The sequence below is a fragment of the Thalassobaculum salexigens DSM 19539 genome (assembly GCF_000423805.1).
Classification (GTDB): domain Bacteria; phylum Pseudomonadota; class Alphaproteobacteria; order Thalassobaculales; family Thalassobaculaceae; genus Thalassobaculum; species Thalassobaculum litoreum.
The window spans coordinates 598,426-711,584 of sequence record NZ_KE384094.1 but is presented as its reverse complement, the minus strand read 5'-3'; the positions used below and the strand labels follow the sequence as shown (position 1 = coordinate 711,584).

Here is a 113,159-nt window from a genome sequence, read left to right as displayed (position 1 = left end):
TAGTAAACCTGCGGTACGGAAATCGAACTGAAACAAATGCCCTCTAATCCGTCGGAGATACCGGCCGAGGAGGAGGAGTTCGGAATGCGCAGAGGAGAGCAGACGCGGGAAAAGATCCTGGACATCGCCGAGGACGCGGTGCTGGCGAAGGGCTTCGGCGCCACCTCGATCGAAGAGGTGATCGCCGCCGTCGGGATCACCAAGAGCGGATTCTTCTATCACTTCCGCGATAAGAACGAACTCGCCCGGGCGATGCTCGTGCGGTTCCTGAAGCGCGACGACGCCGTGCTGGACGACCTGTTCGCCGTCGGCGAGGGCGAGGATCCGCTCGCCGCCTTCCTGAAGGGCCTCGACCGTTTCGCCGCCATCATGGGCGAGATGGAGCAGGGGCATCCGGGCTGCCTGGTGGCGACCTACTGCTACAACGAGGTTCTGTTCGACCGCGAGGTGCGCGAGCTGAACCGCCTGGGCGTGCTGGCCTGGCGCGAGCGGTTCCGGCGGATCTTCGACGCCATCGACGCCCGCTATCCGGCGAACGACGTGGTCGATATCGACGCGCTGGCCGACATGGTGTCCTCGGTGACCGAGGGCGGGATCGTCATGGCCAAGGCCTTGAAGGAGCCCGGCGTCCTGGCCGAACAGATCCGGCTGCTGCGGTCCTACGTCAAGCTGCTCTACACGCCGTCGCTCGCCGCCTGACCGGATGCCGTGGTAGCGTGCGGCCATGACCGACGCTTCCAATTCCGCACCCGACCGGTCCGCCCTGGCCCCACCCTTCGCGCGGGTCAGCGAGGACGACATCTCCCTGGTGGTCGAAACATTCTACAGCCGGGCGCGGGAGGACGAGATGCTCGGCCCCGTCTTCATGCGCCATGTGGAGGACTGGCCGGCGCATTTCGAGCGGCTGAAGGCGTTCTGGTCGTCGGTGCTGAACCTGACCGGGCGCTATGACGGCATGCCGATGCGCGTGCATGCGGGAATCGGCGAGCTGACGCCGGCGCATTTCGACCGCTGGCTCGCCCTGTTCGCCGAGACCCTGGCCGATACGGTCGACCCGCGGGCGGCCCAGGAATTTCTCGTCCGAGCCCGCAACATGGCCGACGCGCACAAGCGGTTCCTGTTCCGATAGAGAGCTGGCTGCTCGCGAGGGGTAACGGTCCTCTCACCATTTCCTTCCCCCAATTCCCCTTTCGGCTTCCCGGCCCTGCGCCGGGATCGAGGGTGCGGCTTGCCGGAGCTTTCCTGGGCCTAGCGAGGCGTTCCAGCGCGTGTCTTCCCTAGGCCCGGGCGCAAGGCCGGGGAGACGGATGCGGGGGATTGAAGCGTCAGTTGGCGCTCTGCCGGCGCCGCCAGAACGGCGCGTCGGCGAACCGGCGTTCCTGCGCGTACATGGCCCGACGCTGAGCCAGGAACCCCGCCACCCCGTCCAGCACCGATCGGGCATAGGCCTCCAGCGCGGTGTCGTCGCCCTCCAGCGCCGTCGACAGCACGCTGCCGGCGCGGGCGCCCGCCCAGAGTGCGGTGGTCATGCCGTGGGAGGAGAGCGGGTCGAACGCCGCCGCGCAGTCGCCCGCCGCCATCCATGGCGCGCCGTCGACCCGCCCGGCGGGCGGGACAAGCCAGGTGGTCCCCGCGCTCGACAGGCTCGGGGGCGCGTCCAGCGCGAAGCCGGCATCCTCGATCCAGCGGCCGACATGGCGCGTGCCGGCGACCAGGGCGGTCCAGGCGGTGAGGTCCCGGGTCGGGGTCTCGCCCAGCAGGTCCGGGTCGGTGAAATAGGCGACCGACAGCATGCCGTCCGGCCGCAGGGCGGCGTACCACCAGCCGGTTTCGACCGCCTCGATCAGGACCGCCCGGGTCGGCTCCACGCTGTCGTCCCGGTGCGGCAGAAAGGCATGGGCGGCGACGAGCTGGTCGGCCCGGTGCCGTTCGGCAGCCCGGCGGGCGACGACGGAACCGCGGCCCGAGGCGTCCACCACCGCATTGGCGGTCAGCGTCTCGCCATCCTCCAGCGTCAGGTGCCAGGCACCGTCGGCGGCACCTGCATCGCTCACGCGGGTCGCGAACACCCGGCTGGCTACCGCCTCGGCATGGCGCCGCAGGTCCGCCTCGAACCGGGACCGGTCCAGCACCAGTCCCGGTCCCTCCAGATGCAGGATCGCGTTGCGGTCGAGCAGCTGGTCGCCGCCCCAGGAGGACAGGGTGGTGTGGGACACCCGATGCCCGGCCGCCGCCATGGTGTCGGACAGGCCGAGGCGGGCGAGGATCGGGTTGGCGGCCGGCGCCAGGGTCTCGCCCACCGGGTCATGCCCGGCCTCGGGGGGCGGCGCGACCCAGAGCACCTGCAACCCGGCCTGGTCCCCGGCCCGGCCCCCTGTCAGGCCCGCAGCCTCCACGAGCGCGAGCACGGCCGCCGGCCCGGCGATGCCGGCCCCGATGACGGCGACGGTCTTTCCCATGGCGGCCTCAGTTCGGGAGCTGGCCGTCCGCCGGCGTCCATCTGAAACGGAACTCCATGGTGTCGCCGCGCTGCACCTCGGCATAGACCTCGCGCGGGATGCCGAGCTCGCGGGCGACCTCTTCCGGCACCTCGCGCTTCACCACGAAGCCCATGCGCTCCCACAGGGTGATCATGTCGGTGATGCCGTCCCAGTAGCTGGCATTGGCGTGGTAGCCGATGCCGGCGACCCCGCGTTTCCAGTCGGCGCGCTGGTTGAAGTACTTGATCCTCTGTTCCCGGCCGAGCTTCTGGCCGTCGCCGGTCTCGCCCCTGATCACCTGGTCCTCCAGGAACGCCACGGGCAGTACGTCGATCGGCAGCAGCGCCGGCCACCACACGGCCGTGGGGAAATCGCTCTGCATCAGCACCTGCTGGCAGCTGAAGGCGTCGCATTGCCAGGGCAGGCCCATCCAGCGGGTCAGGTCCCCTGGCATGCAGGGGCCGACCGCCGGGGCGATCCCCTTGTCCGGGTCGCCGACCAGGGTGAGCTCCGGCGTCAGCAGCCGGCCGACATCCTGCAGCAGGGTCGGCCGGTCGCCGCGCGCGAGACGGAACGGTTCCGGCAGGGGCCCGTTCGTCGGGGCATGGTCGCGGGCGTACATGGCCTTGTGCCGCAGGTAGTAGGTCAGCTCCACCCCCGGGTGGAAGGCGCCGCCGCTCAACGGCATCAGCGCCGCCTGGGTCAGGGCGAAGGGCTGCTGGTCGAGCGGGATCTGGTCGAAATCGGTGATGCCCTTGTCGTCCGGCTGCCAGTCGTCGACGTAGTTGCCGTCCTTCCAGTCGATCAGGAACTGGTACTGGAGATGGGCCATCTGGAACCACTGGTACGGGCTGCCGTCGTAGTTGATGCCGTCGCCCAGCATGTACGGCACCTTGAGCTGCTGCTCGGTGAAATAGTCCGCCTCGGTGTTGCCGGAGAACTGGAAGGGCGGGCGGATCTGGGCGAAGGCCTGTTGGCGCAGCTGCGTGTTGGCCGGTTTCGACAGCCGGTCGATCAGGGCCGGATCGGCGAAGTCGAAATACGCGCCCATCCAGGCCTCGCGCAGATTGGCGGCGTCGGTCAGCCACTGCATCTGCCCCAGGCGCTGTAGGGTGGGATAGATGTCCTTGGTGAAGGACGGCTTGGCCGGTCGGCTCTGCCAGTTCAGCCGAACGTTCATATCGTAGATCACGTCGTACATGGTCGAGACCGGCTCGATCTGCGGCGCGAAGTTCGGGCCGACGCAGGCGACCCAGGCCGAGTCCGCAGCGGTATCCAGATCCGGCTCCACCGGCAGGGCGTCCGCCAGGGTGACCGTCGCGGTGACCGGCCCGTCGCACCAGTCGTCGTGCCAGCCGTCGTTGTCGGCGAAGCTGGTGATCCCGGCCCCGGTCGGGCTTTTCGACACGCCGTCCGGCGGCACCACGAGCAGGTGACCGGCGCTGTCGGTCTGCAGGTGGCCGAGGCCGACCGGCTCGCTGCCCCAGAAGGTGCCGCCCATGGCGAAGGCCGCGTCGTCGCCGTCGCGGTTGGTGTCGGTGCCGGAGATGGTCGTGGCCGTGCCGTCGATCACCAGATTGTCGAGGCGCTGCTCCGGGCGGGTGAAATACTGGTTGCGCCGCTGGCCGGGAATGCCGGGGGCGAGGTCGCCGTTGTCCATGGGGTTGTTGAAGCCGTACCAGGCGGCCTTGGTATTGGCGACATGAACCGTCCATTGAATGGAGCCGTCGGCGGCGGTGATCTCCTTGATCACCCGGCCCTCCCGGTCGAAGGCGTAGATGCGGAAGCGCTGGACCTGCTTCTTGATCCGCTCGGTGCCGTCCTTGAACTGCCCATCCGCCGGTGTCGGCGGCAGGCCGGGCACCTCCGGCGCGTGGAACCACAGCTTGCTGCCGCCGACCCGGCAGATGCCGATGGCCGGATAGATGCCGAGCCGGGCGATCTTCGCACCCGCCGGGGCGACGCCGGGGCCGGTGCCCTGGGCCACCGCCGCGCGTGCCATCAGCGGGCCGGACAGCGCCATCGCTCCCGCGCCCGCCAGAAAATCGCGCCGCTTCATGCTGGTTTTTGGTGTTCTTCCGTCGCCCATGACCGCTCCTCCCGCTCTGGAAGAACCAGCGTATCAGCTTCCGGATGCACACTCAAAAATTGATTTTTGATAATTTATGTCGATGGATCTAAAGGCTGGAGGCCAGGGCTCGGATTTCACCGGCCAGAGCGTCCGGATTCTCCAGGGCGGCAAAATGCCCTCCTTTTTCTAAGGATTCCCAACGGCGGATATCGGTATAGACCCGCGCGGACGCGGTCCGGGGTGGGCGTAGAATTTCACGCGGAGATTGCAGATAGCCCATCGGGACCGCGATCGTGCCGCCGAGCGGGATCGGCCACGGCCCATGGGCGCGGGCGTAGTAGGGCCAGAACGAGGAGCCGATGGCGCCGGTGAACCAGTACAGCGAGATGTCCGCCAGCATCCGGTCTCGGCTGACGGCGTTCTCGATCCGCCCGTCATTGTCGGTCCAGACGTGGAACTTCTCGGCGATCCAGGCGGCGAGGCCGGCCGGGCTGTCCGCCAGGGCGGAGGCCAGGGTCTGCGGCCGCGTACCCTGGATCACCTGATAGCCGGTCTCCTCGCGCAGGAACTCGGCCAGTTCCTCCAGATACCTCTGCTCCTCCGGGCTCGGATCCTCGGCCACGGCGGCGTCGCGGCGCAGCGGCAGGAAGTTGAGATGCAGGGCGCGCACCCGATCGGGATGGTCGAAGGCAAGGCGCGAGCCGACGAAGGCCCCCCAGTCGCCGCCCTGGACCATGTAGCGCTCGATGCCCAGCACCTCGTCCATCAGCTTCGCCAGCGTGGCCGCCATCTCCTCGCAGGAGAACCGCTTCTGGTCTGGGGCGAAGGACAGGGTGAAGCCGGGCAGGGACGGGGCGATCACCGTGAAGGACGGCGCGTCGGGCACGCCGTGGGAGGCGGGGTCGGTCAGCAGCGGGATCAGCTCCAGGAACTCCAGCACCGAGCCCGGCCAGCCGTGCAGCAGCAGCAGCGGGATCGGGTCCGGCCCCATGCCCTCGACCTTCAGGTAGTGCAGCGGGATGCCGTCCAACTCGACCCGGAACTGCGGGAAGGCGTTGAGCGCGGCCTCCTCCCGGCGCCAGTCGAAGCCGTCGCGCCAATAGGCCACCAGTTCGCGCAGATAGTCCGGGTCGGTGCCGTAGGCCCAGGCTTCCCCCGGCGTTCGATCGGGGAAACGGGTGCGGGATAGGCGGTCCATCAGGTCGTCGAGATCGGCCTGGGGGATCGCGAGGGTGAAGGGGGTCGCAGTGGCGGCCATGGAAACCTCCGTCAGCGCTTGAACCGTTCGGCGATGGCGATGCCGCCGAGTACGAGGGCGAGGGCCAGGGCGTGGTACAGGTGGAATTCCTCGCTCAGGATCGCCACGCTCAGCACGGCGGCGAAGATCGGCACCAGGTTCACGAACACGCCGGCCCGGCCCGGCCCGACCTGGTCGACGGCCAGCAGAAACGAGATCTGCGCCAGGAAGGACGGGAAGATGACCACGAAGGCGACGATCGCCCAGCCCTTCACGGTCGGCGCCTGGAAATCCCCCACCAGATACTCGTAGCCGGCGACCGGAATGGAGGTCAGGAAGGCGGCCGTCGCCAGCCCGGCGAACATGGTCATCCCCGACAGCGGCGGGCGCTTGCGCAGGGACACGGTGTAGCCGGCATAGAGCACGCAGGCGACCACGATCAGCACGTCGCCATGGTTCAGTTCCAGTGCCGCCAGCCGGCCGAAATCCCCCTTCGACGCCACCAGGGCGACGCCGATCATGGTGATCGCCACGCCGAGGATCTGCACGCCGCGCACTGGCGTCCGATAGGCCGCGAAGGCGCCGAGCAGCACGAAGATCGGGATCGATCCCTGCAGAATGCCGATATTGACCGCCTGGGTGTGCTTGGCGGCGACGTACATCAGGGTGTTGAACACGCAGAAGCCGAGCGCGCCCATCACGAAGATCCTGCCCCAGTGCCGGCGCAGCACCGGCCATTCGGCGGCCACCTTTCCGCGCGCGAAGATCGCCAGCAGAATGAACACGCCGAGCCAGCGCAGCAGGGTCAGCAGCATCGGCGACAGCTCGCCGACCGACATCTTCGCGGCGACCGCGTTCGCCCCCCAGGACAGGGTGGTCAGGACCAGCAGCAGGTAGGCGTTGACGGCCTTTTGGGGGAGGGCTTCGGACACAGAGGCTCCGCGAATTTGGTGGGGTGACGCCGGACGGCGGCCCGTGGTGAGATTGTGTACAAGGCCGCGAAAACAGACGGTCCTCACGGGAGGAAACGGCATGCAACCGTACGAGACGATAACCGTAAAACCCATCGGCGGCACAATGGGTGCTGAGGTGTCCGGTGTCGACCTGTCCAAGGAGCTCGGCAACGAGACCTTTTCGGAGATCCATCGCGCCTTCCTGGAAAACCAGCTTCTCGTCTTCCACGATCAGGACCTCACGATCGAGCAGAACAAGGCCTTCGCCCAGCGCTTCGGCCCGCTTGTCCCCTATCCCTTCGTGAAGGGTCTGGAGGCGCATCCGGAGGTGTTCGAGATCCGCAAGGAGCCGGACGAGGAGAAGAATTTCGGCGGCGCCTGGCACACCGACATGTCCTTCGACGAGCGCCCGCCGATCGCCACCATGCTCTACGCCCACGAGGTGCCCTCGCGTGGCGGCGACACGGTGCTCGCCAACCTGTACCGCGCCTACGAGACCCTGAGTCCGACCCTGCGCGCCTTCGTCGACGGGCTGACCGGCGTCTATAGCGGCGATCTGAAGGGCCGGCGCGGCGGCCGCGCGGCGCTGATGAGCAGCACCCGGTTCGACACGGCCAACGTGGAGAACGCGCCGAAGATGGAGAGCGAGCATCCGCTGGTCCGCACCCATGCGGAGACCGGCCGCAAGGCGCTCTACATCTCCGGCAGCCACCTCTACCGGATCAAGGAACTGGCGGATAAGGAGAGCGACGCCCTGGTCGCCTTCCTGAAGGCCCATGCCGGCACCCTGGACTTCACCGCCCGCGCCTCCTACCGCAAGGGGACCCTGGTGATCTGGGACAACCGCTGTACCCAGCACATGGCGCTGAACGACTATCCGGGCGAGCGCCGGGTGATGCACCGCCTGACCATCGGCGGCGGCGACCGGCCGCACTGACAACCTAGACAAGGAAGACCAAGAGATGAGCGAGCGTATCGCGATCGTCGGGGCCGGCGCCGTGGGCGCCTATGTCGGCGGCTATTTCTCCCGCGCCGGCGAGGATGTCACCCTGATCGATCCCTGGCCGGAGAACGTCAACGCCATCAACGCGGGCGGGCTGAACCTCTACGGCCTGACCGAGGCCGAGTGCTTCAATGCCCCGGCCAAGGCGATCCACCTGACCGATGTGCAGGCGCTGAAGAAGACCGGGCCGATCGACATCGCCTTCGTGTGCACGAAGTCGTTCGACACCGCCTGGGCCACCATGATGATCCAGGACTACCTGTCGCCGAACGGCTACGTGGTCTCGCTGCAGAACTGCATCAACGAGGAGACCATCGCCAAGGTGGTCGGCTGGGGCCGGGTGATCGGCACCATCGCCGCCAAGATCGCGGTCGAGATGACCGGACCGGGCGAGGTCAAGCGCGGCGTGCCGCTGGGCGGCAATAGTCACACCGTGTTCCGTGTCGGCGAGATCCATGGCCGGATCACGCCGCGGGTCGAGCGCGTCTGCGGCATGCTGGCCGGAATCGACAGTGCCAAGACCACGACCAACCTGTGGGGCGAGCGCTGGTCGAAGCTCTGCGCCAACGCCCACCAGAACGGGGTGAGCGCGGCGAGCGGCTTCGGCAATAACGGCTGCGCGCGGGACGCCGACGTGCGCTGGCTGCAGATCCGCATCTGCGGCGAGGCGGCGGCCATCGGCAAGGCGCTGGGCTACGATCTGGAGAAGATCGGCAAGTTCACCGGCGAGGAGTGGATCGCCGCCTGGAAGGGCGACGCCAGGCAGCGCCAGGCGATCGAGGACGAAATGCTCGCCGCCTGCGAGGGCCGCAGCGAGGAGAGCCGCCCGTCGATGGCCCAGGACATCGCCAAGGCCCGGCGCACGGAGATCGACTACATCAACGGCTTCATCGCCGAGAAGGGGGCCGAGATCGGCATCGACGCTCCGGCGAACCGGGGGTTGGTGAAAGCTGTGCACGCGGTCGAACGCGGGGAGTTGCCGCCGGCGCCGGAGCGGGTGACGACGATCTGACGGGCGAGGCGGTCGTCACGCGCGCCGGCCGCGGGGCTTGCCGGGATGACGGCTTCACTCCCCACCGTCTCCCCGGCCTTGCGCCGGGGTCCAGAGGCGCGCGCGCTGGAACGCTTGGAATAAGTCACCGGCGGCTCAGCGGCGGCTTTCCTGGATCCCGGCGCAAGGCCGGGAAGACGGAGAAGGGTGTGGTGGGCTACCCCTTCCGGAACCCCGCATACCCCGACGCGGCGATCTCCTGGCATTTCTTCACATAGGCCGGAAAGCCCGGATAGGGCATGAACACCCGCGGCTTGCCGGGCACGTTGGCGCCGAGATACCAGGAATTGCAGCTCGGATAGAGGGTGCCGCCGGCGATCTGGTTCACGTGGTCGACCCAGGCGTCCTCGGCATCCTGCTCCGGCTCGATGGTGCTCTGCCCGTGGGCCCGCAGGTGGTCGATGATGTCGCTGACATAGTCCACATGCTGCTCGATGGTCGGCAGCATGTTGGTCAGCACCGAGGGGCTGCCCGGCCCGGTGATGAGGAACAGGTTGGGGAAGCCGACCGTTGTCAGCCCGAGATAGGTGCGTGGCCCCGCCTCCCATTTCTCGACCAGCGGCAGGCCGTCGCGTCCGCGGATGTCGATCCGGTTCAGCGACCCGGTCATGGCGTCGAAGCCGGTGGCGAAGACGATGGCGTCGAAGTCGTATTCCGTCCCGCCGATGATCAGGCCCCTCTCGGTCAGCCGCTCGATCGGCGCCTTCGAGATGTCGACCAGGGCGACATTGTCCCGGTTGTAGGTCTCGAAATAGCCGGTATCGACGCAGAGCCGCTTGCAGCCGATCACGCTGGTCGGGCAGAGCAGTTCGGCCGTCTTCGGGTCCTTCACGGTCTCGCGGATCTTGTCGCGGACGAACTCGGCGGCGACGTCGTTGCCCTCCTTGTTCACCAGCAGGTCGATATAGGCGCCGAGATAGGAGAACCCGCCGAGGTCCCAGCGGCGGGCGAACTCCGCCTTCGCCGTCTCCAGCGGCTCGCTGCCCCAGGTCACGTCGCGCACCGAATAGAGCTGGCCCGAGCGACCCTGCTTGGCCTTCTCGCGCAGCTCGCTGTAGTTCGCCTTGAACCAGGCCTCGCGCTCCGGGTCGACCGGGTGGTTATGGGCCGGCACCGCGTAGTTCGGCGTGCGCTGGAACACGGTGAGGTGTTGGGCCTGGCGGGCGATCACCGGGATCGACTGGATGGCCGACGAGCCGGTGCCGATCACCGCCACCCGCTTGTGGGTGAAATCGACCCCGTCCTTCGGCCAGCGCCCGGTGTGGTACCAGTCGCCCCCGAACTCCTCCATCCCCTCGAAATGCGGCACGTTGGCCGACGACAGGCAGCCCGTCGCCATCACCAGATGGGTCGCGGCGACGGTGTCGCCCTTATCGGTGCTGACCCGCCACAGCTCAGCCGCGTCGTCGAAATGGGCGGCGGTCACCTTGGTCTCGAACCGGATGTCGCGCTTCAGGTCGAAGCGGTCGGCCACGTGGTTGGCGTAGCGCAGAATCTCCGGCTGGGCGGCGAACCGCTCCGACCAGGACCAGTCCTGCTGCAGCTCCTCGTCGAACTGGTAGGAATACTCCATGCTCTCGACGTCGCAGCGCGCACCCGGATAGCGGTTCCAGTACCAGGTGCCGCCGACCCCGTCGCCGGTCTCGAACACCACCGCGCTGAGCCCCATGCCGCGCGCCCGGTGGAGCATGTACAGGCCGGCGAACCCGGCCCCCACGATCGCGATATCGACGGTGGCGTCCTCGACCCGGTCCACGGCCATGCAGTCCTCCCGAATTTATCGTTCTTTATTCCCGCAAGCGGAGCGCAATCGCGGCGTGGCTGTCAAACACGGTTTGCGCCCCGGCGGCGGTCAGGCGCTCGGCCAGGCCCGGATCGGCATGGCCGGCCCCGGTGAAGCCCCAGGCGGTCATCCCCGCGTCGACGGCGGCGCGGATGCCGTTCACGCTGTCCTCCAGCACCACGCACTCCCGTGGCGGCACGCCGAGACGCTCGGCGGCGTACAGGAAGATGTCCGGCGCCGGCTTGCCGTTGGGCACCAGCTGGGTGGAGTAGATATGCGGGGCGAAGCGGTCGTGGAGCCCGGTCTTGCGCAGCTTCATGACGAGCGAGTCCGGGAAGGACGAGGAGGCGACGGCGGTCGGCACCGCGACGATCTCCACCAGCTCGGCGATGCCCGGCACGGCCTCCAGCTCGCGCTCCATGGCGGCGACGCTGTCCTCCTTGATCCGCTCGTACAGGCCGGGCGCCAGGGGCTTGCCGAAGCGGGTGCGATGCTCGGCGTCCAGCGTGGCGAAGAAATCGTCATAGGACAGGCCGGTGAAGCGGGTGGCGTAGTCCTGCGGCGAGTAGCTCAGTCCGGCCTCGGCGATCGCCGCCTGCTCGATGCGCATGACGATGGCCTCGGAATCGACGAGCACCCCGTCGCAGTCGAAGATCAGGGCGGCGGGCTGGGGCATGGGTGTGTCTCTGGCGGGCAACGGGCGGACGGGGCGCCACTGTGGCACCGCGCAGGGGAAGAGGCGAGGGGGTGCGTCGGCGCTGTCGGCATGGTCCTGATGCAAATCAGGGCCAAACCACCCACCCCTTCCCACTCCCCGGCCTTGTGCCGGGGCGAGCCCGGGTGCGACGCCCACCGTCAAACGCTTCGCACCGGCTGTCGGCTTTGCCCCGGAACAGCTCCGGGCAGTGTTGATCTGCGAAATCCCTTCGCACCCGCAAAAATCTCTTCGCAGATGCACAAACATTCGTGCCGATCCGGCGAAGTTTAAATCGTCGGCTTCTCTCTCCCGCCGGCCCCATTGTCTGTGCTAGGACTGGTCGAAACCCGCGCTCGTGGGACCGCTTCAAGACTCGGATCGTGATCCAATGGACAGCTTCGACTACGTCATCGTCGGTGCCGGCTCTGCCGGTTCGGTGCTCGCCAACCGTCTGAGCGAGGATCCCAACACCTCCGTCTGCGTGCTGGAGGCCGGGCCGAGCGACTGGCACCCGTTCATCCACATTCCCGCCGGATTCATGAAGACGATCCTCGATCCGTCGGTGAACTGGCTGTACGAGCAGGAGCCGAGCCACTGGACCGCCGGCCGCCGGATCAAGGCGCCGCGCGGCAAGACGCTCGGCGGGTCGAGCTCGATCAATGGCCATATCTACAACCGGGGCCAGCGGCTCGACTTCAACACCTGGTCGCAGATGGGCAACCGGGGTTGGGGCTATGCCGACGTTTTGCCCTATTTCAAGCGCTGCGAGAGCCGGCAGGGTCAGGCGGACGAGACCTTCCGCGGCCGCGACGGCGCCATGACCGTCACCGATATCGACTGGTCGCACCCGCTGACCGAGGCCTTCATCCAGAGCTGCGTGGAGACCGGCATTCCGCGCAACCCGGACTATAACGGCGAGAAGCAGGAGGGCGTGAACTACGCCCAGCGCACGATCCGCGACGGCCGGCGCCTGAGTGCCGCGCGCGGCTACCTGCACCCCGCCATGAAGCGTCGGAACCTGACCGTCATCACCCATGCCCACGCCACCGAGCTGGCGCTGGAGGGCAAGCGGGTCACCGGCGTGCGCTACAACAAGGGCGGGCGCCACGGCATTCCGTCGGAGGTCAAGGCGAACCGCGAGGTGATCCTGTCGGGGGGCACCTACAACTCGCCGCAACTCCTGCAGCTTTCGGGCATCGGCGCGCCCGAGCAGCTCAGCCAGCACGGCATCGCGGTCAAGCACGCCCTGCCGGGGGTCGGCGAGAACCTGCGCGACCACTACGCCCCGCGCTTCGCCTATCGGGTCAAGAACACCGACAGCATCAACGAGCGCGCCCGCGGCTTCAAACTGGCCGGCGAGGTGATGAAGTACCTGACCACCCGCAAGGGCATCCTGGCGATCAGCCCGACCCTGGTCTACGGCTTCTGGCGCTCCGATCCGGCGCTGCAGTTCGGCGACATCCAGTTCACCTTCACCCCGGCCTCTTATGCCGAAGGCGTGCAGTCGGAGCTGGAACGCGAGCCGGGCATGACCATCGCGTCCTGGCAGCAGCGCCCGGAGAGCCTGGGCTATGTCCGCCTGCGCAACGCCGATCCGTTCGAGGCGCCGGTGATCCAGCCGAACTACCTCGCCCATGAGGAGGACCGCCGGGTCCTGCTGGCGGCGATGAAGCTGGCGCGGCGGATCATGGCCTCCCAGGCGATGGCCGAGTACAACGCCGGGGAGACCTATCCGGGGCCAGGCGTGGCGAGCGACGACGAGTTGCTGGACTCCGCCCGGCATCGCGGCACCACCACCTTCCATCCCATGGGGACCTGCCGCATGGGGCCGAGCAGCGACACGCTGACGGTGGTGGATGACAGCCTGCGGGTGCACGGGCTCGAGGGATTGCGGGTGGTCGATGCCTCGGTGATGCCGACCATGCCGTCGGCCAACCTGAACGCATCCACGATGATGATCGCCGAGAAGGCGTCAGACATAATCCGGGGCAAGGCGGCGCTTGAAGCCGTCAGCCTGCCGGACGAGGCCGGGAGCAGCGCGGCATGAGCACCATCGACTACTACTATTCGACCCGGTCGAACTTCACCTATATCGGCGCCGCCCGGCTGAACGCCCTGGCGCAGAGATACGGCCGCACCATCGTGCACCGGCCGATCCTGCTGTCGAAGACCATGCCGCCGATCGGCGGGATGCAGTTCGGCGAGCGGCCGACCATGCTGCGCCACTACGCCATGGTGGACGCGCTGCGCTGCGCCGCCGCCCATGGTGTGGAGATCCAGCGCGAGCCGATCCATCACATGGGACCGGTCGAGCTTCCCAGCGGCATCGTGATCGCTGGCCAGCGCGCCGTGCGGCGCGGCGAGGCGGGGGACGTAGACCGCCTCAGCCTGCTGGTACTGGAGGCCCTGTGGCGCTTCGACCGGGACATCGCCGATGAGGACGTTGTCGCCGATCTGGTGGGGCAGGCCGGCTACGGCGATCCGCGCGCGCTGATCGAGGAGGCGATGACCGCCTCGGTGCAGGCGGAACTGGAGCGCAACTGCGGCGAGGCCATCATGCGTGGCGTGATCGGCGCGCCGACCTATTTCGTGGACGACGAGAACTTCTACGGTCAGGACCGGCTCGATTACGTCGAACGGGCGCTTGCCAAGGCGGCGGGATGAGCCAGACCACATCGCGGGAGACCGGGCCGGGCTACGATTCCGACGCCCCGGGCGATATCGACGGCCCCTATGCCTGGGCCCGGCTGGCCATGTGCCTGCTGATCAGCATGATCGGCGGCGCGGGGCTGTGGTCGGTCGTCGTGGTGCTGCCGGCGGTGGAGGCGGATTTCGGGGTCAGCCGCGCCGACGCCTCGCTGCCCTACACCTTCACCCTGATCGGCGTCGCCATCGGCACCGTGCTGATGGGCAAGCTGGCGGACAAGGTCGGCATCGTGCCGGCGCTGATCGTCGGCGGCATCGCGCTCGGGGCCGGCTACGGGGCCACGAGTTTCGCGCCGTCCATCTGGGTCTTCTCGGCCGCGCACGCGCTGCTGATCGGCATGCTGGGCGGGGCGGTGACCTTCGGGCCGCTGCTGGCCGACATCTCCCACTGGTTCGTGCGCCGGCGCGGCATCGCCGTGGCCATCGCCGCCAGCGGCAACTACCTGGCCGGCACGGTGTGGCCGCCGATCATCGACTATCTTGTCCATGACGTGGGCTGGCGCGAGACCCACCAGATCATCGCCATCTTCTGCGTCGTCACCGTGGTGCCGATGGCGCTGGCTCTGCGCCGCCGCTCGCCGATCGGCCATGCGCCGGCCCCGGTCGTCGCCAAGGGCCGCAACGGCAAGCCGCCGCTGCCCAGCCCGGTGCTTCAGGGCCTGCTGATCGTCGCCGGGCTGGCCTGCTGCATCGCCATGGCCATGCCCCAGGTGCATATCGTCTCCTACTGCCTGGAACTCGGCTACAACAGCCAGCGCGGGGCGGAGATGCTGTCGTTGATGCTGGCCACCGGCATCGTCAGCCGGCTGGTCTGCGGCGCGCTGGCCGACCGGATCGGCGCGCTGTGGACGCTGCTGCTCAGCTCCACGCTTCAGACCCTGGCCCTGCTGCTGTTCCTGCCTTTCGACGGGCTGGTGCCGCTCTATGTTGTCTCCGCCCTGTTCGGCCTGTCCCAGGGCGGGATCGTGCCGACCTATGCGCTGATCGTGCGCCAGTTCTTCCCGGCCGCCCAGGCGGGGGTGCGGGTCGGCGTGGTGCTGTCGGCGACCCTGGTCGGCATGGGGCTCGGCGGCTGGATGTCGGGAGCGATCTACGACCTGACGCTGAGCTACACGGCGGCGTTCCTGAACGGCGTCGGCTGGAACATCCTGCACATCGCCATCGCCGCGTTCCTGCTGTTCGCGTTGGGGCGTCAGGGGGGTGACAGGGCGTCGCAGGAGTCGGGGCCGCGCGGGCCTGCCATGCAATTCCGAACGGCGTGACGGGTTGGTGCAGCGCAGCATTTGCGTTATGACGCGGGCACGCTCCTGAAACCAGAACGGACCCAGCCAGATGGCAAAGGGACTGTCCCGCCCGAAGAATCAGATCCGCATCCTCCTGCTGGAGGGGATCTCGCCGACCGCGCGCGACGTGCTGCTGAACGCCGGTTACACCAACCTGCAGGAGGTCTCCGGCGCGCTGGATCAGGCCGCTCTGATCGACAAACTGCAGGGCGTGCACATGCTCGGCATCCGATCGCGCACCCAGCTCAACGAGGAGGTCCTGAAGGCCGCCGGGACGCTGGTCGCCGTGGGCTGCTTCTCGGTCGGTACCAACCAGGTCGACCTGCCGGCGGCGACGACGCTGGGCATTCCGGTGTTCAACGCGCCGTTCTCCAACACCCGCTCCGTCGCCGAGCTGACCATCGCCGAGATCGTCATGCTGATGCGCGGCGCCTTCCAGAAATCAATGGCCGCCCATGACGGCCGCTGGGCCAAGACCGCGCTCGGCTCGCGTGAGGTGCGCGGCAAGACCCTGGGCATCGTCGGCTACGGCAATATCGGCACCCAGCTCGCGGCACTCGGCGAATCCATGGGCATGCGGGTGATCTATTTCGACCGCACCGACAAGCTGAGCCACGGCAATGTGGAGCCGACCGAGACCCTGGAGGCGTTGCTCGCCCAGTCCGACGTGGTCTCCCTGCACCTGCCGGAGACGCATGAGACCAGGGGGATGTTCGGGGCCGAGCAGATCCGCGCCATGAAGAAGGGTGCGTTCCTGATCAACAACGCCCGCGGCACCCTGGTCGAGATCGACGCCCTGGCCGCCGCCCTGAAGGACGGCCATCTGGGCGGGGCTGCGGTCGACGTGTTCCCGACCGAGCCGAAATCGAACAAGGACACCTTCGAGAGTGCCCTGCGCGGCCTCGACAACGTCATCCTCACCCCTCATGTGGGCGGCTCGACGGAGGAGGCGCAGGAACGCATCGGCGACGAGGTGGCCCGCAAGTTCGTCGAATATTCCGATGTCGGCTCGACCATGGGCGCGGTGAACTTCCCCGAGGTGCAGCTGCCCAAGGGCACGCTGGTCACCCGCTTCATCCAGGTCCAGCGCAACGAGCCGGGCGAGCTCGGCCGCCTGAACGACCTGTTCGCCCGCCGCGGCCTGAACATCGTCGCCCAGCATTACCAGACCGACGGCCAGATCGGTTACGTGGTGCTGGACGTACACGGCGAGGTCGAGGACGGGGTGCAGATCCTGGAGCAGATCCGCGAACTCCCGGGGACGATCCGGGCGCGGTTGCTGAACCGGGTTTAGGGGGCGACACGCCGCCCGCCTCCGACCCGTGCATTCCCCGGATCTAGTCCGGGTAGTGCTCTCTCTTTTTTCCACGTCTCCCCGGCCTTGCGCCGGGGTCCGGGGCGCCGGGGATCGATTTCCCGGCGCTCCAGCAGCTCCTTCTCTCGGTCCCGGCGCGAGGCGGGAAGACGGGAAAGGGGGTGGTGTCGCCCTACCGCCCCTGCGGCCCCGAATACGCCCGCTCCACCTTCGCCACCCGCAGCTCGTAGTGCGCGTACCAGCGTTCCTTGCCGAGCTTCTGGGCGCCGAGGTGGCGGGCGTGCTGCTTCCAGGCATGCACCGAGTCCTCGTCGCGGAAATACGACACCGTGATGCCGAGTCCGTCCGCCCCGCGCGCGCTCTCCGCGCCGAGACACCCCGGCTGTTCGTGCGCCAGCGTCATCATCGCCTCGGCCATGGCCTCGTAGCCGCGCCGGTCGTCGGTCTGGGTGGAGGTGAAGATCACCGCGTAATACGGCGGTTCCGGCGTCTTGGCGAAGCCTGCGGGCATGGTCCCGTCATCTCTCGATCAGGTGGGTGAGGTGGGTATCCAGGGCCGCTTCCGCGCGGGCCGCGTCCCCGGCGCGGAAGGCGTCGAGCAGGGCGCGGTGCTGCCGCGTCCAGACCGCGCGGATCTCCGCGTCCGGTTGCTGTTCGTGATATGGGCGGCGGTCCTCCCGCCGCAGTTCGTCCACCAGCGCCAGCAGCCGCCGGTTGCCCCCCGCCCGATACAGCACCGTGTGGAAGGCGGCGTCCAGTTCCTCCAGCGCCTGCGGCTCGGTTTCCACCTCGATCCGCTCCTGCAGGTGGGTTGCCTCCAGCATGTCGAGGTCGCTGCGGCGGGGCATCGCCAGGGCCAGGGCCTCGCCCTCAACCAGCCGGCGCACGGCCACCAGGTCGCGCAAGGCCTCGGCCGACATCTCCACCACCTTCAGGCTGCGCCCCCGTCCGGGCTCCAGCCACCCCGCCGCCCGCAGGCTCTCCATAGCCAGCCGCACCGGCTGCCGGCTGACCCCGAACCGGGCGGCGAGGTCTTCCTGCTGCACGACGGCGCCGGCGGCGATATGGCCGCTGCGGATATCTGCGCGCAGGCGGTCGGCAATCTCTGTGGGTGAATTTGGATCCATGGATCCAAAATAGCGACACCGCACGCCTCGGACAAGAGGGACGGCGCGGAGGATCCGACGGGCCGCCCGCGGAGACGATTTCGCCACCTTCACCGCTCCCCGCCGCCATGGCAGGCTGCACCCAAAGGACGGGCCGCCAAAGGCCCGCCGCTGAATGAGGGGAGGACGATGGAGTTCCAGCACGCACCCGCCGTGCACGATCTGCGCGCGCGGATCGAGGCCTTCATGGCCGAGCACATCTACCCGAACGAGGCCCGCTACTACGCCGAGACCGCCGAGCTGGGTCCCTGGAAGGTCCAGCCCGTCGTCGAGGAGCTCAAGCCCAAGGCCAAGGCGGCCGGCCTGTGGAACCTGTTCCTGCCGGAGAGCGAGTACGGCGCCGGTCTGTCCAATCTCGACTACGCGCCGCTCTGCGAGGTCATGGGCCGCTCGCCCCTCGCGCCCGAGGTGTTCAACTGTGCGGCCCCCGACACCGGCAACATGGAGGTGCTGGTCCGCTACGGCACCGACGAGCAGAAGAAGCGGTGGCTGGAACCGCTGCTGGCCGGCGAGATCCGTTCCTCCTTCGCCATGACCGAGCCGGCGGTCGCCTCCTCCGATGCGACCAATATCGAAAGCTCGATCCGGCGCGACGGCGACGAGTACGTGATCAACGGCCGCAAGTGGTACACCACCGGCGCCACCGATCCCCGCTGCAAGATCGTCATCTTCATGGGCAAGTCGGACCCGGACAATCCGGACCGCCACAAGCAGCAGTCGATGATCCTGGTGCCGAAGGACATGCCGGGCGTCACCGTGATCCGGTCGATCCCCGTCTTCGGCTTCTACGCTGTGCCCGACCGGGCCTCGGAGGTCGATTTCACGGACGTGCGGGTGCCGACATCCAATATGTTGCTGGGGGAAGGGCGCGGCTTCGAGATCGCCCAGGGGCGGCTCGGCCCCGGCCGCATCCATCACTGCATGCGGCTGATCGGACTGGCCGAGCGGACCCTGGAGAAGATGTGCCGCCGGGCGGAACAGCGGGTGACCTTCGGCACCCCGGTCTCCCAGCAGACGGTCACGCTGGAGCGTATCGCCGAGGCGCGAATCATGATCGAGCAGTCGCGGCTGCTGACCCTGAAGGCCGCCTGGATGATGGATACGGTCGGCAACAAGGAGGCGCGGGCCGAGATCGCCATGATCAAGGTCGCCGTCCCCAACATGGCCTGCCAGGTGATCGACTGGGCGATCCAGGCCTTCGGCGGGGCCGGGACCAGCAACGACTACGGCCTCGCCTCGGCCTATGCGACGGCGCGGCTGCTGCGGCTGGCCGACGGGCCGGACGAGGTCCATCGCAACCAGATCGGCCGGCTGGAACTGCGCAAATACCGTGAGCCGGGGAATATCGACACCGGCGCCCGCGATGTCGGCCCGCGCCTGTCCGAGCCGGGGGAAGGACCGTGGCCGGCGCCGGATTTCCAGCCGTGACCGCCGCCCCCCAGGACCGGTTCTGGGACGGTTGCATCGGTGAGACGGCCGTCGAGACTCATTACAGCGGTCGACAGGTGCGCTGCTATGTCGAGCGCCCGGCGGATCTGGCGGCGATGTTCCGCGATCTCGTGACGCAACACCCGGAGCGCGACGCGGTGGTCGCGGGAGACACCCGCCTGTCCTTCGCCGAACTGGACGCGCAGGTTGGGCGGATCGCCGGCGGCCTCGCTGCCCTTGGCGTCGGCTCCGGCGACCGGGTGGCGCTGCTGCTCGACAACGGCTGGGCGTTCGTCGCCTCCCTGCTGGCCTGCAACCGGATCGGGGCGATCTGCGTACCCCTCGGCATCCGCCAGCGCCGGGCCGAGCTCGAGTTCCTGCTGAGCGACTGCGGCGCGGCCGTGCTGATCCACGAGGCCGCCCTGGCGGAGAACGTGCCGCCGGTCGAGGCGGTGCCCGACCTGCGGCACCGGTTTTCGGTCGGCTGTCTGTGCGACGGCGCGCAACCGTTCGAGAGCCTGCTTTCCGCCGACCCCCTGGACGCGCCAGCCTCGATCGATCCCGAGGCGGTGGCTGTCATCCTCTACACCTCCGGCACCACCGGCCGGCCGAAGGGGGCGATGCTGACCCATTTCGGCATCATCCAGTCGGCGCTGGCCTTCTCGCGCTGCCTGTCCTTCACCGCCGACGAACGGGCCCTGGCGGCGATCCCGCTCAGCCATGTCAGCGGGCTGGTCGGCATCTTCTATTCGACCCTGATCGCCGGCGGCGCCCTGGTCGCTCTGCGCGCCGGCTACAGGGTGCCGGATCTGCTGGCCTTGGCCGCGCGGGAGCGGATCACCTACACGATCCTGGTCCCAGCCCTCTACACCCTGGCGGTTCTGCAGCCGGACCTCGCCGGCCACGACCTCTCCGCCTGGCGCATCGGCTGTTTCGGCGGCGCGCCGATGCCGGAGGCGACCATCGCCAAGCTGGCGCATCTGCTGCCGGATCTGGTGCTGGTCAATGCCTATGGGGCGACGGAGACCACCTCGCCGACGACGATCATGCCGCCGGGGCTGAATCCGTCCCATCCGGACAGCGTCGGCCAGGTCGTGCCCTGCGGCCGGGTGGAGATCCGGGGCGAGGACGGCTCGGTTCTGGCGCCCGGAGAGACCGGGGAGCTTTGGATCTCCGGCCCGATGGTGGTGCCGGGCTACTGGAACCGGCCCGACGCCAACCGGGAGGCCTTCGTCGACGGCGCCTGGCGGTCCGGCGATATCGGCACGGTCGACGCCGAGGGTTTCGTGAAGGTCTTCGACCGGCTGAAGGACATGATCAACCGCGCCGGCTACAAGGTGTTCAGCGCCGAGGTCGAGAACGTGCTGAACCACCACCCGGAGATCGTCGAGGCGGCGGTGGTCGGCCGTCCGGATCCGGTGCTGGGCGAACGGGTGCACGCCTTTCTGCGCCCGGTGGAGGGATCGGCGCTGGACGAAGAGACGGTGCGGGCGTTCTGCGCCGAGCGCCTGTCCGACTACAAGGTCCCGGAGACCGTCACCTTCACCGCAGACCCGCTGCCCCGCAACGCCAACGGCAAGCTGCAGAAGCCCGCCCTGCGCCAACAAATCACGGAGCCCGCCCGATGACCGACTCTCCCGCCGCCCGCCTGCGCGGCCTGCTCGCCTCTGGTGAGATCGTCATGGCGCCGGGCGCGCCGGATAGCATCTCGGCGCGTGTGATCGAGCAGGCCGGGTTTGCCGCACTCTACATGACCGGCCTCGGCGCCACGGCGAGCCGGCTGGGCACCCCGGATATCGGCCTGCTGACACAGACCGAGATGACGGAACATGCCCGCAACATGGCGCGGGCCGTCTCGATCCCGATCATCGCCGACGCCGATACCGGCTATGGCGGGCCCTCCAATATCCACCGCACGGTGCGCGAGCATGTGCAGGCCGGCGTGGCGGCGATCCACCTGGAGGACCAGATGGCACCGAAGCGCTGCGGCCAGCTCGCCGGAATCCGCCTGATCGACGCCGAGGAGAACGCCCGGCGGCTGGCCTGCGCGGTCGAGGCCCGGGGGGCCGACGACCTGCTCATCATCGGCCGCACCGATGCCATCGGCACACTCGGCCCGGCCGAAGCCGTCCGGCGCGCCCGGCTCTACCAGCAGGCAGGTGTCGATCTGGTTTTCGTCGACGGCATCAAGACCGTCGCCGAGGTGGAGGCGGTGGCCCGGGGCGTGGAGGGGCCGAAGGTCGTCTCCATCGTCGACGGCAACGAGACGGTGAAGCTGACCGCGAGCGACCTGCAGGCGATGGGCTTCTCCGTCGTGCTCTACGCGGTCACCGCGCTGTTCGCCGCGACGCGGGCGGTGGCCGACGCCATGGCGACGCTGAAGCGCGACGGCACGCCGGCTCAGGCGGGACCGCAGCACACCTACGCGGAGTACTGCGCGCTGGTGGATCTGCCGCTCCACCAGGGACTGGACGACCGGTTCGGCGCCTAGCCAGGGGCGTCGGGCGCGGCGAAATATTGCATACAATCCTGAATTTCACCGTGCTAGCGTGCCCCTTCAAAAGAACGATCACACGGGAAACGCACGGAAATGTCGGACCAATCGGTTTGGGGCGCTGAGCTCTACGACACGCTGGTGGACGGCGGCGTGTCGATTTTCGCCTATGTCCCCGATGGCGGGCACAAGGTGATGATCCAGAAATCGCTGGAAGACGACCGCGTCCATTCCATCCCGCTGACCACCGAGGAAGAGGGGGTGGCGCTGACCGCGGGTGCGGATCTCGGCGGCAAGAAGGCGGTGCTGCTGATGCAGTCCAGCGGCACTGGCAACTGCATCAACATGCTGTCGCTTCAGGCCAACGGCCGCTTCCCGTTCCTGGCCATCATCACCATGCGCGGCACCTTCGGCGAGCAGAACCCCTGGCAGGTCCCCATGGGCAAGGCCGTGCGCCCCTGCCTGGAGGCGATCGGCGTCCATGTGCTCGAGGTCGAGCGGCCGGAGGAGCTGAAGGAGACGACCAACGCGGCGATGAACCTCGCCTTCCGGTCCAACTGCGCGGTGGCGCTTCTGCTGACGCAGAAGTTCATCGGCGCCAAGGCGTTCTGAGGGAGGGGCTGAGATGACCGAAGAGATCAAGATCACCGGCTCCAACCAGCGCATGGACCGCGCCCAGGCGGTGCCGGCCATCGTCGGCAACCACCGGGATTTCCTGGTCGTCACCGGCCTCGCCGGCACGGCCCAGGACATGTATGCGATCGAGCCGGATGCCGATAACTGCTTCCTGCTCGGCGGGGCGATGGGCGCGTCGGTCTCCATGGGCCTCGGCCTGGCGCTGGCGCAGCCGGACAGGCAGGTGCTGGTCATGTGCGGCGACGGCGAGCTGCTGATGAATGTCGGCGCGCTGGCCACCGTCATGGCCTCCGGCGTGACCAACCTGTCGATCCTCTGCGTCGACAACGAGCGCTATGGCGAGACCGGCAACCAGATCACCCATACCTCCATGGGTACCGACCTGGCGGTGACCGCCAAGGGGCTCGGCATCAGGAACGTGATGACCGTCACCGCCCCCGACGAGATCGAGGCGGGCCGCAAGGAACTGCGGCGGACCGACGGGCCGACCTTCGTCTACCTGAAGATCAGCGACGCCAAGCCGCCGAAAATGAGTTCTCGGAACTTCGACGCCGCCGACCGCCGCATTGCCTTCCGCCGTGCACAACTGGGACACCTATGACCGAGACGAGAACCGTAGCCGTTACCGGAGCCTCTCGCGGCCTGGGAGCGGAGATCGCCCTGGAACTCGCCCGCCGCGGCCTGACTGTCGGCTGTCTGTCGCGCAAGGGCATCGGGCCGGAGGAGGAGCCGGTTCCCGCCGAGCTCGCCGGGCGGATGATCAACCTGGCTTGCGACGTGAACGACCCGGAATCCGGGGCCGCCGCCCTGGCGGCTCTGGTGGAGAAGACCGGCGGTCTGCATGCCCTGGTCAACAATGCCGGCATCCACAAGGAAGGCCGCAGCGAGAGCTTCTCCCCGGCCGAGTTCGCCGAGGTGCTGAACACCAACGCGGTCGGCCTGTTCGCCATGTGCCAGTCGGCCTACCCGCACATGATCGCCAGCGGCGGCGGGGTGATCGTCAATATCGGCTCGCACTACGACAAGATCGGGGTGAAGTACACGGCGGCCTATTGCGCGTCGAAGGCGGCGGTGGGCGCGATCACCCGGTGCCTGGGCGTGGAATGGGCGCGCAAGGGCATCCGCGTGGTCGACGTGGCGCCGGGCTTCACGCTGACCAACCTGAACCGCTCCCACATGGACAACGAGCGGTTCCGGTCCTTCATCGAGAAGGCGATTCCGCGTGGTGCGCCGGGCGAGGCCTGGGAGGTGGCGCGCTTCGTGGGCTCGATCGTCGCCGACGACATCCCGTTCCTGAACGGCGAGACCTTCTACATCGACGGCGGGCAGGCGGTGGCGAATTGACGGGCGCGGAGCGGCCGCCGTTCTGACCCGCTCGGCTCCCTCTCTCGTCATCCCGGACGACCCCGGACCCGATCCGGGGGCGGGCCGGGACCTGCCACTGCCGTCGCTCTGGGTCCCGGCCGAGCCCCGGGTCATGCCCGGGCCTCGCCGGGATGACGCAGAGGAAATGAGGGTGGGCGTCTCCCCGAACCCTCTCGCCCGCCGCCGCACTTCGCGCTACCTTCCGGCCCATGATGACGCTGAGCAACAGACGCATTCTCCTGATCGTCGGGGGCGGGATCGCCGCCTACAAGGCACTCGACCTGACCCGCCGCCTGCGCGAGCGCGGGGCGAGCGTGCGCGCGGTGCTGACCAAGGCGGGGGAGCAGTTCGTCACCCCGCTGTCGCTCTCGGCCCTGACCGAGGACAAGGTCTATACCGATCTGTTCGACCTGACCGACGAGGCGGAGATGGGGCATATCCAGCTCTCCCGCTCGGCCGATCTGATCGTCGTCGCCCCGGCCACCGCCGACCTGATGGCGAAGATGGCCAACGGGCTGTGCGGCGACCTCGCCTCCACCCTGCTGCTGGCGACCGATACCGACGTGCTGATCGCGCCGGCGATGAACGTGCGCATGTGGGAACACCCGGCCACCAGGGCGAACCTGGCGACCCTGGCGTCGCGCGGTGTGCGGGTGGCCGGGCCGAACGAAGGGTCCATGGCCTGCGGCGAATACGGCTACGGCCGCATGGCCGAGCCGCTGGAGATCGTCGCGGCGGCGGAAGCCTATTTCGCGCAAGCGGCCGGCCCGCTCGCCGGCAAGAAGGCGATCGTCACCAGCGGGCCGACCCATGAGCCGATCGACCCGGTGCGCTATATCGCCAACCGCTCGTCCGGCAAGCAGGGCCATGCCATCGCCCGCGCCCTGGCCGCGCTGGGGGCGGAGGTCACCCTGGTCAGCGGCCCGACGCGCGAGCCCGACCCGGCCGGGGTGAAGACCGTGCCGATCGAGAGTGCGCGCGACATGCTGGCCGCCTGCGAGGCGGCCCTGCCGGCCGATATCGTGGTCTGCGCCGCCGCCGTCGCCGACTGGCGGGTGGCCAGTGCCGCTGACCAGAAGATGAAGAAGGAGGCGGGCGCCCTCCCGCCCCTGCAGCTCACCGAGAACCCGGACATCCTGAAGACCCTGTCGCAGAAGACGGACGGCCGCCCGGCCCTGGTGATCGGTTTCGCGGCGGAGACCGAGAAGGTCGTGGAGCACGCCACCGCCAAACGGGCGCGCAAGGGCTGCGACTGGATCCTGGCCAACGATGTGTCCCCCGCCACCGGCACCTTCGGCGGCGACAGCAACACCATCCATCTGGTTACTGAAAGCGGCACCGAGGATTGGCCCGCCATGACCAAGACCGAGGTCGGCAAACGCCTTGCCGCCCGTATCGCAGAGCACTTCCAGACTGGACATTCCGTATGAGCATTCCCGTCCGCATCACCCGGCTGGACCATGGCGTCGACCTGCCGCTCCCGGCCTATGAGACCGAGGGCTCGGCGGGGATGGACCTGCGCGCCGCGCTCGACGCGCCGGTGACTCTGGCGCCGATGGAACGCACGGCGGTGCCGACCGGCCTGTCCATCGCCCTGCCCCAAGGCTACGAGGCGCAGGTGCGGGCGCGCTCGGGGCTGGCCTTCCGCTCCGGCATCGCCTGCGTCAATGCGCCGGGGACGGTCGACAGCGATTATCGCGGCGAAATCAAGGTGCTGCTCGTCAATCTCGGCCAGGAGCCGGTGACCTTCGCGCGCGGCGACCGCATCGCCCAGCTCGTGGTGGCGCCGGTCAGCCGGGTCGCCTGGGAAGAGGCGGAGACCCTCGACGAGACGGCTCGCGGCAGCGGCGGGTTCGGCTCCACCGGGCGGGGATAGCCTGCTCGAACGCGACTACCATACTCGTCATCCCGAAACGAGTTCGGGATGTCGGCATTTTGTGTTTATGCACTCATCCCACCCACCGCGAGAACGCGAGGCAGATCGGCACCATGCGGGCGATGACGTGGCGGGTGAACTCTTCCACCGCCGCCACCGCCTCGGCCGGGGCCGGTCCCGCCTCGGCGCGCAGATGGGCGAGCCGGGCGCTCTCCGCCATTGCCATGCTCCGCGTGGTTGCCGTCGCCGCCCGCAGGCGCCCGTCCGCCTCCAGCGGCGCGAACCCCGCATGCATCAGCGCCAGCAGCCCCGGCCAATAGGCCAGATGCCGGTACATGGTCGCCAGGATCGGCTCGTCCGGCCGCGACCCGAAGCGGTTCAGCGCCAGGACCAGCTCCCAGACATGCGGTGGCACGTCGCCCTCGGACAGCACCCGGGGGATCGGCGCGGACGCCTCTTCCGCCGCGGACCCGACGCCGCCCGGCACCGGCCCCGCCGGCGGGACCACCAGCGCGCCCAGGGCCAGCAGGTTCAGCCCGTTGCCCCGGTTGTAGCCGGCGGCGACCGCCCGAATGGTCGCCAGATCCTCCGCCGTCACCCCGACCGCCTGTAGCGCGCCGGGGGCCAGCGGCTCCGGCATCGCCACCGGCAGCCGGTCGAACAGCGCCAGGGCGGAGCGGGCCGCCTGGCCGCTCGCGTAGATCGGCTTGGCCGCCCCCCAGGCCCAGTCCAGCCCGCCGTCGATCGTCGCCAGATGGCGCCAGATCAGGTTGACCACCGGAATGCCGAGGGTCGCCTTGATGTCGTCGAAGGTCTCCGCGACCGCGCCTGTCGCCTCATGCTCGGCGATCGCCGGAACCGGGTCACCCATCGAATCCTCCCAACCTCGTTGCTTGTCGCTTTTGCCGCGATTGCAGCGTGCCGGGTACGGCCCGGTCAATCCGCGATCTGTGCATTGGGGGGCTTGGAGGGGAGCCCGACAATCGGCTATGCCGGAAGCAAGAACCACAAAGGGAGGAACCGCGATGACCGATCCTGTGAAGGTCGGCTTTGCCGGTGTGGGCCTGATGGGCCGGGGCATGGCCGGCAACATCCTGGCCAAGGGGTATCCGCTGACCGTGCTCGGTCACCGCAACCGGGCGCCGGTGGAGGAACTGACGGCGCTGGGGGCGGCCGAGGCGGCCACGCCAAAGGAGCTCGCCGCCGCGTCGGACATCGTCATCCTGTGCATGCCGAACAGCCGGGTGGTGGAGCGGGTCTGCCTCGGTGCCGACGGGATCATCGAGGGCGCGAAACCCGGCACCCTCGTGCTCGACACCTCCACCGCCGAGCCGGCCTCCACCAAGCGGGTTGCGGCGGCGCTGGCGGAGAAGGGGATCGACTTCATCGACACGCCGATGACCATGACGCCGAAAGAGGCGATGGAGGGTACCCTCAACGTGCTGGTCGGCGGGCCGGATGCACTGGTGGAGAAGGCGCGGCCGGTGCTCGAGTGCTACGCCCGTAACATCTTCCATATCGGCCCGCTGGGGGCGGCGCATTCCCTCAAGCTGATCAACAATTTCATGAGCATGTCCATGTCCGCCCTGGTGGCCGAGGCGGCGACCACGGCGCGGGCCGCCGGGGTCGATCTCGGCAAGCTGCGCGAGGTGGTTTCGGCCGGGGCGGTCAATTCCGGCATGTTCCAGAAGATCATGGCCTATGCGGTGGACGGCGATGCGTCGGGCCTGCAATTCGCCATGGCCAATGCCCGCAAGGATGTGGGCTACTACAACGACATCGCCGCCGAGGCGGGGCTCCCCGCCCCGTTCGGGTCGGCGGCGCTTCAACTCTACACACTGGCCTGCGCGACCGGTCACGGCGAGGAGCATGTGCCCCTGCTGGTCGATGTGATGGCGGAACTCGGTGGACTGAACGGAGCGGGTAAATGAGTGCGGAACAGGTCGATGCGATCGTCATCGGCGCCGGCGTGGTCGGTCTCGCGGTGGCCCGGGCCCTGGCGCTCGCCGGGCGCGAGGTGCTGGTGCTGGAGGCGGCCGAGGCCATCGGCACCGAGACCAGCTCGCGGCATTCCGAGGTCATCCATGCCGGCATCTACTATCCGCCGGGATCGCTGAAGGCGCAGTTCTGCGTGGAGGGCAAGAAAAGGCTCTACCGCTACCTCGACGACCACGGCGTGCCGTACTCCCCGATGGGCAAGCTGATCGTGGCGACCTCGGAGGATCAGATCCCGGCGCTGCAGCAGATCCAGGACCGGGCGACCAAGGCGAACGTCACCGACCTTGAGTTCAAGTCGCATAACGAAGTGGTGGCGATGGAGCCGGAACTGCGCTGCGTGACGGCCCTGTGGTCGCCGTCGACCGGCGTGCTCGACAGCCATTCCTACATGCTGGCCCTGCAGGGCGATGCGGAGGAGCGCGGCGGCATGATCGCCTTCCATGCCCCGGTCGCCGGCGGCAAGGTCGGCGAGGACGGGATCGAGATCGCCGTCGGCGGCGCCGAGCCGATGCTGCTGAAGGCGAAGACGGTGGTGAACTCCGCCGGACTGCACGCCCAACCGCTGGCCGCCGGCCTGATGGGCTTTCCCGCCGACAAGGTGCCGCCCCACTTCTACTGCAAGGGCAACTACTACTCCCTGTCCGGCGTGCGGGCGCCGTTCACCCACCTGATCTATCCGGCCCCGGAGCAGGCGGGGCTCGGCATCCACCTGACCCTGGACCTGGGCGGCCAGGCGCGGTTCGGCCCGGATGTGGAGTGGATCGACGCGATCAACTACGACGTGGACCCGCGCCGCTCGGACAGTTTCTACGAAGCGATCCGCAAGTACTGGCCGGGTCTGCCGGACGGGGCGCTGCAGCCGGGCTATGCCGGCATCCGCCCGAAGATCCAGGCCCCGGGCACGCCGGCGGTGGACTTCATGGTCCAGGGCCCGGCCGAGCACGGGGTGCCGGGGCTGGTGAACCTGTTCGGCATCGAAAGCCCGGGCGTGACGTCGAGCCTGGCGATCGCCGATCATGTGGCGGCGATGATCGCGTAGGGAGAAGAAAGACCGCCCATTTTCCTGCTCCTCTCCCCGGCCCAGGGCCGGGGAGAGGATATTGGAGAGGCGTTGGTTACCGGTCTCCGGCGTTTTCCAAATGCTCCTCCCTCTTTCCCACACTCCCTGGATTTATTCCGGGGCAATCCCCTCCGCTCGCGCGGAGCTTGGGCGGTTGGCGCGCGTTGACCCGATTGCCCCGGCGCAAGGCCGGGGAGTGCGTGAGATTAGGGCGTTTCTCCCGCCGCCGCCCGCGCCTGGAGTCGGTCCAGCAGCCGGTCCAGCATCTCCCGTTCTTCCGGCGTGAACCCCTCCAGCAGGGCCGCCTCGCGGGCGCGGGCGAGAGGAACGATCTCGCGGTACACCCGCTCCCCCTCCGCCGTCATGGCGATCGTTTGGCGGCGGCGGTCCGCCGCATCCACCGTGCGCTGGATCATCCCGGCCTCGGTCAACCGCGCGATGGCCCGGCTGACCTGCACCTTGTCCATGGCCGAGCGGCCCTGGATCTCCGAGGCCGTCGCCGCCCCGAACGCGCCGAGGATGGCCAGGATCCGCCATTCCGGAATGGTGATCCCGAAGCGGTCCGCATAGAGCCGGGCGATCCCCTTCGACACCGTGTTCGCCAGCACCGCCAGCCGGTACGGCAGAAACCGGTCAAGCATCAGCGCGTCGGACGGAGGACTGTGCGGGGCGTCTGGCATGGCGGCGATCCGGTCGTCGGGGTGTCATACTTGCAATGGTTTCATTTGAAACCACATAGAGAATCTGTTACAAATGAAACTAACACGATTTCCCGCGGCGCGGCGAGGCATCGCACCTATCGCCCTTCGCCCGCGCCGCCGACAAGGAGGTTCCCCATGGCTACCACCACGCTGCCCCCGGTCCCCCAGGGCACGCCCGAGAATCCGATGGCGACCGACGGCTTCGAGTTCGTCGAATACACCGCCCCGGACACGGCCGACCTGGAGAAGCTGTTCACCGCCATGGGCTTCCGCGCGGTCGCCAAGCACCGCTCCAAGAACGTCACCCTGTACCGTCAGGGTGGGGTGAACTTCATCGTCAACGGCGAGCCGGACAGCTTCGCCCAGGCCTTCGCCAAGGTGCACGGCCCGTCCTGCTGCGCCATCGCCTTCCGGGTGAAGAACGCGGCCGCCGCCTTCGAGCGCGCGGTGAAGCTCGGCGCCAAGCCGTTCGAGGGCAAGGTCGGGCCGATGGAGCTGACCATTCCGGCGATCCACGGCATCGGCGACAGCCTGATCTACCTGGTCGACCGCTACGGCGAACGCTCGATCTACGACGTGGACTTCGTGCCGATCGCCGGCGAGGAGCAGGACCCGGCGGGCGTCGGCCTGACCTATATCGATCACCTGACCCACAACGTGCACCAGGGCCGCATGGACGTCTGGGGCAGCTTCTACGAGACGCTCTTCAATTTCCGGGAGATCCGCTACTTCGACATCGAAGGTAAGCTGACCGGCCTGAAGTCCCGGGCGATGACCAGCCCCTGCGGCAAGATCCGGATCCCGATCAACGAGAGCTCCGACGACAAGAGCCAGATCGCCGAATATCTCGACCAGTACAAGGGCGAGGGCATCCAGCACATCGCCATGGGCACCGACGACATTTTCGCGGCCGTCGACGGGCTGCGCGGCCTGGGCATGAAGTTCATGGCCCCGCCGCCGGAGACCTATTACGACATGCTGTCCGACCGCCTGCCGAACCACGGCGAGAACCTGGAGGAGCTGAAGTCGCGCGGCATCCTGATCGACGGCGCGCCGACCGAGGATGGCGGCCTGCTACTGCAGATCTTCACCAACACGGTGATCGGGCCGATCTTCTTCGAGCTGATCCAGCGCAAGGGTGACGAGGGCTTTGGCGAGGGCAACTTCAAGGCGCTGTTCGAAAGCATCGAGCAGGACCAGATCAACCGCGGTGTGCTGAAGGGCTGAGGGTGCAGCCGGGGAGGGGAGACCTCGTTCCCCTCTCATATCTCGCCCGCTCCCCGGCCTTGTGCCGGGGTGAGCCCGTCAGGCGGTCGGGCTGAGGCAGCGCCCCGAGGAACCGTCACGCGGGATCGCTTGCCCCGGAACAGGTCCGGGGAGTGAGTTGTGGGGAGGTTGAGGGTGCCGCCCTACCGGAACGCCGACTGCACGCCCTGGAAGTAGCGGTCGATGGCGCGGGTCAGACCTGCGGCGACCTTGCGGCGGAAGGTCGGGTCGTTGAGACGCCGGTTGTCCTCCCGGTTCGACAGGAAGCCCAACTCGACCAGCACCGACGGCACGTCCGGCGCCTTCAGCACGGCGAAGCCGGCGAAGCGGTGCGGGCGGCCGAGCAGCTTGGTCTCGCGCTCCATCTCCTTCACCACGTAGCCGGCCAGGCGCGCGGAATAGTTCATGGTCCGGCGTTGCGCCAGGTCGATCAGGATGTTGGTGACCTCCGGCTCCTGTTGGGTGAGGTCGATGCCGGCGACGATATCGGCCTTGTTCTCGCTGGTCGCCAGCGCCTCCGCCTCCTTGTCCGAGGCGTTCTCCGACAGGGTGTAGACCGACAGGCCGCGCAGCGAGCCGTCCTTGATCGAATCCGCATGCAGCGACACGAACAGGTCGGCATCCACCCGGCGGGCGATGGCGATGCGCTCGCGCAGGCGGATGAAGCTGTCGCTGTCGCGGGTCAGCACCGCCTTGTACCGGCCTGTCTCCTCCAGCGCCGCCTTAAGCGACTGCGCGGCGGCCAGCACGATGTTCTTCTCGTAGACCCCGTTCTCTCCGATGGCGCCGGGGTCGACGCCGCCATGGCCGGCATCGATGACGATGGTCATGCGGTCGTCCGATTTCGGCAGCGGGGCCGGCGCGGCGGGCGGCGGCGAGACGCGCGGCGCGCTCAGCGCCACGTGACGCTCGATCGAGGCGTCGGAAGCCTCAAGGAAAGCCTCGCGCGTCGCCGGGGTCAGATCGATGACCAGTCGGTACTGCTGCGCGCCGGACGGCGGCAGGACGAAGGCGGACTTCACCTGGACCGGATTGTCGGCGTCGATCACCACGCGGGAGGTACCGGGCCGGAACTGGCCGTACCGCCAGCCGGCAATCGGGCCGACGGCGCGCGACCCCGCGCTTTCGGGCAGCCGGAACGACACTTCCGGCACGTCGATCACGACCCGGTAGGGATCCGGCAGCAGGAAGATCGAGAAATCGACCCGCTCGTCCAGGTCGAGCACGATGCGGACCTTGTCCGGATGATTGCCGATGCGCAGGTTCGATACGACGGGAACCCCGGCCGCGACGGCCGGCAGCGCGGTGGCGAGGGCGACCAGCCCCAGCACGCAGAGGCACAGGAAGGCCTTGAACCGCAGACGCAGAGCCGGGATGCCGGCGCCCCGCGAGTCGAGCGGCATGGCTGAGCGGACCGCGTGTCGCGTCATTCCCTGTCCCCGAACCGGTTGCAAGATGCCGCAGTTTAGCGTGGGCGAATCGCAAAGGCAATATTTACGATTGATATCATAATGCTATGCGATGCAATTGCAGTTTAGCCTCAATTGTTCCCGCTCTGTTGCCGTTCAGTGACGCGGGCCGGAAACCGTCTGAAGTTTTGGATTGTTAGTATGCGCTTGGAACAGTATGGTGCACTCGTCCTCGAAGACCGTGTGCGGGTCCGTGCGCGCCGTTGTTGGCCAAAGGGTTACGGGGATACGCGAGACTTTTACCGATTTCGAGCCGGGGCGAATCGTAGTTCCCGGCTCCGCGCAGGACCGACCGACGTGAGACCTGCAAACTGGAACAGTTCGGCGACGGCGACCTCCAAGTCGCCCGCGACAACCCGAGTCCTTCCTGCCCACGGGGCGAGCGGGATGTTCGGTGTCGTGCCCGATTCCGCCGCACTTCGTTCCAGCGACTGCATCCGGCGTGCCGAGGGTACGCCGACGCCACAATCCGCGCCGCCACTTTCCGCGCCTGGGCCGACGCTTTTCCGCGTCGCCGACCGCGCGGGACCGCAGCCATGCTTGCGGTCGTCGCGGCGCGACACGGAGTTACCAACACATGACCAAGCGCATGCTCATCGATGCCACCCACCCGGAAGAGACCCGGGTCGTGGTGGTCGACGGGAACAAGCTCGACGACTTCGACTTCGAAACCGCAGCCAAAAAGCAGCTTAAAGGGAACATCTACCTCGCCCGGGTCACCCGGGTAGAGCCGTCCCTGCAGGCAGCGTTCGTCGAATACGGCGGCAACCGCCACGGTTTCCTGGCCTTCTCGGAAGTTCATCCCGACTACTACCGAATCCCGATCGAGGACCGCGAGGCACTGCTCCGTGAGGAGCAGGCCGAGGCGATGGCCGACGAGGACGACGACGACGTCGAGACCGACGACGAGCGCTCGGGCGAGGACGATGGGGCGGCCGCCGGCGACGAGGAGGCATCCGGCGACGAGGAGACCGGCGACGACGATGGCGGCGACGAGGCTCCGGCCCGGGCCGCCGAGCTCAGCGTCCAGACCAAGAAGAGCGCCAGGCCGGAGACCGTCGGCGGCGACGCGATGGAAGAGGTGCGCCGCCGGCGCAAGCCGTCCAACCGCCGCTACAAGATTCAGGAGGTCGTCGCCCGGCGCCAGATCATGCTGGTGCAGGTCGTCAAGGAGGAGCGCGGCAACAAGGGTGCCGCCCTCACCACCTACCTGTCGCTGGCCGGCCGCTATTGCGTGCTGATGCCGAACACCGCGCGCGGCGGCGGCGTCAGCCGCAAGATCACCCATGTGGGCGACCGCAAGCGGCTGAAGCAGATCGTCGAGGGCCTGGATGTGCCGGAAGGCATGGCGGTCATCGTCCGCACCGCCGGCTCGCAGCGCACCAAGGCCGAGATCAAGCGCGACTACGAATACCTGCTGCGCCTGTGGGACGAGATCCGTCAGACCACGCTGGACAGCACGGCGCCGTGCCTGATCTACGAGGAAGCCAACCTCATCAAGCGTTCGATCCGCGATCTGTACACGCGCGATCTGGACGAGGTGCTGGTCGACGGCGATGACGGCTACCGTATCGCCAAGGACTTCATGAAGACGCTGATCCCGAGCCATGCCAAGCGGGTCAAGCGCTACAAGGACACACACGTGCCGCTGCTCCACCGCTTCCAGGTGGAAAGCCAGCTCGACGCCATCCACAGCCCGGTGGTGGAGCTGAAGTCCGGCGGTTACATCGTGATGAACCAGACCGAGGCGCTGGTCGCGATCGACGTGAACTCCGGACGCTCCACTTCGGAGCGGAACATCGAGGAGACCGCGCTCAAGACCAACCTGGAGGCCGCCGACGAGGTGGCCCGCCAGCTGCGCCTGCGCGACCTCGCCGGGCTGGTGGTGATCGACTTCATCGACATGGAGGAGTCGCGTAACCAGCATGCGGTCGAGCGCCGCATGAAGGAGGCGATGAAATCCGACCGCGCGCGTATCCAGATCGGCCGGATCAGCCATTTCGGCCTGATGGAGCTCTCGCGCCAGCGGCTGCGGCCGTCCCTGGTGGAAGCCAGCACCCAGGTCTGCCCGCACTGCAAGGGCTCCGGCTACATCCGCTCGATCGACAGCACCGCGCTGCACATCCTGCGCGTCATCGAGGAAGAGGGGCTGCGCAACCGCGCGGCCGAGATCACCGTCCATGTGCCGGCCCAGGTCGCCCTCTACATCCTCAACCAGAAGCGCGACCGTCTGGCGGAGATCGAATTCCGCTACGGTACCCGCGTGATTCTGGAGCAGGACGACAGTCTGGTGCCGCCGGATCACCGGCTTGAGCGTCTGCGACCGAAGACCGCCGAGGAGCGGGCCGCCTTCCAGACCGCGATCGCGGCGAGTTCCGCCGGGGCCGCCGAGCCGGACGAGGACGACAGCGACCTGATCGAGGACGATGAGGACGACGTCGAGACCGAGGCCGAGGCCGAGAACGAAACCCGCGAGGAGCAGGACGATCGCAAGGGCGGTCGGGGCCGCTCGCGCCGCCGTCGCCGGAGCGGCCGCCGCCGGCCGGAGGATCGCGCCGAGGACGATCAGGAGTCCAAGGATAAGGATGACGACTCCGAGGCGGAGGCCGATGGCGAAGACACCGCCGCCGAGGGCGAAGAGCGGGGCGACGGGGACGACGACGAGGATGCCGACGGCCGCAAGCGCCGCCGTCGGGGCCGTCGCGGCGGTCGCCGCCGGTCCCGCCGTCGTCGCGATGGCGAGGAAGGCTCGGAGGGCGAGAACGCCGAGGGTTCGGAGTCCGATGACGACGAGTCCGGCGAGGACGAGTCCGGCGACGATGCCCGGAGCGGGGACCGCCAGACCGATGGCGACCAAGCCGATGGCGACCAAGACAAGGCGGCCGAGCCCGTGCCGGCGGTTGCCGCAGAGGCCCTGACCGACGAGACGGTGGCTGACGATGTGACGGCCGCAGCTCCCGCCGAAGCCCCTGCCGCTGCCCCTGCCGAGGAGAAGGCGGAAGAGGAGAAGCCGGCGAAGAAACCGGCCGCCAAGCGTCCGCGCCGTCGGCGCAAGAAGGACGAGGAGGCGGACGCCGCGCCGGCCGAGGACGTGCCCGCTGCGGAAGAGCCCGCCGCGGCTGCGCCGGAGCCGACCCCGGAACCTGCCGCCGCCGAGCCCATTCCCGCCGAGGCCCCGGCCCCGGCCGAGGAACTCGTCGCGGCGAACGAGGGTGCGATCAGCGGCGAGCTGGGCGAGGACCTCACGACCGCTGACGATCCGGCCGAGGATGCCGATCCGGTGCCGCAGAACCTGAGTTCGGCGCCGATCGAGGTCCAGAGCGTGGACAAGCCGGTCGAGAAACCCCGCAAGGGCTGGTGGCGCCGCTAAGGCACTGGCCGAGGCATACTGCCAGACGTCAACGACAGGCGGCGCCCTCCCGGCGCCGCCTGTTTCGTTTCCGACGTGCTCTATTGTCCCGTGCGCCGCCCGATCTGACCGGGCCTGCGCAGGAGCAGGTTGACGGGCGAGAGGCTTGGTCCTGACGCACGTCAGGATCGACCCACCGACGTCGGAGCAGCCCGTGTGTCCGGGCCGACCTCCCGCTCAGGACCGGTCCCAGATCAGGACCAGCCGCCGATCAGGTCCTGCGGTCAACGGGATGGCGACGGCCGAACTATGAGGCAGGGAGGGTAGCGACGAACAGGGTACGCACGCCTTGACCGACGCTCCTTACAGCCAGGCTTTCAACCGCTTGCAGGCCTCGGCCATGTCGTCGCTCGAGCCGGCGAAGGAGAAGCGGATACTGGCATGGCCGCGCGACGGGTCGAAATCGATCCCCGGTGTGCAGGCGATGCCCGTCTCCGCCAGGATGCGGCGGCAGAACTCGACGCTGTCGTTGGTGTACTTGGCGACATTGGCGTAGATGTAGAACGCGCCGTCCGCCGGGGCCAGGTCGTCGAGCCCGGCCGCCGGCAGGTCGTTCAGCAGGATCTCCCGGTTGCGCGCATAGCGGGCCACATTCTCCTGCGCCTCCTCGATGCACTCGAAGGCGGCGGTCGCGGCGAACTGCGACAGGGTCGGGGCGGAGATGAAGAAGTTGGAGGCCAGCCGCTCCACCGGGCCGATCAGGTCGGGCGGCACCACCATCCAGCCGATGCGCCAGCCGGTCATCGAGAAGTATTTCGAGAAGCTGTTGATCACCAGGGCGTTCGGATCGCTCTCCAGGGCGGAGACCGAGCGCTGGCCGAAATTGATGCCGTGGTAGATCTCGTCGGAGATCATCCGCACGTCGTTCGACCGGCACCACTCGGTGATCGCGGTCATGCCGTCTTCACCGAGCATGGTGCCCGTCGGGTTCGAGGGGCTGGCGACGATCACGCCGTCCAGCGGGCCGGCCTTGTCCAGCCGCGCCACGGTCGGCTGAAACCGGTCGGCCGCTTCGGTCAGCAGGTCGACCACCTCCACCCCGAGCGCTTTCAGGATGTTGCGATAGGCCGGATAGCCGGGGGAGGCCAGCGCGACCCGGGCGCCGTGTTCGAAGGCCGACAGGAAGGCCAGGGTGAAGCCGCTGGACGAGCCGGTCGTCACCGCGATCCGCTCGATCGGGACATCGACGCCGTACCAATCGCGGTAATGCGCCGAAATCCGCTCCCGCAGCGCCGGCATGCCGAGCGCCAGGGTGTAGCCGATCTTGTCGGTGTCCAGCGCGGCGCGGGCCGCGTCCAGCACGCCCTTCGGCGCCGGTGTGGACGGTTGGCCGACCTCCAGATGCAGCACGTCGCCGCCGGCGGCCTCGCGCTCGGCGGCGGCGCTCATCACCTGCATGACGATGAAGGGATCGACGTTTCCGCGGGAGGCGGGACGGGGCACGGGTTACCCTCCGAATTCGAAGAACATCAGGCCGGAACTGCGCGGGTCCTTGGCCACGCCGCATCGGATCTCGCGCCGGGGAAGGCCCTCCACGCAGCGAAACGCGTGGCCGGTGGCGATGGTTTCCGCCGGAGCGACCTGATAGCCGCGCTGACGCAGGGATCCGACAACCGACGCGTCCGTCGCCGGCTCCACGAAGATGGTGTTGATGCCGCCGGCGTAGTGGCTGTGCGGCAGGGCGGGCACGTCGTCGATCCTGATCCTGCGGACCCAATGGTCGAGCACGGTCTCCAGCATCGAGGAGATGGCACGCCGTCCGCCGGCGCCCGACGCGGCCATGTGGAACTGGCCGGTATTCTGGTTGCCGACGATCAGCGAGAAGGCGCCGGGCCCGTTCACCGCCTCGGCCCGGACCGGTGCGAGGAAGACGCCGAGGGTCGGGATCGTCCTGCCGGTGCCGAACGGGGCGCCGAGGCCGACCGCGCAGCCGACCCCCAGGCCTCTGCTGTCGACGGCAAAGAACGAGGTGGCGCCGGCCCGGTGGCCGGAACTGGTGCCCAGCATCGCCGCGAGCAGCGGCTGGTTGGCGCTGTCGGCCCTGCGGTCCCCGGTGATGCGGGACGCCGCCTGGCGCAGGACGTCGGGCGTGATCGCCGTGTTCGTGCCGGCCAGCAGGGCCGCTTCGCCGAGGGCGGCGGCCAGCAGGTGGGCGCGGGCGGCATCGTCCCCGTCGGCCCAGTCGCCGCTCTCCAGGACCATGCCGAGCGCGGCCTGGGCGAGGCGCAGGTCCGCCTCGGTCGGTGCGGCGACGCCCCACAGGTGATTGTCGTGCTCGATCTCGGTAATCGGCGTCCATCTCGGCAGCGCGTCCCGCAACCGGTCGGGATCGACCGCATACCCGGCCGCGGCGGCACCCTCGACGAAGGCCCGGCCGAGCGCGCCGGAATACAGCGTGCCGACGCCTTCGGAGCGCAGGCGGGCGAGCGTGGCCGCCAGGACAACCTGGGAGAGTTCCGCGCCCTGTGCCAGAGGCCGGCCGCCCGGACGGTACAGGGCGGCGGCGTTCGGGTCGCCGGCGACGGCGCCGCCGTCCTCGATCAGTTCCTGGGCCAAGGCGCGGCTCACCGGCGCGCCGAAGCGGGCGATGCGCTCGGCCCGGATAATCAGCTCGCCCAGCGGCGTCGTGCCGTGGCGGGCATGCAGGGCGAACATGGCGCGTGGCGCCAGCGGCAGGGTCGTCGCATTCGGCGCGTCGCTGGACGGGCGCGGCAGGAACTCGAGCCGCTGAACGGTCTTGCTCTGCGGGTCGTGAACCACGCAGGAGCCGCTCGCCGTCACCCCGACGGAACTGGGCAGCGTCGCCGACAGCGCGAAGAACATGGTGACGGCCGCGTCGGCCGCCGATCCGCCGTCCACCAGCACGTCGCGGGCGAGCAGGGCTGCCCGCGGCTCCTCGGCCACCACGGTGCCGTAGAAACCTTCCGTCAGATCCACGGTGTCCGACCCGCAGCCGGTCAGGAGCCCGGCGGCCAGGACCAGGCCAAGCCCGATCCGGCGGGCCGAACGGGGGGGGCTTTGCGTCCGCCTTTCCCGATGCCCATCTGATGGGTAGTGTGTGTTCGGGCGGACATCATCGGGATTGGGCGCTGGCGTGAAGCGAATCATCTTTGGACCGGGGCGGTGGATACTCGCGGCAGCGACCGCCGCACTCTTGGTTCTGTCTCTGGCCACGGGCGCGCATGCGCAGAAGCGCAGCCTCATCCGGGACGCTGAAATCGAAGCTACCATCCGTGATCTGGCCACGCCACTTTTCCAGGCCGCCGGGGTGAACCCGGAAGCGGTATCGATCTACCTGATCAACGACGACCAGCTGAACGCCTTCGTGGCCGGCGGTCAGAACCTGTTTCTCAACACCGGGCTGATCATGGCCATGCGGTCGCCGCTGGAGCTGATCGGGGTGGTGGCGCACGAAACCGGCCACATCGCGGGCGGCCATCTGGCCCGAACCTCCGATGCGATCGCGTCGGCGTCCAACGCCGCCCTGCTGTCGGCGATCGTCGGCATCGCGACCGCGGTGGCGACGGGGCGCGGCGATGCCGGCGCGGCGATCGCCATCGGCGGCCAGTCGGCCGCGGTCGGCAGCTTCCTGCAGTACAGCCGGGCCCAGGAATCGGCGGCGGACCAGGCGGCGCTGAGCTATCTCGACGCCACGCAGCAGTCCGCCCGCGGCCTCGCCCGGTTCTTCGAGGAACTGGCGGCCCAGGAGCTGCTGTCGGCCTCCCGTCAGTCGCCGTACATGTCCACCCACCCTTTCACCCGCGACCGTCTGAACACGGTCGAGGCGCATGTGGCGACGTCGGAATACTCCGACCAGGAAGCGTCGCCGGATCAGGTGGCCCGGTTCAACCGGGTGGTCGCCAAGCTGCATGGCTTCATCCGGTCGCCGTCCCAGACTTTCCGCAAGTATCCGGAAACGGATACCAGCCTGCCGGCGAAGTTGGCCCGGGCCATCGCGTATCGCGAGGTGCCGGACTATCCCAAGGCTATCGCCTTGACCCGTGAGATGATCGCCGAGGATCCGAACGATCCGTACCTGCATGAACTGGAGGGACAGCTCCTGTTCGAGAGCGGGCAGATCGACGCCGCCGTGGCGCCGATGGAGAAGGCGCAGCGGCTGGCGCCCGAGGCCGGGCTGATCGAGGTTTCCCTGGCCCAGGTCCTGCTGGCCCGCAACGACCCCGCCTCCGATCAGAAGGCGATGGATCATCTGCAGACCGCCAAGCGTACGGAAGGAGACTGGCCGTTCCTGTGGCGCCAGCTCGCCACGGCGCAGGGGCGGCTCGGCGATATCGGGCAGGCGGCGCTTTCCCTGGCGGAGGAGGCGGTGCGGCAGAGCAGGTGGGAGAACGCGGAGACCCAGTCCAAGCGCGCCCAGTCGATGCTGAAGGCGGGCACCCCGGCCATGCTGCGGGCGCTGGACATCGAGGAACTGGCCAAGCGCGAGCGGGCGGCCCAACGCAAGAAATGACGCCACCGTGATGTGGCGCGAGCGGCCCGGGCTGTGGACGTGCCGGCCCGGCTGGGACAGGATGGCGCCGCTGTCCCGCTTCGGAGTTCTCGATGTTTCGGTCCGTCTTCGCCGCCGCTCTGCTTTCCGCCGCCCTTCTCGCCGCGCCGGCACACGCCCATGACGGGCCGCTGTCGCCGGACCGCAAGGCCGAGATCGAGGCGCTGGTCCGCGACTACATCCTGCAGCATCCGGAGATAATCCTGGAGAGCGTGGCGATCATGCAGGCCCGCGAGGACGCGGCCAAGAACGCCGCCGCCAAGCAGGCGCTGGTCGATCACCGCGAGGCCCTGGAACGCGATCCGGCCGATCCGGTGCTGGGCAATCCCGACGGCGACGTGACCATCGTCGAGTTCTTCGACTACCAGTGCGGCTACTGCAAGACGATGATGAAGCCGCTGATGGAGCTGGTGGAGGAGGACGGAAATATCCGTCTGGTGCTCAAGGAGTTCCCGATCCTGAGCCCGACCTCGGAGGCGGCCGCCCTGGCCTCGCTCGGCGCCGACCGGCAGGGCAGGTACAAGGACTTCCACACCGCGCTGCTGGGCCTGCGCGGGCGGCTCACGACGGAGGCGATCTTCCAGGTGGCGCTGGAGACCGGTCTCGATGTCGAGAAGCTGCAGGCCGACATGAAGGATCCGGCCCTGCAGGCCCATGTGCGTAAATCCTTCGAACTGGCCCAGGCCCTGTCGATCCAGGGGACGCCGGCCTTCACCATCGGCGACCACGTGGTGCCCGGGGCGGTCTCGAAGGAGCAGCTTGCCGAGCTGGTCGCCGAGGCGCGGGAGAAGGGCTGAGCGTCAGCGCTCGACCGGCTTCTCCGGCTGGCCGGCGTAGGCCAGCGCCGACAGGGTCAGCGCGGCGATCACCAGTCCGAATACGATCCGGTGGCCGGTCTCCGCCGCTCCGCCGGTGGTCTGCACCCAGTCGATGGCGCCGCCCGTGGCGGTCTGCAGCACGAACACGCCGGTCAGCCCGGCCAGGTTGATCGTGGTGATCGCCCGGCCGGCGCGGTGGGGCGGCACGAAGCCGCGCGCATGGCTCGCCAGCACCACGAAGAACGGCGCCACGCAGCCGAAGACGAACAGGATCGGTCCGGCGACATAGATCGGTGCGGCCGGCCAGATCGCCAGCACGCCGAGGCACGCCACCTCCAGGGCGACGGCCCAGAGGATCAGGCGCTTGCGGGAGGCGGCGAACCGCTCCAGCGGCCCGTAGAGAAACGTCCCGACATGCAGGGCGACCACCATGATCAGCAGGGCCAGCGACGCCTGTTCGTGGCTGAGGCCCTGGACGTCGGTGAAATACGGACCGGCCCAGAGCCCGCCGATGGTCATGAACGGCGCGGTGAAGCAGAACCCCATGACGTAGATCCGCCGCAGTTCCGGCATGCGGATCACCTCCCAGAGCCCGGCCAGGGATTGGGCGAAGGTCTCCGGGTCGCGCCGCACGCCGCCGGAGGCCGGCCCGTCGCGAACGGTGAACTGGATGACGATCGTGAAGGCCAGGGTCAGGGCGGCGACCACCAGGAAGGTCGTGGTCAGCCCGACCTCGGACAGCAGCAGTTCCAGCGGGGCCGTCGCCATGACCCCGCCGATGCCGCCGGCGATGCCGACGAGGCTGGCGGTGGCCTGCGCCACCCGGTCCGGCGGGGCCCAGCCCATGGCGATCAGATAGACGGCGGTGATCACCCCGCCATGGCCGAGGCCGATCATGAACCGGCCGGTGACCAGCGCCCAGGTGTTCTCGGCGACGGCGAACAGGACGATGCCGCAGACCGCCACCAGACCCATGGCGACCAGCGTGCGCTTGGCGCCGATCCGGTCGAACAGCAGGCCGGTCGGCAACTGCACCACGGCCGAGGCGAAGAACATGGCCCCCATCACCGTGCCGATATCGGTCGGCGACAGGCCGCGATGGCTGCCGAGATAGTTCGCCAGCACGCCGCCGGCGGACCGGTTGATCTGCACGATGACGAAGAACGATCCCAGAAGGATCAGGATGTTCCGCAGGGCGCGGCGGTCGTCCGGATGCCACTCGCTCATCGCGGGGCGCACCGGACCGTCTCAGCGCAGCGGCGCCGAAGCGGGGAGAGGGGGGAAGGCATTCGGGGGCGTTTCCGGGGCTGTTTTCGCCACCCTACTCCGACCCCGTACCGATGTCCCGTCTCCAGCCGCGCATGACACCGTGTCCCGTATGCCAGGAAGTCGGACTCTAGCCGTCAGCGCACCACGTAGACCGAGATCGGCGCGTGGTTGGCGATGTAGCCGGCATGGGTCGCGAACACATGCTCCTGCAGGCCCGGCACGTGCGAGGCCATGACGATCAGGTCGGCACCGGCTTCCTTGGCGCCGCCCAGAATGGCCTTGGCCAGCTCGACGGGCGTGTCATGCACGATCACGGCGTTCGCCTTGGCGGAGATGCCCCGGGTCTTGGCCTGGTCCTCGGCAAAGGCCGTCAGCTTGGTCGCATAGGCTTCGGGCGTGGCGGCCACGGCGCTCGGACCCGAGTCGGTGACGCCGAGAAAACAGACCTCCGCCTCTTCGGCCCGGGCGATGGTCGCCGCGACACTGAGGGCCTTCGTGAGCTTCTCGGTATGCTCCAGGTCGACGGGAACTAGAATCTTGTCGGTCATGGTCGCTCCTCCTAACGGTCTTTACATGAGGATGCATATCCGGAGTTGAAGATGCGTGCGTTGACCTGAGTCAACCGTCAGGAGTCAGGTCGTGGCGCGCGCGATCACTTGGAATCCGAGATCGACCGTTCGGCTCGGCGGCTCGAGCCCGGCATTGACGTCGAGGATGAGTTGGGCGGCCACCTCGCCGATGTCCGGGCCGGGCACCCGCACGGTCGTCAGGCCCAGGCCGAACTCGCCGGCGAACTCGAAATCGCCGAAGCCGGCGATGGCGATATCCTCGGGCACCGTCAGGCCGCGCCGGCGCGCCTCGCTCAGCGCCCCCAGGGCCAGGGTGTCGCTGGAGCAGAAGACGGCATCGGTGTCCGGCCAGCGCTCCAGCACGGCGGCGAGGCCTCTGGCGCCGCGCGCCGTCTGGGTGCCGGAGGCGGCGGCGGTGGCCCGGACCTCGGCGATCCCGCTCTGTTCCAGAACCTCGGCGAAGCCGTCGTAGCGCAGGCGACCGCGCCGGTCGTCCTCGCCGGCCGTGCCGATGAACGCCATGCGCCGACGTCCCGCCGCCAGCAGGTGCCGGGCCATCGCCGCGCCGGCATCGCGGTTGGAGAACCCGACCGCATAGCCGATCGGGTCGACTGGCAGTTCCCAGATCTCCACCACCGGGATGCGGCTCGCCTCCAGGGTCCGGCGGGTGTCGTCGCGGTGGGTCGTGCTGGTCAGCACAAGGCCGTCGGGCCGCCGGCCGAGCATGGCGGCGACCGCATCCGCCTCCCGGGCCGAGGAGTAGTCGGTGCCGGCCAGCAGGAGCTGGTGACCGTTCTGCCGCAGCCGGTCGCCGAGCCCGTCGACGGTGGAGGCGAAGGTCGAGCCGGCCAGGGTGGAGATCACCGCGCCGACGATCCGGCTGCGCCGCGACGACAGGCCGCCCGCCGCCTCGTCCGGTACATAACCGAGCTCGGCGATGGCGGCGCGCACCCGCTCCCGCGTCTCCTGCTTCACCTTGTCGGGAGAGCGCAGGACGCGCGACACGGTGATCTTGGAGACGCCGGCCCGCTCGGCCACCTCGCCCATGGTAACCCAGCCGCCGGTCTCGATCGCCATCCGCATCCCTCCGATATCGGACTCGAGCATAGATGATATCGATACCATTGACGAGTTTTCCGGCGCTATGTTACCGATAACATAACAGCCAGGGAGGCATGCCATGCTGTCGCGCGAACAGATCGACTTCTATAACGAGAACGGCTACCTGATGGTCGAGAATGCGGTCACCCCGGAGCAGCTCAAGGCGCTCCAGGAGACCACCTACCGGCTGATCGACGCGTCGCGGCCGGTCACCGAGACCGACGACGTCTACGATCTGGACGACGGCCATTCCCCGGACAATCCGCGCCTGACCCGCATCAAGCTGCCGCACAAGCAGGACCCGCTGTACTGGGACGTGCTGAAGAACTCGGCGATCACCGAGGTGCTGACCGACCTGCTCGGCCCGGACACGCTGATCCAGACCAGCAAGCTGAACACCAAGGCGCCCGGCGGCGGCCAGGCGGTGGAATGGCACCAGGACTGGGCCTTCTACCCGCACACCAACGACAGCGTGCTCGCCTTCGGCCTGATGCTGGAGGATGTGGACGAGAGCAACGGCCCCCTGAAGGTCATCCCCGGCAGCCACAAGGGACCGGTGCTGGCCCATACCAATGCCGATGGCGTGTTCTGCGGCGCGGTCGATCCGTCCGACCCGGACTTCCATCTCGACAAGGCGGTGACTCTGACCGGCAAGGCCGGGTCGATGACCGTGCACCACGCCCGCACCCTGCACGGCTCGGCGCCGAATACCAGCGACCGCAACCGGCTGATCCTGTTCTACGAGTGCAACGCGGCCGATGCCTGGCCGATCCTCGGCGGCGGCTCCTACATCCACAGCCTCGGCCAGCGGAAATTCTATGCCGACCTGCAGGACCGGATCATCACCGGCGGGCTCACCATGACGCCGCGTATGGAGGCCCTGCCGATCCGGGTGCCGCTGCCGCCGGCGCCGGAGAGCGGCTCGATCTTCAAGACCCAGAAGAGCGGCGGCGCCCGCAGCGCCTTCGCCGCCTAGCGCGCGATCGGTTCGGCTCGGAACGATCTGAACCGTGAATCGCCCTCTAGCCCATTAAAGATGGAGCAAATTCACACGAGCAGAAGTTTCCATCTGATCGTAATTTGCTCTAAGCGCGGCCCTTCAGGCCGGCGACCAGGACGGCACCGGCGGCGAAGGCAAGGCCGCCGGCCCCGAACACGGCGAGATACGACCCGGTGGCGTTGAACAGCGCCACCAGGGCGTAGCCGCCCACCAACTGCGCGGCCCCCACCGACAGCACCATCCAGCGCCACAACCCGAGCATGGAGCCCGGCCCCATCACCCGCTGCGCCTGGCTGGCGATGATCGCGGTCAGGCCGGGCTGGGCGCCGACCAGCAGGCTGGAGAGCAGGATCGCCGGCGCGGCCGTCACCAGCACCGGCAGGACCGCGCCCAGGGAGAGGCTGAGATAGACCGCGATCAGGGCGGGGCGGAAGCCGATCCGGTCGCCGATCCGTCCCCAGACCAGCGTGCCGGCGATGGCCGCGGCACCGAACAGCACCCACTGCGCCCCGGCCGCGCCGGTGCTCCAGCCGAGCGCGCGGACCAGATAGTCGACCCAGTAGATCGAATGCGGCACCAGGCCGACGGCGAACAGCCCCTGGGCCAGGACGAGGCGCAGTCCGTCGCCGCGCGCCGATCCCAATGTCGCGGGTGGCGGCGGGATCGCCCTGGCGACCTCGGCGGCAGGTCCCGACCAGGCCCACAGGGCGACGACCAAAGCCGCCATGCCGATCGCCGCCGTCCCGGTCCAGGCCCAGATCTCCCCGAGCGCCAGCAGCCATGGCAGGCCGGCCGCCGCCAGCAGAATGCCCGCCCCGACGCCGGTATAGGCCGTCGCCGTGGCGATGCCGGTCCGGCCGGTCGGCGCGGTGGCTGTGACGCTGGAGATGCCGAGGATCATGATCACCGCCACGGCGATGCCGATCAGCCCGCGCCAGAAGGCCAGCCACAGGAACCCGCCCGGCACGATGCTGGCGAGCAGGCAGAGCACCGACAGGCAGATCGCCGCCCGCAGCCAGACCACCCGGTCGGCCCGGCGCAGCAGCCAGGGCACGGCGAGGCCGCCGAGCAGGTAGCCGCCGAGATTGATCGCCCCGACATAGCCGGCCTGCGCCTCGCTCAGACTGCCCGACTCGATCAGGGCGGGGACCATCGGCGTGTAGGAGAATCGCCCCAGCCCCATGCCGATCAGCAGGCCGCATTGGGCGCCGATGGCGACGCGCAGCCAGGGCGGGAGTGTCGAAGGCGGGATCATGGCGTGACGGTAGACGGGCCGGTCCCGGCGGAAAAGCCGTATGGTTCGGGCGCCGCCGAAGCATCCCGAACTCGGCAGCGCCTAGCCTGGGTCATCGCAACCGGTTTTAAGATTCCGACATGACACCGCGGACAGCCCCTCCCGCCCTGGAACTCGCTCTGCTGGCCTGCCTGGCGCTGCTGTGGGGCGGATCCTATCCGCTGCTCAAGGTCGCGGTGGCGGAGATCCCGCCGGTGACGCTGATCGCGGTCCGGGTGACGGTGGCGGCCGCTCTGCTCATGGCCATCGCCGCCGCCCAGGGCGAGTGCCTGCCGCGGGGACGCGCGATCTGGGGCCGGCTGTTTCTGCAGGCCTTCCTCAACAGCTATGGCGCCTGGACCCTGCTGGCCTGGGGACAGCGGCAGATCGAGAGCGCGCTGGGGGCGGTGCTGAACTCGACCTCGCCGCTCTTCGTGTTCCTGTTCACGGTTCTGGTCACCCGGCACGAGGCGACCGGCGGGCTGCGGCTGGTCGGCGCCTGCCTCGGCCTCGGCGGGGTGGTGCTGATCGTCGGCACCGATGCGCTCAACGGCCTCGGCGGCCAGGTCGCCGCACAGATCGCCGTCCTGGTGAGTGCCGGGCTCTATGCCGGTGCCGCCTTGCATGGCCGGCGCTTCTCGCATCTGCCGCCGGTGGTGACGGCGGCAGGCACCATGCTCTGCGCCTCGGCCGTGCTCCTCCCCGCGAGCCTGGTACTGGATCGGCCGTGGACCCTGACCCCCTCCATGACCGCACTCGTGGCCGCGCTGGTGCTGGGCGTGGCGTGTACCGGCCTCGCCCTGCTGCTGTATTTCCGCCTGGTGCGCACCCTCGGTTCCCTCGGCGTGGCGAGCCAGAGCTATCTGCGGGCGGGGGTCGGCGTTCTGCTCGGCGTGCTGGTGCTGGGCGAGACCCTGACCCCGACCGTTATCGCCGGCGTGGTGGCCGCCATCGCCGGTGTCGTGGCGATCAACTGGCGGCGGTAGGTCGCAGGCCTCACCGCAACGCTCGATTCCGCCGATCCGGAGGCCCATATTGTAAGGAGGCGCGGTAAACGCGCGCGGCGAGAATTTCCGGGAGGAGTGTCATGCCCACCTATCCGGTCGATCTGTCGGTGCATCCCGACGTCACCAGCTTCTTCGATCCCGACACCAACACGATCAGCCATGTGGCCGTCGATCCGTCGACCCGGGCCTGTGCGGTCTACGACTCGGTGCTGGACATCGATTATGCCGCCGGCCGGCTGTCGCATGCCCATGCGGACACCCTGATCGCCTTCATCCGCGAGCAGCGGCTCACGCTGGAATGGCTGATCGAGACCCATGTCCATGCCGATCACCTGTCGGCGGCGCCCTATATCCAGGAAACGCTGGGCGGCAAGATCGGCATCGGTGCCAAGATCGTCGAGGTGCAGGAGACCTTCGGCAAGGTGTTCAACGAGGGCACCGCCTTCCAGCGCGACGGCAGCCAGTTCGACCGGCTGTTCGAGGACGGCGACACCTATACCGTCGGCTCGATGACCGGTTTCGCCATGCACACGCCCGGGCACACCCCGGCCTGCATGACCCATGTGCTGGGCGACGCCGCCTTTGTCGGCGACACCCTGTTCATGCCCGACGGGGGGACGGCACGGGCCGACTTCCCGGGCGGCGATGCGGGCGAGCTCTACGACTCGATCCAGAAGGTGCTCGCCCTGCCCGAGAAGATGCGGCTGTTCATGTGCCACGACTACGGCCCCAACGGCCGCGACATCCGCTGGGAGACCACGGTGGCCGAGGAGAAGGCCCGCAACATCCATGTGGGCAGCGAAGCGCAGGGCCGGGACAAGGTCGGTTTCGTGAAGCTGCGCACCGAGCGGGACCGCACCCTGTCGATGCCGCGGCTGATCATCCCGTCGATCCAGGTGAACATGCGCGGGGGCCACATGCCGACCGGCGAAGACGGGCGGCCGGTGCTGAAGGTGCCGATCAATACGTTGTGATTCTATGGGCGCAATATAGCGCTTCGGTTGTAAACGAATTGTTTACCTGTGGGCGCTATACTGTATGCATACCCACGTTATTTCGTCGTTGAATCATGGTTGCTGAGATGAACAGTCAGGCGTTGCTGGCCCTTGGTGAGGAGAAGTGGGTCGACGTGCCGGACGACATCGAGGATCCGGTTTCCGGACTGATCGGCCGGCGCGGCTTCGAAGACCGGGCCCGGCGTCGCCTGGGCATGCATCTGCATGCCGCATCGGCCCTCACCCTGGTTGGGATCGACCACATCGACACCGTCCGCGCGCGCTACGGTGCCGACTGCGCCGATATGATCGTGCGCGGCGTGGGGCAGTGTCTGCTGAACGAGGTCCGCGGCCACGACGTGGTCGGGCGGATCGACGCCAGTTCCTTCGCCATTCTGCATACGGATATCGATCTCGCCGCCGTCCGTGCGGTGGGGCAGCGCCTGCGTGTCGCGGTGCAGTCGATGCGGTTCTATGCCGAGGACGGAACCGCGATCCCGGTGACCGTGAGCATCGGCATCGACGGCATGACCCGCAGCGCCCGGGCACAGACGCCGGATCTGCAGAACATGCTCGCCCGCGCCGTCGACCGGGTGGAGGCGGCACGGGCCGCCGGCTGCAACCGCGTGGTCGCGCCGGATCTGCTCTGATTTCCGTCACGACCGACGGATTGGCAGGCATCTTGCGTTAGGGCCAGGGACACAGTCCTGCGGGAGGTCCCATGGCCGATCCAATCATCACCGTTACCGTCACCACCGACCAACTCACCGGCTCGCTCGGTGCGGATACCCTGTTCGGCGGGTCCGACGACGAGATCCTGTACGGCTTCGATGGACGCGATATCCTCGACGCGCTGGGCGGCGACGACGTGGTCTACGGCAATGCAGGGCGCGACAGCCTGACCGGCGGCGCCGGCGAGGACACCCTGTATGGCGGCCAGGACGACGACGCCATCTGGGGCGGCGAGGACGACGACGTGATCCACGGTGGCCGCAACGGCGAGGCCGGGGCCGAGATCGTCGACGGCGCGCTGGTCTATCTCACCGGCGAGGACACGCTGGACGGCGGTGCCGGGGACGACATCGTCTACGGCAACCAGGGCGACGACCTGCTGCGCGGCGGCTCGGGCGACGACACCCTGTATGGCGGGCAGGACCGGGACAGACTGTCGGGCGGGGAGGGCGACGATGTGCTGGTCGGCGGCGCCGGGTCCGACGTCTTCGTCTACGGCGCGGCGGACGAGGACCGAGACACCATCGAGGGCTTCGCGGTGGGCGAGGACCAGCTTCTCGTGCAGAGCGGGACCGAGGTCACGACACGGCTCGATTTCGGCGATTACTCGGTGATCCGGCTGTCGAGCGGGACGCGGATCGAGCTGATCGGCGTGGACGATCCCGACGCGGTGGCCGTCGCCTATTTCTGAGCCTTGGCCCACCAGCCGCCGAGTTCGCGGGTGACCAGCGCCTCCAGCATGTCGATGGCGGCGTCGCTGTCGTTGACGCAGGGAACGGCCGAGAAGTGGGTGCCTCCGGCCTCCTCGAAGGTCTCGCGCCCCTGCATGGCGATTTCCTCCAGCGTTTCCACGCAATCGGCGACGAAGCCGGGCATGACCACGGCGAGCCGCTTCACGCCCTCCTTCTCGGCCAGGGCGGTTATGGTCTCGTCCGTGTAGGGCTGCAGCCATTCCTCGCGGCCGAACCGCGACTGGAAGGTGAGGCGGAAGGCGCTCTCGCTCAGGCCCAGGCGTTCGCGCAGCAGCCGGGCCGTCTTGGCGCAGTGGCAGTGATACGGATCGCCCGCCAGCAGGTAGCGCTTCGGCAGACCGTGGAAGGAGGCCAGGATCACCTCCGGCTCCCAGTCCAAAGTGGACAGGTGGTGCTCGATCCCCTGCGCCACCGCCTCGATATAGGCCGGGTCGTCATGGAAGGCCGGCTGTGTCCGGATCGCCGGCTGCCAGCGCAGCTTCAGCAGCTCGCGCGCCACCTCGTCGACCACGGTGCCGGTGGTGGAGGCGGAATACTGCGGATAGAGAGGCACGATCAGGATGCGGTCGCAGCCCTGCTCCTGCAGCGCCCGCATGCGCTCGCCCACCGACGGGGTGCCGTAGCGCATGCCCCAGTCGACCACCAGCGTCTCGCCCGTGGGATCCAGCCGCTCGGCCAGCCGGGCCGCCTCCTCGCGGGTGTAGTGGCGCAGCGGCGACTCGTTGCTCTCGGTCATCCAGATCGCGCGATAGGCCTCCGCCGTCTTCGGCGGGCGGGTGCGCAGGATGATGCCGTGCAGGATCGCCTTCCACAGGATCGGGTTGAGCTCGATCACCCGACGGTCAGACAGGAACTGGGCCAGATAGCGCCGCACGTCCGGGACGTCGGTGGAATCCGGCGTGCCGAGATTGACCAGCAGGACACCCACGCGACCCAGCGTGACGACGGGGTGGTCGGCGACCCCGGGGATGGAGGAGGTGATGCGCGGGCTCATTCTTCTTTTTCCCGAGTGCGACTTCGGTTGCGGCCCGGCCTGCGGGTGTGGTCCGGCCTGCGAACGTCCCTGCGAAATGGCATGGATCGGGCTCCGGGCAAGGCCTTGCCGGCTATGGATGCCATCGGGCGTGCCAATCGATCACGGCGCCGCCAGGAAGACCAGCAGGACGTACCGCGTCCCGCTCTCCACCGCCACCGCCTCGTGCATCAACGAGCAGGAAAAGGCGAGCCCGCCGCCCGGCGGCGCACGCCACTGGTCGTCGCTGTATTCCGGAAAGATCAGCCCGCCCCCCGCGTAGTCGTCGTTCAGTTCGATGCTGATGGCGATCCGCCGGCCCGCCGTATGCGGCAGGGTGTTGTCCCGGTGGGCCACGAAGAAATCGCCGCGCTCGGCCGTGTAGCTGGCGACGTAGAACGCCTCGGTGCGCAGGTGGGTGACCCACCAGGCCTTGTACAGCTCCGGCATCAGCCGCTTGCCGATCGCTCTGGTGACGGCGGCGTAGAGCGGCCCCTTGCGGTCGAGGGTGAGGTCTCGGCGCCGCTTGAAATCCGGCGCGACGCGGGAGGCGTCCTTGCCGTCCACCGTCACGCTGACGGTGCCCTCCTCGTTATGGAGGTGGAAGGCCTCCAGCAGGTCGTCGCGCAGACCCGGGTCGATGATGTTCGGCAGGACCAGCACCGGCGCGGTCGATCGCCGCATCGCCGGCTCCGGGCGCTTCAGCGGGGCGAGGGCCACTTCGAGGCGGACCTTCAGATAGTCGTCGACGAAGAAGGCGGCGACGCCGCGCTGGTCCTGGTCGGCGACGATCACGGCGGTCAGATCGTCCCGGTTGGTGAACAGCGCCCGCCGCCGCGCGCCGTCGGTGTCCGTCAGGACGGCCTTCGGCTGTGCTGCGTCGTCCGGGATCGCGACATCGCCGAGGACAACGACATTGGTCTCCGGCATGACCGCACAGGCGGTGTCGATCACCGACTGCACCAGTTCGGCCGTCGGATTGGCCAGGATCACCACCGGGCCCCGGGTCACGTCGCGATAGAGCTCGAAGCGGCCGCCCTCGCGGGTCCGTTCCACGAAGTTCGGCAGGCGCTGTCCCCAGAAAAGCGGCGGATCCGGTCTTGTCTTCTTCTGCTCGGCCATTGCGGGTTCATGATCGGTCGTAGACATGGCCCCAAACTGCCGTCTCTTGTCATTGCCGTCTACAGCACGATCGTCTATCGGTGCGCCGAAGCCTTGGACAGCATGCCCGGTTCGGGCGCCGACGGAACGGGACGGGCGATGTCGACGCGGTATTTCTTCTTCGGGACCCTGATGGACCGGGATGTGCTGGAGCTGGTTCTGGCGCGGCCGGTTTCCGACGACCGCTTCGAGCCGGCGACCCTGGACGGCTATCGCCGGGTGCGGGTGTGGAAGGACAGCTTCCCGATGCTGATCGCCGATCCGCAGAGCGCGGTGGACGGCATCGTCTACCAGACCCGCAACGCCGACGAGGACGCCCGGATCCTGTTCTTCGAGGATTTCGACTACGGCCTGCTGCCCTGCCGCCCCCGGACCGCCGACGGAGAGGTCGACGCGATGTTCTGCGGGATCGACACCAGTGTGGCGCCGTCGGACGAGGTCTGGACTCTGGAGGCCTGGGCGCGGCGCCATAAGGCGGGCTTCCTCAGGCTTTCGGAGATCTACATGAACTGCTTCGGCCGGATGACGACCGAGGAGGCCGAGCCGATCTGGGAGAAGGGACGCCGCGAGCTGATGGCGCAGGGGCTGATTCAGCTGCCGCCCGAGCGAATCTCCGATGACCGGGGCAACGGCGCCGGATAGGCTCGCGCCGTTCGCATCCGCCGAGGCTTCCGATGACCGTTCTGACACCGATTCCGCTGACCGCCGACGCCTTCGCGCCGTACGGCCATGTACTCACGCTGCCGACCGGGCCGGGCCGGGTCGACTATTCCGCCTTCAGCCAGAACCTGCGGGGGGCGGCCGCCCAGGTCTGCTTCCGTACCAGCATGACCATGCCGAGCCCGATGCCGCTGGTCACCCGGACCATGGAGCGCCACGAGTTCTCCAGCCAGGCCTTCCTGCCGGTCGATGTGGCCCGCTATCTGGTTCTGGTGGCTCCGCATGGGGAGGACGGACGGCCGGATCCCGAGCAGCTCACCCTGTTCCTCGCCAAGGGCGATCAGGGCGTCAGCTACAACGCCAATGTCTGGCACCATCCGATGACCGTGCTCGACCGGCCGGCGGTCTTCGCCACGGTGATGTTCCTGGACGGCGGCGAGAAGGACGAGGAATTCGTCGACCTGCCCCATGACGTGACCATGACCCTGGGGCGCGCCCGGATGCCGCGGGTCATGCTCAAGCCCGAGCCGCTCTAATAGCGCCGGCGGTCGCCGCCGGTGTCAGTTCCGCAGTTCCGCACGGCGTCGCAGCCGGCCTGGGCGACAGTGCTCAGCCACCGCACCGGATCGATGCCGGACTCCTTCCACGTGCATCCGGCAAGCATGGTCAGGCAAAGCACAACGGCGGTCGCGATACGCATTTCCGATCCAAAAAATCATTGTTAGACATTAATTTTTTATCCTATTAGGGTGATTTTGTCGAGGATGTATTGGAGCGAGTCCATGAGCGAGGTCCGATCTGACGAGCGTCGCAGGGCACGATTGCGGCGACTGGCGGGGATCATGCGGTGGGTCAGCCTCGCGCTTGCCGCCTTCGGACCGGTCGTGCTGATCGGTGTGTGGATGCGGTTCGAGGTCTTTGCCCCCTCGGTCATGCCCGGCCTCGGGGTCGGGACGTTCTCGGGTCTCGACCGGATCGGCGGCTACGCGATCTCGATGCTGCCGGCGGCGATCGGGGTCTGGGGGTTCCTGAATCTGGCCGCGCTGTTCGGCCGGTTCGCGGCGGGCGACCTGTTCGATGCCGGCAATGCGCTCCGGCTGCGCCGTTTCGCGATCTCCCTGCTCGCCGTGGTGCCGGCAAAGGTCGTCGCCCACGCCCTGCTGTCGGTCTGGCTGACCCGGGCGATGCCGCCGGGCAGCCGCCAGCTGCAGATCTCGTTCTCCAGCGACGACGTCGTGCTGTTCGCGATCGGCCTTCTGATGGTGGCGCTGGCCACCGTGCTGCGCGAGGCTGCGGAGATCGCCGACGAGAACCGGCAGTTCGTCTAGCTTATAGGGGCGCCTGACCGTCGTGCCGATCACCGTCACCCTGGATGTCATGCTGGCCCGCCGGAAGATGCGCGGCAAGGAACTGGCCGAGCGGATCGGCATGACCGAGCAGAACCTGTCGCTGCTGCGCTCGGGCAAGGTGAAGGGCGTGCGGTTCGAGACCCTGGCGCGGATCTGCGCCGAGCTCGACTGTCAGCCGGCGGATCTGTTGAGCTACGAGCCGGACGAGGCCTGACCTCAGCCCTGCAGGGCGCGGTCCAGGGCCTCCAGAAAACGCGAGCGGTCCTGCTTGGTGAAGGCCGGGCCGCCACCCTTGGATTCGCCCATCGCCCGCAGGTCGCTCATCAGCTCGCGCATGCTCAGCGCCATGCCGATATTGGCGGCGGTGAAGGGTTTGCCCTTGTGGTCGATCACCCTGCAGCCGGCTTCCAGGCAGCGCGCGGCGAGGGGGATGTCGCCGGTCACCACGACGTCCTCGGCCGCCACCTTGCCGACGATCCAGTCGTCGGCGGCGTCCAGATCCTGGCTGACCACGATGTTGTGCACCTTGGGCCGGTCGGTGACGCGGAAGCCCCGGTTGCTGACCAGAAAGACCTCGCAGCCGAGCCGGTCGGAGACGGTCAGAACCTCGTCGCGCACCGGGCAGGCGTCGGCGTCCACAAAGATCCGGGCATCGGTCACGGCTTCTTCACCTCGGCGCGCTTGGCGGCATAGTAGCTCTGCAGGGCCTGGCGCTTGTAGCGCTCCGGGGAGAAGAACCGGGCGGCGAGGCCGGGCCCGCCGACCCGTTTGATCACGACCGTCAGGTCCAGGTCCAGCGTTCCGGTCCGGTCGTGATAGTCGCGCACCACGATCCGGACCGATGCCTTCTGACCGGCGATCAGGCCGCCGGCATAGGGACCGGCCAGGAACCCTTCCTCCGACCAGTTGATCAGCGGCACGTCGCGGCCCTCGAGGCGCACGTAGCTGTCGCCGCGCGTGCGCAGCCTGGGCTGGCGCCGACGCTCCACCACGGGGGTCTTCGGGCGGGAGAGAAATGGCAGCTTCATGAATAGGTACGTAGCACAGCGAGCCGACGATGTTCACGCCGCGGTGCGAATGTTGCGGTGTTCATGGAGTGGTGTTCATGGAGCGGTGTTCATGGAGCGGTGTTCATGCGGCGGTCTGCGGATAGGGTGCCATTTCGGGCAAGGTAAGCTGCACGGTGGTTCCCTGGCCCAGGGTGCTGTCCAGCACGATGTTGCCTCCCAAGGCGTCGACGAGCTGCTTGACCAGGGTGAGGCCGAGACCGGTGCCGCCGATGCTGGGCAGGTCGTGCTCGTGGCCGCGGAAGAACGGTTCGAACACATCCGCGAGCTTGTCCGCGGGGATGCCGACGCCCTGGTCGCGGATCGCGATCTCGACGCCGTCATCGACGGCCCGGGCGATCACTTCCACCGTGCCGCCGCGACGGGAGTATTTGATGGCGTTGGACATGAGGTTGGTGAGCACCATCCGCAGCGCCCGTTCGTCGGTACACAGCGAGCTGGCCGACTGCACCTGGGTCAGCAGATCTATGCCCATGTCCCGGGCCGTGGTGGAGAGCATCTGGCAGATATCGGCGATGGTGCGGTCCACCGCGACCGGTTCCGGCGTGAAACTCGGGCCGTGCTGGATCAGGCGCTCCAGGTCGAGAATGTCGTTGATCTGCTGCAGGAGCTGGTTGGACGCGGTGCGGATGCTGTCCAGATAGTCCTTCTGGGTGTCGTTCACCGGTCCGGAGATCTGCAGGTCCAGCAGATCGGTGAAGCCGAGCACCGCATTCAGGGGCGTGCGCAGCTCATGGCTGACGCGGGCCAGGAACTGGGTCTTCACCCGCTCGGCTTCACGCGCGTCGGAGGCGACCACCTCCAGGCGTTCGTTGGCACAGCGCAGCTGGCGCGTCCGGGCCTCCACCCGCGACTCCAGTTCGGCATTCGCCCGGGCCAGCTTTTCGTTGGCTTCGCGCAGCGCCGCATGGGTCGGGACCGTGAGGATGGTGCTCAGCATCTGCCAGACAAGCACGGCGGTCGCGACGGAGACGATCGCGGTCATCACCTTGCTCACCGCCTCCGCGCTGTAGGCCGGGACCCACAGTGTCACCAGGCCGAACAGATGGGTGATCGCACACAGGATGATGAAGGCGGCGAAAAAGTAGAGAATGCCGTTCGGGTTCAGATCCGGGCGGCGTCGGGCGATGATCGCGAGCGCCGCGGGGATCGACAGGTAGGCCGCTGCGATACCGACATCGGCCAGCACATGGCTCCAGATCAGAACCGGATCCCAAAGCAGGCAATAGCCGTGGGGCGTCATGTCGTCGAATAAGCTCAGCGTCTGCAGGTTGATCATGGAATGCGTCACCTGTGCCTGAATCGAGGACCAGCCCTCGGAATCGGTGAAGGTAGAGGCAATTTTTTAACCTAGGGTTAAGCAGAGAAATTGTTTTCGCCGGAGCCAGGTCCGGTCGGGCCGGTGGCCCGGCGAAAATAGGTTTGCCTTGATCCGTGGGAATCCGTCTTGTTTATAACGTCGGGTAATCAGACAAATTCAGAAACTCAGGGAGTAGGCGAATGACGGAGCGGGTTGAGGTCGGCGGACTGCAGGTGGCGAAGGAGCTCTACGACTTCGCCGTCAACGAGGCTCTGCCGGGGACCGGCGTGGAGGCGGCCGCGTTCTGGGACGGGCTCGGCGCCATCGTCCACGATCTCGCTCCGCGCAACGCCGCCCTGCTGGCCAGGCGCGAGAAGATCCAGGAGGAGATCGACGCCTGGCACAAGGCGAACCCGGGTCCGATCGGCGACCTGGATGCCTACAAGGCCTTCCTGAAGGAGATCGGCTACCTCGTGGAGGAAGGGCCGGACTTCAAGGTCGACACCGCGAATGTGGACCCGGAGATATCCTCGATCGCCGGCCCGCAGCTCGTGGTGCCGGTGATGAACGCGCGCTATGCCCTGAACGCCGCCAACGCGCGCTGGGGCAGCCTGTACGACGCGCTGTACGGCACCGACGCGATCTCCGAGGAGGGCGGTGCGGAGAAGTCGGGCGGCTACAACCCGGCGCGCGGCGCCAAGGTGATCGCCTGGGCCCGCAAGTTCCTCGACGGGTCCGCCCCGCTCGCCGCGGGCAGCCACGCGGATGCCACCGGCTACACGGTCGAGGGCGGCAAGCTGGTGGTCTCCACGGCGTCCGGTTCCAACGGCCTGAAGGACCCCGCCCAGTTCGTCGGCTACAAGGGCGATGCGGCCGCGCCGACCGGTATCCTGCTGGTGCGCAACGGCATGCATGCCGAGATCGTCATCGACGCCTCCCACCCGATCGGCAAGACCGACAAGGCCCATGTCGCCGATTTGGTCCTGGAATCCGCGGTCAGCACCATCATGGACTGCGAGGATTCCGTCGCCGCCGTGGATGCGCCGGACAAGGTACTCGCCTATCGCAACTGGCTCGGCCTGATGAAGGGCGATCTGGTCGAGCGGTTCGAGAAGGGCGGCAAGACCGTCGAGCGCAAGCTGAACCCGGACCGGGTCTACACCGCGCCGGACGGCTCCTCTGTCAGCCTGCACGGCCGTTCGCTGATGCTGGTCCGCAATGTCGGCCATCTGATGACCAACCCGGCGGTGCTGGACCGCGACGGCAACGAGGTGCCCGAGGGCATCCTCGACGCCATGTTCACCAGCGCCATCGCCCTGCACGACATCAAGGGCGACCACAGTCTGCACAACACCCGCGCCGGCTCGGTCTATATCGTGAAGCCGAAGATGCACGGCCCCGAGGAGGTCGCCTTCTCCAACGAGCTGTTCGGCCGGGTCGAGCAGGTGCTGGGCATGTCGCCGAACACCCTGAAGATGGGCATCATGGACGAGGAGCGGCGCACCACCGTCAACCTCAAGGAATGCATCCGCGCCGCCAAGAGCCGGGTCGCCTTCATCAACACCGGCTTCCTCGACCGGACCGGCGACGAGATGCACACCTCCATGGAAGCGGGCCCGATGATCCGCAAGGGCGACATGAAGGCCGCCCCGTGGATCGCCGCCTACGAGAACTGGAACGTCGATATCGGGCTGGAATGCGGTCTGACCGGCAAGGCGCAGATCGGCAAGGGCATGTGGGCCATGCCGGATCTGATGGCCGACATGCTGGAGCAGAAGATCGGCCACCCGAAGGCCGGTGCCAACACCGCCTGGGTGCCGTCTCCGACGGCCGCCACCCTGCACGCGACCCACTATCACACGGTGGACGTGAAGGCGCGCCAGGACGAACTGCGGTCGCGCGGCCGGGCCAAGCTGGACGACATCCTGACGGTGCCGGTGGCGGCGCGGCCGAACTGGTCGCCCCAGGACATCCAGGCCGAGCTGGACAACAACGCCCAGGGCATCCTCGGCTACGTGGTCCGCTGGGTCGACCAGGGGGTCGGCTGCTCCAAGGTGCCGGATATCAACAATGTCGGCCTGATGGAGGACCGCGCCACCCTGCGGATCTCCAGCCAGCACATCGCCAACTGGCTGCACCACGGCGTGTGCGGCGAGGAGCAGGTGATGGAGACCATGAAGCGCATGGCCAAGGTGGTCGACGGCCAGAACGCCGGCGATCCGGCCTACCGTCCGATGGCCGGCGATTTCGACGGCAGCGTGGCGTTCCAGGCGGCCTGCGACCTGGTGTTCAAGGGCCGCGAACAGCCCAGCGGCTACACCGAGCCGGTCCTGCACCGGCGCCGGATCGAGGCGAAGGCCAAGTTCGGCGGCTGACCGCCCTGCCGGCCGCGTTTCACGGCCGATTCTGATTGCGGCGACCTCTGGCGAGGCCCATCTGTAGAAGGTGGGCCTCGTTTTTGTTGGCGGCCATCACCGGCGCCGGAGGATACTGCTCCCGGTGGCCGCGTAACGGCCTGAACAAGCGAGGTTTCCATGGATCCTGTGATGGATTTCGTCTCCGGCGGACAGATCGCCCTGATCGTTCTGGCGGTCGTGCTGATCTTCCTCGTGGTCAAGGGCGTGCGGATCGTGCCGCAGGGCGAGCAGTGGACCGTGGAACGGTTCGGCCGCTACGTGACCACGCTGGAACCCGGGCTCGGGGTGATCAACCCGCTGTTCAGCCGGATCGGCAAGAAGATCAACATGATGGAGAACGTGCTCGACATCCCCGAGCAGGACGTCATCACCCATGACAACGCGTCCTGCCGGGTCGACGCCATCGTCTTCTTCCAGGTGATCGACGCCCGCCGCGCCGCCTACGAGGTGCGCGATCTCGAGCAGGCGGTGATCAACCTGGCCCTGACCAACATCCGCTCGGTGCTGGGCAGCACCTCCCTGGACGCCGCCCTGTCGTCGCGCGACGAGATGAACACCCGCATCCTGCGGGTGATGGACGAGGCGACCGACCCCTGGGGCGTGAAGATCACCCGGGTTGAGATCAAGGACATCGCGCCGCCGAAGGACCTGCTGGACGCCATGGCGAGCCAGATGAAGGCCGAACGGGAGAAGCGGGCGCAGATCCTGGAGGCGGAAGGCTACCGTGCGGCGGCGGTCCAGCGGGCCGAGGGGGACAAGCAGTCCGAGATCCTGAAGGCGGAGGGCGAGCTGGTGGCGGCCCAGCGTCAGGCCGAGGCGCGCGAGCGTCTGGCCCAGGCCGAGGCCGAGGCGACCCGTCTGGTGGCCGTGGCGATCGGCTCGACGGGGACCAACGCGGTCAACTATTTCATCGCCCAGAAATACGTCGAGGCGCTGTCGGAATTCGCCCGGTCGCCGAACCAGAAGACCGTCTTCATGCCGCTGGAGGCATCGTCCGTGATCGGCTCGATCGGCGGCATCAAGGAACTGCTCAACAGCGTGTCGGGCAACGACCTGCCGCCGCCCCCGCCGCGGCACGGCTGAGGAGGCGGTCATGGACCATCTGCTGGTGATCCGGCCGGAGGCGTGGCACTGGGCCACCCTGGGCTTCGTGCTGATGGCGCTGGAGATCGTACTGCCGGAGACCGTCTTCCTGTGGTTCGGCCTGGCCGGTGTGGCCACCGGCGCCACCCTGTTCGTCGTCGACATGCCGACCGCCTATCAGATCGGCCTGTTCGGGCTGTACGCGCTGCTGTCCTACGTCCCGGTGCGGGTCTACGTGCGGCGCTGGCAGAAGGGCGACATGCTGGCGGCGCGGGGGCTGAACCAGCGCGGCCAGTCCCTGGTCGGCCAGCGCGTCGGGGTGACCGAGGCGGTGGTCAACGGATTCGGCGCGGCCCGCGTGGGCGACTCGCGCTGGCGCATCGCCTGCGACGAGGATCTCGAGGTGGGGGCGTCGGCGGAGGTGGTGGCGGTCGTGGGTACAACCTTGCAGGTACGGCGGGCGCATGCCTCGACGCCGCAACCCGCGGGACCGGCCCCCTCGGCACCAATTTCTGGCTGAAAAATCGGCAAAAGACCCCGAGTCTGCCTTATTGCTGAGCGTTTTACGGGATGGCCAGGGACCCGACCGTGAAAGTGCACAAATAGAAATCAAGGACTAGCGCGGATCCGCTGGCGCGTGCCACCTTTGGCACGGTCGTTGTAAGGCGACCGATCCCACTTCCCCTTCGTGAGGAGCGCCCTCACGGTGCTGCATCATATTGCCCACCGTCTGCTGATCTCGATCCCAGTCCTGATCGGCGTCCTGTTCATCGGATTCCTGCTCATGCAGGTGGTCCCGACCGACCCCGCGACCGTGCTTGCGGGACCGACCGCCAGTGCCGCGGATGTCGAGGCGATCCGCCAGGCCATGGGCCTGAACGAACCCGTCCTCGTCCAGTTCGCCATGTATCTCGGCCGCGTGCTGCAGGGCGATCTCGGCCGGTCGCTGATTTCCAATTCCGAGGTGATCGTCGAGCTCGGCAACACGGTCGGCCCGACGATCGAGCTGATGTTTGCCAGCCTGATCTGGGCTGTGCCGCTCGGCATCGCCTTGGGGACCCTGGCAGCCGTGCGCCGCGGCAAGGTCTCCGACCGCATCATCATGGCCGCCTCGGTCGCCGGCGTGTCGATGCCGATCTTCTGGTTCGGCCTGATGCTGATCCAGTATGTCGGCTTCAAGTGGCAGCTTCTGCCGTTCCAGGGCCGGGCCGGACCGCTGTGGACGCTGGAAGGCCTGCGGCACATCGCCCTGCCGGCGATCACGCTGGGCGGCGTCTTCATCGGCCCCGTCGCGCGCATGACCCGCACCTCGCTGCTGGAGGTCCTGGGCAGCGATTTCGTGCGCACCGCCCGGGCCAAGGGCGTGAGCGAGTACACGGTCGTCATGACCCACGCGCTGCGCAATTCGCTGATCCCGGTGATCACCCTGATCGGCCTGCAGATCGGCTTCCTGCTCGGCGGCGCCGTGGTGACAGAGTCCATGTTCGCCTGGCCCGGCGTCGGCCGGCTCGCGGTCGGCGCCATCGTCTCGGCCGACTACGCCCTCAGCCAGGGCGCCATCCTGGTGCTCGCGCTTTCCTTCATTCTGGTGAATATGATCGTGGATGTGTTGTACGCCGTGCTGGACCCGCGGGTGAGGGCGGGATGACCGACATGCAGGTCCAAACCGCCGCCGTAGAACCGGCCGCCACGGAGCCCGATTCCACAACCGCGATGGCCCGGTCGTCGATCCTGCGCAAGCTGGCGCGGGACAAGGGCGCGATGCTCTCGGCCATCGTGCTGGCGGTGATCGTGTTCTGCGCGATCTTCGCGCCGGTGCTGTCGCCGCACGATCCCTACGACAACAACCTGCGCAACATGCTGAAGCCGCCGGTATGGTCGGAAGGGGCGTTGCCCGAGCACCTGCTGGGGACCGACGGCCAGGGTCGCGACATCGTCACCCGGTTGCTCTACGGCACCCGCACCACGCTGATCATGGGGGTGCTGGCGGTGATCTGCGGCGGCCTCATCGGCGCGGCTCTGGGGCTGATCGCCGCCTATTACCGGCGCCTGGAAGGCCCGATCATGCGGCTGGTCGACATCCTGCTGTCGTTCCCGTCGATCCTGTTCGGACTCGCCATCGCCGCCGTGCTGGGATCGGGCATCTTCGCCATCACCATCGCGCTGACGATCGCCGCCGTCCCGACCATCGCCCGCATCACCCGGGGCGCGGCCCTGGTGCAGATGCAGATGGAGTACATCACCGCCTGCCGCGCCATCGGCATGAGCGATCTGCGCATCATCTGGCGCCACCTGCTGCCGAACTGTCTGTCGACGATCTTCGTCTACCTGACCCTGCAGCTCGGCCAGACCATCCTGCTCGGCGCGGCCCTCAGCTTCATCGGTCTCGGCGCCCAACCGCCGACCGCCGAGCTCGGCACCATGGCGGCCGAAGGACGCAACTTCCTTTTCTTCGCGCCGCATGTCTCGACCATCCCCAGCTTCGTGATCTTTCTGATCGTGCTCGCCTTCAATGTGCTGGGCGACGCGCTGCGGGACGTCCTCGATCCACGCCTGCGTCAGTAATCCCAAAGGGGGTCGGGATGACGCGGGAAACTGAGCGGGGCACGGTATGTCTGCCCCGGAACACCCCAGGAGGCTAACCAATGGGACACGCAACAAAGTGGCTCGCGGCAGGGGCGATTGCGCTCGCGGCCGCCGTGCCGCTGTCGACCACCGCGTCGGCTCAGTCGTCTGTCACGGTCATGCGTCAGATCGACACCGACCGTTACGACCCGCACACGTCCACCGCCCGTTCGACGGCGGAGATCATGTTCATGGTCGGCGACACGCTGGTCGCGCTCGGCCCGGACATGAAGACCATCCATCCGCTGCTGGCGAAGTCGTGGGAGGTGTCGGAGGACGGCAAGCTCTACACCTTCCACCTGCGCGATGACGTGACCTTCTGCTCCGGCAAGAAGTTCACCGCCGCCGACGTGAAGGCGACGATCGACCGCTGGCTGAACCTCGACAAGGGCGTGGTGAAGAACCGCGCCGGCGACGTGAAGGAAGTCCGCGCGGTCGACGACTACACGGTCGAGTACGAGCTGGTTCAGCCGTATTCCGAGCTGCTGTACCAGATGACCCAGCACTTCCACACGATCATCAACGTCGATCAGGTCAACGAACTGGGCGACGATTTCGGCGTGAAGGGCTTCGACGGCACCGGCCCGTACTGTTTCGAAAGCTGGGAGCCGCGCAACGAACTCGTGATGACCAAGCACGATGCCTACACCTGGGGCCCGGCATTCTACGAGACCCAGGGCCCGGCCAAGGTCGACAAGGTCGTCTGGAAGATCGTGCCGGAAGAGAACAACGTGGTCGCCGGCATCCAGACCGGCCAGGGCGACGTGACCCAGTACCTGCCGTACTGGTCGATCGATCAGCTCGAGGCCAACCCGCAGATCTCGGTCACCCAGCCGCCGTTCTACTTCTGGACCTTCTACATCGGCTTCAAGATCACCCGCGACAACGTCAGCGACGTGAAGGTGCGTGAGGCGATCAACCTGGCGGTCGATCAGAAGGCGCTGGCCGAAGGCCCGTTCTTCGGCAAGGCCGAGCCGGCCACCGCCTATGTCCATCCGGGCACCCTCGACTATTCGGAGGAGGCGATCGACGAGAGCCTGTTCGGCTACGATCCCGAGAAGGCGGCGACGCTGCTGGACGAGGCGGGCTGGAAGATGGGCGACGACGGCTTCCGCTACAAGGACGGCAAGAAGCTGGAGCTGGTCACCTACAGCTTCACCAACATCTGGCGTCAGCTCACCGAGGCGGTGCAGGGCGATCTGCGCAAGGTCGGCATCGACATGCAGGTCGAGCTGTTCGACGCCACGGTCGTCTGGGGCAAGCTGAAGACCCAGGACTTCGACATGTACACCATGAGCTATCCGTACGTGTCGGCCGGCGACGCCCTGAACCTGTACTTCCCGTCGGCCAACATGCCGAGCCCGAACCGCATGAACTGGGACGACAAGGAAACCGACCAGTGGCTGTTCGAGGCGCGCGGTGCGCTGAACGACGCCGACCGGGCCGCCGCCTACGCCAAGGTGGAGAAGAAGGTCCACGACGCCGTGGTCTGGATCCCACTGGTGCACGAGCCGATGTTCGTCGCCGCCGGCCCGAAGCTGAAGCCGGTCGAAGCGCACGGCATCTACGGCGCCGGTCTCTACAAGGGCCTGAGCCTGGAGATGAAGTGACCGTTTCGGTCATGACCTGAAGGTGGGGGCCGGTCCTTGGATCGGCCCTTTTCCTTTTCGGGCCTCAGGTCCCCGCGACGATGGGGTCGGTCAGGGCATCCGCCCCGTCGGTCCGGCCGAAGATGCGGGGCGCCTCGCTCTCCACCCGCCGGCGCAGGTCCGCAGCGAAATCCGGATCGCTTACCAGTCTCTCGACGTTGTCCGCATAGGCCTCGGGCGTGGTGGCGACGGTCTCGGCCAGGCCGATCTCGCGCAGCAGCCCGGCCGTCTGCCGGCCCCGTCACCGCACGATCTGCTCTAGGCGCTGCCCTCGAAACGTGGCGCCTACTGACGCTTTCCGCCGGTCACCAAGGGGCCGACCTTGCCGGCCAGGATCGGGAAGCGCACCGTGCCGTCGGAAGCGTCGTAGATCCATTCCTCGAGCGGTCCGGCCTTGTTCAACTCGTCGGGCTCGCCGATCGCAGCACGCAGCTCCTCCACGGTGGCGGCGTTCTCCGCCTTCTTGGCGATCTCCGCCTTGCTGTCCTTGAAGCAGGCCGAAAGCATCAGAACGCTGGCAAGGACCAGGGCGGTGGCGAGGCGGGGCATGCAAAGCTCCAGAATTCGAGGACGAAGGAGACCAGTGTAGCCGATTCCGGTGATGGCGGGGCGCCCTTCGACAGCTCCGGCCCGACGTCCGGGGCGTTCAGGGGAAGGTGCTTCATTTCAAGTCTTCAAAGTCGTCATCCCGGGCCTCACCGGGATGACGATCGATTGAGGGTTGCGAGCGGTCCCGCCCAGAGTGCCCCGGGGCTCGAGCCCCGGGGTGTCGTAGGGCCGGGTCCGTTCATTCTCCGCCGACCGTCACCACGGCGCGGCCCCGCACCTCGCCCTTGAGGATCGCCTTGCCCAGGGCCGGCAGTTCGTCGAAGCCGTGGCTGTGGCTGATCGCGTCGAGTTTCTCCATCGGCAGGTTGCCGGCGATCATCGACCAGACCTTCTGGCGCCGCTCGGCCGGGCACATCACGCTGTCGATGCCGAGCAGGTTCACGCCTCGGAGCAGGAAGGGCAGCACCGTCGTCGCCACCTCGTTGCCGCCCGCGAGGCCGACCGCCGCCACCGACCCGCCATAGGCGATCTGGGTCAGCAGGTTGGCGAGGGTCGGGCCGGCCACATTGTCGATCGCCGCCTGGAAGCGCTCCTTGTTGAGCGGCCGGCCCGGCTGTTCGGCCAGTTCCGCCCGGTCGATGAAGGAAGCCGCGCCCAGCGCCGTCAGATAGTCATGGGTCTCGGCCCGGCCGGTGGCCGCGGCGACGGTGTAGCCCTTGGCCGCGAGCAGGGCGACCGCCACGCTGCCGACCCCGCCGGCGGCTCCGGTCACCAGCACCTCGCCCTTGGCCGGCGTCATGCCGGCCGCCTCCAGGGTGTCGACGGCGAGCCCGGCGGTGAACCCGGCGGTACCCAGCGCCATGGCGCGCGACAGCGACAGCCCGTCCGGCAGCTTGACGAGCCAGTCGCCCTTCACCCGGGCCAGCTCGCCATAGCCGCCCCAATGCATCTCGCCGACCCGCCAGCCGGTCAGCACCACCTTGTCGCCCGGCTTGAAACCCGGATTGTCGGAGGCTTCCACAACGCCGGAGAAATCGACCCCCGGCACATGCGGATAGCTGCGCACCAGCCGGCCGATGCCACCCATCACCATGCCGTCCTTGTAGTTGACGGTGGAGTAGGCGACGCGGACGGTCACGTCCCCCTCCGGCAGGTCGCTCATAGCCACGTCCTCGAAGGCACCGGTGACCTTGCGGTCGTCGCCCTCGCGCAGCAGGTAGGCCTTGAAGGTATCGGTCATCGCTCACTCCCGGGTGTAGGCTTCTCCCAGCCCCGACAAGAGGGCCGATACGGGAGGAAGCCATGGATCTGTCGGTCACCGCAACACCGCACGGACTTCAGCCGGACACGCGCGGCGTCAACGCCTTCGACGACGATGCGTCGCTGCGGGCCGTGCTCGGCCTGTATCTCGACCCGGCCGACCTGGAGGTTCTGACCCCGGCGTTCCAACGGCTCGGCGGGCTGGTGCATGGCCGCCTGGACGCGCTGGCCCATGAGGCCGACCGCAACCCGCCGGTGCTGCGTCCCCGCGACCGCCAGGGCCGCGACGTGCAGGCGATCGACAAGCATCCCGCCTATGTCGAGATGGAGCGGATCGGCTTCCAGGATTTTTCCCTGGCCGCCATGTCGCACCGGCCGGCCCTGGGCCTCGACCGGCCGATGCCGCCTGCCGCCAAATACGCCTTCCAGTACCTGTTCGCCGAGGCCGAGTTCGGCCTGCTCTGTCCGATCAGCATGACCGACGCACTGACCCGCACCATCCGGCGCTACGCCGATCCGGATCTGGTGGCGCGCTGTCTCCCGGGTCTGACGGCACAAAGCCTGGAGACGCAGATCCAGGGGGCCATGTTCATGACCGAGAAGGCGGCCGGCTCCGACGTGGGCGCGACCGAGACCGTGGCCCGGCGGGACGGCGAAGGCTGGCGGCTGTGGGGCGACAAGTGGTTCTGCTCCAACACCGATGCCGGCCTCGCCCTGGTCCTGGCCCGGCCGGAAGGAGCGCCGGCGGGAATCAAGGGCGTGTCGCTGTTCCTGCTGCCGCGCGACCTGCCGGATGGCCGCCGCAACGCCTATCGGATCGTGCGGCTGAAGGACAAGCTCGGCACCCGGTCGATGGCCTCGGGCGAGATCACCCTGGAGGGGGCGGCCGCCTGGATGGTGGGGGAGCCGGGCCAGGGCTTCGTGCAGATGGCGGAGATGATCAACCAGTCGCGGCTGTCCAACGCGGTGCGCTCGGCCGGGATGATGCGCCGGGCCCTGCGGGAAGCGCTGGCCGTGGCGCGCGGGCGTTCGGCCTTCGGCAGCCGGCTGATCGATCTGCCGCTGCAGCGCCGGCAGTTGCTGAAACTGATGCTGCCGGCCGAGCAGGCGCTGTCGGTGACGCTGTTCACCGCCGACGCGCTGGCCCGGGCCGATGCCGGGGAGGCGGAGGGCCTGAAGCTGCGCCGGATCCTGACGCCGCTGGTGAAGTTCCGGGTCTGCCGCGACGCCCGCAAGGTGGCCGGCGACGGCATGGAGGCGCGCGGCGGGGTCGGCTATATCGAGGAATGGCCGGAGCCCCGGCTGGTGCGCGACGCCCATCTCGGCTCGATCTGGGAGGGGACCAGCAACATCGTGGCGCTCGATGTGCTGCGCGCGGCCCGCAAGGAGGCGGCCCATGCGGCGCTGGGGGAGGCGCTGTCGCGGCGGATGGCGGAGGCCGGGGTGGCGGACGCGTTGCGGACCCGTCTCGACGGGCTTCTGCGCCGGGCGGTGGCGGCTGTCGGGGCGGCGGCGGAGGCGGGGGCCGACGACCGGGCGCGCAGCGTCGCTTCCGGCCTGTACCACGCGGCGTCGGCCTGCCTGCTGGCGTCGGAGGGCTCCCTGCTCGGCGATGAGAAACGCACCGCTTTGGCCGAGCTGGTTATCCGCCACAAGCTCTCCCCGCGCGACCCGCTGGGCGAGGACGGGGAGGCGGGAGTCGATCAGGCGGCCGCCGATCTCCTGCTTACATAGCCTCCCTCCTTGCCCACTCCCCGGATTTATTCCGGGGCCCACGGGTCCGCCGGTACGAGCCGCCGAGGGTTTGTGCCAACTGAGGGTTAGGCCCCGGCACAAGGCCGGGGAGTGGGTGAAGGATCGAAAAGAGAGGCGTCAGCGGCCCAGCACCAGCCGCATCGCCACCCGGCTCTCGCGCGGCAACCCGTGGGCGACCTGGTCCACCAGCCGGGGGCCGAGATGGGGATCGGCGTCGGCTTCCGCGTCCGGGATCTCCGCAAAGCCGAGCCTTGCGTAATACGGCGCGTTCCAGGGCACGTCGCGGAACGTCGTCAGCGTGATCTCGGCGATCCCCCGGCCCTGGTGGTAGCGGATCAGCGCCTTAAGGAACCCGTCGGTCAACCGGTGCCCCGCATGGTCCGGATGCACCGAGACCTGGGCCAGGTGAAGCACCGTGTCGCTGTCGGTATGGGTATGCGCAAAGGCCACCGGCGCGCCGTCCCCATCGGTTGCCACCCACAGTCGCCATGCATCCTGCATCGCCGCCAGATCGTCCACCTGCACCGGTGCATAGGTGGCGACGGCGGCGGCATGGAGCGTGGCGTCGAACCGCCGGTCGGCGGCGATGTCGATCTCCGCCAGCAGATGCAGTTCGTCCGGCCGGGCCTGACGGATGCGGTATGTCGGATCCCGCCCCTCTATCACCCGGCCGTCCGTCATCTCAGCGCAGCGGCTCCAGGATCGACACGAAGTTGGCGACGGCCGCCCCGCCCATGTTGAAGACGCCGGCCATCTTGGCGTCCTTCACCTGCATGTCGGCGGCCTCGCCGCGCACCTGCATCGACGCCATGATGTGCATGGACACGCCGGTGGCGCCGATCGGGTGGCCCTTGGATTTTAGCCCTCCCGACGGGTTGATCGGCAGCTTGCCGTCCTTCTCGGTCCAGCCCTCCAGGATGGCGCGCTTGCCCTGGCCTTCCGGCGTCAGGCCCATGGCCTCGTACTCGATCAGCTCGGCGATGGTGAAGCAGTCGTGGGTCTCCACCAGGGAGAGGTCGTCGAGCGACACGCCGGCCTGGGCCAGCGCCTGCTTCCAGGCGACGGAGCAGCCCTCGAACTTCAGGATGTCGCGCTTCGACATCGGCAGGAAGTCGTTCACATGGGCGGCGGCGCGGAAGATCACCGCCTTGTCCATGGCCAGCGCGGTGTCCACGTCCGTCAGCACGATGGCGGCCGCCCCGTCTGAAACCAGCGAGCAGTCGGTGCGCTTCAGCGGGCCGGCGACATAGGGGTTCTTCTCGCTCTCGGTGCGGCAGAACTCGTAGCCGAGATCCTTGCGCATCTGGGCGTAGGGGTTGGCGACACCGTTCTTGTGGTTCTTGGCGGCGATCTTGGCGAGCGCGTCCATGTTGTCGCCGTGGCGCTGGAAATACGCCTGGGCGATCTGCGCGAACACGCCGGCGAAGCCGCCGTCGATGCCGGCCTCCTCCTTCAGATAGCTGGCCTTCAGCAGGGTCTCGCCGATCTCCTTGCCGCCGAGTGCGGTCATCTTTTCCACGCCGACGACCAGCACGCGCTTGGCCTTCTTGGCCTCGATCAGGTGGATGCCCTGATGCACCGCGGCCGAGCCGGTGGCGCAGGCGTTTTCCACGCGGGTGGCCGGCTTGAAGCGGAACCGGTCATCGGCCTGGAACACGAGCGAGGCGGTGAAATCCTGTTTCTCGAAACCGCCGTTGAAGTGGCCGAGATAGACCGCGTCGATGTCGTCCGGGGTCAGGCCGGCGTCTTCCAGGGCGGCGGTGGCGACCTGGACGATCATGCTCTCGGCGTCGTCCTCGGTGCGTTTGCCGAAGGGCAGGTGGGACCATCCGACGATGCAAGCGGTCATGGGTTCTCTCCTCATCCAGACGCCGCGCGGTTTCGGGGCGCGCGGGCGATTGACCGAAGGCTTGTGTCCTTGAGTATCCGTTCGGGCGGATCTGTAGCAGAAACGCCGACGAACTTCATGGATAGGGCGCGCACGACACCCGCGCAAGATCACGCAGGGTCAAGATTCGGGGGGCTCTCTTCTCCGTCTCCCACCTTCGCGCACTCCCCGGACTTGTTCCGGGGCAATCCCGTCCGCCTGCTCGAACCGTTGAGAGTTCGCGCAAGCTTATGGCCTGCCCCGGAACACGTCCGGGGAGTGAGGTGGACAGAGATGTGAGCGCTCAGTCGTCGTACTGCAGCAGGCTCTCGAACGGGATATCCAGCTTGTCGCGGCCCTTAAGGAAGCTCAGCTCCATGATGCAGGCGCCGCCCGCCACCTCACCGCCGACCTTGCGCAGCAGCTCGACCGAGGCGCTCAGCGTGCCGCCGGTGGCCAGCAGGTCGTCGAGGATCACCACGCGCTGGCCCGGCTGCACGGCCCCTTCCTGGATCTCCACCGTGTCGGTGCCGTATTCCAGGTCGTAGGTGTAGGGCACGGTCGGGCCGGGCAGCTTGCCCTTCTTGCGCACCATCAGGAAGCCCAGACCCAGCTCCAGCGCCAGCGGGGCGGCGGTGAGGAAACCCCGGCTCTCGATGCCGGCCAGCAGGTCGGGCTTGAACGGCGCGATGACCTTGGCGAGCCGGTCGACGGTTTCCTTCCAGGCGGCCGGATGGGCCAGCAGGGTGGAGATGTCGTAGAACAGGATGCCCGGCTTCGGGAAATCCGGTACCGCGCGAATATGGGCCTTGAGATCCACGGGGACGTCCTCCGCTCGGGTTGCCGCACGCGCATTCCCTTAGAGGAAACCGGCCCGTCTGAGAAGGGCCGGTTCCATCCGCTGTCGGTCGGATCGGTCGGTGGTCAGGGGCCTCTACAGCTCCGCCCTCACGATCGCGGCCCCGTCGGCCATCGCCTTCATCTTGCCGAAGGCGACGTCGCGCGGCAGGTATTTCAGGCCGCAATCCGGGGCGACGATGATCTTGTCGACCGGATGGTGTTCCAGTCCGCGGCGGATCCGCTTCGCGACGGTCTCCGGGCTCTCCACCGCCATGTCGGACAGATCGAGCACGCCGAGGATGATCTTCTTTTCCGGCAGCTCCTCCAGCACGGTGCAGTCGAGCTTGGACTGGGCGGTTTCGATGGAGATCGAGTCCACTGTCGAGCGCGAAAGCTGCGGCAGGAAGTTATAGCCGGCCGGGCGTTCGTGGATGATCGCGGCGTAGCCGAAACAGATGTGCACCGCCGTCTCGCCCTTCACCCCGTCCAGAGCGGCGTTGAGGCATTCGATGCCGTATTCCTCGGCCTTCTGCGGGCGGGCCTGCATGTAGGGCTCGTCCACCTGTACGATGTCGGCACCGGCGGCGAACAGGTCCTTGATCTCGGCGTTCACGGCGGCGGCATAGGCCATCGCCAGCTCCGCTTCGTCCTTGTAGAAATCGTTCTGCGCCTGCTGCGACATGGTGAAGGGGCCGGGGACGGTGATCTTGATCCGCCGGTCGGTATTGGCCCGCAGGAACTTCACGTCCTCGACCTGAACCGCGTGCCTGCGGCTGATCGGGCCGACCACCCGGGGGACCGGGTTCGGGTGGCCGGAGCGGTCGAGCGCGGTGCCGGGATTGTCGATGTCGACGCCGTCGAGCGCGGTGGCGAAGCGGTTGGAGTAGCTCTCCCGACGGGCCTCGCCGTCGGTGATGATGTCGAGGCCGGCGCGCTCCTGATCGCGGATCGCCAGCAGCGTGGCGTCGTTCTGCGCCTCCTCCAGAAATTCCGGATCCACCCGCCAGAGTTCCAGCGCCCGGGTGCGCGGCGGGAACCGCCCGGCCAGCTTTGCGCGGTCGAGCAGCCAGTTCGGCTGGGCGTAGGATCCGACCAGGGATGTCGGCAGCAGGGTGTGTCCGTTGGTGGCCATGTCGTGTTTCCTCCCGTGTTTTTATGGGGAGGACGCTAGCAACGGCCGCACCCTGCGCCTAGACAGGTTGTGGTTTCGCCGGGATTACCCGCCGAGCAGAAGGAAGCGGCGGTTCAGCGGCTGCACCGGCCGGGCATTCATCGGGAACAGCGTGGCGAAGGCCGCGATCTGCTCCCGCGACGCCTGGATCGGGGTCTTGAAGGCGACCCAGTTGACGATCTCCGAGCAGGGCGGCGTGGTCAGCGAACCGGCATAGCGGAACTGGGCGCGGTCGGCCGGCACGAAGTCCTTCAGCGCAACCGGGACGACCGCCCCCTCGGCCTTGTCCTGCGGCATAGCCGACCAGATCGGCGCCAGCGCCGCATTCTTCGTCCCTTCGCCGATCAGGACACCGAGCACCGCAAGGGCGCCGTCGGCCGAGCGGTGGACGAAATGCGCCTCCATCGCCAGCGCCTTGCCGTCGATCAGGTGCTCGCTGGGATGGTGGAAGTGGAACTGCACCAGCTCGAAGGTCGTGCCGTCGAGCTTCACGGCGCTGCCGTTGGGCACGTTCACCTGGATGGTGTGGCCGTTGTTGATCACCTGACCGTCGGTGGCATCCTGCCAGCGCAGTGCCGCAGGCCGGAACTCGGCCGGGATCGGCGAGGCGAGATCGATCGGGGACTGGGCACTGCCCTGGGAGCAGGCGGCGTAGTCGTTGCCGATGGAGCCCCATTCGGCCGGCCCGGTGGCGCCCTCGTAGCTCCAACCGCTGCCGCCGGATGCATTCGCCGTGCCGGACAGCGACCCGCAGCAGGCACAGCCGATGGCGGCGATCGCTGTCGACCGCAGAACCGTGCGCCTGTCGAATGTCTTCATGGCCTTTCCTCCCTGCTTGCATGACCGGGCCGATGCGGCACCGATCCGGCAGAGCGTACCGTCGGACCATGAAGAATGTGTAGTAATTCGGTTCAACTTCGCTTCAGCCCCGGGTCGTCGACCGACCGGCAAGGGCGGAACCATCCCGGCGCTCTCCTGTTCGTGGCGGCGGCGACGCAGTAGAATGCCGCCAGCTATCGAACGGGAGGGTATGTGGCCGACATCGGAGTTGCTGATCCGCTCGACCTGCGGGAGGAGGGCGGGGCCCTCGTCCTGCGGCTGTCGGGACGCTGGACGCTGGACACGGTGCGGCGTCTGGACCGGGAACTCCGCGCGACGGCCCGCCGGCCGATCCACCGTCTTGTGGTCGAGGCCGAGGGTCTGACGGGGCTGGACAGCGCCGGCGCCTGGGCGATCCGCCGGACATTGGAGCAGGCCGAGGCGCGCGGCGCGGAGACCGAACTGCGCGGGCTCTCCGACGCCTACCGTCCCATCCTGGACAAGGCCGTGGTCCCCGATCCGCGCGCACCCGTCGCCCCACCGTCCCGCACCGGCCTGTTGGCGCCGCTGGAGGGGGCCGGCAGGGCCGTGCTGCACGCCGCGCATGTCGGGCGCAATCTGGCCGGCTTCTTCGGGTACACCCTGGTGACTCTGGGCGGTGTGCTGGTGCGGCCCTGGCGCCTGCGGGTGACCGCGACGGTGGCGCAGATGGAGGCGACCGGCCTGAACGCCCTGCCGATCGTCGGCCTGCTCTGCTTTCTGGTCGGCATCGTGCTCGCCTATATGGGCGCCCTGCAGCTCAAGCAGTTCGGCGCCGACATCCTGACGGTGAACCTGGTCGGCGTGGCGGTGCTGCGCGAGATCGGCATCCTGCTGGCCGCGATCATCGTCGCCGGCCGCTCCGGCAGCGCCTTCGCCGCCCAGATCGGCACGATGAAGGTCAACCAGGAGGTCGATGCGCTGGAGACCATGGGGCTGTCGGCGGTGGAGGTGCTGGTCCTGCCGCGGCTGATCGCGCTCATCATCGTCATGCCGCTGCTGACCGTCTGGGCGGATGCGGCCGGCCTGCTCGGCGGATCGGTGGTCGCGCTGTTTCTGCTCGATCTGTCCTTCGCCCAGTTCCTGACCCAGCTCAAGGCGGCGGTGAGCTTCTGGGATTTCGGTACCGGCATGCTTAAGGCGCCGGTCTTCGCCCTCGTGATCGCCCTGGTCGGCTGCTACGACGGGCTGCGGGTGTCCGGCAGTGCCGAGAGCGTCGGCCGCTACACCACTCGGGCGGTGGTCGAATCGATCTTCCTGGTGATCGTGCTCGACGCCCTTTTCGCCGTCGCCTTCGCGGAGATCGGCATATGACCGGCGCCGCACCCCCGCAGGACGGACCGGCGATCGAGGTGCGGGGCGTCGTGACCCGATTCGGGACGACGACGATCCATGACGGCCTGGACCTGACCGTGAAGCGCGGCGAGATCATCGGCGTGGTCGGCGGCTCCGGCACCGGCAAGACCGTGCTGCTGCGCACCATCATCGGGCTGCAGAAGCCCGCGGACGGCGAGGTCACCCTGCTCGGCGAGACGGTGGCGTGGGACGGCTCCTCCACCGAGGCGCTGGCCGGCCGGTTCGGCATGCTGTTCCAGGACGGAGCCCTGTTCAGCGCCCTGACCGTGGGCCAGAACATCCAGGTGCCGATGCGCGAGCGCGGCGGGATTCCGTCGCAACTGATGGACGAGCTGTCCCGGCTCAAGGTGTCGCTGGTCGGCCTGCCGCCGGACGCCTGCGGCAAGTTTCCGTCGGAGTTGTCCGGCGGCATGAAGAAGCGCGCCGGGCTTGCCCGGGCGCTGGCGCTGGACCCGGACGTGGTCTTCCTGGACGAGCCGACGGCGGGACTCGACCCGATCGGCGCGTCGGATTTCGACGAGTTGATTCTGGACCTTCGCCGCGCGCTCGGGCTCACTGTGGTCATGGTGACCCATGATCTCGACAGCCTGGCCCGGATCTGCGACCGCATCGCCGTTCTGGTCGACAAGAAGATCGTCGTCGGCACCATGGAGGAGCTGACGGGCAGCCAGCACCCCTGGATCCGCAGCTATTTTCATGGCCCGCGCGCCCGCGCCGCCTTCGACAGGCCGGCATTGGCCGGCGCGCAGGAGTAGGCGATGGATACCCGTGCCTCCTATGTCACCGTCGGCGCCTTCGCCATCGTGCTGTTCGTCGGCGGGCTTTTCCTGGCGATCTGGTTCGGCGGCGTGCGCCTCGATCAGGAGACCCGGCCCTTCCTCATCGAATTCCAGGGGGCGGTCGACGGGCTCAGCACCGGCAGTCCCGTGCGCTATCGCGGCGTGCCGGTCGGCACCGTCAGCGATATCCGCATCGATCCCGAGAACGTGGAGGTGATCCGCGTGGATATCGAGGTCGACGCCGAGGTTCCGATCAAGAAGGACATGTACGCGGTGCTCCAGGCCCAGGGCCTGACAGGCATCGGGTTCATCCAGATCGAGGGCGGCACGGCGGACGCCGAGGAGCTGGAACCGACCGGGGATCGTCCGGTCCCGCGCATCCCGGCCCGCTCGTCGGCGCTCAGCAAGGTGTTCGAGACCGCCCCGCAGATCGCCGACCGGCTCGTGGTGGTGATCGCCCGGATCGAGGAGTTCCTCAGCGAGGAGAACGAGCAGAACTTCCGCATGCTCCTCGCCAATCTCGCCACGGTCAGCACGACCGTCGCCGACCGGTCGGACGAGATCGAGGCGGTGATCTCCGGCGCGGCGGCCAGTGTGGAGGACCTGCGCCAGGCGGCGGCCGAGGTCGGTCCGCTCATGCAGGAGGCGTCCGCGACGCTGGCCACGGTGCGCGGCACGGCGGTCGGGCTCGACAACGAGGTGGCGGCCCTGTCCGGCTCCCTGGCCAAGGCGGGCGACCGCATCGCGTCGACGGCGGGGGAGCTGGAGGGCATGCTGGCCGACGCCCGGCCCGGCATGAAGGACTTCACCAATACCGGCCTATATGAACTCACACAGTTTCTGGTGGAGGCGCGTTTCCTGGTGTCGAACATCGACCGCGTGCTGCGCCAGATCGACCGAGACCCGTCGCAGTTCCTGTTCGGGGATCGCGACGGACAGGTGGAGGCCGAACAATGACGGATCTGCGCAGACGGACGTTTCTCGCCCGCGGCATGGCCGCCGCCGGCGCCGCAGGGCTCACGGCGGCCTGCAGCCAGCTGCCGATCGGCAAGCCGCCGCCGCAGATGTACACGCTGACGCCGAAGAGCACCTATCCGGCCGATCTGCCGGAAGCGCCCTGGCAGCTCGCCGTCGAGCGGCCGAGTGCGCCGGCCGGCCTGTCGTCCGCGCGGATCGCCGTGGCGCGGGAGCCTCTGACCCTGGACTATTACGCCGGGGTGGCCTGGGTCGACGACGCGCCGAACATGGTGCAGCGGCTGCTGATAGAATCCTTCGAGAACTCCAACCGGATCATCGGCGTCGGTCGCGACGGGGTCAGCTTCCGGTCGGACTTCACCCTGAAGGTCGAGCTGCGGGAGTTTCAGGCGGAGTATTTCGACGGGGCGGAGATCCCGACCATCAACGTACGCGTCAACGTCAAGATGGTGCAGATGCCCCAGCGCACGATCACCGCGTCCCAGGGGTTCGAGACCAAGCGTCCCGCGCCGTCCAACAGGATGTCCGATATCGTCCACACGTTCGACGCCGCGCTCGGCATCGTGCTGCGGGACGTGGTTGTCTGGACCCTGCGGCTAAGCTGACGCCCGAGCGTGGGTAGCCGTGGCCGATAGGCGGATCCACCTGTCCCGGCTTTGGGCCAAAAGTGTCTTTCCCGTTTCGCGGGGTTTTCACGGCGCGATCCTGCGCTAGCATTCCTGCAACGATAACGGCCGTCCCGACAGATCCCGAGCCAAGAGGTAAGCGGACATGAACGTCCTGCACGAGAGCGACCTTGCGACCCTGAAATTCGGCGTCGGACAGCCGGTTCCGCGCGGCGAGGACCCGACCCTGCTGACCGGGCGCGGTGAGTATACCGACGACGTAAATCTGGACGGCCAGGCCTACGGCTATGTGGTGCGCAGCCAGGTGCCGCACGGCGTGATCAAGGGCATCGACCTGGACGACGCGCTGGCCATGCCGGGCGTGCTGGCGATCTACACGGCGAAGGACCTGGCGGGTTTCGGCGGCATCCCCTGCGTGGTGCCGTTCAAGAACCGCGACGGCTCAGACATGCACAAGCCGCGGCGGCCCGGCTTGGCCGAGGACGTGGTGCGCTTCGTCGGCGATCCGGTCGCCATGGTGGTCGCCGAGACCCAGTCCCAGGCCCGCGACGCGGCCGAGATGGTGATGCTCGACATCGACGAGCTGCCGGCGGTGACCGACCCGGTGGAGGCCGCCAGGGACGGCGCGCCGCAGCTCTATGAGGGCGTGCCGAACAACGTCTGCCTCGACTACCACTATGGCGACGCCGAGGCGGCGGAGAGGGCCTTCGCCGGCGCGGCGCATGTGACCAAGCTGACCCTGGTCAACAACCGGGTCGTCGTCGCCTCAATGGAGCCGCGCTCGGCCATCGCCAGCTACGATCCGGCGGAGGAGAAATACACCTTCATCGCCGGCAGCCAGGGCGCCTTCGGGCTGCGCAATGCGCTGGCCAACGCGGTGCTGAAGGTGCCGACCGACAAGGTCCGGGTCATCACCAAGAACGTGGGCGGCTCCTTCGGGATGAAGGGCGGGCCTTATCCGGAATACTTCCCGCTGCTGCACGCCGCCAAGCAGCTCGGCCGGCCGGTGAAATGGGTCGACGACCGCAGCGGCGCCTTCGTCTCCGACCACCAGGGGCGCGGCCATGTGGTGGACGCGTCGATGGCCTTCGACAGGGACGGACACATCCTCGCCCTGCGCGCCGACATCCACGCCGATATGGGGGCGTATCTGAGCCCGGTCGGACCGCAACCGGCGACCTTGAACGCGGTGAAGAACCTGATCTCGGTCTATCAGACCCCGGTGATCGACGTGAACGCCAAGTGCGTGCTCACCAACACCACCACCATCGGCCCGTATCGTGGCGCCGGGCGGCCGGAAGCCAACTACTACGTGGAGCGGCTGCTCGACACGGCGGCGGCGGAGATGGGCATCGACCGGCTGGAGATCCGCCGGCGCAACCAGATCCGCGCCGACCAGATTCCCTACACCGCGCCTTCGGGCATGACCTATGACAGCGGCGACTTCCCCGCCGTGTTCGACAAGGCAGTCAAATTCTCCGACTGGGACGGCTTCGCCGAACGGCGGGCGGAGAGCGAGGCGCGCGGCAGGCTGCGCGGCATCGGCATGAGCGACTATCTGGAGGTCACCGGCCCTCCGGGTAAGGAGATGGGCGGCCTGCGCTTCGAGGAGGACGGCACGGTGACGATCATCACCGGCACCCTCGATTACGGCCAGGGCCACTGGACCGCGTTCGCCCAGGTGCTGCACCAGCGCACCGGAATCCCGTTCGACCGGATCCGCCTGCTGCAGGGCGACAGCGACGAGCTGATCGTCGGCGGCGGCACCGGCGGCTCGAAGTCGATGATGTCCTCCGGCGGGGCGATCATCGAGGCCGGCGATGTGATGATCGAGAACGGCAGGAAGATCGCCGCCCATGTGCTGGAGACGGCGGTTGCCGATATCGAGTTCGCCGACGGCACCTTCACCGTGGCCGGCACCGACCGCAGCATCGCCATCATGGATCTGGCCGATCAGATCCGCGGCGGGCTGGACCTGCCCGAGGACGTGCCCCAGAGCCTGGATGTCAGCCTGGCCCACGAGACCGGCCCCTCGGCCTTCCCGAACGGCTGCCATGTGGCCGAGGTGGAGATCGACCCGGATACCGGCCATGTGGCGGTGGTGCGCTACTCCATGGTCAACGATTTCGGCGTGGTGGTGAACCCGATGCTGGTCGAGGGCCAGGCCCATGGCGGCATCGTCCAGGGCATCGGCCAGGCGCTGATGGAGCAGGTGCGCTACGACGAGAGCGGCCAGATCGTCACCGGCTCGTTCATGGACTACGCCATGCCGCGCGCCGAGGAGGCGCCGATGTTCCGCTACGACAGCCACCCGGTGCCCTGCACTACCAACCTGGTGGGCGCGAAGGGCTGCGGCGAGGCGGGCTGTGCCGGGGCGCTGGGCTCGGTGATGAACGCAGTGGTCGACGCGCTGGGCGGCCGGCATATCGACATGCCGGCGACCCCGGAGAGGGTCTGGCGCGCGCTGCACGGCTAAGCATGGGACTGAGCGAGGGGCTGAGCGCGCGTCAGAGGTCGGACAGGTCCTCGTACTCGGTGGCGGCCATGGACGGCCGCTCCCGGAAGCTGTCGACCCACCAGTCCAGGTTCGGGTGCGGGGCCAGGTAGCGGTCGAGGCCGCGGAAGGTGAGCCAGTCCAATGCGGTCGCCAGGGCGATGGTACCGATATCGGCGACCGCGTCCCCGGGGGTGCGGTCCATGGGCGGGCCGTTCTCCAGGATGTCGTAGGCCGCCCCCAGCTGGGCGATCAGGTCCTCGCGCAGGCCGGGCACGCTGATGCCCATGTCGTTCTGCTGCAGTTCCCAGCGCAGATCGGCGCCCAGCGCGCACAGGCCGGTCGCCAGGTGCTGCAGGGTCAGGACGGCCTCGCGCTCGCCGGCATCCTTGGGGATCAGGGCGCCGCGGGAGAACTCGTCGATGTAGAAACAGATCTCCTCGCTCTCGAACACACTGCGGCCGTCGTCCAGGATCAGCAGCGGTGCGGTGTTCAGCGGGTTCTCCGGATAGACCGCCTCGTCGCCCTGGGAGACGTGATCGGCCAGGTGCCGGACCTCGATGGTGGCGAGGCCGGCCTCCAGGAGGGCGACCTCGGCCTTGCGGGCGAACGGCGAATGGCGTTGCGAGAAGAGAATCATCGCGGAAGTATCCACGGACACGGACAGCACGCCAAGAATCCTGTGGGCTTCTGATACTCCGTCGCTCTTCTCTCGCGTCCATTCCCCTTTCAATCAGTCCCCGGAACAAATCCGCGGACTGATTGAAAGGGGAGGGAGAGAGAAGATCACGGAGCGGGCAAGCCCCTCGCGCCCCAACTCCCGCGCTTGACGGCCTCTCCTGCGAGGCGTTCGATACGGTCTTCCCGTCTCCGGAGCTGCCCCATGTCCGCACGCACCAGCCATGTCTTTCACCGCAACGCCCGCCTGCAGCCGCCGATCGCCGTGAAGGGCGACGGCTGCTACATCGTCGACGCCGACGGCAAGCGCTATCTCGACGGCTCGGGCGGGGCGGCGGTGTCGTGCCTGGGGCACAGCCATCCCAAGGTGATCGAGGCGATCAAGCGGCAGCTCGACGCCATCCCCTACGGCCATACCGGCGCCTTCTCCAACGAACCGATGGAGAAGCTGGCGACCCATCTGGCGCAGGCCGCGCCCGGCGGGCTGGACAAGGTCTATTTCGTCTCCGGCGGCTCCGAGGCGGTGGAGGCGGCGCTGAAGATGGCGCGCCAGTACTACATCGAGATCGGCCAGCCCTCGCGGCACAAGATCATCGCCCGGCGCCAGAGCTACCATGGCAACACCCTGGGTGCCCTGGCGGTCGGCGGCAACGCGGCGCGCCGGGCCCAGTTCCAGCCGATGCTGATGGAGGCGACCCATATCGCGCCGTGCTTCTCCTACCGCGAGAAGCGGGCGGACGAGACGGAAGAAGAATACGGCCGGCGTGCCGCCGACGAGCTGGAGACGGCGATCCAGCAGGCCGGGCCGGAGACGGTCGCCGCCTTCATCTGCGAGCCGGTGGTGGGGGCGACGGCCGGCGCCGTGCCGCCGGCGCCGGGGTATCTGAAGCGGATCCGAGAGATCTGCGACCGCCACGGCGTGCTGCTGATCTTCGACGAGGTGATGTGCGGCATGGGGCGGACCGGACACATGTTCGCCTGCGACGAGGACGGGGTGGCGCCGGACCTGATGACCGTCGCCAAGGGCCTGGGTGCGGGCTACCAGCCGATCGGCGCGGTGCTGGTGGACACCAGGATCTTCGAGGCGATCCGCGACGGCAGCGGCTTCTTCCAGCACGGCCACACCTACATGGGCCACCCGGCCGCCTGCGCCGCCGGCCTCGCCGTGCAGGAGGTGATCCGCGACGACAACCTGCTGGAGAACGTGAACCGGCAGGGGGCGGCCCTGCGCCGGGCGCTGGAGGCGCGGTTCGGCAACAACGCCAATGTGGGCGACATCCGCGGACGCGGCCTGTTCATGGCGATCGAGCTGGTGGCCGACCGCTCGACCAAGGAGACCTTCGACCCGGCCCGCCAGCTCCATGCGGTGATCAAGCGCGAGGCGATGGAGCGCGGGCTGATCGTCTACCCGATGGGCGGGACCATCGACGGCAGGCACGGCGACCATGTGCTCGTCGCCCCGCCGTTCATCGTCGACCAGAGCCACATCACCGAGCTGGTGGAGAAGCTGGGCGACGCGGTCGACGCGGCGCTGGCGGCGTAGAGCTAGCCGCTTTCTGCACCGTGTAACCATTAGCGCGCTCCCCGGCCTTGTGCCGGGGTGATCCCATAGGTTCGCTCGACCCTCGACGTCCTGGCACGATCCGCCGGATTACCCCGGCACAAGGCCGGGGCGTGTGGAGAGAGTGTTAGACCGCCGTCGGCGCTGGAGGCGGCGGCACGCGGCCTTTGGCCTTGTTCCAGCGGTACAGTGCGGCGGCCAGGACCCGATCGTAGAGCACATCCGCCAGCGGCTTGATCCAGCGCACCGACGACAGCCGTGCGAGCCAGCCGTAGCGGGGCAGGCGCTTCCAGATCTCGATGAACCCGTCCACCCCGGCCAGCAACCGCCCCTCGCCGTCGACCACGTGCAGGCGGCGGACGATCGCGTCGTCGTCCACCCCCCATGGCGACAGCAGGCCCGCCTCGGTGGTGATGTCGGTCCAGGCGATCCCGTCCACCCCATGGCGCCGGGCGACCTTCCGGTAATGGTGGATCTCGCTGCGGCAGACCGGGCAGGCGCCGTTGTAATAGACGTGGATATCGTAGTGGACGGGGGTGTCGGCGCCGTTCTGGGGCGCCGTGCCGGCTTCCGGGTGCTCCGGGACTGTCCGCGTCGGGTCCATGACAGCGAAATGGGGCGCCCGGCCTCCGGAACAACGCGGCAGGCGGTCGCGGCCACCGGTCATCGTCGAAGATGGTTAACGCGTCGTAACCATGCATCCCGTTGAATTGTGCCCGACTTGCCCGGTGCGCGGCTGGGCACGGCTTTGTTGACCTTCTGTGAAACTGCCCCCCATAGTAGGCCCAAGGGCTGAGGCTCTTGGATCACGGCGATGTCCCGTGGGGGAGCAGGGAACGCGACCCGGCGGGACCCCTGACGGCAGCTCCCAAAGGAGATCGCCGGATCCGAAAAAGATTAACGAGAGAGTCTTTAGGAGGACTTCACATGAAGCGGCTTCTTGCCACTACCTTTGCCGTGGCGCTGGGCGCGGGCGCGTTTGTCGCCGGCGGCTCCGCTCCGGCTTCGGCTCAGAACCAGCAGTTCATCTCCATCGGTACCGGCGGCGTGACCGGCGTGTACTACCCGACCGGCGGCGCGATCTGCCGTCTGGTCAACCGCGACCGCAAGGAGCACGGCATCCGCTGCTCCGTGGAGTCGACCGGCGGTTCCACCTACAACGTGAACACGATCCGCGCCGGCGAGCTCGAGTTCGGCGTCGCCCAGTCCGACGTGCAGTACCACGCCTATAATGGCACCGGCGACTTCGCCAGCGCCGGCGCGTTCGAGGACCTGCGCAGCGTGTTCTCCGTCCATGCCGAGCCGGTGACCATCGTCGCCCGCAAGGACGCGAACATCACCAACTTCGAGGACCTCAAGGGCACCCGGGTCAATATCGGCAATGCCGGTTCGGGCACCCGCAGCACCTGGGAAGTCATCGAGGGTGCCACCGGCTGGAAGCGCGAAGACCTGAAGCTCGCCGCCGAGCTGAAGTCGGCCGAGACCGGTCAGGCGCTGTGCGACAACAAGATCGACGCGTATTTCTGGCTGGTCGGCCACCCGGCCGCGCTGGTCTCCGAGACCGTGTCGACCTGTGAGGCCAACCTGGTCAACGTGACCGGCCCGGCCTTCGACAAGCTGGTCGCCGACAACCCGTATTACCGCAAGGCGGTGATCCCGGGTGGCATGTATCCGGGCAATCCGGACGACACCAACACCTTCGGTGTCGGCGCCACCTTCGTGTCCTCGGCCAAGGTCTCCGACGACGTGGCCTATGTCGTCGCCAAGGCGGTGTTCAGCAACCTTGAGGACTTCAAGAAGCTGCATCCGGCCTTCTCCAACCTCAAGGCTGAGGAGATGGTGAAGGAGGCGCTGTCCGCGCCGCTGCACCCGGGTGCGATCAAGGCCTACAAGGAACTCGGCCTGATGTAATCCCCTGGCCGGGGCGGATCCGTTCCGCCCCGGCCTTTTCTATCTGCAGTCGAACCGGTGCCGCTGGTGCCGGCGCCCAAGGCACGACCCGGCCCGACGCGTGGGCCCGCTCCAAGGATCGGGGGGATCATGAGCGACCAGAACGGCACCTCCAAAACCGTCGATCTCGAAGACCTCGTCGCCTCCACCGACACCGGCAACCGCGTGCCGACCGGGATCGTGGCCAAGGTGCTGGCCGGACTGGCGCTGGCCTGGTCGCTGTTCCAGCTCTACTACGCCTCCGACCTGCCGTTCCTGTTGCAGGATCTCACCGGCCTGCCGGTGGTGTTCAACTCCGACGAGGGACGGGCGATCCACCTGGCCTTTGCCTTCGTTCTGGCCGCCCTGTCCTATCCGCTGTTCAAATCGTCGCCGCGCGACCGCGTGCCCTGGTACGACTGGATCCTGGCGATCCTGGGCGTGGTGTCCTGTCTCTATTTGATCGTCTTCAAGGACACGATCGCCCTGCGCGCCGGTCTGCCGACGACCGGCGATCTGGTGATCTCGACCATCGGCATCGCGCTGGTGCTGATCTGCACCTACCGGGCGCTCGGCTTGCCGCTGGTGATCGTCGCCTCGGTGTTCGTGGTCTATGTGTTCTTCGGCGACCAGCCCTTCATCCCGGAAGTGATCCAGTGGAAGGGTGCGTCCTACGGCAAGGCCATGTGGCACTTCTGGATGCAGACCGAGGGCGTGTTCGGCATCGCGCTCGGCGTGTCGGCCTCCATGGTCTTCCTGTTCGTGCTGTTCGGCTCGTTGCTCGATAAGGCCGGGGCCGGCAACTACTTCATCAAGGTCGCCTTCGCCCTGCTCGGCCACCTGCGCGGCGGACCCGCCAAGGCGGCGGTGGTCTCCTCGGCCATGACCGGCCTGATCTCCGGCTCCTCGATCGCCAACGTGGTCACCACCGGCACCTTCACCATCCCGCTGATGAAGCGGGTCGGCTTCTCCGGCGACAAGGCCGGCGCCGTCGAGGTCGCCTCCTCGGTCAACGGCCAGATCATGCCGCCGGTGATGGGCGCGGCCGCCTTCCTGATGGTCGAGTATGTCGGCGTCAGCTATCTCGACGTGGTGCGCCACGCCCTCCTGCCGGCCTCGATCTCCTATATCGCGCTGCTCTACATCGTCCATCTGGAGGCGCTGAAGGCCGGGATGCGCGGCCTGCCCAAGCCTGGCGGCCCGCGTACCGCGCTGCAGAGCCTGCTCGGCGTGCTGACCGGCTTCCTCGCCATCGCGATCCCGGCGGCGATCATCTACTACACGCTGGGCTGGACCAAGGACGCCTTCGGCGACGCGACCTTCTACGCCGTCTGCATCCTGTTCGTGGTGGCCTATATCGCCCTGGTGGCGGTGGCCGCGCGGTTCCCTGAGCTGGAACTCGACGACCCGAACGCGCCGGTGGACAGCCTGCCGGAGGTGCGCCCGACGGTGCTGTCCGGCCTCTACTTCCTGCTGCCGATCGTGGTGCTGGTGTGGTGCCTGATGATCGAGCGGCTGTCGCCGGGGCTCAGCGCCTACTGGGCGACGGTGGGCATGCTGTTCATCCTGATCACCCAGCACTCGCTGAAGGCCGTCTTCCGCAAGACCGGCGATATCGCCCATGGCTTCGCCCGCGGCTTCTCCGAGATCCTGGAGGGCCTGATCGCCGGGGCGCGCAACATGATCGGCATCGCCGTGGCCACCGGTGCGGCGGGTATCATCGTCGGCACGATCTCGCTGACCGGCGCGCACCAGGTGGTGGGCGAGTTCATCGAGTTCCTGTCCGGCGGCAACCTGATGGCGATGCTGGTGCTGGTGGCGATCTTCTCGCTGATCCTCGGCATGGGCCTGCCGACCACGGCGAACTACATCGTCGTGTCCTCGCTGATGGCCGGCGTGGTGGTCGAGGTCGGGGCGCAGAACGGCCTGATCGTGCCGTTGATCGCCGTGCACCTGTTCGTCTTCTATTTCGGCATCATGGCCGACGTCACACCGCCGGTCGGTCTCGCCTCCTTCGCGGCGGCGGCGATCTCGGGCTCGGATCCGATCAAGACCGGCTTCACCGCCTTCTACTACTCCCTGCGCACGGTGGCGCTGCCGTTCCTGTTCATCTTCAACACCGATCTGCTGCTGATCGACGTCACGCCGATGGAGGCGGTCTTCGTCTTCATTGTCGCGACCGTGGCGATGCTGCTTTTCGCCGCCGGCACCCAGGGATATTTCTTCGCCAAGAACCGGGCCTGGGAGGCGGTGGCCCTGCTGCTGATCGCCTTCACCCTGTTCCGGCCGGGCTTCTGGCTCGACCTGATGCAGGATCCGTTCGAGACGGTGGAACCGACCCGGGTGATCGAACTGGCGGGCGAGATGCCCGACGGTGGCGAGCTGCGCCTGGTGGTCACGGGACCGGATTTCAACGATCTCGACGCGACCCACGAGACCACGCTGATCCTGCCGCTCGGAGCCGCCGGCCCGGGTGAGCAGCGGCTGCAGGATGCCGACCTGCTGGTCATGATCGAGGACGGCGTGGCCAAGCTGGAGGAGCCGTTCCGGCCGGGTCCCGCCGGCAGCATCCCGGGCCGTAAGCTCAGCGGCTTCGACTTCTACGGGGACGATCCGGTCCGCATCTCCGAGATCCATGTGGAGGCCGAGCGGCTGCCCAAGGAGGTGTTCTACATTCCGGCCCTGCTGCTGCTCGGGCTGGTCATCGTCCTGCAGCGTCGGCGCACCGACGTGCCGGCGTTCTGAGGGAGGTCGCGATGTTCTCGGATATTCTCCTGGCCGTCGATCTGACCTCGCCGGAGACCCAGAGAAAGGCGGTCGCCGCCGCGGTCGGGCAGGCGAAAGCCTTCGGCAGCCGGCTGCACGTCGTCACGGTGGTGCCGGAGTTCAACTCCGGCATCGTCGCCGGCTTCTTCCCCAAGGATTTCGAGGGCAAGGCGCTTGAGGCGACGCGCGAGCAGCTTCATGCCTATTGCGAGAAGATGATCCCGGCCGATGTGAAGCTGCAGCACGTGGTCGCCCACGGCACGATCTATCAGGAGATCGTCAAGGCGGCGCAGCGGACGAACTGCGACCTGATCATCATGGCCTCGCACCGTCCCGAGCTTTCCGACTTCCTGCTCGGGCCGAACGCCGCCCGGGTCGTCCGGCACGCCGCCTGTTCGGTGATGATCATCCGCGACTGAGCCGGCGCGCTCCGGCGCGCGGAATCAAAGCGCAGGCCTGAAAACGCTGCTATAATCTCCTTGGAATACATGCCGAGGAGGCCCGATCCATGACCGGTGACGACGCAGCGCCGACCCTGGCGCAACTGATGAGCAAGCTCTCGCGGTCTGCCTCCACCGAGGCCCGTGGAGAGGTCGCTGACGCGATCGGCCGGTCGATCGACAGTCCCGAACTCGGCCCCGTCGAGCGGGACATCGCCCTGGACATCGTGCGCAAGCTGGCCGGCGACCTGGAGCAGCAGGTTCGCAGGAACCTGGCCGACGCCGTCCGCCAATCCGTCGGCCTGCCCCATGACGTCGCGCTGAAGCTGGCCAAGGACGTGGCCGAGGTGGCGCTGCCGATCATCAGCGACAGCGTGGTCCTGACCGACGGGGACCTGGTCACGATCGTGGAGGAGGGCGACACCGACAAGCAGCTGGCGATCGCCAACCGGGACGAGGTCTCCGAGGTCGTCGCTGGCGCGCTGGTCGAGCGCGGCAACGAGGACGTCGTGGTCGCCGTCGTCTCCAATCCGGGAGCCGAGCTTAACGAGCCCGTTCTGGGCAAGGCGCTCGACCGGTTCGGCGACAGCCCGCGCCTGCAGACCCCCATGGTCGGCCGCGCCACCCTGCCGGTGGCCGTGGCGGAGCGTCTGGTGTCCCTGGTCTCCGACAAGCTGAAGGACGAGTTGGTCCGCCGCCACGAGATCTCGCCGGACATGGCGACCGACCTGGTGCTTGAGGGACGGGAGCGGGCCACGCTGGCGCTGCTGTCGGACGATGCCGGGAGCCAGAAGGTCGAGGATCTGGTCCGCGAGATGGCCCGTAACGGCCGTCTTACCGACTCGATCCTGCTGCGCGCCGCCTGCACCGGTGATCTCGCCTTCGTCGCGGCCGGCCTGGCAGTCCGCGCCAAGATCGCCTTCCGCAACGCCGACCTGCTGGTGCATGACGACGGGGCGAACGGGCTGAAGTCCCTCGCCTCGAAGGCCGGGATGAGTGAGCACGATCGGATCATCCTGCGCGCGGCGGTTGATGTTGCCCGAACTACGGAGATGGTCGACGCGCCGGATGCCCGCGACCGCTTCGCGGAGACCGTGCTGGAGCGGGTGCTGACCACCTTCGATGCCGACGAGGTCGGGTTCTCCGAGGAAGACGCGGAATATTTGATAAAAAAGCTCTCTAAATACACCGGAAAGCATAAAGAGAACGCCGTCTCCCATCTCCGCTAGAGATGGTTGAAGGCGATGAAGCAATCGATGAAATTTGTGGATCACTGCGTTAATTGAATTTTTACCCGTGTTGCGTATGATCTTATTCCAGATGAGACGACCGGCTCTTTTGTGGGGACGAGCCAGATGGCGGTCGATACCTGGAATGATCAGGAACTGAGCTTCCATGAGCGCGCTGCGACCGCGGCGCGTTCCGTCGTGATTGCACTGTTCTGGATGACGCTTGTCGCCGGCCCACCCGTTGTCGGGGGCGTGCTTGGCTGGATGGCGACACGGGATGCGGGCAGAGGCCCGTTGAGTGGTCTGCTCGGGCAGCTGCCCGCCGATCAGATGGGCGTCACCATCACGCGGGAGGAAGTGGAGGCTGTCGGCCTTGACCCCCGTGAGATCAAGGCGATCCTGGCGGAATAGCCCTCGTGGCGCGGGTTCTAGAGCAGATCGTGCGGTGACGGGATCACTTCGTGATCGCGCCAGCGTGCGTGACTCTGCTCTATCTCCTTGTTTTAGAGACAAATTCACCGACCATATTGAATCATGAAATGATTCAATATGGTCGGATTTGGCTCTAGGCTCCGGCGGGCCTACAGGGCGCGCAGGAACCCGTCGGCCGTTTTGGCCGCCTTCTCCCATGCCTGTTCCACGCTCCACCCGCTGGCTTTGCGCGGCGCCAGGTCGTGGTTGCCGTCCTCGATCCAGTCCACCGCCACGGTGTCGGGCAGCGCCAGCGCCTCGACCTCCGCGCGCGTGCCGAACGGATCGCGGGTTCCCTGAATGATCAGCGTCGGGCAGCGCAGGGCGGCGAAGTGCTCGGTGCGCAGGCGCTCCGGCTTGCCCGGCGGGTGGAAGGGATAGCCCAGGCAGAGGCACCCCCGGACCGCCGTTTCCACCGCCGTCTCCGCGGCGATCAGCGAGGCCATCCGCCCGCCCATCGATTTGCCGCCGATGACCAGGGCCTGCGGTCCACCGAGATGCCCGATCACCGCCCGCCACTGCTCCAGCAAAGCCGGCGCGCGCTCCGGCGGCCGTTTGCGGCCCGTGGTCCGTCGCTCGGCCATATAGTCGAACTCGAAACGCACCACCCGGTGGCCCCTGGCGGCGATACGGGTGGCGATTGCCTCCATGAAGGGGCTGTCCATCGGTGCCCCGGCGCCATGGGCCAACACGAGGGTGACGGCGGCGTCCTGTGGCCCGTCGGTCAGCAGCGGGAAATCGCGCATCTGTGTCTCTGGATCGTTGTTCGCGGCAACGAGTATAATGTTGATCGGATCGAGAGGGGGAGAAGCGGAATGGACATGCCCAGCCTGATCGCCGTGGGCGTCTTTGTCCTGCTCGCCGCCTATATCCTCTACCGCACCCACAGCCGCATCGTGGTGACGGGAAACGAGGCGGAACAGGCCCTGGCCTCCGTCGATGTGCAGCTTCGCAAGCGCCACGACCTGATACCGCAGGTGGTCGCCACAGCGCGAAAGTTCATGATCCACGAGGCCGCCCTGCTGGAGCGCCTGACCGAGCTCAGGGCCAAGGCCGCCGCTTCCTACGACAAGACCAAGGCCGGCGAGGTGGCGGCCCACCTGGAGGCGGAGCGGGCCCTGCAGTCCGAGTTCCGCCAGCTCTTCAGCCTGGCCGAAGGCTATCCCGAGCTGAAATCCGACGAGAGCATGACCCGGGTGCAGGACACGCTGGAGGAGGTGGAGGGCAACATCGCCGCCGCCCGCCGGTACTACAACGCCTCGGTGATGCAGCACCGCAACGTGATCCAGACCTTCCCGGGTAACATCATCGCCCCGCAGATGGGCGCGGTTCCGTTTCCGTACTTCGAGACCGAGGAAAACACCCGGGGCGTGGTCGACGTCGCCCGGCATTTCGGATAGCCGGGCGTGGCGCAGGTGCCGGTCGGCCGGATGCCCGCCATCGCCGAGGACCGGCCCTGGCTGAAGGGCGCGCGGGTCTTCGTGCAGCAGACCCTGTGGCCGGGGATGGAGGCGCTCGACGCGGACTATCCCGGGCGCGAGAAGCCCGACTACCGCAAACGCTACCTCCAAGCCGCGGCCTTCTTCGGCTGTTTCGTCGCGGCGGTCTTAGGGTCGGCCGCGATCCATCCCTTCCTGGCGTTTCCAGTCTTTCTCGGCGGCATCATCAGCCTGTTCGTTATCGGGGCGTTGATGGGTTCCGGTCAGCCGGCCGAGCAGGTGGCCAAGGCCCGGGCGATGGAGAAGCGGGTGGTCGCCGACATCGCCGGCTTTCTCGGCTTCACCTACCGGCCGGACGCAACGGGGGAGGCGGCGGGTGACGCGCGGGCGGATCTGCGGGACGCCGGCGTGCTGCCCTACGAGCCGGAACACTGCCACTGGTCCGAGGGGCTGCGCGTCACCGGCGACGGCTACGCCGCCGACGTCTGGGACCTTGTCGTCAGCCAGTACGGCCCGGAGGTCCGCGACCAGAACACGCCGTTCGAGGGCATGGCGGTCCGCATCGCCCCGACCCGGAAGCAGATCGCCGGCAATGTGGTCGGCATCGGCAGGCAGACCTTCTTCCGCAGGGCCACCGGTCCGGTGTGGATCGGCAGCGGCGAGCGGCCGGAGTACGAGCCGGTGGATCTGGAGTCGCTCGAGTTCGAGCAGCGGTTCACGGTGTTCGCCACCGATCAGGTCGGCGCGCGCTATCTGCTCACCCCCGCCTTCATGGCGCGGCTGGTCGGCATGACCGACGTGATCGGCTGCGACGCGGCGCATTTCGTCTGCGTCGACAGCCACCTGACCCTGCTGTTCGACACACGGTCCGATCCGTTCGAGATCGGCGACGGCAAGACCCTGTGCGACGCGGCGTCGGTGGAGCGGGTATTCGCGGAACTGTCGAGCATTCTAGACCTGGCCGAGGCCCTCGACCTGGACAGCCGCACCCGCGTCTGAGCGCTCAGGCCCCGGTGTCTTCCCAGAACCGGAGCCGGTTGGCGAAGGGGTCGGTGACCTCCATCACCAGCCCGCCCCAGGGAGCGGGATCCAGGCCCGGCCGGTTGTACGGATAGTCCCGGGCGATGATCTCGGCGTGGAAATCGGAAAGGGCGGTCGCCTGCACGAACACGGTCGAGCCGGGCGTGCAGTCGCCGTGATGCTCGCTCAGATGCAGGCGCATGCCGCCGCGCGAGACCTGCATGTAGAGCGGGGCCGTGGGCTCGAAGCGATGCTCCCAGTCGACGGCGAAGCCGAGCCAGTCCCGGTAGAACCCGAGCGCCTTCGCCGCGTCGAAGATCCGCAGGATCGGAACGGCGGCGAAGGCGGGGCCGGTCATCGGAGGCTCAGATATCCTTGAAGAAGTCGTTGCCCTTGTCGTCGACGACGATGAAGGCCGGGAACTTCTCCACCTCGATCCGCCAGATCGCCTCCATGCCGAGCTCCGGATATTCCTGCACCTCGACCTTCTTGATCGAGTTCAGGGCGAGCTTGGCCGCGGCACCGCCGACGGAGCCGAGATAGAAGCCGCCGTGCTGCTTGCAGGCCTCGCGCACCACGGACGAGCGGTTGCCCTTTGCCAGGGTGATGAAGCTGCCGCCATGGGCCATCAGCGGCTCCACATAGCTGTCCATGCGGCCGGCGGTGGTCGGGCCGAACGAGCCCGAGGCATAGCCCTCCGGCGTCTTGGCCGGACCGGCGTAGTAGATGGGGTGGTTCTTGATGTAGTCCGGTAGCGGCTTGCCGGCGTCGATCAGCTCCTTGAGCTTCGCATGGGCGATGTCGCGGGCCACGATCATCGGTCCGGTCAGGGAGACGCGGGTCTTGATCGGATACTGCGACAGGGTCTCGCGGATCTCGCTCATCGGCCGGGTCAGGTCGATCTCGACCGCGTCGGCGGTCAGGCTGGCCTCGTCGATATCCGGCAGGTACTTGGCCGGATCCGCTTCCAGCTTCTCCAGGAACACCCCGTCGCGGGTGATCTTGGCGAAGGCCTGGCGGTCGGCCGAGCAGGACACGCCGATGCCGACCGGCACGCTGGCGCCGTGGCGCGGCAGACGGATGACCCGGACATCGTGGCAGTAGTACTTGCCGCCGAACTGGGCGCCGATGCCCATATCCTGGGTCATCTTCAGGATCTTCGCTTCCCATTCCAGGTCGCGGAAGGCATGGCCGCTGTCCGAACCCTGAGTCGGCAGGTTGTCCAGATATTTGCAGGAGGCGAGCTTCACCGTCTTCATGGCGAATTCGGCCGAGGTGCCGCCGATCACGATGGACAGGTGATAGGGTGGGCAGGCCGCCGTGCCGAGGGTTCGGATCTTCTCGTCCAGGAACTTTTCCAGGCTCTCCGGGTTCAGCAGCGCCTTGGTCTGCTGGAACAGGAAGGACTTGTTGGCCGACCCACCACCCTTCTGCACGAACATGAACTTGTAGGCGTCGCCCTTGTCGGCATAGAGCTCGATCTGCGCCGGCAGGTTGGTTCCGGTGTTCTTCTCCTCGAACATCGACAGCGGCGCGAGCTGGCTGTAGCGCAGGTTGTGGTTCACGTAGGTGTTCTGGATACCGCGGGCCAGCTCCATCTCGTCGTCGAAGCCGGTGAAGATGTTCTGACCCTTCTTGCCCATGACGATGGCGGTGCCGGTGTCCTGGCACATGGGCAGCACGCGGCCGGCGGAGATGGACGCGTTCTTCAGCAGGTCATAGGCGACGAAGCGGTCGTTCTCCGACGCCTCGCTGTCGTCGAGGATGTTGCGGAGCTGCTGCAGATGCGCCGGGCGCAGCAGGTGGGAGATGTCCATGAACGCCTCCTCGGCGAGCATGGTCAGGGCTTCCGGCTGAACGCTGATGACCTCGCGGCCACCGATCTTGTCGACGGACACGTGGTCGCTGGTCAGCTTGCGGTACTCGGTCGTATCCGGGCCGAGCGGGAACATCTCGGTGAAGTCGAACTCCGCCATAGGGGCATCCTCTCCGGTCTGCGGCATCGCGTCGGGTGCCGAACCGGTCGGCCCCGGCATGGCTATATTATTTCTTCTTGCGGAACTGATCGAGGGAGACGACCTCGCCGGTGCCGGCATCGTCGTCGGCCGCCTCGTCCTCACCGTCGGGCGTGTCGCCGCCGCTGGGATCGTCGTCGTCCCCTGTCGGGGTTTCGCCGTCGGCCGTCTGCTGGAACTGAAGCCCGAACTGAACCGACGGATCGGCGAAGCCGGTCAGCGCCTCGAACGGAATGGTCAGCGGCTCACGGATGTCGTTGAAGCTCAGCGTCACCGAGAACTGGTCTTCCAGAATCTCCAGATCCCAGAACTGGAACTGCAGGACGATGGTCATCTCGTCGGGATAGCGCTCGACCAGATATGCCGGGATATGGACACCGGGCGCGCTCGTCTTGAACGTGATGTAAAAGTGATGATTGCCCGGAAGACCGCGCTCCGCCGCCCGCCGAAGGGCATCACGAACCACACCACGCAGGGCCGTTTCGACCATCAGGTCGTATCGGAAAAGATCGTCAGCCATCGGCTTCCCGAACGTTGGACGTTCGGCCAATGAACACCAGGGCCCTGTGACCCATCAAGGGAAAAATGCCGGAGGGATATGCGGGGGAGAGTGCGAGCCTTCTGTTGCTAGGCGGCCCGCGAGCCCCACGTTACGACGCTAACCGCAACGGATTAGTCGAGACTACCGAGCTGCATTACGCAGCCAGGCGCGCCTCAGCATAGTTGTCGTTCGCAACTATCATACGGCCCGATAACGGCGGTACCATCCCGAGCAAAAAGCGGTCCTTTACTACGCGCGTCGATCCTGTTTCGCCCCCATGAAACGTTCCGGCCATTCTTCATCAGAACGGTCGGAGATTTTGGTGGAGGCGCCGGGTACTGCCCCCGGGTCCGCAACGCTTATTCCGAGCGCCGTTTATCGCCATAGTCGACCGAAGCCGACATCGCAGGATATAAGCCCTTCTTAACGGCTGTTAAAGGGTCTTGTGCGAAACGGTATATAGGCGCCGGTTCACTCTGATCCCGATCGGAGGCCGGAAAGTCAGGGCGGTAGTGGTGTCGAAGTCGGTTGATTCCCTCCAAGAAGCCGAGCGCCTTGCGGCGTCCGGCAATACGAAAGCGGCGCTGGCGCAGTTCAGGGCGGCAATCGACGGTGCGCCGATCACCGCGCGGGCGCGGGCGGCCGACATGGCCCTCGAGCTCGGCGAGGCGGATCAGGCCTTCGTGCTCGCCGAGGAAGCCTGGCGGATCGCGCCGAACGCGCCCGAGGCGCTGCTGCTGATGGGCCGGATCGCCTGGCGGGTCGGCGCCATCGACGATTCCCTGTCCTGCCTCGACCGGATCCGCCGCGGCGATCCGCTCTGGCCCCTGGCCCAGGCCGAACGCGCCGAGGCGCTGATGGCCGGCAACAAGCCGGTGGAAGCCTATAACGACCTGCGTTTCGCCCTGCGCACCGACCCGCGCGAGCCGGCGTTGTGGCTCACCCTCGGCCATGTGCTGATGTCCCTGGACCGGCTGGACGAGGCGGAGGACGCCTATCGCAACACCACCGACCTGGATCCGGACTCCGTCCGGGCCCTGGCCGGCATCGCCGATGTCTGCCTGAAGCTCGGACGCGCGGACGAGGCGGTGGCGGCCGGCGAGAAGGCGCTGCAGATCTCCGGCAACGACCCGGTGGCCCGAACCATCCTCGCCCAGGCGCTGCTCGCCATCGGCCGCGACGGCGAGGGCTGGGCCGGCTACGAGGCCCGATTCGACGCCAACAACATCGACCCGCGGATCGGCGCGAAGCGACGCGATTTCGATCTGCCGCAATGGGACGGCAATCCGCTCAAGGACAAGGGGCTGCTGGTCTGGGGCGAAGGCTCCCCGGCGGACGAGATCCGCTTCGCCGCGTCCCTCCCGCAGATCATCCGCGAGGCGCCGAACCCGCTGGTGCTGGAATGCGACGCCCGCATGCAGGCGCTGTTCGAGCGGTCGTTCAACGGCGTCAAGGTGGTCGGCCGCACCTCGCCGCCGGACGACTCGATCTCCAAGGAGCAGATCCACTGGCAATCGCCGATCGGCAGCCTGGCCCTGCGAACCAAGGTCTACGAGAACGGCTACGAGTCGCTTGCCCGCGCCTATCTGGAGGCCGACCAGGCCAAGGTGATGTCCTGGCGCGACCGGTGGTCGCCGAGCGGGGAACGAATCATCGGCCTGTCCTGGCGTCATCCGGACCCGGGCTCCGCGCGCCGGTCCATCCCGCTGGAAGCGGTGCTCGACGCGGTGGCGATCCCCGGGCGCGTGGTGGTATCGCTCCAGCGCGGGATGACGCCGGAGGAGCGGGAGATGGCGGCCGACAAGCTCCTGCTTGAGCCGGATCCCGATCCGGCGGACGTGGACGCCATGGCCGCCCGCGTGGCCGCCTGCGACGTGGTCGTCACCATCGACGCCCTGGTCGCGCATCTGTCCTCGGCGCTGGGCATCGACACCCGCATCCTGCTCGACAACGGCGCGGATGCCCGCTGGGGCGTGGGCAAGGCGCGCACGCCCTGGTACCCGACCGCCCGGCTGTATTGGCAGGATCACGACGGGACGTGGAAGCGGACCGTGGAGCGGATGAAGGCCGCGCTGGACGGGGGCTGACCCGCCCTACGCAGCCGGATCCAGAACCTGCCGCAGCGTACCGAGCGCGCGCGACATCGCCTGCCGCCAGTCGCCGGGCGTGTCCGGGTAGGCCGCGACGAGGGGGCCGAGCCAGGCATCCCGTCCGTCGACCAGCGGCACCCAGGTCCGCTCCGGCGTGACCTCGACGGTGGGCGTACCGACGGCGGCGGCCAAGGCGGTGACCGAGCTGGACACTCCGACCACCGCATCCATCGCGAATGCCAGACCGGCCGCCGTGGACAGGTCGTTGCGCTTGTCCAGGTCGTCGGTGCCGATGATCTCGATGCCGCACAGGCTTCGGAACGCCGCTCGGTCGGCTTCCGAAGAGATGTACTGCAGATCGACGAAGGCGGCGTCGAGGCCGGCCAGCAGCGGCACCCAATCCTGCAGCGGGGGATAGTAGCGCTGGCGCGGACGTTCGGCGGCCCCGCTGCCCCAGCAGAGGCCGACCAGTGGCCGGCCCCGGGCATCGGCCTCCAGGCGCGCGCGCAACAGGCCTGCCCGCGGCCGGTTGGTCGCCATGTAGCCCCGGCGCGCCATCGGTTCCCCGTCCGGCAGGGCCAGGACGTGGGGCAGGCTGCCGGCTTCGATCCAGGCGGCCGGGGGATCGGGCAGATGGGCATAGTCGAAGACCGGGCGCTGACCGTCGCGCCGGCGGTCATAGGCGAGTACCCGCGCACCCGGCAGACTGTCGACGAACAGCTCGACCAGCCGGGGATCGCATTCGACGATCACGTCGCCGGCCCGCTCGATCAGATGCGGCAGGGCTGCGGCGAAACGGATCTCGTCCCCCAGCCCCTGTTCCGCCGCCACGAGGAGCGGGCCGTCCAGCGGCAGGGTGCCATCCCAGCGCGGCGCGTTCAGGTTCACCCGCACGGGGGCCGCCGGCAGGATGGTGTTCAGACGGGCCTCGTAATCGGCGAAACCGGCCCGAAGGTCGCCTTGAGCCAGCCGGCTGAAGGCTCGGTTGCGCATGATGTTGGGGTTCGCGGAATCGTGGGCGGCGGCCTGGTCCAGGGCGGCGATCGCCTCGGCATGGCGCCCGAGCCGGGCCAGCGCCTCGCCGCGATTGGCGTGCACGGGGGCATAGTCCGGATATCGGCCGGCCAGGGCGGCGTAGGCGGCCAGCGCCTCGGTGATCCGGTCGTCGGCGAACAGCGCGTCGGCCAGCGAGATGTCGACGATCGGATTGCCCCGGACCACCGACTGGACGTTGCGCAGGATGGCGATGGCGGTGGCCGCCTGGCCCTTGGCGCTCAGCACGTTGGCGAGGTTGGTCGCCGCTTCGACCGAGCCGGGATAGCGCTCCATCACCTTGCGGAAGGCCGCCTCGGCCTGGTCGTACAGGCCGGCCGCCTTGGTGAGGTTGCCGATCTCGAAGATCGCCGGCGCCGGATCGGCGCTGCGCTCCGCCAGGGCCTCCAGTATGCCGATCGCCGATTGCAGGTCGCCCCGCCGGGCGAGCTCACGCGCCCGCTCGATTCCGTCGGAGAGTTCTTCCGCGCGCTGTGTTCCCGAGGCCATCCGGCGATCTTGCCCGATCCGGCCCGGCGGTGCCACGGTGGGGTCCGATGATCAATCGCAAGGATCCGCAATGGCCGATCTCACGCTCGTAGCCGCGCTTGCGGACAACCGGGTCATCGGCCGCAGCGGCCACGGCCTGCCGTGGTCGCTGCCGGCCGATCTCGCCCATTTCAAGCGCCGCACAATGGGACACAGCATGGTGATGGGACGCCGCACCTGGGACGCCATCGGCCGCCCTCTGCCGGGCCGGCGGTCGATCGTGATCACCCGGGACACCGCCTGGGCCGCCGAGGGCGCGGAACGGGTGGGCGCCCTGGAGGCCGCGATCGCCGCCTGCGCCGGCGAGGACGAGATCTGCGTCATCGGCGGCGGTGAGATCTTTTCGCTGGCCCTGCCCTCGGCCGACCGCCTGGCGCTCACCTTCGTGCACATGCAGGCCGAGGGCGACGTGCTGTTCCCGGAGCTCGACTGGTCGCACTGGCGCGAGACCTGGCGCGAGCCCCATCCGGCAGAGGAGGGCCGCCCGGCCTTCACCTTCGCCGACTTTGAGCGGGCGTGAGGGGAGGCTGCGGTTTCCTCCCTACCCCTTCTCCACTCCCCGGATTCATTCCGGGGCGCGCGTTTGGACCTGGACCCTATCCGGTCGGCTTCGGAGCCGCTTCCGGGCTTTCCCCGGCACAAGGCCGGGGAGTGCGGTGGGGAGATCGGCGGAGGAAGAGCTACTCGAACACGATGCTCGGTGCCGCCTTGCGCTGGGAGGGGCCGGAGATCGCGCCCGCCACCTTCTCGGCGATCTGGGCGAAGGCGGCCGCATGGGGCCCGGTCGGATCGGCGGCCACGATCGGCGTGCCGCCGTCCCCCGCCACCCGGATGTCGAGATGCAGCGGCACCTCGCCCAGGAACGGCACGCCCAGCTTGTCGGCCTCCTGGCGCGCACCGCCATGGCCGAAGATGTCGCTGCGCTCGCCGCAATGGGGGCATAGAAAATAGCTCATGTTCTCGATGATGCCGAGCACCGGCACATCGACCCGGCGGAACATGTTGAGCCCCTTGCGGGCGTCCAGCAGGGCGATGTCCTGCGGCGTCGAGACGATCACCGCGCCGGCCAGCGGCACCCGCTGGGCCATGGTGAGCTGGGCATCGCCGGTGCCCGGTGGCATGTCGACCACCAGGACGTCGAGCTCGCCCCATTCCACGTCGCGCAGCATCTGCTCCAGCGCGCTCATCACCATCGGGCCGCGCCAGATGGTCGGCGTGTCCTCGGCCACCAGGAAGCCGATCGACATGCATTTGATGTTGTGGTTCTCCAGGGGGATCAGCGTCTTGCCGTCCCGGCTCTCCGGCTTGCGGTTGATGCCCATCATGCGCGGCAGCGAGGGGCCGTAGACGTCGGCGTCGAGCAGTCCGACCTCCAGTCCCTGGCCGGCCAGCGCCAGGGCCAGGTTGGTGGCGACCGTCGACTTGCCGACCCCGCCCTTGCCCGAGGCGACGGCGACGATCGACTTGATCCCGGGCAGCTCGGGACGGGACGGCATGCGGCCCTGCTGCTGGGCGGGGCGTTCCGGCTGGGCGGAACGCTGCGGTTGGGCTGGGGCGCCGGCGCGGTGGGCGGTCAGCACGGCGGTCGCCGACGTCACGTCCGGCAGCGCCAGCACGGCGGATTCAGCGGCCTTGCGCAGGCCTTCCAGGCTCGGGCCCTTGGCCGGGTCCACCTCGAGCGAGAAGCCGATATTGCCGTCCTTGATCACCAGACCCGATACCGTCGCGAGCGCCGAAAGCGCCGCTCCCGACCCCGGATCGACGACCTCGGCCAGGGTTTTTCGGACTGATTGCTCGGAAACCGTTGTCATCGCTTGAAATCCTCGCGATTTCGCCAACATACCGGGAACCTTAAAAGACTACCCGCACGCAAGCGGGACATAGAGTGCTGGGCTGCGCTTTGCAACGCGCCGGTGGCATGCTAGGTCCCGCGCGGTAATGAACAGAGAGGACGAGCCATGCCTTGGAGCGATCAAGGGGGACGCGGGCAGGGCCCATGGGGCGGCGGCGGCGATGGCGGAGGCAACGGCGGGGGCCGTGGCAATTCGCCCTGGGGCCGGCCTCGGGGGAGCGGCGGCGGCGGCGGTCAGGGACCGAGCCCGAAAGATATCGAGGACATGCTGCGCCGGCAGCAGCAGCGCTTCAAAGGCATGCTGCCCAGCGGCTTCGGCGGACCGAAGCTGATCATTCTGGCCGTTCTGATCCTCGTCGGTCTGTGGGCGGCGAACGGCTTCTACCGGGTGCAGCCGAACCAGCTCGGCATCGAGTTGGTGTTCGGCAAGTATGACGGCGTCCCGAAGGAGCCGGGCCTGCAGTGGAACTGGCCGGCGCCCTTCGGCGAGGTGTTCCGCCCGGACGTGACCCGGGAAAACCGGATCGAGATCGGCTTCCGCTCCGGCAGCGAGTCGCGCACCGGCGCCGGTCGCGACGTCCCGGAAGAAAGCATGATGATCACCGGTGACGAGAACATCATCGACATCGACTTCGTGGTGTTCTGGATCATCCGCAGCCCCGGCGACTTCCTGTTCAACCTTCAGAATCCCGAACAGACGGTGAAGGTCTCCGCCGAGGCGGTGATGCGCGACATCATCGGCCAGACGCGGATCCAGGACGCGCTGACCGAACGCCGCGGCCAGATCCAGGTCGCCGCGCAGCAGCAGCTCCAGGCTTTGGTCGACGAATACGGCGCCGGCATCGAGATCCGCTCCGTCCAGCTCGACCAGGTCGATCCGCCGAACCAGGTGATCGACGCCTTCAACGAGGTGCAGCGTGCCCGTCAGGACCTCGAGCGCCTGAAGAACGAGGCCGAGGCGTATCGCAACGATGTCGTGCCGCGGGCCCGAGGCGAGGCGGCCCAGCTCATCGAGGGCGCCGACGCCTACCGCCAGGAGGTGGTCAATCGGGCCCAGGGTGACGCGAACCGCTTCAACTCGGTCTACGAGGCCTACGCCCAGGCGAAGGACGTCACCACCAAGCGGATCTATCTGGAGACGCTGGAGGACATCCTGAGCAACGTGAACAAGGTGATCATCGACGATGACGCCGGCGGCAGCGGCGTGGTGCCGTATCTGCCCCTGCCGGAACTTCAGAACCGGTTGAACAAGAACCGCCCGGCGGGCGCGTCCAGCACGCAGAACGGAGGCAACTGATGAACCGGACCCTAGCCGTCCTCGGCATCGTCGTCGTCATCATCGGCATCGTCCTGTCGCAGTCCTTCTTCATCGTCGACGAGACGGAGCAGGCGCTGGTCGTGCGGTTCGGTGAGCCGGTCCGCGAGATCCGCGAGCCGGGCCTGAACTTCAAAATCCCGGTGGCGGAAGACACGATCTATTACGAGCGCCGCGCGCTCGACGTCGATCCGCCGCGCCAGCAGGTCATCCTGTCGGACCAGAAGCGTCTCGATGTCGACAGCTACGCCCGCTACAAGATCATCGATCCGCTGCAGTTCTTCCGGGCCGTGCGGACCGAGCGGGAAGCCTCGTCGCGGCTCTCGGTTGTCATCAACTCCTCGCTGCGCCAGGTGCTGGGCAACAAGACTCTGATCGAGGTGCTGTCGGATCAGCGGCCGCAGATCATGACCGACATCCGCGCCGAGGTGAACGAAAGCGCCAAGCGCTTCGGCATGGAGCTGATCGAGGTGCGCATCCGCCGGGCCGATTACCCGGACGCCACCAAGCAGAACATCTTCGACCGCATGACCTCCGAGCGTGAGCGCGAAGCCCGCGAGTTCCGCGCTCAGGGTAACGAGCAGGCGCAGAAGATCCGGGCCGATGCCGACAAGCAGCGCACGGTCATCGTCGCCGAGGCCCAGAAGGAAGCCGAGACCCTGCGTGGTGAAGGCGACGGCCAGGCGATCAAGATCTACGCCGATGCGTTCGGCCGCGATCCGGAGTTCTTCGCCTTCTACCGGTCGATGCAGGCCTACCGGACGATGGTCAATGACGGGGACGGGGACACCACCATGGTGCTCTCGCCCGACAGCGACTTCTTCAAGTACTTCAACTCCATGACTGGCGGGGTCCCGGCCCCGGTCCAGTGATCGGGTCGCATGGCCCGGCAGGCTGACACGGCAAGGCGGCGAGCGAGATCGTGATGGATTTCCTCGCCGCTTTTGCGTTGGTGCTGGTGATCGAGGGTCTGCTCTATGCCGCCGCGCCGGAGGCGATGCGTCGGGCGATGACGGTCATCTTGACGCAGCCGCCGGGCGCCATGCGCGTCGCCGGCCTGTGTGCGGCGATCAGCGGCATCCTTCTGCTCTGGCTCGTGCGCGGCTGATCGCCGGAATGTGACTGTCGCCGCAATCGGGCCACACCTTACGTATACGAAAGTCTTCCGGCGGGACCGGCCGGCCGTTGACTGTGGTCGGCGACAGCCCACCTGTTGTGCGGTGGGGCGATAGTCGCGATGCTGTCTTCCGAAGCCGGTTCGAGAAGAGAGGGATAAGACAAGATATGGGCCTGAAGACCTCTGCCACCGCAGTGCGCACCTTAACGGAAGACGGTCGGTCGCAAGCCGCCGCCAATCTGTATCGGATGGCGCTCGCGGCTGCACTGGCGACCATGCTGGCCTTCGGCATGGCGCTGTCAAACCCGGTGCATGCGAAAGCGCCGCCCGAGAGTTTCGCCGACCTTGCCGAGCGGCTGCTGCCCGCCGTGGTGAACATCGCCACGACGCAGACGGTCGATTCGTCGCGCATGCCGGACATGCCGCAGTTCCCGCCGGGCTCGCCGTTCGAGGAGTTCTTCAAGGACTTCTTCGAGCGCAATCAGGGCCAGCGGCCCTCGCGTCCGCGCTCGGCCCAGTCCCTGGGCTCCGGCTTCATCATCGACGCCAGCGGCATCGTGGTCACCAACAACCACGTCATCGCCGATGCCGATGAGATCAAGGTCCGCCTGCAGGACGACACCGAGTACGAGGCGACCCTGATCGGCAAGGATCCGAAGACCGATGTCGCCGTGCTGTCGATCAATCCGGGCGACCGGGAACTGCCGTTCGTCGAGTTCGGCGAGTCCGGCTCGCTGCGCGTCGGTGATTGGGTCGTCGCCATCGGCAACCCGTTCGGCCTGGGCGGTACGGTGACCGCCGGCATCGTCTCGGCCCGCGGCCGCGATATCGGCCAGGGTCCATATGACGACTTCCTGCAGACCGACGCCTCGATCAACCGCGGCAATTCCGGCGGCCCGCTGTTCAACCTGGAAGGCCAGGTGGTGGGCATCAACACCGCCATCTTCTCGCAGACCGGCGGTTCCGTCGGCATCGGCTTCGCCATCGCCTCCGATCTGGCGATCGGCGTGGTCGATCAGCTGCGCGAGTTCGGCCGCACCCGCCGCGGCTGGCTCGGCGTGCGGATCCAGCAGGTCAGCCCCGACATCGCCGACAGCCTCGGGCTGGATACCGCCCGCGGCGCCCTGGTTGCCGATGTGACGCCGGACGGTCCGGCCGAGGCGGCCGGGATCCAGCCGGGAGACATCATCACCGGGTTCAACGGCGAGCCGGTTGACGAGATGCGCACCCTGCCGCGCATCGTCGCCGAAACCCGGGTCGGCCGCGAGGTGCCGGTCGAGGTCTGGCGCGACGGTGCCGCGATCACCGTGACCGCCACCCTCGGCGAGCTGGAGCAGGCGGAAGAGGCGCGGATGCTGACCACGTCGGCAACGCCCGGACCGACCGAAGAAGGCCGCGTGGACTCTCTTGGCCTCGGTCTCGCCACGCTGACGCCCCAATTGCGTGAGCAATATGGCATCACCGAAGAGGTCGAAGGCGTTGTCGTCACCGAGGTGGACGACACCGTTGACGCTGCCGACAAGGGCCTGCGTGAGGGCGACGTGATCGTCGAAGTCGCCCAGGACGAGGTCCGTTCGCTCGAGGATGTGCGCCGTCTCGTAGAAGATCATCGCACCAACGGGAAGAAAACCATCCTTCTTCTGGTCAATAGACAGGGGGAGCAGAGATTTATCCCGCTCCGGATCGACAAGGGCTGATCCCCCCGCCCCCCAGGCCCTTTTCGCGGAGTGAGGAGGCGGCGCCGGTTCCTAAGGAACCGGCGCCGTTCCTGCGTTCGGGGGTCGGCTCTTAAATTTTCCTCATCACTTGAAGAAAATCCCTCACACATACAGGGGAATCGGCTAGGCTGCGTTCATGCGGTACAGCCTCCCCGTTCTGATCGTCGTAAGCGCCGCCATCCTCGGTGTCGGAACCCTGTACGGCATGCCGCACTGGGGCCTGGAGGACGGACGTCTGAACGCCTCCAAGGCCCATGCCATGGCGACGCGCGGCGAGATCCGCATCATCGATGTCCGCGCCGAGCGCGAGTGGCGGGAGACCGGTCTGGCCGAGGGCGCGGTCGGCGCCAGCATCCATAATCCGCGGGGCCGCGACGGCTTCATCGCCGCCGCCCTGGTGGCGGTCAACGGCGACAGGGATCGGCCGATCGCCACCATCGCGGAGACCGGCGTGCGCTCGACCAGGGCCAGGGCGTGGCTGGTGGCGGCAGGTTTCACCGAGGTCTACGACATCAAGGAAGGCATGTTCGGCCGCTATGACGAGACGGGCGTGGCGCCCGGCTGGCTGAACCGGGGCCTGCCGGTGGTCAGCTACCCGAACTGAGGCCGTTCATCCCGCGACGGACCCTGTCGCGAAGTCGGATACCTTGTACCCCTGCAGATAGAGCAGCCCGCGCAGATCCGCGTGTTCGATGCGGAAGCCGGCCGCGTCGCGCACCGCCGGCTTCGCCTGGAACGCCACCCCCATGCCGGCGGCGCCCAGCATGGCCAGGTCGTTCGCGCCGTCGCCGACGGCGAGCGCCGCATCCAGAGCCAGCCCATGGGCGGCGCACAGCTCCTTCAGCGTCGCCAGCTTGGCGTCGCGCCCCAGGATCGGCTCGCCCACCGTGCCGGCCAGGACGCCGTCGGCCACATGCAGGATGTTCGAGCGGTCCTCGTCGAAACCGATCCGCTGCCGGATCGCGCCGGTCATCGGCTTGAACCCGCCCGAGACCAGGGCGCAGTAGGCCCCGGCCGCCTTCATCGTCGCCACCAGAACGTCGGCGCCCGGGGTGAGCTGCAGCCCGTCCACCACGGTGTCGATGGTCGTCGCCGGCAGGCCTTTTAGCATCCCGACCCGCTCTCTAAGCGCGCCCTCGAAATCCAGCTCGCCGCGCATGGCCCGGGCGGTGATCGCCGCGATCTGGTCGCGGATGCCCGCGTATTCGGCCAGCTCGTCCAGGGACTCGCCGACGATGATGGTGCTGTCCATGTCGGCGATCAGAAGCCGCTTGCGCCGTCCCGCCGCGGGCCCGCCATTGACGTCCACCGGCGCGTCCTTGAGCTCGACGCGCACCCGCGCGAGGCACTCTACCGGCCGCTCGGAGTCGAAGGGGATGTCGGCGGCCTCACCCGGCGCCAGCCATGTCGGATCGCCGACCCGGGCGCCGGCCTCGGCCAGCAGCCGGGCGGCGGTGGCGAGCGTGTCGGCGGCGAGCGCGCCTGGGGCGGCGCAGAGTGTCAGAACCTGTTGCATGCAGCGCACTTATCGCGTAGCGGCGAGCCATGTCCAGCGCCGACCCGCCTCCGACCCCGCCTCTGGGGCAGAAAACCGTGCTCGTCATCGCCGGGCCGACCGCCAGCGGCAAGACCGCCCTGGCTCTGGAGCTGGCCGCGGCGCTCGGCGGCGTGGTCATCAACGCCGACAGCATGCAGGTCTATCGCGAGCTGCGGATCCTGACCGACCGGCCGCCGCCGGAGGACGAGGCGCGGGTGCCGCACCGGCTGTTCGGCGTGCTGCCCGCCGCCCGGCGCGGGTCTGCCGCCTGGTGGCGCGACGCCGCCTCGGCCGAGATAGACGCGGTGCTTTCAGACGGGCGGGTGCCGATCCTGTGCGGCGGTACCGGGCTGTATCTGAACGCCCTGATGCAGGGCATCGCCGAGGTGCCGCCGGTGCCGGCCGAGGCGGTCGAGGAGGCCGTCGCCCGCTACGCCCGGCTCGGCGGCGACGCCTTCCGGGAGGAGGTCCGAGCCCTCGACCCGGTGCTCGGCGCGCGGCTGGAGCCGGGGGATTCCCAGCGGCTGCAGCGCGCCTGGGCGGTGGCGACCGCGACCGGCAGGCCGCTCTCCGACTGGCAGGCGCAGCCGACCGGCGGACGCGACGATCTGACCTTCTGCCGCGTGCTGCTGTTCCCGCCCCGCCCGGTTTCGGCCGAGGCGGTGGAGGTCCGATTCAGAAAAATGATCGAGGAGGGGGCCGTGGAGGAGGTGCGGCGGCTCGCCGCAATGGGTCTCGATCCTTCGCTGCCGGCCATGCGGGCGATCGGCGTTCCTCAACTGATTGATTATATTGAAGGGAAGCGCGATCTGGATGCGGCTGTGGACGCCTCGGTGATCGCCACGCGGCAATATGCCAAGCGCCAGCGGACCTGGTTCCGTCATCAATTCCTGTCCGATATCCGAATGGACGCGCAATTTTCGAAAAGCGGTTTTGAGAAAATCTTTTCGGAAATTCGCAGCTTCGTGTTGACGCCCAAATTGTGAGCGACTAGGTTCCGGCCGGCCGGCGCGGGAGGTTTCCGCGCCGGTCGTGTCTTTATCAACCTTGATCCTCTCTGGCGCCCCTCAGGAACCGGGCGCCGACAGCGAGATCGCAACAAAGAAGGAGCGGAACGGTGGCTGATACCCGCAAGACGTCCTCCCGTACCCCGTCGTCTCCCCAGGCGGCTAAACCCGAAATCATGTCGGGCGCCGCTGTTGTACTCCGCGCGCTCAAGGATCAGGGTGTAGAGGTCGTATTCGGGTACCCCGGCGGGGCGGTACTTCCGATCTACGACGAGATCTTCAAGCAGAACGCCATCCGGCACATCCTGGTGCGCCACGAACAGGCGGCGGTGCACGCGGCCGAGGGCTATGCCCGGTCGACCGGCAAGGTCGGCTGCGTGCTGGTGACCTCCGGCCCGGGCGCGACCAACGCGGTGACCGGCCTGACCGACGCGCTGATGGACTCGATCCCGATCGTGTGCCTGACCGGCCAGGTGCCGACCCACCTGATCGGCAACGACGCCTTCCAGGAGGCCGACACCACCGGCATCACCCGGCCCTGCACCAAGCATAACTATCTGGTGAAGGACCCGGAGAAGCTGGCGGACGTCATGCACGAGGCGTTCTACGTCGCGCGCAGCGGCCGGCCGGGCCCGGTGGTGGTCGATCTGCCGAAGGACATCCAGTTCGCCGACTGCCCGTACACCAACGCCAAGGACAAGGAGCCGAAGAGCTACCGTCCGCAGGTGAAGGGCGACGACAGCGCCATCGAGAAGGCGGTCGAGCTGATCGCCAAGGCGAAGCGGCCGATCTTCTACGGCGGCGGCGGTCTGATCAACGCCGGGCCTAAGGCGTCCAAGCTGTTCGGCGAGCTGGTGCGCAAGACCGGCTATCCGGCCACCCTGACCCTGATGGGCCTGGGCGCCTACCCGTCCTCGGACAAGCAGTTCCTGGGCATGCTCGGGATGCACGGCACGTACGAAGCCAACCTGGCGATGCATGACTGCGACGTCATGATCTGCATCGGCGCGCGCTTCGACGACCGGGTGACCGGCACGATCTCCGGCTTCTCGCCGGACTCCAAGAAGATCCACGTCGATATCGACCCGTCCTCGATCAACAAGAACGTGGCGGTCGATGTGCCGATCGTCGGCGACGCGGCGACCGTGCTGGAGCAGATGCTGGCGGTGTGGAAGGCCAAGGCCTACAAGCCCGACGCCAAGGCGCTGGCCTCCTGGTGGCGGCAGATCGACGGCTGGCGGGCGCGCAAGTGCCTGGCCTTCACCCCGGGCACCAAGGACATCAAGCCGCAGCAGGCGATCCAGCGGCTGTTCGAGAAGACCCGCGACATGGACTGCTACATCACCACCGAGGTCGGTCAGCACCAGATGTGGGCCGCCCAGTATTACGGCTTCGACGAGCCGAACCGCTGGATGACCTCGGGCGGGCTCGGCACCATGGGCTACGGTTTCCCGTCGGCGATGGGCGTGCAGATCGCCCATCCCGAGGCGCTGGTGATCGACATCTCCGGCGAGGCCAGCTTCATGATGAACATGCAGGAGCTGTCGACGATGCGGCAGTACAACCTGCCGGTCAAAGCGTTCATCATCAACAACCAGTGGATGGGCATGGTCCGCCAGTGGCAGGAGCTGATCCACGGCAAGCGTTACTCGGAGAGCTATTCCGAGGCCCTGCCGGACTTCGTCAAGCTGGCGGAGGCCTTCGGCGGCGTCGGCCTGCGGGCGACCGAGGCGAGCCAGCTCGACGACGTCATCGACGAGATGATCGCCTCGCCGCACCCGGTTCTGGTCGATGTGTGCGTGACCAAGGAAGAGAACTGCTTCCCGATGATCCCGTCGGGCCGGGCGCATAACGAGATGATCCTCAGCCCGAGCGATCAGGAGCAGCAGACCGTGACCGACAAGGGCATGGCCCTCGTATGACGGCGTGCGGCCGCCGGGGCTTCCCGGCGGCTGCCCCGCCCGCCGTCCCCGCCATTCCCTTTCCGGGCGCCGGCTCCGGCATGAACCGCCGAGCCCCCGCCCGTCTTTCGGAGATCCGACGTGACACCCAATGATCAACCGAGCGCCCGGCATACCATCGCCGTGCTGGTGGCCAATGAGCCGGGCGTGCTGGCCCGCGTCATCGGCCTGTTTTCCGGCCGCGGCTACAACATCGAGAGCCTGACCGTATCCGAGGTGGACGAGGTCAACGCCCGCTCGCGCATCACCATCGTCACCTCCGGCACGCCGATGGTGATCGAACAGATCAAGGCGCAGCTCGCCCGTCTGGTCCCGGTCTACGACGTCCACGATCTGACCATGGAAGGCCCGCATGTGGGCCGCGAGATGGCGCTGGTGAAGATCCGCAACGGCGGAGACAAGCGGATCGAGGCCCTGCGCATCGCCGACACCTTCCGCGCCCGGGCCATCGACAGCACCCTGGGCAGCTTCGTGTTCGAGCTGACCGGCGATACCGGCAAGATCGACGCCTTCATCGACCTGATGATCTCGCTGGGCGAGGTGGAGGTGTCGCGTACCGGCGTCGTCGCCATCGCCCGGGGCGAGCACGTGCACATGCCGCTGGTCCGTAAGGCCAAGCGGAAGGCGAAGAAAGCCGCCGACGACTGACTCAAGAAACGACCAGCCATCTGGACTCGGCGGCGGCCGCCCAGCTAAACCGTCGCCGGATCCATGGAAAATATCGAAAACCTGATCTGAGAACCGCAAGACCCGAAGGAGGGAGACACCCATGCGCGTGTACTACGACCGCGACGCCGATGTGAACCTGATCAAGACCAAGAAGGTCGTGATCGTCGGCTATGGCAGCCAGGGCCATGCCCATGCCAACAACCTGAAGGACAGCGGCGTCAAGGACGTGGTCGTCGCGCTGAAGGAGGGCTCGCGCTCCCGCGCGAAGGCCGAGGCCGCCGGCTTCAAGTGCATGACGCCGGCCGAGGCCGCCAAGTGGGGCGACATTCTCATGATGCTGACCCCGGACGAGCTCCAGGGCGACATCTACAACGAGGACCTGAAGCCGAACATGCGCGCCGGTGCGGCGATCGCCTTCGCCCATGGCTTCAACGTCCATTTCAACTTCATCGAGCCGCGCGACGACATCGACGTGTTCATGATCGCGCCGAAGGGCCCGGGCCACACCGTTCGCTCCGAGTACCTGCGGGGCGGCGGCGTGCCGTGCCTGGTCGCCATCGACCAGGATTCCTCGGGCAACGCCCTGGAAGTCGCGCTGAGCTATTCGTCCGCCATCGGCGGCGGCCGCGCCGGCACCATCGAGACCACCTTCAAGGAAGAGTGCGAGACCGACCTGTTCGGCGAGCAGGTCGTCCTGTGCGGCGGTCTGTGCGAGCTGATCAAGGCCGGCTACGAGACCCTCTGCGAGGCCGGTTACGCCCCGGAGATGGCCTATTTCGAGTGCCTGCACGAGGTGAAGCTGATCGTCGACCTCATCTACGAGGGCGGCATCGCCAACATGAACTACTCGATCTCCAACACCGCCGAGTACGGTGAGTACGTCTCCGGTCCGCGGATCGTGACGGAGGAGACCAAGGCCGAGATGAAGCGCGTCCTGGCCGACATCCAGTCCGGCACCTTCGCCCGCAACTGGATGCTGGAGAACCGGGTCAATCAGTCCTCGTTCAAGGCCATGCGCCGCCGTGCGGCCGAGCACTCGATCGAGCAGGTCGGCGAGAAGCTGCGCGCCATGATGCCGTGGATCGCGGAGAACAAGCTGGTCGATCAGACCAAGAACTGATCGTCGGTTATTTGATTAACGGACGGGCGGGTCGGCCGGTGCTGACCTGCCCGTTTCGCGTTCGGAACGATGCCCGCCGTCGATCCGCCGGATTCGTCCGCGACTCTTTAACGAATCGCGGTGAAGAGCGCTTTGTAACTGTCTGCGAATCCTGATATTGTCATCGACGTAGCGTATCGGAGCAGCGCAAAGCGGTGGGGGCGGCGCAGCCAGGCTGTTTATAAGGCCGAAGCGTCGACACGCGGAATACGAGCCGGGCCGGAAGGCCGTCCAGGTGATCAGCCAGGGACGGCGGCCCAGACGGGATTCGATCGGCCAGTCCCATGGGAGACATGGACCGGGCCGCAACATCGACGGGACTGAGAAACGATGTTCTTCGCCAATCTCCTCGGAATGCTGTCCGCCGATATGGCCATTGACCTCGGCACGGCCAATACCCTGGTCTACGTCAAGGGCCGCGGCATCGTCCTCAACGAACCGTCGGTGGTCGCCATCGCCACGGTCCGCGGCAAGAAACAGGTGCTGGCCGTCGGCGACGAGGCCAAGCAGATGCTCGGCCGAACGCCCGGCAACATCCAGGCGATCCGGCCGCTGCGCGACGGCGTCATCGCCGATTTCGAAGTCGCCGAAGAGATGATCAAGCACTTCATCCGCAAGGTGCACAACCGCCGCTCCTTCGCCAGCCCGCAGGTCATCGTCTGCGTGCCGTCGGGGTCGACCGCGGTTGAGCGTCGCGCCATTCAGGAGAGTGCGGAGAGCGCCGGAGCCCGCCGGGTGTTCCTGATCGAGGAGCCGATGGCCGCCGCGATAGGCGCCAATCTGCCGGTCACCGAGCCGACCGGCTCCATGGTCGTCGATATCGGCGGCGGCACCACCGAGGTGGCCGTGCTGTCCCTGGGCGGCATCGTCTACTCGCGCTCGGTGCGCGTCGGCGGCGACAAGATGGACGAGGCGATCATCGCCTATATCCGCCGCAACCATAACCTCCTGGTGGGTGAGGGCAGCGCCGAGCGGATCAAGAAGGAGATCGGCTCCGCCTATCCGCCGGAGGACGGCACCGGCAAGGGCCTGCAGATCAAAGGCCGCGACCTGATGAACGGCGTGCCCAAGGAAATCATCATCGACCAGTCGCAGATCGCCGACAGCCTGGCGGAGCCCGTCAGCCAGATAGTCGAAGCGGTGAAGGTCGCGCTGGAACAGACCCCGCCGGAACTGGCGGCCGACATCGTCGACAAGGGCATCGTGCTGACCGGTGGCGGCGCGCTGCTCGGCAATCTCGACTTCGTGCTGCGCCATGCCACCGGCCTGCCGGTGATGATCGCCGACGACCCGCTGTCCTGCGTGGCGCTCGGCACCGGCCGGTGCCTGGAAGAGATGAAGGTGCTGCGCAACGTGCTGATCGGTGCGTACTGACATCCACGCCGTGCAGGCGCATTCGAAACTCCGTCTACCCGTGAGGTGACCGGCGATCATGGCGAAGCGACCCGGATCGTTCAGCAGCGTGGCACAACCCGTGCGTTCACTGTGGAGCCGGTTCGCCTTCGCCACGCTGATCATTGCCGCCTTCGCGCTCATGCTGCTGGGCAAGGCGGACGTCCTGCTGGTGGAGCGGACGCGCGTGGTGGTGCTGGACGCGCTGGCGCCGGTGATCGAGGTGGCGGCGCGCCCGGCCGAGGCCGTGACCGACCTGATGAACAATGTCCGCGACCTGCGCTACCTGCGGGCCGAGAACGCCCGGCTGGCCGTGGAGAACGACCGGCTGGACCGCTGGCAGCATGTCGCCCGCCGGCTTGAGGCGGAGAACCGGGCGCTGCGGGCGCTGACCAACTTCGTGCCGCCGAAGGAGATCGATTTCGTCAGCGCGCGGGTGATCGCCGATGGCGGCGGCGCCTTCGTGCGCAGCGTCATGATCACCGCCGGCCGCAAGGACGGTCTCGCCCTCGGCAACGCCGCGGTCAGCGGCGAGGGGCTGGTCGGCGGTATCGTCGAGGTCGGCGAGGCCTACAGCCGGGTCCTGCTGATCACCGACCTGAACTCGCAGATCCCGATCGTGATCGAGCGGACCCGCGACCCGGGCGTGCTGGCCGGCGACAACACCCGCTCGCCCCGCATCGTCTATCTGCCGCAGAACGCCCAGGTCCTGCCCGGCGACCGGATCGTCACCTCCGGCCATGGCGGCGTATTCCCGCCGGGTCTGGCGGTCGGCATGGTGACCACGATCACCGACGGCTCGATCCGGGTGACGCCCTTCGTCGACTGGGAGCGGCTGGAATACGTGCGCATCCTGAAGACCGGCTCCGACGGCGTGGTCCAGCCCGAGAGCGCCCATCTGCCGCCGTTCTCCGTCATGGGTCCGGAGACCGCGCCCCGCTCCGGCGGGACGAAACAATGATGCGACCGACCGCGGCTCAACGTCTCGATCTCTGGATCCGCCAGTCGACGCCGATGGTGCTCACCGCGATTCTGGCGGTCCTGTCGGTGATCACCATCGGCATTCCCGGCTATGCCTCGGTGGTGCCCGGCTACACCGCCATGGCGACGTTCTACTGGGCGGTGTTCCGTCCCGACCTCCAGCCGGCCTCGGCCCTGTTCCTGATCGGCGTGCTGCAGGACATCCTGACCGGCACCCCGCTCGGCCTGACCGCGGTCAGCCTGCTGCTGCTGCACGCCTTCGCCCTGTCCCAGCGGCGCGCGCTGATCACCAAGCCGTTTCTGCTGACCTGGGTCGGCTTCATGCTCATCCAGCTTCCGGTCTCGATCCTCGCGTGGATGATGATGTCGATGCTGCAGTTCCGCCTGGTCGGGCCGGAGCCGGCGCTGTTCCAGTACCTGGTGACCGTGCTCGGCTTCCCGGTCGTGGCCTGGCTCTTCGTCCGCCTGCACCGTTACGTGGTCCGGTGACCCCATGCTGAAGGCGAGCGAGCAGGACGTCCAAAAGGTCTTCACCCGCCGCGCGCTGGTGCTGGCGGGAGGCAAGCTCGCCCTGATCGGCGCGCTCGGCGCCCGGCTGTACTACCTGCAGGTGGTCGAGGCCGACCGCTACGAGCTGCTGTCGCGCGGCAACCAGTTCAATCTGGAGCTGCTGCCGCCGGTGCGGGGGCGGATTCTCGACCGCAACGGCGTGGCGCTGGCCGACAACCAGGACAATTTCCGCGTCGAGATCGTGCGCGAGCAGACCGACGACGTGGCGGCGACCCTGTCGGCCCTGCGCTCGATCATCGAGGTGCCGGACTGGGACGTGCGCCGGGTGCTGAAGGACGTAAAGCGCAAGCGCGCCTTCGTCCCGGTCACCGTGGTGGAGAACCTGACCCGCGAGGAGATCGCCCGGGTCGCCGTGAACGCGCCCTATCTGCCGGGGATCCGCATCGAGGTCGGCCGCTCCCGGCGCTATCCGTTTGCCGACACGGCCGTGCACATCACCGGTTACGTCGCCGCCGTGTCGGAAAGCGAGCTGACCGGTGACCCGGTGCTGGAGCTGCCCGATTTCCGCATCGGCAAGAGTGGCATCGAGAAGCTGCACGACCTCGGCATGCGCGGGACCGCCGGCCGCAGGCAGGTCGAGGTCAACGCGCTCGGCCGGATCATCCGAAAGCTTCCGGGCGAGGACGGCGAGCCGGGTCGGGACGTCAAACTGACGCTGGACATCAACCTGCAGCGCTACGCCACCGAACGCCTGTCGCGCGGCAATGCCGAGCGGCTGCCGACGGAGGATCCGCGGGCGCAACTCGCCCTGGCGCAGGCCGAACCGGCGATGCGGGATCTCTATGCCGACCGGCAGACGGTCCTGGTCGATGCCGAGGGCAAGGTGATCGAGGCGGAGAGCGGCTCCGCGGTGGTGATGGACGTCCATACCGGGGAACTGCGGGCGCTGGCCTCCGCGCCCGGCTATGACCCGAACCCGTTCAACCGCGGCCTGTCCGCCAAGGACTGGGAAGAGCTGCTGACCAATCCGCGCGGGCCGCTCAACAACAAGGCGGTGTCCGGTCAGTATCCTCCGGGCTCCACCTTCAAGATGCTGGTGATGCTGGCCGCCCTGGAATCCGGGCTGGCGGGGCCGGACACCAAGTTCTTCTGTCCGGGCCATCTGACTCTCGGCGACACCCGCTTCCACTGCTGGTCGCGCTACGGCCATGGCTGGCTCGACATGAAGCAGTCGATCGCCCAGAGCTGCGACGTCTACTACTACGAGCTGGCCAAGCGGATCGGGATCGACCGGATCTCCTCGATCGCCAAGCGGTTCGGCCTGGGCGAGCTGACCGGGGTCGACATCCCCGGCGAACGCCGCGGCCTGGTCCCGTCCCGCGAGTGGAAGCTGGCGACGACCGGCGTGCCCTGGCAGATGGGCGAGACGCTGGTGGCGGCGATCGGGCAGGGATTCAATCTCGCCACCCCGCTTCAGCTCGCGCTGATGACGGCCCGGCTGGTCAATGGCGGCAAGGCTGTGGTGCCGCATATCGAGTTTCCCAACGGCCCGCCCGAAGCGGCCGAGGACATGGCCGTCGACACCCGCCACCTGGAAGCGGTGCGGGTGGCGATGTCGGAGGTGGTCAACGGGCCGCGCGGCACGGCGCGCAAGATCCAGGGCAGCCCGGACGACGTGAAGATCGGCGGCAAGACCGGCACGGCCCAGGTCCGGCGCATCACCATGGCCGACCGGGCGTCCGGCGCCTACAAGGAGGAGAAGCCCTGGCGCTTCCGGGACCACGCGCTGTTCGTCGGTTTCGGGCCGGTGGAGGCGCCGCGCTATGCCGTGGCGGTGGTGGTCGAACATGGCGGC

Annotated in this window: 104 protein-coding genes and 1 other RNA gene (1 of these 105 running past the window's edge); 66 read left to right on the top strand and 39 right to left on the bottom strand. The window is 67.9% G+C overall.

The genetic code is table 11. The features are described 5' to 3' along the window. Positions 1–84: 84 nt before the first annotated feature. Complete coding sequence (locus G578_RS0118505) at positions 85–699, top strand: TetR/AcrR family transcriptional regulator (protein ID WP_028795513.1); 615 nt, start codon at positions 85–87, stop codon at positions 697–699. Between the two features lie 25 nt (positions 700–724). Continuing rightward, positions 725–1,129 carry a group III truncated hemoglobin gene (locus G578_RS27025; protein ID WP_051245001.1) on the top strand — a complete coding sequence of 135 codons (405 nt, stop codon included), beginning with the start codon at positions 725–727 and terminating at the stop codon, positions 1,127–1,129. Positions 1,130–1,325: 196 nt separating this feature from the next. Here the strand turns inward: G578_RS27025 and goxB are convergent, their stop codons facing one another. The 4 genes from goxB to G578_RS0118480 all read right to left on the bottom strand — a co-directional run bounded on the left by goxB (position 1,326) and on the right by G578_RS0118480 (position 6,720). After that, positions 1,326–2,459: a glycine oxidase maturase GoxB gene (gene goxB, locus G578_RS27020; RefSeq protein ID WP_051245000.1), complete on the bottom strand. Its 1,134-nt coding sequence runs from the start codon at positions 2,457–2,459 to the stop codon at positions 1,326–1,328. A gap of 7 nt (positions 2,460–2,466) precedes the next feature. Next, positions 2,467–4,569 (bottom strand): CTQ-dependent glycine oxidase GoxA, encoded by a 2,103-nt coding sequence (gene goxA / locus G578_RS0118490; protein ID WP_211228958.1) that lies wholly within the window; start codon positions 4,567–4,569, stop codon positions 2,467–2,469. 88 nt (positions 4,570–4,657) lie between these two features. After that, complete coding sequence (locus G578_RS0118485; RefSeq protein ID WP_028795511.1) at positions 4,658–5,809, bottom strand: epoxide hydrolase family protein; 1,152 nt, start codon at positions 5,807–5,809, stop codon at positions 4,658–4,660. 11 nt (positions 5,810–5,820) lie between these two features. After that, entirely contained in the window at positions 5,821–6,720 is a 900-nt protein-coding gene (locus G578_RS0118480) for a DMT family transporter (protein ID WP_028795510.1), read from the bottom strand. 100 nt (positions 6,721–6,820) lie between these two features. Between G578_RS0118480 and G578_RS0118475 the strand changes: the two genes are divergently transcribed. Together G578_RS0118475 and G578_RS0118470 are read left to right on the top strand one after the other, a co-directional pair. Beyond that, a complete protein-coding gene (locus tag G578_RS0118475) occupies positions 6,821–7,678 on the top strand; it encodes a TauD/TfdA dioxygenase family protein (protein ID WP_028795509.1) in 858 nt (285 codons plus the stop codon). A 25-nt stretch (positions 7,679–7,703) separates the two neighbouring features. After that, positions 7,704–8,756, top strand: coding sequence for a ketopantoate reductase family protein (locus G578_RS0118470; RefSeq protein WP_028795508.1), 1,053 nt, complete (start codon positions 7,704–7,706; stop codon positions 8,754–8,756). 196 nt (positions 8,757–8,952) lie between these two features. Here the strand turns inward: G578_RS0118470 and G578_RS0118465 are convergent, their stop codons facing one another. Further along, a complete protein-coding gene (locus G578_RS0118465; RefSeq protein WP_028795507.1) occupies positions 8,953–10,557 on the bottom strand; it encodes a flavin-containing monooxygenase in 1,605 nt (534 codons plus the stop codon). A 25-nt stretch (positions 10,558–10,582) separates the two neighbouring features. Beyond that, a complete protein-coding gene (locus G578_RS0118460; protein WP_028795506.1) occupies positions 10,583–11,254 on the bottom strand; it encodes an HAD family hydrolase in 672 nt (223 codons plus the stop codon). 409 nt (positions 11,255–11,663) lie between these two features. Between G578_RS0118460 and G578_RS0118455 the strand changes: the two genes are divergently transcribed. The 4 genes from G578_RS0118455 to serA all read left to right on the top strand — a co-directional run bounded on the left by G578_RS0118455 (position 11,664) and on the right by serA (position 16,558). Beyond that, the gene (locus G578_RS0118455) at positions 11,664–13,322 is read left to right on the top strand and encodes a GMC family oxidoreductase (RefSeq protein ID WP_028795505.1); all 1,659 of its coding nucleotides are present in this window, start codon (positions 11,664–11,666) and stop codon (positions 13,320–13,322) included. Further along, on the top strand, positions 13,319–13,939 hold the full coding sequence (locus G578_RS0118450; protein ID WP_028795504.1) for a 2-hydroxychromene-2-carboxylate isomerase: 621 nt from the start codon (positions 13,319–13,321) through the stop codon (positions 13,937–13,939). The genes G578_RS0118455 and G578_RS0118450 overlap by 4 nt, the downstream gene beginning before the upstream one ends. Next, entirely contained in the window at positions 13,936–15,243 is a 1,308-nt protein-coding gene (locus G578_RS27015; protein WP_084619009.1) for an MFS transporter, read from the top strand. Before G578_RS0118450 ends, G578_RS27015 begins: the two co-directional genes overlap by 4 nt. A 70-nt stretch (positions 15,244–15,313) precedes the next feature. Beyond that, positions 15,314–16,558 (top strand): phosphoglycerate dehydrogenase, encoded by a 1,245-nt coding sequence (serA, locus tag G578_RS0118440; RefSeq protein ID WP_028795503.1) that lies wholly within the window; start codon positions 15,314–15,316, stop codon positions 16,556–16,558. 193 nt (positions 16,559–16,751) lie between these two features. Here serA and G578_RS0118435 read toward each other — a convergent pair whose 3' ends face one another. Then, positions 16,752–17,090 (bottom strand): antibiotic biosynthesis monooxygenase family protein, encoded by a 339-nt coding sequence (locus G578_RS0118435; protein WP_028795502.1) that lies wholly within the window; start codon positions 17,088–17,090, stop codon positions 16,752–16,754. 7 nt (positions 17,091–17,097) lie between these two features. Continuing rightward, the gene (locus G578_RS27010; RefSeq protein ID WP_038015171.1) at positions 17,098–17,706 is read right to left on the bottom strand and encodes a GntR family transcriptional regulator; all 609 of its coding nucleotides are present in this window, start codon (positions 17,704–17,706) and stop codon (positions 17,098–17,100) included. A gap of 168 nt (positions 17,707–17,874) precedes the next feature. On the opposite strand from G578_RS27010, the gene G578_RS0118425 reads away from it, so the two are divergent. The 8 genes from G578_RS0118425 to dut all read left to right on the top strand — a co-directional run bounded on the left by G578_RS0118425 (position 17,875) and on the right by dut (position 25,544). After that, complete coding sequence (locus G578_RS0118425; protein ID WP_028795501.1) at positions 17,875–19,173, top strand: acyl-CoA dehydrogenase family protein; 1,299 nt, start codon at positions 17,875–17,877, stop codon at positions 19,171–19,173. After that, positions 19,170–20,801: a class I adenylate-forming enzyme family protein gene (locus G578_RS0118420; protein ID WP_245565644.1), complete on the top strand. Its 1,632-nt coding sequence runs from the start codon at positions 19,170–19,172 to the stop codon at positions 20,799–20,801. The genes G578_RS0118425 and G578_RS0118420 overlap by 4 nt, the downstream gene beginning before the upstream one ends. Continuing rightward, entirely contained in the window at positions 20,798–21,664 is an 867-nt protein-coding gene (locus tag G578_RS0118415) for an isocitrate lyase/PEP mutase family protein (protein WP_028795499.1), read from the top strand. Before G578_RS0118420 ends, G578_RS0118415 begins: the two co-directional genes overlap by 4 nt. A 99-nt stretch (positions 21,665–21,763) precedes the next feature. Beyond that, complete coding sequence (locus G578_RS0118410) at positions 21,764–22,279, top strand: phosphonopyruvate decarboxylase (RefSeq protein WP_028795498.1); 516 nt, start codon at positions 21,764–21,766, stop codon at positions 22,277–22,279. A gap of 13 nt (positions 22,280–22,292) precedes the next feature. Continuing rightward, positions 22,293–22,904, top strand: coding sequence for a thiamine pyrophosphate-dependent enzyme (locus G578_RS0118405; RefSeq protein ID WP_211228956.1), 612 nt, complete (start codon positions 22,293–22,295; stop codon positions 22,902–22,904). Next, positions 22,901–23,647, top strand: coding sequence for an SDR family NAD(P)-dependent oxidoreductase (locus G578_RS0118400; protein ID WP_028795496.1), 747 nt, complete (start codon positions 22,901–22,903; stop codon positions 23,645–23,647). Before G578_RS0118405 ends, G578_RS0118400 begins: the two co-directional genes overlap by 4 nt. A gap of 233 nt (positions 23,648–23,880) precedes the next feature. After that, positions 23,881–25,098, top strand: a complete 1,218-nt coding sequence (gene coaBC / locus G578_RS0118395) for a bifunctional phosphopantothenoylcysteine decarboxylase/phosphopantothenate--cysteine ligase CoaBC (RefSeq protein ID WP_028795495.1) — start codon at positions 23,881–23,883, stop codon at positions 25,096–25,098. Continuing rightward, on the top strand, positions 25,095–25,544 hold the full coding sequence (gene dut / locus G578_RS0118390; protein WP_028795494.1) for a dUTP diphosphatase: 450 nt from the start codon (positions 25,095–25,097) through the stop codon (positions 25,542–25,544). The genes coaBC and dut overlap by 4 nt, the downstream gene beginning before the upstream one ends. A 73-nt stretch (positions 25,545–25,617) precedes the next feature. On the opposite strand, the gene G578_RS27005 is transcribed toward dut, so the two are convergent. Beyond that, positions 25,618–26,415, bottom strand: a complete 798-nt coding sequence (locus tag G578_RS27005; RefSeq protein ID WP_038015170.1) for a hypothetical protein — start codon at positions 26,413–26,415, stop codon at positions 25,618–25,620. Between the two features lie 154 nt (positions 26,416–26,569). On the opposite strand from G578_RS27005, the gene G578_RS29655 reads away from it, so the two are divergent. Then, on the top strand, positions 26,570–27,475 hold the full coding sequence (locus G578_RS29655) for an NAD(P)-dependent oxidoreductase (protein WP_028795493.1): 906 nt from the start codon (positions 26,570–26,572) through the stop codon (positions 27,473–27,475). Beyond that, on the top strand, positions 27,472–28,581 hold the full coding sequence (locus tag G578_RS0118375) for an NAD(P)/FAD-dependent oxidoreductase (RefSeq protein ID WP_028795492.1): 1,110 nt from the start codon (positions 27,472–27,474) through the stop codon (positions 28,579–28,581). Before G578_RS29655 ends, G578_RS0118375 begins: the two co-directional genes overlap by 4 nt. A 227-nt stretch (positions 28,582–28,808) precedes the next feature. Here the strand turns inward: G578_RS0118375 and G578_RS0118370 are convergent, their stop codons facing one another. Continuing rightward, positions 28,809–29,243, bottom strand: a complete 435-nt coding sequence (locus G578_RS0118370) for a MarR family winged helix-turn-helix transcriptional regulator (protein ID WP_245565643.1) — start codon at positions 29,241–29,243, stop codon at positions 28,809–28,811. A 195-nt stretch (positions 29,244–29,438) separates the two neighbouring features. Here G578_RS0118370 and hppD point away from each other — a divergent pair, with 195 nt between their 5' ends. Continuing rightward, positions 29,439–30,530, top strand: coding sequence for a 4-hydroxyphenylpyruvate dioxygenase (hppD, locus tag G578_RS0118365; protein ID WP_051244998.1), 1,092 nt, complete (start codon positions 29,439–29,441; stop codon positions 30,528–30,530). A gap of 182 nt (positions 30,531–30,712) precedes the next feature. On the opposite strand, the gene G578_RS0118360 is transcribed toward hppD, so the two are convergent. After that, positions 30,713–31,999 (bottom strand): N-acetylmuramoyl-L-alanine amidase, encoded by a 1,287-nt coding sequence (locus G578_RS0118360; RefSeq protein WP_245565642.1) that lies wholly within the window; start codon positions 31,997–31,999, stop codon positions 30,713–30,715. A gap of 616 nt (positions 32,000–32,615) precedes the next feature. Between G578_RS0118360 and G578_RS0118355 the strand changes: the two genes are divergently transcribed. Next, positions 32,616–35,408 (top strand): Rne/Rng family ribonuclease, encoded by a 2,793-nt coding sequence (locus tag G578_RS0118355; protein ID WP_028795488.1) that lies wholly within the window; start codon positions 32,616–32,618, stop codon positions 35,406–35,408. Between the two features lie 342 nt (positions 35,409–35,750). Here G578_RS0118355 and G578_RS0118350 read toward each other — a convergent pair whose 3' ends face one another. Together G578_RS0118350 and G578_RS28660 are read right to left on the bottom strand one after the other, a co-directional pair. After that, on the bottom strand, positions 35,751–36,890 hold the full coding sequence (locus tag G578_RS0118350) for a pyridoxal phosphate-dependent aminotransferase (RefSeq protein ID WP_028795487.1): 1,140 nt from the start codon (positions 36,888–36,890) through the stop codon (positions 35,751–35,753). A 3-nt stretch (positions 36,891–36,893) separates the two neighbouring features. Next, positions 36,894–38,384, bottom strand: a complete 1,491-nt coding sequence (locus tag G578_RS28660) for a gamma-glutamyltransferase (protein WP_051244997.1) — start codon at positions 38,382–38,384, stop codon at positions 36,894–36,896. A gap of 217 nt (positions 38,385–38,601) precedes the next feature. Here G578_RS28660 and G578_RS0118335 point away from each other — a divergent pair, with 217 nt between their 5' ends. Continuing rightward, positions 38,602–39,918, top strand: coding sequence for a M48 family metalloprotease (locus tag G578_RS0118335; RefSeq protein WP_211228955.1), 1,317 nt, complete (start codon positions 38,602–38,604; stop codon positions 39,916–39,918). Between the two features lie 92 nt (positions 39,919–40,010). Beyond that, a complete protein-coding gene (locus G578_RS0118330; RefSeq protein WP_028795484.1) occupies positions 40,011–40,754 on the top strand; it encodes a DsbA family protein in 744 nt (247 codons plus the stop codon). Between the two features lie 3 nt (positions 40,755–40,757). Here the strand turns inward: G578_RS0118330 and G578_RS0118325 are convergent, their stop codons facing one another. The 3 genes from G578_RS0118325 to G578_RS0118315 form a co-directional block, all read right to left on the bottom strand. After that, complete coding sequence (locus tag G578_RS0118325; protein WP_028795483.1) at positions 40,758–42,002, bottom strand: MFS transporter; 1,245 nt, start codon at positions 42,000–42,002, stop codon at positions 40,758–40,760. A gap of 176 nt (positions 42,003–42,178) precedes the next feature. Further along, positions 42,179–42,592: a universal stress protein gene (locus tag G578_RS0118320; protein WP_028795482.1), complete on the bottom strand. Its 414-nt coding sequence runs from the start codon at positions 42,590–42,592 to the stop codon at positions 42,179–42,181. Between the two features lie 84 nt (positions 42,593–42,676). Continuing rightward, positions 42,677–43,690 carry a LacI family DNA-binding transcriptional regulator gene (locus tag G578_RS0118315; RefSeq protein ID WP_028795481.1) on the bottom strand — a complete coding sequence of 338 codons (1,014 nt, stop codon included), beginning with the start codon at positions 43,688–43,690 and terminating at the stop codon, positions 42,677–42,679. Positions 43,691–43,793: 103 nt separating this feature from the next. On the opposite strand from G578_RS0118315, the gene G578_RS0118310 reads away from it, so the two are divergent. Next, positions 43,794–44,690, top strand: a complete 897-nt coding sequence (locus G578_RS0118310) for a phytanoyl-CoA dioxygenase family protein (RefSeq protein ID WP_028795480.1) — start codon at positions 43,794–43,796, stop codon at positions 44,688–44,690. Between the two features lie 109 nt (positions 44,691–44,799). On the opposite strand, the gene G578_RS0118305 is transcribed toward G578_RS0118310, so the two are convergent. After that, positions 44,800–45,969, bottom strand: a complete 1,170-nt coding sequence (locus tag G578_RS0118305) for a YbfB/YjiJ family MFS transporter (protein ID WP_028795479.1) — start codon at positions 45,967–45,969, stop codon at positions 44,800–44,802. 119 nt (positions 45,970–46,088) lie between these two features. Here G578_RS0118305 and G578_RS0118300 point away from each other — a divergent pair, with 119 nt between their 5' ends. The 4 genes from G578_RS0118300 (at position 46,089) to G578_RS26995 (ending at position 49,412) form a co-directional block, all read left to right on the top strand. Continuing rightward, positions 46,089–46,973, top strand: a complete 885-nt coding sequence (locus G578_RS0118300; RefSeq protein ID WP_028795478.1) for a DMT family transporter — start codon at positions 46,089–46,091, stop codon at positions 46,971–46,973. Positions 46,974–47,074: 101 nt separating this feature from the next. Further along, positions 47,075–47,968 carry an MBL fold metallo-hydrolase gene (locus G578_RS0118295; RefSeq protein ID WP_038015169.1) on the top strand — a complete coding sequence of 298 codons (894 nt, stop codon included), beginning with the start codon at positions 47,075–47,077 and terminating at the stop codon, positions 47,966–47,968. A gap of 107 nt (positions 47,969–48,075) precedes the next feature. Continuing rightward, positions 48,076–48,639 carry a GGDEF domain-containing protein gene (locus G578_RS0118290; RefSeq protein WP_169400880.1) on the top strand — a complete coding sequence of 188 codons (564 nt, stop codon included), beginning with the start codon at positions 48,076–48,078 and terminating at the stop codon, positions 48,637–48,639. Between the two features lie 71 nt (positions 48,640–48,710). Further along, positions 48,711–49,412, top strand: coding sequence for a calcium-binding protein (locus G578_RS26995; protein WP_051244995.1), 702 nt, complete (start codon positions 48,711–48,713; stop codon positions 49,410–49,412). On the opposite strand, the gene hemH is transcribed toward G578_RS26995, so the two are convergent. Together hemH and G578_RS29925 are read right to left on the bottom strand one after the other, a co-directional pair. After that, positions 49,403–50,467, bottom strand: a complete 1,065-nt coding sequence (gene hemH, locus G578_RS0118280; RefSeq protein WP_028795475.1) for a ferrochelatase — start codon at positions 50,465–50,467, stop codon at positions 49,403–49,405. The two genes, G578_RS26995 and hemH, sit on opposite strands and share 10 nt — an antisense overlap. Before the next feature lie 141 nt (positions 50,468–50,608). Beyond that, the gene (locus tag G578_RS29925; RefSeq protein ID WP_051244994.1) at positions 50,609–51,607 is read right to left on the bottom strand and encodes a 2OG-Fe(II) oxygenase; all 999 of its coding nucleotides are present in this window, start codon (positions 51,605–51,607) and stop codon (positions 50,609–50,611) included. A 138-nt stretch (positions 51,608–51,745) separates the two neighbouring features. Here G578_RS29925 and G578_RS29920 point away from each other — a divergent pair, with 138 nt between their 5' ends. The 4 genes from G578_RS29920 (at position 51,746) to G578_RS0118250 (ending at position 53,869) form a co-directional block, all read left to right on the top strand. After that, positions 51,746–52,288, top strand: a complete 543-nt coding sequence (locus tag G578_RS29920) for a gamma-glutamylcyclotransferase family protein (protein WP_051244993.1) — start codon at positions 51,746–51,748, stop codon at positions 52,286–52,288. 32 nt (positions 52,289–52,320) lie between these two features. Then, a complete protein-coding gene (locus tag G578_RS28645) occupies positions 52,321–52,842 on the top strand; it encodes an ureidoglycolate lyase (protein ID WP_051244992.1) in 522 nt (173 codons plus the stop codon). A gap of 306 nt (positions 52,843–53,148) precedes the next feature. Beyond that, positions 53,149–53,634, top strand: coding sequence for a DUF2975 domain-containing protein (locus G578_RS0118255; RefSeq protein ID WP_028795474.1), 486 nt, complete (start codon positions 53,149–53,151; stop codon positions 53,632–53,634). 22 nt (positions 53,635–53,656) lie between these two features. Next, entirely contained in the window at positions 53,657–53,869 is a 213-nt protein-coding gene (locus tag G578_RS0118250) for a helix-turn-helix domain-containing protein (protein ID WP_028795473.1), read from the top strand. 2 nt (positions 53,870–53,871) lie between these two features. On the opposite strand, the gene G578_RS0118245 is transcribed toward G578_RS0118250, so the two are convergent. The 3 genes from G578_RS0118245 to G578_RS0118235 all read right to left on the bottom strand — a co-directional run bounded on the left by G578_RS0118245 (position 53,872) and on the right by G578_RS0118235 (position 56,001). Then, positions 53,872–54,315 (bottom strand): YaiI/YqxD family protein, encoded by a 444-nt coding sequence (locus tag G578_RS0118245; protein ID WP_028795472.1) that lies wholly within the window; start codon positions 54,313–54,315, stop codon positions 53,872–53,874. After that, the gene (locus tag G578_RS0118240; protein ID WP_139189122.1) at positions 54,312–54,683 is read right to left on the bottom strand and encodes a hypothetical protein; all 372 of its coding nucleotides are present in this window, start codon (positions 54,681–54,683) and stop codon (positions 54,312–54,314) included. The genes G578_RS0118245 and G578_RS0118240 overlap by 4 nt, the downstream gene beginning before the upstream one ends. 103 nt (positions 54,684–54,786) lie before the next feature. After that, positions 54,787–56,001 (bottom strand): sensor histidine kinase, encoded by a 1,215-nt coding sequence (locus G578_RS0118235; protein WP_028795470.1) that lies wholly within the window; start codon positions 55,999–56,001, stop codon positions 54,787–54,789. 221 nt (positions 56,002–56,222) lie between these two features. On the opposite strand from G578_RS0118235, the gene G578_RS0118230 reads away from it, so the two are divergent. From G578_RS0118230 to G578_RS0118205, 6 genes are all read left to right on the top strand, one after another. Further along, a complete protein-coding gene (locus tag G578_RS0118230; RefSeq protein WP_028795469.1) occupies positions 56,223–58,397 on the top strand; it encodes a malate synthase G in 2,175 nt (724 codons plus the stop codon). Between the two features lie 159 nt (positions 58,398–58,556). Continuing rightward, complete coding sequence (locus G578_RS0118225) at positions 58,557–59,522, top strand: SPFH domain-containing protein (RefSeq protein WP_028795468.1); 966 nt, start codon at positions 58,557–58,559, stop codon at positions 59,520–59,522. A 10-nt stretch (positions 59,523–59,532) separates the two neighbouring features. Then, positions 59,533–60,042, top strand: a complete 510-nt coding sequence (locus G578_RS26975) for an NfeD family protein (RefSeq protein WP_051244991.1) — start codon at positions 59,533–59,535, stop codon at positions 60,040–60,042. Between the two features lie 186 nt (positions 60,043–60,228). Then, positions 60,229–61,170: an ABC transporter permease gene (locus tag G578_RS0118215; RefSeq protein WP_028795467.1), complete on the top strand. Its 942-nt coding sequence runs from the start codon at positions 60,229–60,231 to the stop codon at positions 61,168–61,170. A 5-nt stretch (positions 61,171–61,175) separates the two neighbouring features. Further along, positions 61,176–62,087, top strand: a complete 912-nt coding sequence (locus G578_RS0118210) for an ABC transporter permease (protein ID WP_093149250.1) — start codon at positions 61,176–61,178, stop codon at positions 62,085–62,087. 80 nt (positions 62,088–62,167) lie between these two features. Further along, positions 62,168–63,757 carry an ABC transporter substrate-binding protein gene (locus G578_RS0118205; protein ID WP_028795465.1) on the top strand — a complete coding sequence of 530 codons (1,590 nt, stop codon included), beginning with the start codon at positions 62,168–62,170 and terminating at the stop codon, positions 63,755–63,757. A 324-nt stretch (positions 63,758–64,081) separates the two neighbouring features. On the opposite strand, the gene G578_RS0118195 is transcribed toward G578_RS0118205, so the two are convergent. After that, entirely contained in the window at positions 64,082–64,345 is a 264-nt protein-coding gene (locus G578_RS0118195; protein ID WP_028795464.1) for a hypothetical protein, read from the bottom strand. Positions 64,346–64,583: 238 nt separating this feature from the next. After that, on the bottom strand, positions 64,584–65,585 hold the full coding sequence (locus tag G578_RS0118190) for an MDR family oxidoreductase (RefSeq protein ID WP_028795463.1): 1,002 nt from the start codon (positions 65,583–65,585) through the stop codon (positions 64,584–64,586). Positions 65,586–65,647: 62 nt separating this feature from the next. Between G578_RS0118190 and G578_RS0118185 the strand changes: the two genes are divergently transcribed. Beyond that, on the top strand, positions 65,648–67,339 hold the full coding sequence (locus tag G578_RS0118185; RefSeq protein WP_038015168.1) for an acyl-CoA dehydrogenase family protein: 1,692 nt from the start codon (positions 65,648–65,650) through the stop codon (positions 67,337–67,339). 138 nt (positions 67,340–67,477) lie between these two features. On the opposite strand, the gene G578_RS26970 is transcribed toward G578_RS0118185, so the two are convergent. The 5 genes from G578_RS26970 to G578_RS0118160 all read right to left on the bottom strand — a co-directional run bounded on the left by G578_RS26970 (position 67,478) and on the right by G578_RS0118160 (position 72,057). Beyond that, a complete protein-coding gene (locus G578_RS26970; RefSeq protein WP_051244990.1) occupies positions 67,478–68,041 on the bottom strand; it encodes a GNAT family N-acetyltransferase in 564 nt (187 codons plus the stop codon). Between the two features lies 1 nt (position 68,042). Next, positions 68,043–69,209: an acetyl-CoA acetyltransferase gene (locus G578_RS0118175; RefSeq protein ID WP_028795461.1), complete on the bottom strand. Its 1,167-nt coding sequence runs from the start codon at positions 69,207–69,209 to the stop codon at positions 68,043–68,045. Between the two features lie 322 nt (positions 69,210–69,531). Continuing rightward, positions 69,532–70,047: an adenine phosphoribosyltransferase gene (locus tag G578_RS0118170; protein WP_028795460.1), complete on the bottom strand. Its 516-nt coding sequence runs from the start codon at positions 70,045–70,047 to the stop codon at positions 69,532–69,534. 114 nt (positions 70,048–70,161) lie between these two features. Beyond that, positions 70,162–71,199 (bottom strand): uroporphyrinogen decarboxylase family protein, encoded by a 1,038-nt coding sequence (locus tag G578_RS0118165; RefSeq protein WP_028795459.1) that lies wholly within the window; start codon positions 71,197–71,199, stop codon positions 70,162–70,164. Positions 71,200–71,283: 84 nt separating this feature from the next. Beyond that, positions 71,284–72,057, bottom strand: a complete 774-nt coding sequence (locus G578_RS0118160; protein ID WP_028795458.1) for a carbonic anhydrase — start codon at positions 72,055–72,057, stop codon at positions 71,284–71,286. 213 nt (positions 72,058–72,270) lie between these two features. Between G578_RS0118160 and G578_RS0118155 the strand changes: the two genes are divergently transcribed. The 5 genes from G578_RS0118155 to G578_RS0118135 all read left to right on the top strand — a co-directional run bounded on the left by G578_RS0118155 (position 72,271) and on the right by G578_RS0118135 (position 78,308). Further along, entirely contained in the window at positions 72,271–73,410 is a 1,140-nt protein-coding gene (locus tag G578_RS0118155) for an MlaE family lipid ABC transporter permease subunit (RefSeq protein WP_051244989.1), read from the top strand. Next, positions 73,407–74,207 carry an ABC transporter ATP-binding protein gene (locus G578_RS0118150; protein ID WP_028795456.1) on the top strand — a complete coding sequence of 267 codons (801 nt, stop codon included), beginning with the start codon at positions 73,407–73,409 and terminating at the stop codon, positions 74,205–74,207. The genes G578_RS0118155 and G578_RS0118150 overlap by 4 nt, the downstream gene beginning before the upstream one ends. 3 nt (positions 74,208–74,210) lie before the next feature. Further along, on the top strand, positions 74,211–75,188 hold the full coding sequence (locus tag G578_RS0118145; RefSeq protein WP_028795455.1) for an MlaD family protein: 978 nt from the start codon (positions 74,211–74,213) through the stop codon (positions 75,186–75,188). Further along, on the top strand, positions 75,185–75,811 hold the full coding sequence (locus tag G578_RS26965) for an ABC-type transport auxiliary lipoprotein family protein (RefSeq protein WP_038015167.1): 627 nt from the start codon (positions 75,185–75,187) through the stop codon (positions 75,809–75,811). The genes G578_RS0118145 and G578_RS26965 overlap by 4 nt, the downstream gene beginning before the upstream one ends. A 166-nt stretch (positions 75,812–75,977) precedes the next feature. Next, positions 75,978–78,308 (top strand): xanthine dehydrogenase family protein molybdopterin-binding subunit, encoded by a 2,331-nt coding sequence (locus G578_RS0118135; RefSeq protein ID WP_028795454.1) that lies wholly within the window; start codon positions 75,978–75,980, stop codon positions 78,306–78,308. A 31-nt stretch (positions 78,309–78,339) separates the two neighbouring features. Here the strand turns inward: G578_RS0118135 and G578_RS0118130 are convergent, their stop codons facing one another. Then, positions 78,340–78,966, bottom strand: coding sequence for a glutathione S-transferase family protein (locus G578_RS0118130; protein ID WP_028795453.1), 627 nt, complete (start codon positions 78,964–78,966; stop codon positions 78,340–78,342). 243 nt (positions 78,967–79,209) lie between these two features. On the opposite strand from G578_RS0118130, the gene G578_RS0118125 reads away from it, so the two are divergent. After that, a complete protein-coding gene (locus G578_RS0118125) occupies positions 79,210–80,547 on the top strand; it encodes an aspartate aminotransferase family protein (RefSeq protein WP_028795452.1) in 1,338 nt (445 codons plus the stop codon). Positions 80,548–80,692: 145 nt separating this feature from the next. Here G578_RS0118125 and G578_RS26960 read toward each other — a convergent pair whose 3' ends face one another. Continuing rightward, positions 80,693–81,169 (bottom strand): thiol-disulfide oxidoreductase DCC family protein, encoded by a 477-nt coding sequence (locus G578_RS26960; RefSeq protein ID WP_051244988.1) that lies wholly within the window; start codon positions 81,167–81,169, stop codon positions 80,693–80,695. A 323-nt stretch (positions 81,170–81,492) separates the two neighbouring features. Between G578_RS26960 and G578_RS0118115 the strand changes: the two genes are divergently transcribed. The 5 genes from G578_RS0118115 (at position 81,493) to G578_RS0118095 (ending at position 87,340) form a co-directional block, all read left to right on the top strand. After that, on the top strand, positions 81,493–82,476 hold the full coding sequence (locus G578_RS0118115; RefSeq protein ID WP_028795451.1) for a TAXI family TRAP transporter solute-binding subunit: 984 nt from the start codon (positions 81,493–81,495) through the stop codon (positions 82,474–82,476). Positions 82,477–82,605: 129 nt separating this feature from the next. After that, positions 82,606–85,239 (top strand): TRAP transporter permease, encoded by a 2,634-nt coding sequence (locus G578_RS0118110; protein ID WP_028795450.1) that lies wholly within the window; start codon positions 82,606–82,608, stop codon positions 85,237–85,239. An 11-nt stretch (positions 85,240–85,250) separates the two neighbouring features. Continuing rightward, the gene (locus G578_RS0118105) at positions 85,251–85,679 is read left to right on the top strand and encodes a universal stress protein (protein WP_028795449.1); all 429 of its coding nucleotides are present in this window, start codon (positions 85,251–85,253) and stop codon (positions 85,677–85,679) included. 89 nt (positions 85,680–85,768) lie between these two features. Continuing rightward, positions 85,769–86,929 carry a DUF2336 domain-containing protein gene (locus G578_RS0118100; RefSeq protein ID WP_028795448.1) on the top strand — a complete coding sequence of 387 codons (1,161 nt, stop codon included), beginning with the start codon at positions 85,769–85,771 and terminating at the stop codon, positions 86,927–86,929. A 126-nt stretch (positions 86,930–87,055) separates the two neighbouring features. Next, a complete protein-coding gene (locus G578_RS0118095; protein ID WP_028795447.1) occupies positions 87,056–87,340 on the top strand; it encodes a hypothetical protein in 285 nt (94 codons plus the stop codon). 170 nt (positions 87,341–87,510) lie between these two features. Here the strand turns inward: G578_RS0118095 and G578_RS0118090 are convergent, their stop codons facing one another. After that, a complete protein-coding gene (locus tag G578_RS0118090) occupies positions 87,511–88,146 on the bottom strand; it encodes an alpha/beta family hydrolase (protein WP_028795446.1) in 636 nt (211 codons plus the stop codon). A 69-nt stretch (positions 88,147–88,215) separates the two neighbouring features. Between G578_RS0118090 and G578_RS0118085 the strand changes: the two genes are divergently transcribed. Both G578_RS0118085 and G578_RS0118080 read left to right on the top strand, forming a co-directional pair. Next, positions 88,216–88,800, top strand: a complete 585-nt coding sequence (locus G578_RS0118085; RefSeq protein WP_051244987.1) for a LemA family protein — start codon at positions 88,216–88,218, stop codon at positions 88,798–88,800. A 6-nt stretch (positions 88,801–88,806) separates the two neighbouring features. Further along, positions 88,807–89,838 (top strand): DUF3137 domain-containing protein, encoded by a 1,032-nt coding sequence (locus G578_RS0118080; protein WP_028795444.1) that lies wholly within the window; start codon positions 88,807–88,809, stop codon positions 89,836–89,838. 4 nt (positions 89,839–89,842) lie between these two features. On the opposite strand, the gene G578_RS0118075 is transcribed toward G578_RS0118080, so the two are convergent. The 4 genes from G578_RS0118075 to ssrA all read right to left on the bottom strand — a co-directional run bounded on the left by G578_RS0118075 (position 89,843) and on the right by ssrA (position 92,857). After that, positions 89,843–90,217 carry a glyoxalase superfamily protein gene (locus tag G578_RS0118075; RefSeq protein ID WP_028795443.1) on the bottom strand — a complete coding sequence of 125 codons (375 nt, stop codon included), beginning with the start codon at positions 90,215–90,217 and terminating at the stop codon, positions 89,843–89,845. Between the two features lie 7 nt (positions 90,218–90,224). Beyond that, on the bottom strand, positions 90,225–91,835 hold the full coding sequence (locus G578_RS0118070; RefSeq protein ID WP_028795442.1) for a fumarate hydratase: 1,611 nt from the start codon (positions 91,833–91,835) through the stop codon (positions 90,225–90,227). Positions 91,836–91,902: 67 nt separating this feature from the next. Continuing rightward, entirely contained in the window at positions 91,903–92,394 is a 492-nt protein-coding gene (locus G578_RS0118065; protein WP_028795441.1) for an SspB family protein, read from the bottom strand. An 89-nt stretch (positions 92,395–92,483) separates the two neighbouring features. Continuing rightward, positions 92,484–92,857: a transfer-messenger RNA gene (gene ssrA / locus G578_RS29180) on the bottom strand. 73 nt (positions 92,858–92,930) lie between these two features. Between ssrA and G578_RS0118060 the strand changes: the two genes are divergently transcribed. Continuing rightward, positions 92,931–94,502 carry a tetratricopeptide repeat protein gene (locus tag G578_RS0118060; RefSeq protein WP_156907381.1) on the top strand — a complete coding sequence of 524 codons (1,572 nt, stop codon included), beginning with the start codon at positions 92,931–92,933 and terminating at the stop codon, positions 94,500–94,502. Between the two features lie 6 nt (positions 94,503–94,508). Here the strand turns inward: G578_RS0118060 and G578_RS0118055 are convergent, their stop codons facing one another. Then, positions 94,509–96,047, bottom strand: a complete 1,539-nt coding sequence (locus G578_RS0118055; RefSeq protein ID WP_028795439.1) for a tetratricopeptide repeat protein — start codon at positions 96,045–96,047, stop codon at positions 94,509–94,511. Between the two features lie 70 nt (positions 96,048–96,117). Here G578_RS0118055 and G578_RS0118050 point away from each other — a divergent pair, with 70 nt between their 5' ends. Further along, the gene (locus tag G578_RS0118050) at positions 96,118–96,606 is read left to right on the top strand and encodes a dihydrofolate reductase (RefSeq protein WP_028795438.1); all 489 of its coding nucleotides are present in this window, start codon (positions 96,118–96,120) and stop codon (positions 96,604–96,606) included. 160 nt (positions 96,607–96,766) lie between these two features. Here the strand turns inward: G578_RS0118050 and G578_RS0118045 are convergent, their stop codons facing one another. Then, positions 96,767–97,897, bottom strand: a complete 1,131-nt coding sequence (locus G578_RS0118045; protein WP_028795437.1) for an Mrp/NBP35 family ATP-binding protein — start codon at positions 97,895–97,897, stop codon at positions 96,767–96,769. Between the two features lie 306 nt (positions 97,898–98,203). Between G578_RS0118045 and hflK the strand changes: the two genes are divergently transcribed. The 5 genes from hflK (at position 98,204) to G578_RS26955 (ending at position 102,692) form a co-directional block, all read left to right on the top strand. Continuing rightward, positions 98,204–99,235: an FtsH protease activity modulator HflK gene (hflK, locus tag G578_RS0118040; RefSeq protein ID WP_028795436.1), complete on the top strand. Its 1,032-nt coding sequence runs from the start codon at positions 98,204–98,206 to the stop codon at positions 99,233–99,235. Next, a complete protein-coding gene (gene hflC, locus G578_RS0118035) occupies positions 99,235–100,125 on the top strand; it encodes a protease modulator HflC (RefSeq protein ID WP_028795435.1) in 891 nt (296 codons plus the stop codon). Before hflK ends, hflC begins: the two co-directional genes overlap by 1 nt. 53 nt (positions 100,126–100,178) lie before the next feature. Beyond that, entirely contained in the window at positions 100,179–100,361 is a 183-nt protein-coding gene (locus G578_RS0118030) for a DUF2065 domain-containing protein (protein WP_245565641.1), read from the top strand. A 257-nt stretch (positions 100,362–100,618) separates the two neighbouring features. Then, positions 100,619–102,067, top strand: a complete 1,449-nt coding sequence (locus tag G578_RS0118025) for a DegQ family serine endoprotease (RefSeq protein WP_211228954.1) — start codon at positions 100,619–100,621, stop codon at positions 102,065–102,067. Positions 102,068–102,224: 157 nt separating this feature from the next. Next, complete coding sequence (locus tag G578_RS26955; protein ID WP_051244986.1) at positions 102,225–102,692, top strand: rhodanese-like domain-containing protein; 468 nt, start codon at positions 102,225–102,227, stop codon at positions 102,690–102,692. Between the two features lie 6 nt (positions 102,693–102,698). Here the strand turns inward: G578_RS26955 and serB are convergent, their stop codons facing one another. Continuing rightward, on the bottom strand, positions 102,699–103,604 hold the full coding sequence (gene serB, locus G578_RS0118015; protein ID WP_028795432.1) for a phosphoserine phosphatase SerB: 906 nt from the start codon (positions 103,602–103,604) through the stop codon (positions 102,699–102,701). A 77-nt stretch (positions 103,605–103,681) separates the two neighbouring features. Here serB and miaA point away from each other — a divergent pair, with 77 nt between their 5' ends. From miaA to mrdA, 8 genes are all read left to right on the top strand, one after another. Continuing rightward, the gene (miaA, locus tag G578_RS0118010) at positions 103,682–104,611 is read left to right on the top strand and encodes a tRNA (adenosine(37)-N6)-dimethylallyltransferase MiaA (protein ID WP_245565640.1); all 930 of its coding nucleotides are present in this window, start codon (positions 103,682–103,684) and stop codon (positions 104,609–104,611) included. 131 nt (positions 104,612–104,742) lie between these two features. Beyond that, positions 104,743–106,554, top strand: a complete 1,812-nt coding sequence (locus tag G578_RS0118005) for an acetolactate synthase 3 large subunit (protein ID WP_281169185.1) — start codon at positions 104,743–104,745, stop codon at positions 106,552–106,554. A gap of 120 nt (positions 106,555–106,674) precedes the next feature. Beyond that, positions 106,675–107,241 carry an acetolactate synthase small subunit gene (gene ilvN, locus G578_RS0118000; protein ID WP_028795429.1) on the top strand — a complete coding sequence of 189 codons (567 nt, stop codon included), beginning with the start codon at positions 106,675–106,677 and terminating at the stop codon, positions 107,239–107,241. Between the two features lie 121 nt (positions 107,242–107,362). Beyond that, the gene (gene ilvC / locus G578_RS0117995; protein WP_028795428.1) at positions 107,363–108,382 is read left to right on the top strand and encodes a ketol-acid reductoisomerase; all 1,020 of its coding nucleotides are present in this window, start codon (positions 107,363–107,365) and stop codon (positions 108,380–108,382) included. Positions 108,383–108,751: 369 nt separating this feature from the next. After that, the gene (locus G578_RS0117990; RefSeq protein ID WP_028795427.1) at positions 108,752–109,795 is read left to right on the top strand and encodes a rod shape-determining protein; all 1,044 of its coding nucleotides are present in this window, start codon (positions 108,752–108,754) and stop codon (positions 109,793–109,795) included. 58 nt (positions 109,796–109,853) lie between these two features. Further along, on the top strand, positions 109,854–110,774 hold the full coding sequence (gene mreC, locus G578_RS0117985) for a rod shape-determining protein MreC (RefSeq protein ID WP_028795426.1): 921 nt from the start codon (positions 109,854–109,856) through the stop codon (positions 110,772–110,774). Further along, positions 110,771–111,283: a rod shape-determining protein MreD gene (mreD, locus tag G578_RS0117980; RefSeq protein WP_051244985.1), complete on the top strand. Its 513-nt coding sequence runs from the start codon at positions 110,771–110,773 to the stop codon at positions 111,281–111,283. Before mreC ends, mreD begins: the two co-directional genes overlap by 4 nt. 4 nt (positions 111,284–111,287) lie before the next feature. Beyond that, positions 111,288–113,159: the 5' portion of a penicillin-binding protein 2 gene (gene mrdA, locus G578_RS0117975; RefSeq protein ID WP_038015164.1), read on the top strand. Its footprint extends 126 nt past the window's final position; only the first 1,872 of its 1,998 coding nucleotides appear in the window; it begins with the start codon at positions 111,288–111,290; the stop codon falls past the right edge of the window.

Excerpts from the sequence above, each read along its gene's own strand:
- G578_RS0118505 (WP_028795513.1), top strand. The coding sequence starts at position 85 with ATGCGCAGAGGAGAGCAGACGCGGGAAAAGATCCTGGACATCGCCGAG.
- G578_RS27025 (WP_051245001.1), top strand. The coding sequence starts at position 725 with ATGACCGACGCTTCCAATTCCGCACCCGACCGGTCCGCCCTGGCCCCA.
- goxB (WP_051245000.1), bottom strand. The coding sequence starts at position 2,459 with ATGGGAAAGACCGTCGCCGTCATCGGGGCCGGCATCGCCGGGCCGGCG.
- goxA (WP_211228958.1), bottom strand. The coding sequence starts at position 4,569 with ATGGGCGACGGAAGAACACCAAAAACCAGCATGAAGCGGCGCGATTTT.
- G578_RS0118485 (WP_028795511.1), bottom strand. The coding sequence starts at position 5,809 with ATGGCCGCCACTGCGACCCCCTTCACCCTCGCGATCCCCCAGGCCGAT.
- G578_RS0118475 (WP_028795509.1), top strand. The coding sequence starts at position 6,821 with ATGCAACCGTACGAGACGATAACCGTAAAACCCATCGGCGGCACAATG.
- G578_RS0118470 (WP_028795508.1), top strand. The coding sequence starts at position 7,704 with ATGAGCGAGCGTATCGCGATCGTCGGGGCCGGCGCCGTGGGCGCCTAT.
- G578_RS0118465 (WP_028795507.1), bottom strand. The coding sequence starts at position 10,557 with ATGGCCGTGGACCGGGTCGAGGACGCCACCGTCGATATCGCGATCGTG.
- G578_RS0118460 (WP_028795506.1), bottom strand. The coding sequence starts at position 11,254 with ATGCCCCAGCCCGCCGCCCTGATCTTCGACTGCGACGGGGTGCTCGTC.
- G578_RS0118455 (WP_028795505.1), top strand. The coding sequence starts at position 11,664 with ATGGACAGCTTCGACTACGTCATCGTCGGTGCCGGCTCTGCCGGTTCG.
- G578_RS0118450 (WP_028795504.1), top strand. The coding sequence starts at position 13,319 with ATGAGCACCATCGACTACTACTATTCGACCCGGTCGAACTTCACCTAT.
- G578_RS27015 (WP_084619009.1), top strand. The coding sequence starts at position 13,936 with ATGAGCCAGACCACATCGCGGGAGACCGGGCCGGGCTACGATTCCGAC.
- serA (WP_028795503.1), top strand. The coding sequence starts at position 15,314 with ATGGCAAAGGGACTGTCCCGCCCGAAGAATCAGATCCGCATCCTCCTG.
- G578_RS0118435 (WP_028795502.1), bottom strand. The coding sequence starts at position 17,090 with ATGCCCGCAGGCTTCGCCAAGACGCCGGAACCGCCGTATTACGCGGTG.
- G578_RS27010 (WP_038015171.1), bottom strand. The coding sequence starts at position 17,706 with ATGGATCCAAATTCACCCACAGAGATTGCCGACCGCCTGCGCGCAGAT.
- G578_RS0118425 (WP_028795501.1), top strand. The coding sequence starts at position 17,875 with ATGGAGTTCCAGCACGCACCCGCCGTGCACGATCTGCGCGCGCGGATC.
- G578_RS0118415 (WP_028795499.1), top strand. The coding sequence starts at position 20,798 with ATGACCGACTCTCCCGCCGCCCGCCTGCGCGGCCTGCTCGCCTCTGGT.
- G578_RS0118410 (WP_028795498.1), top strand. The coding sequence starts at position 21,764 with ATGTCGGACCAATCGGTTTGGGGCGCTGAGCTCTACGACACGCTGGTG.
- G578_RS0118405 (WP_211228956.1), top strand. The coding sequence starts at position 22,293 with ATGACCGAAGAGATCAAGATCACCGGCTCCAACCAGCGCATGGACCGC.
- G578_RS0118400 (WP_028795496.1), top strand. The coding sequence starts at position 22,901 with ATGACCGAGACGAGAACCGTAGCCGTTACCGGAGCCTCTCGCGGCCTG.
- coaBC (WP_028795495.1), top strand. The coding sequence starts at position 23,881 with ATGACGCTGAGCAACAGACGCATTCTCCTGATCGTCGGGGGCGGGATC.
- dut (WP_028795494.1), top strand. The coding sequence starts at position 25,095 with ATGAGCATTCCCGTCCGCATCACCCGGCTGGACCATGGCGTCGACCTG.
- G578_RS27005 (WP_038015170.1), bottom strand. The coding sequence starts at position 26,415 with ATGGGTGACCCGGTTCCGGCGATCGCCGAGCATGAGGCGACAGGCGCG.
- G578_RS29655 (WP_028795493.1), top strand. The coding sequence starts at position 26,570 with ATGACCGATCCTGTGAAGGTCGGCTTTGCCGGTGTGGGCCTGATGGGC.
- G578_RS0118375 (WP_028795492.1), top strand. The coding sequence starts at position 27,472 with ATGAGTGCGGAACAGGTCGATGCGATCGTCATCGGCGCCGGCGTGGTC.
- G578_RS0118370 (WP_245565643.1), bottom strand. The coding sequence starts at position 29,243 with ATGCTTGACCGGTTTCTGCCGTACCGGCTGGCGGTGCTGGCGAACACG.
- hppD (WP_051244998.1), top strand. The coding sequence starts at position 29,439 with ATGGCTACCACCACGCTGCCCCCGGTCCCCCAGGGCACGCCCGAGAAT.
- G578_RS0118360 (WP_245565642.1), bottom strand. The coding sequence starts at position 31,999 with ATGACGCGACACGCGGTCCGCTCAGCCATGCCGCTCGACTCGCGGGGC.
- G578_RS0118355 (WP_028795488.1), top strand. The coding sequence starts at position 32,616 with ATGACCAAGCGCATGCTCATCGATGCCACCCACCCGGAAGAGACCCGG.
- G578_RS0118330 (WP_028795484.1), top strand. The coding sequence starts at position 40,011 with ATGTTTCGGTCCGTCTTCGCCGCCGCTCTGCTTTCCGCCGCCCTTCTC.
- G578_RS0118325 (WP_028795483.1), bottom strand. The coding sequence starts at position 42,002 with ATGAGCGAGTGGCATCCGGACGACCGCCGCGCCCTGCGGAACATCCTG.
- G578_RS0118320 (WP_028795482.1), bottom strand. The coding sequence starts at position 42,592 with ATGACCGACAAGATTCTAGTTCCCGTCGACCTGGAGCATACCGAGAAG.
- G578_RS0118315 (WP_028795481.1), bottom strand. The coding sequence starts at position 43,690 with ATGGCGATCGAGACCGGCGGCTGGGTTACCATGGGCGAGGTGGCCGAG.
- G578_RS0118310 (WP_028795480.1), top strand. The coding sequence starts at position 43,794 with ATGCTGTCGCGCGAACAGATCGACTTCTATAACGAGAACGGCTACCTG.
- G578_RS0118305 (WP_028795479.1), bottom strand. The coding sequence starts at position 45,969 with ATGATCCCGCCTTCGACACTCCCGCCCTGGCTGCGCGTCGCCATCGGC.
- G578_RS0118300 (WP_028795478.1), top strand. The coding sequence starts at position 46,089 with ATGACACCGCGGACAGCCCCTCCCGCCCTGGAACTCGCTCTGCTGGCC.
- G578_RS0118295 (WP_038015169.1), top strand. The coding sequence starts at position 47,075 with ATGCCCACCTATCCGGTCGATCTGTCGGTGCATCCCGACGTCACCAGC.
- G578_RS0118290 (WP_169400880.1), top strand. The coding sequence starts at position 48,076 with ATGAACAGTCAGGCGTTGCTGGCCCTTGGTGAGGAGAAGTGGGTCGAC.
- G578_RS26995 (WP_051244995.1), top strand. The coding sequence starts at position 48,711 with ATGGCCGATCCAATCATCACCGTTACCGTCACCACCGACCAACTCACC.
- hemH (WP_028795475.1), bottom strand. The coding sequence starts at position 50,467 with ATGAGCCCGCGCATCACCTCCTCCATCCCCGGGGTCGCCGACCACCCC.
- G578_RS29925 (WP_051244994.1), bottom strand. The coding sequence starts at position 51,607 with ATGGCCGAGCAGAAGAAGACAAGACCGGATCCGCCGCTTTTCTGGGGA.
- G578_RS29920 (WP_051244993.1), top strand. The coding sequence starts at position 51,746 with ATGTCGACGCGGTATTTCTTCTTCGGGACCCTGATGGACCGGGATGTG.
- G578_RS28645 (WP_051244992.1), top strand. The coding sequence starts at position 52,321 with ATGACCGTTCTGACACCGATTCCGCTGACCGCCGACGCCTTCGCGCCG.
- G578_RS0118255 (WP_028795474.1), top strand. The coding sequence starts at position 53,149 with ATGCGGTGGGTCAGCCTCGCGCTTGCCGCCTTCGGACCGGTCGTGCTG.
- G578_RS0118240 (WP_139189122.1), bottom strand. The coding sequence starts at position 54,683 with ATGAAGCTGCCATTTCTCTCCCGCCCGAAGACCCCCGTGGTGGAGCGT.
- G578_RS0118235 (WP_028795470.1), bottom strand. The coding sequence starts at position 56,001 with ATGATCAACCTGCAGACGCTGAGCTTATTCGACGACATGACGCCCCAC.
- G578_RS0118230 (WP_028795469.1), top strand. The coding sequence starts at position 56,223 with ATGACGGAGCGGGTTGAGGTCGGCGGACTGCAGGTGGCGAAGGAGCTC.
- G578_RS0118225 (WP_028795468.1), top strand. The coding sequence starts at position 58,557 with ATGGATCCTGTGATGGATTTCGTCTCCGGCGGACAGATCGCCCTGATC.
- G578_RS26975 (WP_051244991.1), top strand. The coding sequence starts at position 59,533 with ATGGACCATCTGCTGGTGATCCGGCCGGAGGCGTGGCACTGGGCCACC.
- G578_RS0118210 (WP_093149250.1), top strand. The coding sequence starts at position 61,176 with ATGCAGGTCCAAACCGCCGCCGTAGAACCGGCCGCCACGGAGCCCGAT.
- G578_RS0118205 (WP_028795465.1), top strand. The coding sequence starts at position 62,168 with ATGGGACACGCAACAAAGTGGCTCGCGGCAGGGGCGATTGCGCTCGCG.
- G578_RS0118195 (WP_028795464.1), bottom strand. The coding sequence starts at position 64,345 with ATGCCCCGCCTCGCCACCGCCCTGGTCCTTGCCAGCGTTCTGATGCTT.
- G578_RS0118190 (WP_028795463.1), bottom strand. The coding sequence starts at position 65,585 with ATGACCGATACCTTCAAGGCCTACCTGCTGCGCGAGGGCGACGACCGC.
- G578_RS0118185 (WP_038015168.1), top strand. The coding sequence starts at position 65,648 with ATGGATCTGTCGGTCACCGCAACACCGCACGGACTTCAGCCGGACACG.
- G578_RS26970 (WP_051244990.1), bottom strand. The coding sequence starts at position 68,041 with ATGACGGACGGCCGGGTGATAGAGGGGCGGGATCCGACATACCGCATC.
- G578_RS0118175 (WP_028795461.1), bottom strand. The coding sequence starts at position 69,209 with ATGACCGCTTGCATCGTCGGATGGTCCCACCTGCCCTTCGGCAAACGC.
- G578_RS0118165 (WP_028795459.1), bottom strand. The coding sequence starts at position 71,199 with ATGGCCACCAACGGACACACCCTGCTGCCGACATCCCTGGTCGGATCC.
- G578_RS0118160 (WP_028795458.1), bottom strand. The coding sequence starts at position 72,057 with ATGAAGACATTCGACAGGCGCACGGTTCTGCGGTCGACAGCGATCGCC.
- G578_RS0118150 (WP_028795456.1), top strand. The coding sequence starts at position 73,407 with ATGACCGGCGCCGCACCCCCGCAGGACGGACCGGCGATCGAGGTGCGG.
- G578_RS0118145 (WP_028795455.1), top strand. The coding sequence starts at position 74,211 with ATGGATACCCGTGCCTCCTATGTCACCGTCGGCGCCTTCGCCATCGTG.
- G578_RS26965 (WP_038015167.1), top strand. The coding sequence starts at position 75,185 with ATGACGGATCTGCGCAGACGGACGTTTCTCGCCCGCGGCATGGCCGCC.
- G578_RS0118135 (WP_028795454.1), top strand. The coding sequence starts at position 75,978 with ATGAACGTCCTGCACGAGAGCGACCTTGCGACCCTGAAATTCGGCGTC.
- G578_RS0118130 (WP_028795453.1), bottom strand. The coding sequence starts at position 78,966 with ATGATTCTCTTCTCGCAACGCCATTCGCCGTTCGCCCGCAAGGCCGAG.
- G578_RS0118125 (WP_028795452.1), top strand. The coding sequence starts at position 79,210 with ATGTCCGCACGCACCAGCCATGTCTTTCACCGCAACGCCCGCCTGCAG.
- G578_RS26960 (WP_051244988.1), bottom strand. The coding sequence starts at position 81,169 with ATGGACCCGACGCGGACAGTCCCGGAGCACCCGGAAGCCGGCACGGCG.
- G578_RS0118115 (WP_028795451.1), top strand. The coding sequence starts at position 81,493 with ATGAAGCGGCTTCTTGCCACTACCTTTGCCGTGGCGCTGGGCGCGGGC.
- G578_RS0118110 (WP_028795450.1), top strand. The coding sequence starts at position 82,606 with ATGAGCGACCAGAACGGCACCTCCAAAACCGTCGATCTCGAAGACCTC.
- G578_RS0118105 (WP_028795449.1), top strand. The coding sequence starts at position 85,251 with ATGTTCTCGGATATTCTCCTGGCCGTCGATCTGACCTCGCCGGAGACC.
- G578_RS0118100 (WP_028795448.1), top strand. The coding sequence starts at position 85,769 with ATGACCGGTGACGACGCAGCGCCGACCCTGGCGCAACTGATGAGCAAG.
- G578_RS0118095 (WP_028795447.1), top strand. The coding sequence starts at position 87,056 with ATGGCGGTCGATACCTGGAATGATCAGGAACTGAGCTTCCATGAGCGC.
- G578_RS0118090 (WP_028795446.1), bottom strand. The coding sequence starts at position 88,146 with ATGCGCGATTTCCCGCTGCTGACCGACGGGCCACAGGACGCCGCCGTC.
- G578_RS0118085 (WP_051244987.1), top strand. The coding sequence starts at position 88,216 with ATGGACATGCCCAGCCTGATCGCCGTGGGCGTCTTTGTCCTGCTCGCC.
- G578_RS0118075 (WP_028795443.1), bottom strand. The coding sequence starts at position 90,217 with ATGACCGGCCCCGCCTTCGCCGCCGTTCCGATCCTGCGGATCTTCGAC.
- G578_RS0118070 (WP_028795442.1), bottom strand. The coding sequence starts at position 91,835 with ATGGCGGAGTTCGACTTCACCGAGATGTTCCCGCTCGGCCCGGATACG.
- G578_RS0118065 (WP_028795441.1), bottom strand. The coding sequence starts at position 92,394 with ATGGCTGACGATCTTTTCCGATACGACCTGATGGTCGAAACGGCCCTG.
- G578_RS0118055 (WP_028795439.1), bottom strand. The coding sequence starts at position 96,047 with ATGGCCTCGGGAACACAGCGCGCGGAAGAACTCTCCGACGGAATCGAG.
- G578_RS0118050 (WP_028795438.1), top strand. The coding sequence starts at position 96,118 with ATGGCCGATCTCACGCTCGTAGCCGCGCTTGCGGACAACCGGGTCATC.
- G578_RS0118045 (WP_028795437.1), bottom strand. The coding sequence starts at position 97,897 with ATGACAACGGTTTCCGAGCAATCAGTCCGAAAAACCCTGGCCGAGGTC.
- hflK (WP_028795436.1), top strand. The coding sequence starts at position 98,204 with ATGCTGCGCCGGCAGCAGCAGCGCTTCAAAGGCATGCTGCCCAGCGGC.
- hflC (WP_028795435.1), top strand. The coding sequence starts at position 99,235 with ATGAACCGGACCCTAGCCGTCCTCGGCATCGTCGTCGTCATCATCGGC.
- G578_RS0118030 (WP_245565641.1), top strand. The coding sequence starts at position 100,179 with ATGGATTTCCTCGCCGCTTTTGCGTTGGTGCTGGTGATCGAGGGTCTG.
- G578_RS0118025 (WP_211228954.1), top strand. The coding sequence starts at position 100,619 with ATGGCGCTCGCGGCTGCACTGGCGACCATGCTGGCCTTCGGCATGGCG.
- G578_RS26955 (WP_051244986.1), top strand. The coding sequence starts at position 102,225 with ATGCGGTACAGCCTCCCCGTTCTGATCGTCGTAAGCGCCGCCATCCTC.
- serB (WP_028795432.1), bottom strand. The coding sequence starts at position 103,604 with ATGCAACAGGTTCTGACACTCTGCGCCGCCCCAGGCGCGCTCGCCGCC.
- ilvC (WP_028795428.1), top strand. The coding sequence starts at position 107,363 with ATGCGCGTGTACTACGACCGCGACGCCGATGTGAACCTGATCAAGACC.
- G578_RS0117990 (WP_028795427.1), top strand. The coding sequence starts at position 108,752 with ATGTTCTTCGCCAATCTCCTCGGAATGCTGTCCGCCGATATGGCCATT.
- mreC (WP_028795426.1), top strand. The coding sequence starts at position 109,854 with ATGGCGAAGCGACCCGGATCGTTCAGCAGCGTGGCACAACCCGTGCGT.
- mreD (WP_051244985.1), top strand. The coding sequence starts at position 110,771 with ATGATGCGACCGACCGCGGCTCAACGTCTCGATCTCTGGATCCGCCAG.